Origin of the sequence: Paraburkholderia caledonica (assembly GCF_000383275.1) — a bacterium.
In the GTDB taxonomy this organism is placed as follows: domain Bacteria; phylum Pseudomonadota; class Gammaproteobacteria; order Burkholderiales; family Burkholderiaceae; genus Paraburkholderia; species Paraburkholderia caledonica.
On sequence record NZ_KB911040.1, the window covers coordinates 171,158 to 286,500 of the forward strand.

Annotated in this window: 102 protein-coding genes (2 of these 102 running past the window's edge); 55 read left to right on the forward strand and 47 right to left on the reverse strand. The window is 62.6% G+C overall.

All coding sequences use genetic code 11. The features are described from left to right. From nadC to purN, 6 genes are all read right to left on the reverse strand, one after another. Positions 1–825: the 5' portion of a carboxylating nicotinate-nucleotide diphosphorylase gene (gene nadC, locus H281_RS0120945; protein WP_020069111.1), read on the reverse strand. The gene continues 105 nt to the left of window position 1, outside the view; the window shows 825 of its 930 coding nt (coding positions 1–825); the start codon lies at positions 823–825; its stop codon lies beyond the left edge, outside the window. Continuing rightward, positions 825–1,964: a quinolinate synthase NadA gene (gene nadA / locus H281_RS0120950; RefSeq protein WP_027804812.1), complete on the reverse strand. Its 1,140-nt coding sequence runs from the start codon at positions 1,962–1,964 to the stop codon at positions 825–827. Before nadA ends, nadC begins: the two co-directional genes overlap by 1 nt. Before the next feature lie 127 nt (positions 1,965–2,091). After that, complete coding sequence (locus tag H281_RS0120955) at positions 2,092–3,288, reverse strand: DesA family fatty acid desaturase (protein ID WP_027778980.1); 1,197 nt, start codon at positions 3,286–3,288, stop codon at positions 2,092–2,094. A gap of 202 nt (positions 3,289–3,490) precedes the next feature. Further along, a complete protein-coding gene (locus tag H281_RS0120960; RefSeq protein ID WP_020069114.1) occupies positions 3,491–4,864 on the reverse strand; it encodes a mechanosensitive ion channel family protein in 1,374 nt (457 codons plus the stop codon). A gap of 79 nt (positions 4,865–4,943) precedes the next feature. Continuing rightward, positions 4,944–6,203 (reverse strand): RsmB/NOP family class I SAM-dependent RNA methyltransferase, encoded by a 1,260-nt coding sequence (locus H281_RS0120965; RefSeq protein WP_020069115.1) that lies wholly within the window; start codon positions 6,201–6,203, stop codon positions 4,944–4,946. Then, positions 6,200–6,853: a phosphoribosylglycinamide formyltransferase gene (purN, locus tag H281_RS0120970; protein ID WP_020069116.1), complete on the reverse strand. Its 654-nt coding sequence runs from the start codon at positions 6,851–6,853 to the stop codon at positions 6,200–6,202. The genes H281_RS0120965 and purN overlap by 4 nt, the downstream gene beginning before the upstream one ends. Positions 6,854–6,969: 116 nt before the next feature. Between purN and H281_RS0120975 the strand changes: the two genes are divergently transcribed. The 6 genes from H281_RS0120975 (at position 6,970) to dut (ending at position 14,399) form a co-directional block, all read left to right on the forward strand. Then, positions 6,970–7,965: a bifunctional riboflavin kinase/FAD synthetase gene (locus tag H281_RS0120975; protein ID WP_020069117.1), complete on the forward strand. Its 996-nt coding sequence runs from the start codon at positions 6,970–6,972 to the stop codon at positions 7,963–7,965. A 165-nt stretch (positions 7,966–8,130) separates the two neighbouring features. Then, entirely contained in the window at positions 8,131–10,968 is a 2,838-nt protein-coding gene (gene ileS / locus H281_RS0120980; protein ID WP_020069118.1) for an isoleucine--tRNA ligase, read from the forward strand. Positions 10,969–10,979: 11 nt separating this feature from the next. After that, entirely contained in the window at positions 10,980–11,486 is a 507-nt protein-coding gene (gene lspA, locus H281_RS0120985; protein ID WP_020069119.1) for a signal peptidase II, read from the forward strand. 141 nt (positions 11,487–11,627) lie between these two features. Then, complete coding sequence (coaBC, locus tag H281_RS0120990) at positions 11,628–12,842, forward strand: bifunctional phosphopantothenoylcysteine decarboxylase/phosphopantothenate--cysteine ligase CoaBC (protein ID WP_027804813.1); 1,215 nt, start codon at positions 11,628–11,630, stop codon at positions 12,840–12,842. Between the two features lie 76 nt (positions 12,843–12,918). Further along, a complete protein-coding gene (locus H281_RS0120995; RefSeq protein WP_020069121.1) occupies positions 12,919–13,938 on the forward strand; it encodes an LLM class flavin-dependent oxidoreductase in 1,020 nt (339 codons plus the stop codon). Between the two features lie 14 nt (positions 13,939–13,952). After that, positions 13,953–14,399, forward strand: a complete 447-nt coding sequence (gene dut / locus H281_RS0121000; protein ID WP_020069122.1) for a dUTP diphosphatase — start codon at positions 13,953–13,955, stop codon at positions 14,397–14,399. 75 nt (positions 14,400–14,474) lie between these two features. On the opposite strand, the gene clpA is transcribed toward dut, so the two are convergent. Both clpA and clpS read right to left on the reverse strand, forming a co-directional pair. Beyond that, on the reverse strand, positions 14,475–16,772 hold the full coding sequence (gene clpA / locus H281_RS0121005; protein WP_020069123.1) for an ATP-dependent Clp protease ATP-binding subunit ClpA: 2,298 nt from the start codon (positions 16,770–16,772) through the stop codon (positions 14,475–14,477). Continuing rightward, on the reverse strand, positions 16,769–17,083 hold the full coding sequence (gene clpS / locus H281_RS0121010) for an ATP-dependent Clp protease adapter ClpS (RefSeq protein ID WP_006050100.1): 315 nt from the start codon (positions 17,081–17,083) through the stop codon (positions 16,769–16,771). The genes clpA and clpS overlap by 4 nt, the downstream gene beginning before the upstream one ends. Positions 17,084–17,632: 549 nt before the next feature. Between clpS and H281_RS0121015 the strand changes: the two genes are divergently transcribed. Further along, positions 17,633–17,839: a cold-shock protein gene (locus H281_RS0121015; protein ID WP_007180614.1), complete on the forward strand. Its 207-nt coding sequence runs from the start codon at positions 17,633–17,635 to the stop codon at positions 17,837–17,839. Between the two features lie 295 nt (positions 17,840–18,134). On the opposite strand, the gene icd is transcribed toward H281_RS0121015, so the two are convergent. Continuing rightward, positions 18,135–19,391, reverse strand: a complete 1,257-nt coding sequence (gene icd / locus H281_RS0121020) for an NADP-dependent isocitrate dehydrogenase (RefSeq protein WP_020069124.1) — start codon at positions 19,389–19,391, stop codon at positions 18,135–18,137. A 330-nt stretch (positions 19,392–19,721) separates the two neighbouring features. Between icd and H281_RS0121025 the strand changes: the two genes are divergently transcribed. From H281_RS0121025 to H281_RS0121080, 11 genes are all read left to right on the forward strand, one after another. After that, positions 19,722–20,291 (forward strand): pseudouridine synthase, encoded by a 570-nt coding sequence (locus tag H281_RS0121025; protein WP_027804814.1) that lies wholly within the window; start codon positions 19,722–19,724, stop codon positions 20,289–20,291. A gap of 386 nt (positions 20,292–20,677) precedes the next feature. Then, positions 20,678–20,872, forward strand: coding sequence for a hypothetical protein (locus tag H281_RS0121035; protein WP_011489640.1), 195 nt, complete (start codon positions 20,678–20,680; stop codon positions 20,870–20,872). Positions 20,873–21,016: 144 nt separating this feature from the next. Continuing rightward, on the forward strand, positions 21,017–21,532 hold the full coding sequence (locus H281_RS0121040; protein WP_027804815.1) for a DUF192 domain-containing protein: 516 nt from the start codon (positions 21,017–21,019) through the stop codon (positions 21,530–21,532). A gap of 379 nt (positions 21,533–21,911) precedes the next feature. Beyond that, the gene (gene fusA / locus H281_RS0121045) at positions 21,912–24,017 is read left to right on the forward strand and encodes an elongation factor G (protein ID WP_027804816.1); all 2,106 of its coding nucleotides are present in this window, start codon (positions 21,912–21,914) and stop codon (positions 24,015–24,017) included. Positions 24,018–24,231: 214 nt separating this feature from the next. Beyond that, positions 24,232–24,756, forward strand: coding sequence for a cupin domain-containing protein (locus tag H281_RS0121050; protein WP_020069129.1), 525 nt, complete (start codon positions 24,232–24,234; stop codon positions 24,754–24,756). A gap of 17 nt (positions 24,757–24,773) precedes the next feature. After that, entirely contained in the window at positions 24,774–25,802 is a 1,029-nt protein-coding gene (locus tag H281_RS0121055; protein ID WP_020069130.1) for a HoxN/HupN/NixA family nickel/cobalt transporter, read from the forward strand. A gap of 364 nt (positions 25,803–26,166) precedes the next feature. Further along, the gene (locus H281_RS0121060) at positions 26,167–27,840 is read left to right on the forward strand and encodes an ABC transporter substrate-binding protein (RefSeq protein ID WP_020069131.1); all 1,674 of its coding nucleotides are present in this window, start codon (positions 26,167–26,169) and stop codon (positions 27,838–27,840) included. A gap of 41 nt (positions 27,841–27,881) precedes the next feature. Then, positions 27,882–28,889, forward strand: a complete 1,008-nt coding sequence (locus tag H281_RS0121065; protein ID WP_020069132.1) for an ABC transporter permease — start codon at positions 27,882–27,884, stop codon at positions 28,887–28,889. Beyond that, positions 28,886–29,755, forward strand: coding sequence for an ABC transporter permease (locus tag H281_RS0121070; RefSeq protein ID WP_020069133.1), 870 nt, complete (start codon positions 28,886–28,888; stop codon positions 29,753–29,755). The genes H281_RS0121065 and H281_RS0121070 overlap by 4 nt, the downstream gene beginning before the upstream one ends. Then, positions 29,752–31,986 (forward strand): ABC transporter ATP-binding protein, encoded by a 2,235-nt coding sequence (locus tag H281_RS0121075; RefSeq protein ID WP_020069134.1) that lies wholly within the window; start codon positions 29,752–29,754, stop codon positions 31,984–31,986. The genes H281_RS0121070 and H281_RS0121075 overlap by 4 nt, the downstream gene beginning before the upstream one ends. Positions 31,987–32,232: 246 nt before the next feature. Continuing rightward, the gene (locus H281_RS0121080) at positions 32,233–32,715 is read left to right on the forward strand and encodes a hypothetical protein (RefSeq protein ID WP_020069135.1); all 483 of its coding nucleotides are present in this window, start codon (positions 32,233–32,235) and stop codon (positions 32,713–32,715) included. A gap of 133 nt (positions 32,716–32,848) precedes the next feature. Here H281_RS0121080 and H281_RS0121085 read toward each other — a convergent pair whose 3' ends face one another. Further along, complete coding sequence (locus H281_RS0121085) at positions 32,849–33,694, reverse strand: aldo/keto reductase (protein ID WP_020069136.1); 846 nt, start codon at positions 33,692–33,694, stop codon at positions 32,849–32,851. Between the two features lie 207 nt (positions 33,695–33,901). Between H281_RS0121085 and H281_RS0121090 the strand changes: the two genes are divergently transcribed. Continuing rightward, the gene (locus tag H281_RS0121090; protein WP_020069137.1) at positions 33,902–34,648 is read left to right on the forward strand and encodes a GntR family transcriptional regulator; all 747 of its coding nucleotides are present in this window, start codon (positions 33,902–33,904) and stop codon (positions 34,646–34,648) included. A 42-nt stretch (positions 34,649–34,690) separates the two neighbouring features. Here H281_RS0121090 and H281_RS0121095 read toward each other — a convergent pair whose 3' ends face one another. Beyond that, positions 34,691–36,109, reverse strand: a complete 1,419-nt coding sequence (locus H281_RS0121095) for a CoA transferase (RefSeq protein WP_020069138.1) — start codon at positions 36,107–36,109, stop codon at positions 34,691–34,693. A 128-nt stretch (positions 36,110–36,237) separates the two neighbouring features. Between H281_RS0121095 and H281_RS0121100 the strand changes: the two genes are divergently transcribed. After that, a complete protein-coding gene (locus tag H281_RS0121100; protein WP_020069139.1) occupies positions 36,238–37,467 on the forward strand; it encodes a citrate/2-methylcitrate synthase in 1,230 nt (409 codons plus the stop codon). A gap of 71 nt (positions 37,468–37,538) precedes the next feature. Here H281_RS0121100 and H281_RS0121105 read toward each other — a convergent pair whose 3' ends face one another. Continuing rightward, positions 37,539–37,844, reverse strand: coding sequence for a DUF2917 domain-containing protein (locus H281_RS0121105; RefSeq protein WP_020069140.1), 306 nt, complete (start codon positions 37,842–37,844; stop codon positions 37,539–37,541). Between the two features lie 174 nt (positions 37,845–38,018). Here H281_RS0121105 and H281_RS0121110 point away from each other — a divergent pair, with 174 nt between their 5' ends. The 3 genes from H281_RS0121110 to H281_RS0121125 all read left to right on the forward strand — a co-directional run bounded on the left by H281_RS0121110 (position 38,019) and on the right by H281_RS0121125 (position 42,960). Further along, positions 38,019–39,431, forward strand: coding sequence for an aminotransferase-like domain-containing protein (locus H281_RS0121110; RefSeq protein WP_020069141.1), 1,413 nt, complete (start codon positions 38,019–38,021; stop codon positions 39,429–39,431). A gap of 371 nt (positions 39,432–39,802) precedes the next feature. Further along, positions 39,803–41,188: a multidrug transporter subunit MdtD gene (mdtD, locus tag H281_RS0121115; RefSeq protein WP_033379634.1), complete on the forward strand. Its 1,386-nt coding sequence runs from the start codon at positions 39,803–39,805 to the stop codon at positions 41,186–41,188. 497 nt (positions 41,189–41,685) lie between these two features. Next, positions 41,686–42,960 carry an EAL domain-containing protein gene (locus tag H281_RS0121125; RefSeq protein ID WP_033379648.1) on the forward strand — a complete coding sequence of 425 codons (1,275 nt, stop codon included), beginning with the start codon at positions 41,686–41,688 and terminating at the stop codon, positions 42,958–42,960. Here the strand turns inward: H281_RS0121125 and H281_RS0121130 are convergent. After that, a complete protein-coding gene (locus H281_RS0121130) occupies positions 42,916–44,103 on the reverse strand; it encodes a sigma-70 family RNA polymerase sigma factor (protein WP_020069146.1) in 1,188 nt (395 codons plus the stop codon). The two genes, H281_RS0121125 and H281_RS0121130, sit on opposite strands and share 45 nt — an antisense overlap. Positions 44,104–44,306: 203 nt before the next feature. Here H281_RS0121130 and clpP point away from each other — a divergent pair, with 203 nt between their 5' ends. Together clpP and H281_RS0121140 are read left to right on the forward strand one after the other, a co-directional pair. After that, entirely contained in the window at positions 44,307–44,966 is a 660-nt protein-coding gene (clpP, locus tag H281_RS0121135) for an ATP-dependent Clp endopeptidase proteolytic subunit ClpP (protein WP_020069147.1), read from the forward strand. 108 nt (positions 44,967–45,074) lie between these two features. Further along, positions 45,075–46,568, forward strand: coding sequence for an NYN domain-containing protein (locus tag H281_RS0121140; RefSeq protein WP_027804818.1), 1,494 nt, complete (start codon positions 45,075–45,077; stop codon positions 46,566–46,568). A gap of 67 nt (positions 46,569–46,635) precedes the next feature. On the opposite strand, the gene H281_RS0121145 is transcribed toward H281_RS0121140, so the two are convergent. From H281_RS0121145 to xseA, 3 genes are all read right to left on the reverse strand, one after another. Continuing rightward, on the reverse strand, positions 46,636–47,217 hold the full coding sequence (locus tag H281_RS0121145) for a glycine zipper family protein (RefSeq protein ID WP_020069149.1): 582 nt from the start codon (positions 47,215–47,217) through the stop codon (positions 46,636–46,638). Positions 47,218–47,559: 342 nt separating this feature from the next. After that, positions 47,560–48,138 (reverse strand): superoxide dismutase [Fe], encoded by a 579-nt coding sequence (gene sodB, locus H281_RS0121150; protein ID WP_020069150.1) that lies wholly within the window; start codon positions 48,136–48,138, stop codon positions 47,560–47,562. Between the two features lie 218 nt (positions 48,139–48,356). Next, positions 48,357–49,736: an exodeoxyribonuclease VII large subunit gene (gene xseA / locus H281_RS0121155; RefSeq protein ID WP_020069151.1), complete on the reverse strand. Its 1,380-nt coding sequence runs from the start codon at positions 49,734–49,736 to the stop codon at positions 48,357–48,359. Here xseA and H281_RS36930 point away from each other — a divergent pair. The 6 genes from H281_RS36930 (at position 49,645) to H281_RS0121180 (ending at position 54,380) form a co-directional block, all read left to right on the forward strand. Continuing rightward, the gene (locus tag H281_RS36930; RefSeq protein WP_164701914.1) at positions 49,645–49,917 is read left to right on the forward strand and encodes a hypothetical protein; all 273 of its coding nucleotides are present in this window, start codon (positions 49,645–49,647) and stop codon (positions 49,915–49,917) included. The two genes, xseA and H281_RS36930, sit on opposite strands and share 92 nt — an antisense overlap. Before the next feature lie 393 nt (positions 49,918–50,310). Continuing rightward, positions 50,311–51,327 carry a tetraacyldisaccharide 4'-kinase gene (lpxK, locus tag H281_RS0121160; RefSeq protein ID WP_020069152.1) on the forward strand — a complete coding sequence of 339 codons (1,017 nt, stop codon included), beginning with the start codon at positions 50,311–50,313 and terminating at the stop codon, positions 51,325–51,327. Further along, complete coding sequence (locus tag H281_RS0121165) at positions 51,308–51,511, forward strand: Trm112 family protein (RefSeq protein ID WP_007180583.1); 204 nt, start codon at positions 51,308–51,310, stop codon at positions 51,509–51,511. The genes lpxK and H281_RS0121165 overlap by 20 nt, the downstream gene beginning before the upstream one ends. A gap of 264 nt (positions 51,512–51,775) precedes the next feature. After that, positions 51,776–52,576 carry a 3-deoxy-manno-octulosonate cytidylyltransferase gene (gene kdsB, locus H281_RS0121170; protein WP_020069153.1) on the forward strand — a complete coding sequence of 267 codons (801 nt, stop codon included), beginning with the start codon at positions 51,776–51,778 and terminating at the stop codon, positions 52,574–52,576. Positions 52,577–52,784: 208 nt separating this feature from the next. After that, positions 52,785–53,450: an adenylate kinase gene (gene adk / locus H281_RS0121175; protein WP_020069154.1), complete on the forward strand. Its 666-nt coding sequence runs from the start codon at positions 52,785–52,787 to the stop codon at positions 53,448–53,450. A gap of 171 nt (positions 53,451–53,621) precedes the next feature. Beyond that, positions 53,622–54,380 (forward strand): 3-hydroxyacyl-CoA dehydrogenase, encoded by a 759-nt coding sequence (locus H281_RS0121180; RefSeq protein ID WP_020069155.1) that lies wholly within the window; start codon positions 53,622–53,624, stop codon positions 54,378–54,380. A 114-nt stretch (positions 54,381–54,494) separates the two neighbouring features. Here the strand turns inward: H281_RS0121180 and H281_RS0121185 are convergent, their stop codons facing one another. Both H281_RS0121185 and murJ read right to left on the reverse strand, forming a co-directional pair. Beyond that, positions 54,495–55,337, reverse strand: a complete 843-nt coding sequence (locus tag H281_RS0121185) for a SirB1 family protein (RefSeq protein ID WP_027778942.1) — start codon at positions 55,335–55,337, stop codon at positions 54,495–54,497. 5 nt (positions 55,338–55,342) lie between these two features. Continuing rightward, a complete protein-coding gene (gene murJ / locus H281_RS0121190) occupies positions 55,343–56,893 on the reverse strand; it encodes a murein biosynthesis integral membrane protein MurJ (RefSeq protein ID WP_020069157.1) in 1,551 nt (516 codons plus the stop codon). A gap of 504 nt (positions 56,894–57,397) precedes the next feature. Here murJ and rpsT point away from each other — a divergent pair. Next, positions 57,398–57,676, forward strand: coding sequence for a 30S ribosomal protein S20 (gene rpsT / locus H281_RS0121195; protein WP_020069158.1), 279 nt, complete (start codon positions 57,398–57,400; stop codon positions 57,674–57,676). Between the two features lie 183 nt (positions 57,677–57,859). Here the strand turns inward: rpsT and H281_RS0121200 are convergent, their stop codons facing one another. Beyond that, entirely contained in the window at positions 57,860–58,207 is a 348-nt protein-coding gene (locus H281_RS0121200; RefSeq protein WP_020069159.1) for a DUF3579 domain-containing protein, read from the reverse strand. Between the two features lie 447 nt (positions 58,208–58,654). On the opposite strand from H281_RS0121200, the gene argF reads away from it, so the two are divergent. After that, on the forward strand, positions 58,655–59,584 hold the full coding sequence (gene argF / locus H281_RS0121205) for an ornithine carbamoyltransferase (RefSeq protein ID WP_020069160.1): 930 nt from the start codon (positions 58,655–58,657) through the stop codon (positions 59,582–59,584). 269 nt (positions 59,585–59,853) lie between these two features. Continuing rightward, positions 59,854–61,080, forward strand: a complete 1,227-nt coding sequence (locus H281_RS0121210) for an argininosuccinate synthase (protein ID WP_020069161.1) — start codon at positions 59,854–59,856, stop codon at positions 61,078–61,080. A 273-nt stretch (positions 61,081–61,353) separates the two neighbouring features. Here H281_RS0121210 and murB read toward each other — a convergent pair whose 3' ends face one another. Beyond that, positions 61,354–62,400 carry a UDP-N-acetylmuramate dehydrogenase gene (murB, locus tag H281_RS0121215; protein WP_020069162.1) on the reverse strand — a complete coding sequence of 349 codons (1,047 nt, stop codon included), beginning with the start codon at positions 62,398–62,400 and terminating at the stop codon, positions 61,354–61,356. A gap of 174 nt (positions 62,401–62,574) precedes the next feature. Between murB and H281_RS0121220 the strand changes: the two genes are divergently transcribed. After that, positions 62,575–63,060, forward strand: a complete 486-nt coding sequence (locus tag H281_RS0121220; RefSeq protein ID WP_020069163.1) for a YajQ family cyclic di-GMP-binding protein — start codon at positions 62,575–62,577, stop codon at positions 63,058–63,060. Between the two features lie 135 nt (positions 63,061–63,195). On the opposite strand, the gene plsY is transcribed toward H281_RS0121220, so the two are convergent. After that, entirely contained in the window at positions 63,196–63,840 is a 645-nt protein-coding gene (gene plsY, locus H281_RS0121225) for a glycerol-3-phosphate 1-O-acyltransferase PlsY (RefSeq protein WP_020069164.1), read from the reverse strand. Between the two features lie 161 nt (positions 63,841–64,001). After that, positions 64,002–64,493: a Cys-tRNA(Pro) deacylase gene (gene ybaK, locus H281_RS0121230; protein WP_020069165.1), complete on the reverse strand. Its 492-nt coding sequence runs from the start codon at positions 64,491–64,493 to the stop codon at positions 64,002–64,004. Positions 64,494–64,633: 140 nt separating this feature from the next. Between ybaK and H281_RS0121235 the strand changes: the two genes are divergently transcribed. Further along, a complete protein-coding gene (locus H281_RS0121235) occupies positions 64,634–66,196 on the forward strand; it encodes a class I adenylate-forming enzyme family protein (protein WP_027804819.1) in 1,563 nt (520 codons plus the stop codon). A 50-nt stretch (positions 66,197–66,246) separates the two neighbouring features. On the opposite strand, the gene xerD is transcribed toward H281_RS0121235, so the two are convergent. The 3 genes from xerD to queG form a co-directional block, all read right to left on the reverse strand. Then, a complete protein-coding gene (gene xerD / locus H281_RS0121240) occupies positions 66,247–67,200 on the reverse strand; it encodes a site-specific tyrosine recombinase XerD (RefSeq protein WP_020069167.1) in 954 nt (317 codons plus the stop codon). Continuing rightward, complete coding sequence (locus H281_RS0121245; RefSeq protein WP_020069168.1) at positions 67,197–67,667, reverse strand: methylated-DNA--[protein]-cysteine S-methyltransferase; 471 nt, start codon at positions 67,665–67,667, stop codon at positions 67,197–67,199. The genes xerD and H281_RS0121245 overlap by 4 nt, the downstream gene beginning before the upstream one ends. A gap of 76 nt (positions 67,668–67,743) precedes the next feature. After that, positions 67,744–68,991: a tRNA epoxyqueuosine(34) reductase QueG gene (gene queG, locus H281_RS0121250; protein ID WP_027804820.1), complete on the reverse strand. Its 1,248-nt coding sequence runs from the start codon at positions 68,989–68,991 to the stop codon at positions 67,744–67,746. Positions 68,992–69,008: 17 nt separating this feature from the next. Here queG and tsaE point away from each other — a divergent pair, with 17 nt between their 5' ends. Both tsaE and H281_RS0121260 read left to right on the forward strand, forming a co-directional pair. Next, positions 69,009–69,581: a tRNA (adenosine(37)-N6)-threonylcarbamoyltransferase complex ATPase subunit type 1 TsaE gene (gene tsaE, locus H281_RS0121255; protein ID WP_020069170.1), complete on the forward strand. Its 573-nt coding sequence runs from the start codon at positions 69,009–69,011 to the stop codon at positions 69,579–69,581. Next, positions 69,563–71,176: an N-acetylmuramoyl-L-alanine amidase gene (locus H281_RS0121260; RefSeq protein ID WP_027804821.1), complete on the forward strand. Its 1,614-nt coding sequence runs from the start codon at positions 69,563–69,565 to the stop codon at positions 71,174–71,176. The genes tsaE and H281_RS0121260 overlap by 19 nt, the downstream gene beginning before the upstream one ends. Positions 71,177–71,279: 103 nt before the next feature. Here the strand turns inward: H281_RS0121260 and H281_RS0121265 are convergent, their stop codons facing one another. After that, positions 71,280–72,161 carry an O-acetylserine/cysteine exporter gene (locus tag H281_RS0121265; RefSeq protein WP_020069172.1) on the reverse strand — a complete coding sequence of 294 codons (882 nt, stop codon included), beginning with the start codon at positions 72,159–72,161 and terminating at the stop codon, positions 71,280–71,282. 175 nt (positions 72,162–72,336) lie between these two features. Here H281_RS0121265 and H281_RS0121270 point away from each other — a divergent pair, with 175 nt between their 5' ends. Both H281_RS0121270 and trxA read left to right on the forward strand, forming a co-directional pair. Continuing rightward, the gene (locus tag H281_RS0121270; RefSeq protein WP_020069173.1) at positions 72,337–73,212 is read left to right on the forward strand and encodes a pirin family protein; all 876 of its coding nucleotides are present in this window, start codon (positions 72,337–72,339) and stop codon (positions 73,210–73,212) included. A gap of 97 nt (positions 73,213–73,309) precedes the next feature. After that, positions 73,310–74,158 carry a thioredoxin gene (trxA, locus tag H281_RS0121275; RefSeq protein ID WP_020069174.1) on the forward strand — a complete coding sequence of 283 codons (849 nt, stop codon included), beginning with the start codon at positions 73,310–73,312 and terminating at the stop codon, positions 74,156–74,158. A gap of 80 nt (positions 74,159–74,238) precedes the next feature. Here the strand turns inward: trxA and tcdA are convergent, their stop codons facing one another. Beyond that, positions 74,239–75,090, reverse strand: coding sequence for a tRNA cyclic N6-threonylcarbamoyladenosine(37) synthase TcdA (gene tcdA, locus H281_RS0121280; RefSeq protein WP_020069175.1), 852 nt, complete (start codon positions 75,088–75,090; stop codon positions 74,239–74,241). Between the two features lie 220 nt (positions 75,091–75,310). Here tcdA and pdxH point away from each other — a divergent pair, with 220 nt between their 5' ends. From pdxH to H281_RS0121295, 3 genes are all read left to right on the forward strand, one after another. Then, the gene (pdxH, locus tag H281_RS0121285; protein WP_020069176.1) at positions 75,311–75,952 is read left to right on the forward strand and encodes a pyridoxamine 5'-phosphate oxidase; all 642 of its coding nucleotides are present in this window, start codon (positions 75,311–75,313) and stop codon (positions 75,950–75,952) included. Between the two features lie 143 nt (positions 75,953–76,095). Continuing rightward, positions 76,096–77,310, forward strand: coding sequence for an SAM-dependent methyltransferase (locus H281_RS0121290; RefSeq protein WP_020069177.1), 1,215 nt, complete (start codon positions 76,096–76,098; stop codon positions 77,308–77,310). A 71-nt stretch (positions 77,311–77,381) separates the two neighbouring features. Next, the gene (locus tag H281_RS0121295) at positions 77,382–78,788 is read left to right on the forward strand and encodes a DUF72 domain-containing protein (RefSeq protein WP_020069178.1); all 1,407 of its coding nucleotides are present in this window, start codon (positions 77,382–77,384) and stop codon (positions 78,786–78,788) included. On the opposite strand, the gene msrA is transcribed toward H281_RS0121295, so the two are convergent. Beyond that, positions 78,775–79,323 (reverse strand): peptide-methionine (S)-S-oxide reductase MsrA, encoded by a 549-nt coding sequence (gene msrA / locus H281_RS0121300; RefSeq protein ID WP_020069179.1) that lies wholly within the window; start codon positions 79,321–79,323, stop codon positions 78,775–78,777. The two genes, H281_RS0121295 and msrA, sit on opposite strands and share 14 nt — an antisense overlap. Positions 79,324–79,578: 255 nt before the next feature. Between msrA and H281_RS0121305 the strand changes: the two genes are divergently transcribed. Continuing rightward, entirely contained in the window at positions 79,579–80,088 is a 510-nt protein-coding gene (locus H281_RS0121305) for a flavin reductase family protein (protein WP_027804823.1), read from the forward strand. A 41-nt stretch (positions 80,089–80,129) separates the two neighbouring features. Here the strand turns inward: H281_RS0121305 and H281_RS0121310 are convergent, their stop codons facing one another. Beyond that, positions 80,130–80,645 carry an Lrp/AsnC family transcriptional regulator gene (locus H281_RS0121310; RefSeq protein ID WP_020069181.1) on the reverse strand — a complete coding sequence of 172 codons (516 nt, stop codon included), beginning with the start codon at positions 80,643–80,645 and terminating at the stop codon, positions 80,130–80,132. Positions 80,646–80,774: 129 nt separating this feature from the next. Between H281_RS0121310 and kynB the strand changes: the two genes are divergently transcribed. From kynB to kynA, 3 genes are read left to right on the forward strand one after another with little or no spacing between them, the layout of a single operon-like run. Continuing rightward, positions 80,775–81,413: an arylformamidase gene (gene kynB, locus H281_RS0121315; RefSeq protein ID WP_020069182.1), complete on the forward strand. Its 639-nt coding sequence runs from the start codon at positions 80,775–80,777 to the stop codon at positions 81,411–81,413. Between the two features lie 37 nt (positions 81,414–81,450). Next, positions 81,451–82,701: a kynureninase gene (gene kynU / locus H281_RS0121320; protein ID WP_020069183.1), complete on the forward strand. Its 1,251-nt coding sequence runs from the start codon at positions 81,451–81,453 to the stop codon at positions 82,699–82,701. Positions 82,702–82,711: 10 nt separating this feature from the next. Next, positions 82,712–83,653: a tryptophan 2,3-dioxygenase gene (gene kynA, locus H281_RS0121325; RefSeq protein WP_020069184.1), complete on the forward strand. Its 942-nt coding sequence runs from the start codon at positions 82,712–82,714 to the stop codon at positions 83,651–83,653. A gap of 112 nt (positions 83,654–83,765) precedes the next feature. On the opposite strand, the gene H281_RS0121330 is transcribed toward kynA, so the two are convergent. The 7 genes from H281_RS0121330 to H281_RS0121360 all read right to left on the reverse strand — a co-directional run bounded on the left by H281_RS0121330 (position 83,766) and on the right by H281_RS0121360 (position 91,868). Then, complete coding sequence (locus H281_RS0121330; protein ID WP_020069185.1) at positions 83,766–84,503, reverse strand: SDR family oxidoreductase; 738 nt, start codon at positions 84,501–84,503, stop codon at positions 83,766–83,768. Beyond that, positions 84,500–86,044 (reverse strand): FGGY-family carbohydrate kinase, encoded by a 1,545-nt coding sequence (locus H281_RS0121335; RefSeq protein ID WP_020069186.1) that lies wholly within the window; start codon positions 86,042–86,044, stop codon positions 84,500–84,502. Before H281_RS0121335 ends, H281_RS0121330 begins: the two co-directional genes overlap by 4 nt. Before the next feature lie 46 nt (positions 86,045–86,090). Beyond that, the gene (locus H281_RS0121340; RefSeq protein ID WP_020069187.1) at positions 86,091–87,188 is read right to left on the reverse strand and encodes an erythritol/L-threitol dehydrogenase; all 1,098 of its coding nucleotides are present in this window, start codon (positions 87,186–87,188) and stop codon (positions 86,091–86,093) included. Positions 87,189–87,231: 43 nt separating this feature from the next. After that, a complete protein-coding gene (locus tag H281_RS0121345; RefSeq protein WP_020069188.1) occupies positions 87,232–88,239 on the reverse strand; it encodes an ABC transporter permease in 1,008 nt (335 codons plus the stop codon). Further along, positions 88,226–89,746 (reverse strand): sugar ABC transporter ATP-binding protein, encoded by a 1,521-nt coding sequence (locus tag H281_RS0121350; protein WP_020069189.1) that lies wholly within the window; start codon positions 89,744–89,746, stop codon positions 88,226–88,228. The genes H281_RS0121345 and H281_RS0121350 overlap by 14 nt, the downstream gene beginning before the upstream one ends. A gap of 64 nt (positions 89,747–89,810) precedes the next feature. Beyond that, entirely contained in the window at positions 89,811–90,764 is a 954-nt protein-coding gene (locus H281_RS0121355; protein WP_020069190.1) for an ABC transporter substrate-binding protein, read from the reverse strand. Between the two features lie 123 nt (positions 90,765–90,887). After that, the gene (locus H281_RS0121360) at positions 90,888–91,868 is read right to left on the reverse strand and encodes an AraC family transcriptional regulator (protein WP_020069191.1); all 981 of its coding nucleotides are present in this window, start codon (positions 91,866–91,868) and stop codon (positions 90,888–90,890) included. 371 nt (positions 91,869–92,239) lie between these two features. On the opposite strand from H281_RS0121360, the gene dalD reads away from it, so the two are divergent. The 3 genes from dalD to H281_RS0121375 all read left to right on the forward strand — a co-directional run bounded on the left by dalD (position 92,240) and on the right by H281_RS0121375 (position 96,286). After that, complete coding sequence (gene dalD / locus H281_RS0121365; protein ID WP_020069192.1) at positions 92,240–93,652, forward strand: D-arabinitol 4-dehydrogenase; 1,413 nt, start codon at positions 92,240–92,242, stop codon at positions 93,650–93,652. A 115-nt stretch (positions 93,653–93,767) separates the two neighbouring features. Next, positions 93,768–95,249, forward strand: coding sequence for a xylulokinase (gene xylB / locus H281_RS0121370; protein ID WP_020069193.1), 1,482 nt, complete (start codon positions 93,768–93,770; stop codon positions 95,247–95,249). 89 nt (positions 95,250–95,338) lie between these two features. After that, a complete protein-coding gene (locus H281_RS0121375) occupies positions 95,339–96,286 on the forward strand; it encodes a sugar-binding transcriptional regulator (protein ID WP_020069194.1) in 948 nt (315 codons plus the stop codon). A gap of 115 nt (positions 96,287–96,401) precedes the next feature. Here H281_RS0121375 and H281_RS0121380 read toward each other — a convergent pair whose 3' ends face one another. The 6 genes from H281_RS0121380 to H281_RS0121405 form a co-directional block, all read right to left on the reverse strand. Next, complete coding sequence (locus H281_RS0121380) at positions 96,402–97,511, reverse strand: ABC transporter ATP-binding protein (RefSeq protein WP_020069195.1); 1,110 nt, start codon at positions 97,509–97,511, stop codon at positions 96,402–96,404. A 154-nt stretch (positions 97,512–97,665) separates the two neighbouring features. Further along, entirely contained in the window at positions 97,666–98,367 is a 702-nt protein-coding gene (locus H281_RS0121385; RefSeq protein WP_020069196.1) for an HAD family hydrolase, read from the reverse strand. Continuing rightward, entirely contained in the window at positions 98,364–99,197 is an 834-nt protein-coding gene (locus H281_RS0121390) for a carbohydrate ABC transporter permease (RefSeq protein WP_020069197.1), read from the reverse strand. The genes H281_RS0121385 and H281_RS0121390 overlap by 4 nt, the downstream gene beginning before the upstream one ends. Positions 99,198–99,235: 38 nt before the next feature. Further along, complete coding sequence (locus H281_RS0121395; RefSeq protein ID WP_020069198.1) at positions 99,236–100,171, reverse strand: carbohydrate ABC transporter permease; 936 nt, start codon at positions 100,169–100,171, stop codon at positions 99,236–99,238. Between the two features lie 189 nt (positions 100,172–100,360). Further along, the gene (locus H281_RS0121400; RefSeq protein WP_020069199.1) at positions 100,361–101,683 is read right to left on the reverse strand and encodes an ABC transporter substrate-binding protein; all 1,323 of its coding nucleotides are present in this window, start codon (positions 101,681–101,683) and stop codon (positions 100,361–100,363) included. 80 nt (positions 101,684–101,763) lie between these two features. Further along, the gene (locus tag H281_RS0121405; RefSeq protein ID WP_020069200.1) at positions 101,764–102,546 is read right to left on the reverse strand and encodes an L-iditol 2-dehydrogenase; all 783 of its coding nucleotides are present in this window, start codon (positions 102,544–102,546) and stop codon (positions 101,764–101,766) included. 282 nt (positions 102,547–102,828) lie between these two features. Between H281_RS0121405 and H281_RS0121410 the strand changes: the two genes are divergently transcribed. The 4 genes from H281_RS0121410 to H281_RS0121425 are packed head-to-tail and all read left to right on the forward strand — an operon-like array spanning position 102,829 to position 106,024. Next, positions 102,829–103,305 (forward strand): Fur family transcriptional regulator, encoded by a 477-nt coding sequence (locus H281_RS0121410; protein WP_020069201.1) that lies wholly within the window; start codon positions 102,829–102,831, stop codon positions 103,303–103,305. Positions 103,306–103,357: 52 nt separating this feature from the next. Beyond that, positions 103,358–104,299, forward strand: a complete 942-nt coding sequence (locus H281_RS0121415; RefSeq protein ID WP_020069202.1) for a metal ABC transporter solute-binding protein — start codon at positions 103,358–103,360, stop codon at positions 104,297–104,299. After that, the gene (locus tag H281_RS0121420) at positions 104,296–105,249 is read left to right on the forward strand and encodes an ABC transporter ATP-binding protein (protein WP_020069203.1); all 954 of its coding nucleotides are present in this window, start codon (positions 104,296–104,298) and stop codon (positions 105,247–105,249) included. The genes H281_RS0121415 and H281_RS0121420 overlap by 4 nt, the downstream gene beginning before the upstream one ends. After that, positions 105,242–106,024 (forward strand): metal ABC transporter permease, encoded by a 783-nt coding sequence (locus H281_RS0121425; RefSeq protein WP_020069204.1) that lies wholly within the window; start codon positions 105,242–105,244, stop codon positions 106,022–106,024. Before H281_RS0121420 ends, H281_RS0121425 begins: the two co-directional genes overlap by 8 nt. 59 nt (positions 106,025–106,083) lie before the next feature. Here the strand turns inward: H281_RS0121425 and fghA are convergent, their stop codons facing one another. The 3 genes from fghA to H281_RS0121445 all read right to left on the reverse strand — a co-directional run bounded on the left by fghA (position 106,084) and on the right by H281_RS0121445 (position 109,765). Then, the gene (gene fghA / locus H281_RS0121430; protein ID WP_020069205.1) at positions 106,084–106,935 is read right to left on the reverse strand and encodes an S-formylglutathione hydrolase; all 852 of its coding nucleotides are present in this window, start codon (positions 106,933–106,935) and stop codon (positions 106,084–106,086) included. A 65-nt stretch (positions 106,936–107,000) separates the two neighbouring features. Continuing rightward, the gene (locus H281_RS0121435) at positions 107,001–108,107 is read right to left on the reverse strand and encodes an S-(hydroxymethyl)glutathione dehydrogenase/class III alcohol dehydrogenase (RefSeq protein WP_020069206.1); all 1,107 of its coding nucleotides are present in this window, start codon (positions 108,105–108,107) and stop codon (positions 107,001–107,003) included. A gap of 191 nt (positions 108,108–108,298) precedes the next feature. Further along, positions 108,299–109,765, reverse strand: a complete 1,467-nt coding sequence (locus H281_RS0121445; RefSeq protein ID WP_020069208.1) for a xylulokinase — start codon at positions 109,763–109,765, stop codon at positions 108,299–108,301. A 427-nt stretch (positions 109,766–110,192) separates the two neighbouring features. Between H281_RS0121445 and H281_RS0121450 the strand changes: the two genes are divergently transcribed. Then, positions 110,193–111,602 carry a nucleobase:cation symporter-2 family protein gene (locus H281_RS0121450; RefSeq protein ID WP_020069209.1) on the forward strand — a complete coding sequence of 470 codons (1,410 nt, stop codon included), beginning with the start codon at positions 110,193–110,195 and terminating at the stop codon, positions 111,600–111,602. A gap of 162 nt (positions 111,603–111,764) precedes the next feature. Here H281_RS0121450 and H281_RS0121455 read toward each other — a convergent pair whose 3' ends face one another. Then, positions 111,765–113,294 carry an efflux transporter outer membrane subunit gene (locus H281_RS0121455; protein WP_020069210.1) on the reverse strand — a complete coding sequence of 510 codons (1,530 nt, stop codon included), beginning with the start codon at positions 113,292–113,294 and terminating at the stop codon, positions 111,765–111,767. Between the two features lies 1 nt (position 113,295). After that, positions 113,296–115,343 carry the 3' portion of an efflux RND transporter permease subunit gene (locus H281_RS0121460; protein ID WP_020069211.1) on the reverse strand. 1,174 nt of this gene lie beyond the right edge of the window, so only the last 2,048 of its 3,222 coding nucleotides appear in the window; the start codon falls outside the window, past its right edge; it ends in the stop codon at positions 113,296–113,298.

Below are 115,343 nucleotides of genomic sequence, written 5' to 3' on the forward strand. Positions count from 1 at the left end.
GTTCACTCCGCCCGACACTTCCAGTACGGCGCGCCCCGCGGTGATCCGCACTGCTTCCCGCATCGAATCGAACGAAAAGTTGTCGAGCAGAACAGACTCCGCGCGATGCGCCAATGCCGTTTCCAGCTGCTCGAGCGTCTCGACCTCGATCTGGATAGAGACGCCCGCGTTGAGCGCGAGCGCGGCGTCCATAGCCGCCCCCACTCCGCCGGCAGCGGCAATGTGGTTTTCCTTGATCAGAATGCCGTCATACAACGCGAGCCGTTGATTCGCTCCGCCGCCCACGCGCACCGCGTATTTCTGCGCGAGCCGCAAGCCGGGCAAGGTCTTGCGCGTATCGAGAATGCGGGTACGCGTATGAGCGACCGCATCCACATACCGGCGCGTCGCGCTCGCCACGCCTGATAGAAGTTGAAGGAAGTTAAGCGCGTTGCGCTCGGCAGTAAGCAGCGCACGGACCGGTCCGCGCAGTTCGCACACGGGAGTGTCCGCTGTCATCCGGTCGCCTTCGCGGTAAAGCCACTGCACCTCGATCCGCGAGTCCACTTGCCGCAAGACCGCGTTAAACCACGACACGCCGCACAACACCGCATCCTCACGGACGACGACACGCGCGCGGCGCACGTCATCGGCGGGGACGAGGCGGCCGGTCTGGTCACCCGTGCCGACGTCTTCCGCAAGCGCGTCGGCGACGTTGCGCGCGAGCGCTGCGTCGAACACCGCACCGTATTGCGCATGGATCTCGGCGAAGAGTGGCGACACGGCTTCGGCGTGACTGTATGGCGCCGAACGGGGCACTGCTGAACTCTGCGCTGCCGCGGTCATCAGGCAGCTCCCACGTTCGAATACAACTGCGCGTCGCGCGCCAGGTCGCCGCTCGCTTGCACGCGCTTCTTATGGCGCGCGGCAAAGTCCAACATACGGTCGATCGGCACACGTGCACGCTCGCCAACAGCGCGTTCGACGAAAATCTCGTTATGACCGCGTTCGAGGACGTCGGCGAGATTCGCGAGACCGTTCATAGCCATCCACGGGCAGTGCGCGCAACTCTTGCATGTCGCGCTGTTGCCGGCAGTAGGCGCGGCGATCAGCGTCTTGCCGGGCGCAGCGAGCTGCATCTTATGGAGGATGCCGAGGTCCGTTGCCACGATGAAGTGCGTCGCATCCAACTTCTGCGCGGCATCGATCAACTGAGTGGTGGAGCCGACGACATCCGCCTGCGCCACCACGTTGGCCGGAGACTCCGGATGAACCAGGACTTTCGCGCCCAGATATTCGGCGCGCAGCAAGTCGAGTTCAATGCCCTTGAATTCGTCGTGTACGAGACACGAACCCTGCCACATCAGCATGTCCGCGCCGGTCTTGTTCTGGATGTAACCGCCAAGGTGCCGGTCCGGCGCCCAAATGATCTTTTCGCCGCGCGCGTGAAGGTCGGCCACGATCTCCAGTCCAATCGACGATGTCACCATCCAGTCTGCGCGGGCTTTAACGGCCGCGCTCGTATTCGCATAAACGACCACCGTGCGGTCCGGATGTGCGTCGCAGAAAGCCGAAAATTCATCTACCGGACAGCCGAGGTCCAGCGAACAAGTTGCGTCGAGATCCGGCATCAGAATGCGCTTGTCCGGGCTGAGAATCTTTGCCGTCTCGCCCATGAACCGCACTCCCGCCACCACGAGAGTCTGGGCCTCGTGATCGCGCCCGAAACGGGCCATTTCGAGGGAATCGGCCACGCAGCCGCCGGTTTCGTCGGCCAGCTCCTGCAATTCGGCGTCGACATAGTAGTGGGCGACGAGCACGGCCTTCTCGCGCTTGAGCAATGCGCGAATGCGCTCTTTCAGCGCCACTTTTTCCTGCGCCGACGGCACCTCGGGCACCTTCGCCCACGCCTGCCCGATCCCGCAGGATGTCCCCTGCGCCTGCGGCCGGTCGTATTCCACGGCCCTGATCGCCTGCTGATCCATGATCTCTTCTGCCCTCGCTTTGCCGCCGTGGAATACCCATCGCGTCATGCAAATTCCGCGGCCCAAAAAGCAAAACCCCGCCAACGCGGGGTTTTGTGACGTAACGAAATTTTAATGGATTTCGTGACTAAGCATAACGGCGCAGTCGCATTGCAAACTCCTGCAGCGCCTTGATGCCGCTCGCTTCCGCGCGATGGCACCAGTCCTGCAACTGCACCAGCAACTGATCGCGCGACGCGTTCGAGCGCTCCCACATTGACGCAAGCTCGTTACGCATGTCGATGTAGGTCTTCAACTTCTGGCTGTTCGCGAAGATTTGCGGCAGCAGACGCTTTTGTGGCTCGTCGAGCCCCGCTTCTTCTTTGTGGAACCAGCTGCGCGCCCCGCGCATCACCTGATATTTCTCCCGCGCGCCCACTTCCTTCAAATGCGCGAGTTCCTGACGATACGCACGCTTGAGCGCCTTGCCGTAACGCGCCATCACTTCGTACCGGTTAGCCAGCACGGCCTGCAACGTGTCCTGATCGAGCACCATCTTGCCCGTGGTCAGACGCGGCGTGGGCGCGACCTTCTTCACCTTGGCGAGGCGGAAAGCCGACATGATGCGGATGTACATCCAGCCGATGTCGAATTCGTACCACTTGTTCGACAGCTTCGCCGAGGTGGCGTACGTGTGGTGATTGTTGTGCAGCTCCTCACCGCCGATGATGATGCCCCACGGGAAAATGTTCGTGCTGGCGTCCGACGAGTTGAAGTTGCGATAACCCCAGAAGTGCGCCAGACCGTTCACCACGCCGGCTGCCCAGAAGGGAATCCACACCATTTGCACCGCCCAGATGGTCAGGCCGACCACGCCGAACAGCGCGACGTTCAGCACCATCATCAGGCTGACGCCGAGAATCGGGTACTTCGTGTAGACGTTGCGTTCCATCCAGTCGTTCGGCGTGCCGTGACTGAACTTGCGCATCGTCTCTTCGTTTTTCGCTTCGGTGCGATAGAGTTCCGCGCCTTCGAGCAGCACCTTCCAGATGCCGCGCGTTTGCGGGCTATGCGGATCTTCTTCCGTCTCGCACTTGGCGTGGTGCTTACGGTGGATAGCCGCCCATTGACCGGTCAGCATGCCCGTGGTCATCCACAGCCAGAATCGGAAAAAATGACTGACGACAGGGTGCAACTCTAGCGCGCGGTGCGCCTGGCAGCGATGCAGATAGACCGTCACACCAATGATCGTGACGTGTGTCACGGCGAGCGTGTACAGAACAAGTTGCCACCACGAGAAGCGCATCAGACCGTGGGCAAGGAAATCGAGCAAAGAATTCAACAAGGCAATTTACCTGTGGAACGAGAGACACGAGACACCCGCGAACTGCGCGTGTCAAGAAAGTGAAAGCATACAGCGGGATTGGACGACATTCTACTGGAAGCGTTCCAAGTGTTTGTAACAAATAGGGATTTTTTGTGCAGCATCAACGCAAACACACCCGCAGCAAGCCCTGTTAGACTCATCAGTGCCGTGCGAGTGCCCGCTAAATAGCGTCGCCGGCCTGATTTGCCATCGCATCGGTCACACTTGCCGGTTTGGACAACGCCCCTCCGACATTTGCTACGTCAGTCGCATTCCCGACAATGCGGACTTCGCGTTGCGCGAAAGGAATGGAGATGCCATGTGCGGAAAAAAGCTGCCAGATGTTGCGATTGACCGCCGAGCGGACGGCCGATGTGCCCGTTGCCGCGTCGGCAATCCAGAAGCCTAGCTCCAGGTTGATGCCATCGGCGCCAAAGCCTACGAGATAAGGCGTAGGCGCCGGGTCCGTCAATACGCGGGGCACGCCGTCCGCTGCTTGCGCGAGGAGCGCCATGGCCTGCTCGACATCGGCGGTGTAGGCGATCTGCACGGCCGCCTTCGCATAGCCACGCGTCAGATACGACGACTGGTTCTGCACGACGTCGGTAATCAGTTTTTCGTTGGGAATCAGCGTTTCGATACCGTCAAGGCCGCGCACGACCGTATATCGGGTGCGAATCTGCGTGACCATGCCTTGCAGGCCGCTCACGTTGATCGTGTCGCCGATCCGCAGCGACCGGTCGATCAGGATGATGAAGCCCGACACATAGTTACTGGCGATCTTCTGCAAACCGAACCCCAGCCCCACGCCCAGAGCACCGCCGAATACACCGAGCACGGTGATGTCGATGCCAACCAGCGACAGGCTGATCAGCACCGCCGCCAGCACAAACGCCGCGCGGCCGACACGCGCCACCACGACTTTCAGATTCGCGTCGAGCGTCGCGGCGCGCATCAGACGGTCTTCGAACGCCGAGCCGAGCCACATTGCGACGATCATCGTCACGCAGACCCACAGCAGGCCTGTGACGAGCGAGAGCAGCGTCATGTGCGCGTTGGCGACACGAAAGTGCACGCTCGCCATCCACGCGATCACGTCGTCCTGAATGCCCATCACGGTGAGCGCCATGGCGACCCACACGCCCAGAGAAACGATCTTTTCGACGAGAAAAAGCCATGGGTGCGTCTCCCCGTCATGGCTGAAGACGCGCCGCGCGAAGAAAAACACGATGTAAATCAAGCCGATGCCGAAGAGCGGCACCAACGCGAGATCGAGCAGCGACGTGTGGATGAACCGCCCGGCGATCGCCCGTGCGATCCACACCAGCACTGCGCCGATCAGCGGGAAAAACGCCCGGTTCAGGCTTTCCGCGCCAAAGCGCAGCGTCTGATAGCGGGTTTGACGGCGCAAATCGAGCGCCCGGCGCAACAGGCGGGCGAGCAGCCAGGCGAGTGCGAGCGTGGCAATCAGCACGCCGACTTGCCAAAGCATGACGGGCTGGCCGAAGTCGCGCGCGAGATCGCCGAAGAGATGAGAAAAGATACGGTTTTGCATGATGTCGCCGGAATGACCGGCTCAGGTGCGGCTCGCGGTTCGGACAATCGATCCGCGAGCCGGCTGGCCTATTGCGGGCTCAGCTCTGACGTTCGAGCACGGCGGCGAAAAAGCCGTCGGTCGCGTGGCGGTGCGGCCAGAGCGACAGGTAATCGCCCATTTCGAGATCGATGCGCTGCTCGGCCAGCACCTCGCGCGCGGGGACGAGCGCAAAGTCCGGATGATCTGCGAGGAACTGCTGGACGACCGCTTCGTTTTCCGCTTCAAGGATCGAGCAGGTCGCATACACGAGGCGACCGCCCTTCTTCACCAGACGCGCCGCGCTCGCCAGAATCGACGCCTGCTTGGGCGCGAGTTCGGCGACCGACTCCGGCGACTGGCGCCATTTGAGGTCGGGGTTGCGGCGCAGCGTGCCCAAACCGCTGCAGGGCGCGTCGACCAGCACGCGGTCGATCTTGCCGGCAAGCCGCTTGATCTTGGCGTCGTGTTCACTGTCGATCAGTACCGGATTCACGTTCGACAAACCGCTGCGCGCAAGTCGCGGCTTGAGCTTGGCGAGGCGCCGCTCGGAGATATCGAACGCATAGAGACGCCCGGTGGAGCGCATCGCCGCGCCCAGCGCCAGAGTCTTGCCGCCCGCGCCCGCGCAGAAGTCGACGATCATCTCGCCGCGCTTGGGCGCAACCAGCGAGCACAGCAACTGGCTGCCTTCGTCCTGCACCTCGACCCAACCGTGCTGGAACGCGTCGAGCTTGGTGAGCGGCGGCTTGCCCACTACCCGCACGCCGAACGGCGCGAACGGCGTTGCGCCGGCTTCGATGCCGGCTTTCGAGAGCGCGTTCAGTACGTCGTCGCGGCTCGCCTTGATCGGGTTCGCGCGCAGATCCAACGGCGCCGGGTAGTTCAACGCGGCGGCCAGTTGAGCCAGTTCGGCTGGTTCAAAACGCTTCGCGAGCGCCTGATAGATCCAGTCGGGCAGGTTCAGGCGAATCCGCAGCGGCAAGCTTTCCGGATCGATCATCGCGACGTGTTCGAGCCATTTCGACTCCGAGTCGGACACGAACGGCTTGAGCGCCGTGCGGCCGGCCGTCTGCATCAGCCCGAGCAGGGCCATGCGGCGGGCGGGGCTGCCCGCGCCGCTTTCGGCAAGGTGCGCAAACTCCATCCGGCGACGCAGCACCGCGAAAACCGCCTCGGCAATCACGCCGCGCTCGCCGTGCCCGAGCTTCGGATGCGCACGGAAAAAACGGCTCGTGGTAGCGTCGGCAGGACCGTTCAGTCGAAGGACTTCGGCCAGCAAAGTCTCAGTTTGTCCAATCAGAAAACCATGTAATCTCATGCGCCCTCTCCGGCGGTGTGACCGGCAAAGAGCCATTGCGGCTCCGGCGGCGTAAGCGTGACGCGCAGGCCATCCAGAGCGAGACGCCCTTCGACGAACCAGCGCACCGCGCGTGGATAAATAATGTGTTCGGTTGCAAGCACGCGCTCGGCGAGCGTGGCGGGCGTATCGCCGGCCTCGACGGGCACCGCCGATTGCGCGACGATGGGCCCGTGATCGAGCTGCGAAGTAACGAAATGCACCGACGCGCCGTGCAGGCGCACGCCGGCGTCGAGCGCCTGCTGATGCGTTTTCAGTCCCGGAAAGCTCGGCAGCAGCGACGGGTGCACGTTCAACATGCGCCCCGCATAACGGTCGACGAAACTGTCTGTCAGCACGCGCATAAAGCCTGCGAGCGCTACCAGATCGGGCGAGAAGCGATCGATTTGTTCAGCGAGCGCGGAGTCGAAGCTGTCGCGATCGGGAAACTGGCGGTGATCGACCACCGCCGTGGCAATGCCGTGCGACGCCGCGAACGCAAGGCCCGCGGCATCCGGACGGTTGGCAATCACGGCAGCGACCTGCGCCGGCCAGCCTTCGTCCGAGCAGGCTCGAACGATAGCTTCCATGTTGCTTCCCCGCCCTGAAATCAGGATGACGAGTTTTTTCATGCGTGGATTTTATCATTCGAGGGCACCCAAACCGCGACGCGCCGCCGTCCCATGCGCCGAGCGTTTATAATCATTTGTTTTGCGGCACCTCGCCCGCTCTATCCCGACGCGCTATCGTGAGAGTCTTCCGCGGTCTTCCCAATGCTGAAAGCCGTGCGCCCTGCGCACTGACCATCGGCAACTTCGACGGTGTCCACCGCGGCCATCAGGCTTTGCTCGCGCACGTGCGCGCGGCGGCCGACGCGCGCGGCCTGCCCGTCTGCGTGATGACCTTCGAGCCGCACCCACGCGAGTTCTTCAATCCCGCCGGCGCGCCGCCGCGCATCGCGATGCTGCGCGACAAGCTGGAGGCGCTGCGCACCAACGGCGTGGACCGCGTCGTCGTAGAGCACTTCAATCACACATTCGCGAGCCAGTCGCCCGATGCGTTCGTCGAGCGGATCATCGTCAACGGGCTGCACGCGCGCTGGGTGATGATCGGCGACGACTTCCGCTACGGCACAAAGCGCGCGGGCGACTTCGCTTCGCTGAAAGCCGCGGGCCAGCACTACGGTTTCGAAGTCGAACAAATGGCAACGGTCGCCGATCCGTCCGGCGCGCGTATATCCAGCTCAGGCGTGCGCGCCGCGCTGGTGGCCGGCGATCTCGACGCTGCGCGCGCCGCGCTGGGCCGCGATTATCTGATCAGCGGTCACGTCGTGCACGGCATGAAGCTCGGCCGCGATCTCGGCTTTCCCACACTAAACCTGCCGATCGCGCACAAGCGTCCGGCGCTCGCGGGCATTTTCGTCGTGCGCGTGCATGGCGTGGCGGACGAACCGCTGCCGGGCGTCGCGAGCCTCGGCCTGCGTCCGACCGTCGACGATTCCGGCCGCGTGCTGCTCGAAGTGCATCTGCTCGACTGGCACGGCGACGCATACGGCAAGCTCGTGCGCGTCGAATTCCTGAAGAAGCTGCGCGACGAGGAAAAGTACGTCGACCTCGAAACGCTCACGGCCGCCATTGCGCGCGACGTCGCCAACGCGCGCGCATGGTTCGCGGCCGTCGGCGCCGGTTCGCCGGGCAGCCGTTCCACCGGTTTCGCCACGTCGGCCACCGACCGAATTAGATAGCCGCCGCGGTCCATGCGCGCTGATTGCCGCAAGGACCGCCGCTCTCGCGCTTCGAAAGGCGTCCGTGCATCGCGCGACATGCCTGCCGGGCGTGCCCCACGCTCTCGCGCATCGTGCGCAACCCGCGCCACGCTGCGCTTATAAAGAATTCACCGCGACCACATCATGAGCAACAAGAAAGCCGATTCGAAACCGCCGTCACGTTATCCCGTGAACCTGCTCGACACGCCGTTCCCGATGCGCGGCGATCTGCCCAAGCGCGAGCCGCAATGGGTCAAGGAATGGCAGGAACGCAAGGTCTACGAAAAGATCCGCGCCGCCAGCAAGGGCCGCAAGAAATTCATCCTGCACGACGGCCCTCCGTATGCGAACGGCGACATCCACCTCGGCCACGCGGTAAACAAGATCCTGAAGGACATGATCGTCAAGGCGCGCAACATGGCGGGCTTCGACGCGGTCTACGTGCCGGGCTGGGACTGCCACGGCATGCCGATCGAAATCCAGATCGAAAAGCAGTTCGGCAAGTCGCTGCCCGCCGCCGAAGTGATGCAGAAGGCGCGTGCCTATGCGACCGAGCAGATCGAAAAGCAGAAGGTCGGCTTCCGTCGTCTGGGCGTGCTCGGCGAGTGGGACAACCCGTACAAGACGATGAACTTCGCAAACGAAGCCGGAGAAATCCGCGCACTCGCGAAGATCATGGAGAAGGGCTACGTGTTCCGCGGCCTGAAGCCGGTCAACTGGTGTTTCGACTGCGGCTCGGCGCTCGCTGAAGCAGAAGTCGAGTACAAGGACAAGACCGATCCGACCATCGACGTGCTGTTCAGCTTCGCCGAGCCGGAAAAGACCGCGCAGGCATTCGGTCTCGCCGCGCTGCCGCGCAATGAAGGCGGCATCGTGATCTGGACCACCACACCGTGGACGATCCCCGCCAACCAGGCGCTGAACCTGCATCCGGAAATCGTCTACGCGCTCGTCGACACGCCGCGCGGCCTGCTGATCCTCGCCGAAGAGCGCGTCGAAGCATGTCTGAACGCATACGGCCTGGAAGGCTCGGTCGTCGCGACTACGCCTGGCGCGAAGCTCGTCAATCTGCGCTTCAACCATCCGCTCGCGTCCGCTCATCCCGGCTACAAGCGGACGGCGCCGGTCTACCTGGGCGACTACGTCACGACCGAAACCGGCACCGGCGTCGTGCATTCGTCGCCGGCCTATGGCGTGGAAGACTTCGTGTCCTGCAAGGCACACGGCATGGCCGATTCAGACATCATCAATCCGGTGATGGGCGACGGCCGTTACATTGAATCGCTCGCGCTGTTCGGCGGTCTGTCGATCTGGGCGGCCAATCCGCAGATCGTAGAAGCGCTGCAAGGCGCCGGGTCGCTGTTGCGCACCGAGAAGTACACGCACAGCTACATGCACTGCTGGCGCCACAAGACGCCGATCATCTACCGCGCCACGTCCCAATGGTTCGCAGGCATGGACGTGAAGCCGAACGATACCGACAAGACTCTGCGCGAAACCGCACTCGAAGGCATCGAAAACACGGCGTTTTATCCGTCGTGGGGCAAGCAGCGCCTTTTCAGCATGATCGCGAACCGTCCCGACTGGACACTGTCGCGTCAGCGCCAATGGGGCGTGCCGATGGCCTTCTTCGTGCACAAGGAAACCGGCGAACTGCATCCGCGCACGCTGGAGTTGCTCGAGGAAGTTGCGAAGCGCGTCGAAGAGGCCGGTATCGAAGCCTGGCAAACGCTCGACCCGCGCGAATTGATCGGCGACGACGCCAACATGTACGAAAAGAACCGCGACACGCTCGACGTGTGGTTCGATTCCGGCACCACGCATTGGCACGTGCTGCGCGGCTCGCATAAAGACGAGCTGCAATTCCCGGCCGACCTGTATCTGGAAGGCTCGGACCAGCATCGCGGCTGGTTCCACTCGTCGCTTTTGACCGCGTCGATGCTCGACGGCCGTCCGCCGTACAACGCGCTGCTCACGCACGGCTTCACCGTCGACGGCGAAGGCCGCAAGATGAGCAAGTCGCTCGGCAATGGTATCGATCCGCACGAAGTGGCGAACCGGCTCGGCGCGGAAATCATCCGCTTGTGGATCGCGTCGACCGATTACTCGGGCGAACTCGCCATCTCCGAAGAAATCCTGAAGCGCGTGACCGAAGGCTATCGCCGCATTCGCAACACGCTGCGCTTCCTGCTCGCGAATCTGTCGGACTTCGACTTCGAGAAGAACGCGCGCCCTGTTGGAGACTGGCTCGAGATCGACCGCTACGCGGTGGCGCTGTCGGCGAATCTGCAAAACGACATCCTCTCGCATTACGACAAGTACGAGTTCCACCCGGTCGTCGCCAAGCTGCAAACGTTCTGCTCCGAAGACCTCGGCGGCTTCTACCTGGACGTGCTGAAGGACCGCCTCTACACCACGGCTGCGGATTCCGTCGCGCGCCGCTCGGCTCAGACCGCGCTATATCACATCGCGCAAGGCCTGCTGCGTCTGATGGCGCCGTTCCTGTCGTTCACAGCCGAAGAAGCGTGGAAGGTGTTCCAGCCGAACAGCGAGACCATTTTCACCGAGACGTACCACGCGTTCCCGGCGGTGCCGGACGCCGGCGCGCTGCTCGACAAATGGACTTTGTTGCGCGCTGCGCGCGGCGACGTGACGAAGGCGCTGGAAGAAGCGCGCGTCGCGAACCTGATCGGCTCGTCGCTGCAGGCGGAAGTGGAAATCCGCGCGAGCGGCGCACGTTACGACGCGCTGAAAAGCCTCGGCGACGACCTGAAGTTCGTGCTGATCACGTCGGCTGCGAGCGTCGTCAAGGTCGAAAGCGAAGCGGAAGAAGGCGTCGAAGTGATCACATCGAAATATCTGAAATGCGAGCGCTGCTGGCACTATCGCGCGGACGTGGGCGCGGACGCGGAACACCCCACGCTGTGCGGCCGCTGTGTCAGCAACCTGTTCGGCAACGGTGAAGCGAGGAGCGCGGCATAATGGCGAGAACCATGGCGAAAACCACATCAAAAGCTTCCGCCGGAAACAGTTCGCTGGCGCCCTGGCTGGGCGTTGCGCTGATCGTGATCCTGTTCGATCAGTTGACGAAAATCGCGGTGCAGAAGGTGTTTGCCTATGGCGTCGCGCATGAGGTCACGTCGTTCTTCAACCTGATTCTCGTGTACAACCGCGGCGCCGCATTCAGCTTCCTCGCAATGGCTGGCGGCTGGCAACGCTGGGCATTCACCGCGCTCGGCGTGGTCGCCGCGCTGGTGATCTGCTATCTGCTCAAGCGCCACGGCGGGCAAAAAATGTTTTGCACGGCGCTGGCGTTGATACTCGGCGGCGCGCTCGGCAATGTGATCGACCGGCTCGCGTACGGCCACGTGATTGACTTCCTGGATTTCCACGTGCGCGCGTGGCACTGGCCGGCGTTCAACCTGGCCGACAGCGCGATCACGGTCGGCGCGATTCTGCTCGTAATCGACGAGTTGCGGCGCGTACGCGGCTCGCGTTAAGGTCGGCTCAACAAGGTCGCCTCACCGCGCGAGGCCGTGGTCGGCTTTCGACCGCTCGCCTCGCGCCAGAAGTCCGCTTTGACGGCCGGCAACGGTGCAAGCGCGCCGCGCTCGGCCACCACGCTTTGTCGGAGGCTTTCGTTGGCAACCGCAGAACTCGCAGGGAAACACCTCGTCCTCGGCATGACGGGCGGCATTGCCTGCTACAAGATCGCCGAACTCACGCGCCTGCTGACCAAGGCCGGCGCAACCGTGCAGGTCGTCATGACCGAAGCGGCCACGCAGTTCATCACCCCGGTGACCATGCAGGCGCTGTCGGGCCGGCCCGTCTACACGAGCCAGTGGGACGCGCGTATTGCGAACAACATGGCGCATATCGATCTGTCGCGCGAAGCCGACGCAATTGTGATCGCGCCCGCCTCCACCGACTTCCTCGCCAAACTCGCACACGGCATGGCCGATGACCTGCTCGCTACGCTGTGCGTCGCGCGCGATTGTCCGCTGCTCGTCGTGCCCGCGATGAACCGGCAGATGTGGCAAAACCCGGCCACGCAGCGCAACGTCGCACAGTTGCGCGCGGACGGAATCGAAGTGCTGGGGCCGGACTCCGGTCCTCAGGCTTGCGGCGAAATTGGCGACGGCCGCATGCTCGAAGCCGCGGCAACCTACGAGGCGATCGCGTCGTTCTTCGCGCCGAAAATTCTGTCCGGCCGGCGCGTGTTGCTGACCGCCGGGCCGACGTTCGAACCGCTGGATCCGGTGCGCGGCATTACCAACCGGTCGAGTGGCAAGATGGGATTCGCGCTGGCCCGCGCCGCGCAACAGGCGGGCGCCGACGTGCACCTCGTGGCCGGTCCTGTCGCGCTCGAAACGCCGTGGGGCGTGTTCCGCGAAGACGTTCAAACCGCCCAGCAGATGCACGATGCCGTGATGCGCGCGGTGACAGATGCGGACATTTTCATCGGCGTAGCCGCGGTCGCTGACTGGCGCGTCGATCACCCGAGCGACCACAAGATCAAGAAAAGCGCGGATCGCGCGCTGCCCACTTTTTCGTTCGTCGAAAATCCGGACATTCTGGCCTCGGTCGCGAAGTTGCCGCATCCGCCGTTCACCGTCGGCTTCGCCGCGGAAAGCGGCGATCTCGAAGTGCATGGCGAGGAAAAACGCGTGCGCAAAAACGTGCCGCTTCTGATCGGCAATCTCGGGCCGCTCACATTCGGCATGGACGATAACGAGGTCATCCTGTTCGAAGCAGGCGGCGCAACCAGGCTGCCGCGCGCCGACAAGCAGACGCTCGCGCGCGCGCTGATCGCGGAGATCGCGAAGCGTCTGCCCGACACGAGTTTGATTCGCTGAGCCGGCGGTCCGGCGCCGGCATGCAGTCGCCGCAAGCAACGCGGCGAAGCGAATGACCCATCTGGAGCACACTGACATGACGCTACTTTCCGTGCTCGATCAAACGCCCGTCATTTCAGGGCACTCGGTGGCGGACGCGATTGCCGCCACGGTAGAACTCGCGCAACTCGCTGACGATCTCGGCTACACGCGCTACTGGTGCGCTGAGCATCACGGCTTGCGCGGCGTGTCGAACCCCTGCCCCGAAGTAATGCTTGCGCGCCTTGGCAGCGTCACGCGACGCATCCGGCTGGGCTCCGGCGGCATCATGCTGCCGTACTACAGCCCGTTCAAGGTCGCCGAGCAATTCATGATGCTGGAGGCGCTGTTCCCTAACCGCATCGACCTCGGCGTAGGACGCGCGCCCGGCGGCGACATGCGCACCGCCCAGGCGGTTGCCGCGGGCGACTACAACCGCGGCGAAATCTTCCCGCAACAGGTGGCCGATCTGTTCGGCCTGATGCACGGCGCGCTGCCAGCCGATCACGTCGCGCGAGGCGTACTGCTGCAACCGCAAGTGGCCACGCGTCCGCAGCTGTGGATGCTCGGTTCAAGCGAATTCGGCGGGTTGCTCGCAGCGCAGCTCGGAATCCGCTTCGCGTTTGCGCATTTCATCAACGCCCATTTCGGGCATCAGGTCGCGCATGCGTATCGCGAGCGTTTCAAGCCGAGCGAGGAAACGCAGCAATCGTATCTGGCCGCCGCCGTGTTCGTGATTTGCGCGGACACCGAGCAGGAAGCCGCTGATCTGGCAAAAGCCGTCGACCTGCGTCGCGTGCAAATGGCTTATGGTTTGAACGAACCGATCCCGAATATCGAACAGGGCGTCGCGCAGGAGTATGGCGAGCGCGAAAGACTGGTGATCGACCGTGAGAAGCCACGCAGTATCATCGGCACGCCAGAAGTCGTGACCGAGCGCCTTCATGCATTACAGGAACAGTTCCAGGCCGACGAGCTGATCGTGCTTACCGTCGCAGGCAGCTATCGCGCGCGCTTGCGTTCCTATGAACTCCTGGCCGAAGCGTTCGATCTCGGGCGCCCGGCTTCAACTTCTTAAACCTTCTAACCTGCATGAAACTCGACCTGAAGATTCTCGATGCGCGCATGCGCGACCAGCTTCCTGCCTACGCGACGAGCGGTAGCGCGGGGCTCGACTTGCGCGCGTGCCTCAAAGAGCCGTTGACGCTCAAACCCGGCGAAACCGCACTCGTGCCGACCGGGCTCGCGATACACGTGGGCGACCCTGGCTACGCTGCGTTGATCCTGCCGCGCTCGGGTCTGGGACATAAGCACGGAATCGTGCTCGGCAATCTGGTCGGCCTGATCGATTCCGATTATCAAGGCGAACTGATGATTTCGACATGGAACCGCGGCGAGACCACGTTCGTGCTCAATCCGATGGAGCGTCTCGCGCAACTCGTGATCGTGCCGGTCGTGCAGGCCGAATTCAATATCGTCGATGAGTTCGAGCAAAGCGAGCGCGGCGCAGGCGGCTTCGGCAGCACCGGCAAGCACTGAACTGAACAGCGCAAATGAAAACGGCGTGGACCTTGCGGTCGACGCCGTTTTTTCTGTGGCGAGTACGCTCGACGCTTACTCGACTTCGACCGCTTCCGGGTTCGGATTGCGCGGCGCCGGATGCTCGTCGAAGGTCAACTGGACCTTGTCTTCCGCATCGACGTCGACCGAAACACGGCCGCCGCTCATCAGCTTGCCGAACAGCAGTTCGTCGGCCAGCGCACGACGAATCGTGTCCTGAATCAGACGCTGCATTGGCCGCGCGCCCATCAACGGATCGAAACCGTGCTTCGCGAGGTGCTTGCGCAACGCGTCGGTGAAGAGCGCATCAACCTTCTTCTCGTGCAACTGATCTTCCAGTTGCATCAGGAACTTGTCGACCACGCGCATGATGATTTCTTCATCGAGCGCACGGAAACTGATCGTCGCGTCCAGACGGTTACGGAACTCCGGCGTGAACATGCGCTTGATGTCGACCATTTCGTCGCCGGTTTCCCGACGATTCGTGAAGCCGATCACCGACTTGCCCATTGCCTCGGCGCCCGCATTCGTCGTCATGATGATGATGACGTTACGGAAATCCGCCTTGCGGCCGTTGTTGTCCGTCAGCGTGCCGTGGTCCATGACCTGCAGCAGCACGTTGTAAATGTCCGGATGCGCCTTCTCGATTTCGTCGAGCAGCAGCACGCAGTGCGGCTTCTTGGTGACAGCCTCGGTCAGCAGGCCGCCCTGGTCAAAGCCGACATAGCCCGGAGGCGCACCGATCAAACGGCTGACCGCGTGACGCTCCATGTACTCGGACATGTCAAAGCGGATCAACTCGATACCGAGCGTGAACGCCAACTGCTTGGCCACTTCTGTCTTGCCGACGCCCGTGGGACCGGAGAACAGGAACGCGCCGATCGGCTTATCCAGCTTGCCCAGACCCGCACGCGCCATCTTGATTGCGGCCGACAGCGCGTCGATAGCCGGGTCTTGCCCGAACACCACGCTCTTCAGATCGCGATCCAGCGTTTGCAGCTTGCTCCGATCGTCTTGCGACACGCTTTGCGGCGGGACGCGAGCGATCTTCGAGATGATTTCCTCGATCTCGTTCTTGCCGATCGTCTTCTTCTGCTTCGACTTCGGCAGGATGCGTTGCGCCGCGCCGGCTTCGTCGATCACGTCGATCGCCTTGTCCGGCAAATGACGATCCGTGATGAAGCGTGCCGACAACTCCGCGGCCGCCGACAGCGCGCCCGACGAATACTTCACGCCGTGATGCTCTTCGAAACGCGACTTCAGGCCGCGCAGAATCGCCACCGTCTGTTCGACAGACGGCTCAGTCACGTCGACCTTCTGGAAACGGCGCGACAATGCCGCGTCTTTTTCGAAGATGCCGCGATATTCGGTGAACGTGGTCGCGCCGATGCACTTGAGCGTACCCGACGACAACGCCGGCTTCAGCAGGTTGGACGCATCCAGCGTACCGCCCGACGCGGCGCCAGCGCCGATCAGCGTATGAATTTCGTCGATGAAAAGAATCGCGTGCGGGCGTTCCTTCAATTCCTTCAGGACCGTCTTCAGGCGTTGCTCGAAATCGCCGCGATACTTCGTACCGGCCAGCAGCGCGCCCATGTCGAGCGAATACACCTGAGCGTCGGCCAGAATATCCGGCACTTCGCCACGCGTAATTCGCCACGCCAGACCTTCGGCGATCGCGGTCTTGCCGACCCCCGCCTCGCCGACTAGCAGCGGATTGTTCTTGCGGCGGCGGCACAGCACCTGGACCACGCGCTCGACTTCTGACTCGCGCCCGATCAGCGGATCGATGCGACCGTCTTTCGCCATCTGATTCAGATTCTGCGTGAACTGGGCGAGCGGAGTTTCTTTCTGCGCGGCGGCTTCGTCAGACTCGGCATTCGCGTCGCTCGCTTTCGCGGCGTCGGTGCTGCTCGTCTTGGCGATGCCGTGCGAGATGAAATTGACCACGTCCAGACGTGTCACGCCCTGCTGTTGCAGGTAGTAGACCGCATGCGAGTCCTTCTCGCCGAAGATCGCAACCAGCACGTTCGCGCCGGTCACTTCCTTCTTGCCATTCGAGGTGGACTGAACATGCATGATCGCGCGCTGAATCACACGCTGGAAACCCAGCGTGGGCTGCGTGTCGACGTCGTCCGTGCCGGGCACGGTAGGCGTGTTGTCATGAATGAAGTTGCGCAGGTTCTGGCGCAGATCCTCGATATTGGCCGCGCATGCACGCAACACTTCCGCCGCTGTCGGATTGTCCAACAGTGCCAGCAAAAGATGTTCGACCGTTATGAACTCGTGCCGCGCCTGGCGTGCTTCCATGAACGCCATGTGCAGGCTGACTTCCAGTTCCTGGGCAATCATGCTTCCTCCATCACACACTGCAGCGGATGCCCGGCCTGCCGTGCGTGGGTAACGACTTGCTCGACTTTGGTCGACGCGATGTCCCGCGTATAGACCCCACAAACTCCCCTGCCCTCGCGATGCACCTTCAACATAACCTGTGTTGCGGTTTCACGATCTTTATTGAAATATTCCTGCACGATCATCACGACAAATTCCATTGGCGTGAAGTCGTCATTCAGCAGCACCACCTTGTACATGGATGGCGGCTTGAGCTTTTTCTCCTGCCGCTCCAGTACGGTGCCGTCCTGCTTGTCCGGGATAATCGCCATACACCCATTCTAAACATCTAGGACAGGCCCGCAATCCTGTCAAAACCCGGCCAACCGGCCGGTTCACCCGAACGCCGCCGCCCGGCGGAAACTCACCGCCTGCATGCGCCATTCGACGAGCCGATTGCGGAGCCGGCCCCCTATCCAGATCATGCGTCGCGGCCGTGCTGCGCCGCAGTCGGATCGAGTATCGCACAACCTGCCGGAGCTAGCTGACCGCCACTCGTTCGCCCATCTCGCGGCGAGCGACCCGCAGAACAGCAAGTGAGTCGATTATGCGACTTTTCAAGACGCCCCGCTTGCGCAACCGCACATAACAAAAGCGGGAAAAACCCTGGAAACCGCCTGTTGGCAACGCGTGTAACCCCGTCTCAAAATTTTCTTGACACTCGAATAAAGAGCCTCAACAATCAAGCTGGCACTTTTTTCACTGCGCCAAATTCGAAAAAATGCCGATGGTGAGCTTGTGAGGAGGGAGCGGCTGCATCGCGCGGTCGTCGAGCTTTTCGAGGGCTCGTGGTAGTGACATGAGTTACAGGGGAAGTTGGAATGGCAACTGGTACGGTCAAATGGTTCAATGACGCAAAAGGTTTCGGATTCATCACGCCTGACGAAGGTGGTGAGGATCTGTTTGCACACTTCTCGGCCATCCAGATGAATGGGTTCAAGACCCTCAAGGAAGGCCAAAAAGTGACCTTCGAGGTCGTGCAAGGCCCGAAAGGCAAGCAGGCATCGAACATCCAGGCACCCGCCTGACACCTGTTCGGTACCCGTCCTTTTGAAACCCGGCTTCGCGCCGGGTTTCTTTTTGGGCGACGCTTTCTGCTTAATCCGAAGTCCGTTGCAAATACATCGACGTCCCAAATAACGGGCAGATGATCATTCAGGCTCCCACTGTGCCTCGCCTCGTGTCATCGCGCACTCAGTTTTCAGCCAAGACGCGTCAGTAACGAGATCTCATACCGCCCAACTGGCGTAAAAAAACCCGGCCGCCTCTGAAGCGCAACCGGGTTTCCTCGCGATGCCGGCCAGGCGGCTCGCCACGCGCCGCTTACATGTTTTCGATCATCACCTGGCCGAATCCCGAGCACGAGACCTGCGTCGCGCCTTCCATCAGACGCGCGAAGTCGTAAGTGACCCGCTTTTGCAAAATGGACGTTTCCATCGACTTGATGATCAGGTCCGCCGCTTCCAGCCAGCCCATATGGCGCAGCATCATTTCCGCGGAAAGAATCTCCGAGCCCGGATTCACGTAGTCCTTGCCCGCGTATTTCGGCGCCGTGCCGTGCGTGGCCTCGAACATTGCGACCGAATCCGACATATTCGCGCCCGGCGCGATGCCGATTCCGCCGACCTGCGCGGCCAGCGCGTCCGACACGTAGTCGCCGTTCAGATTGAGCGTCGCGATCACGTCGTATTCGGCGGGGCGCAACAGGATCTGCTGCAGGAACGCGTCGGCGATCACGTCCTTCACGACGATGTCGCCGCCCGTTTTCGGGTTCTTGACCTTCATCCACGGACCGCCGTCGATCAGCTCGGCGTTGAACTCCTTCTGCGCGAGCGCATAGCCGTAGTCACGGAAGGCGCCTTCCGTGTACTTCATGATGTTGCCCTTGTGCACGAGCGTGACCGAGCGGCGATCGTTGTCGATTGCATACTGGATCGCCTTGCGCACCAGACGCTCCGTGCCCTCGCGCGACACCGGCTTGATACCGATTCCCGATGTGTCGGGGAAGCGGATCTTCTTCACGCCCATCTCTTCCTTCAGGAATTTGATGACCTTTTTCGCCTCTTCAGATTCGGCTGGCCATTCGATACCCGCGTAGATGTCTTCCGAGTTCTCGCGGAAGATCACCATGTTGGTTTTCTCCGGCTCGCGCACGGGCGAAGGCACGCCCTTGAAGTACTGAACGGGACGCAAGCACACATACAGGTCGAGTTCCTGACGCAGCGCGACGTTCAGCGAGCGGATGCCGCCGCCGACGGGCGTGGTGAGCGGCCCCTTGATCGACACGACATATTCCTTCAGCACCTGAAGCGTTTCTTCCGGCAGCCACACGTCCGGACCGTAGACCTTGGTCGACTTCTCGCCCGCGTAGATTTCCATCCAGTGGATCTTCTTTTTGCCCGCGTAGGCTTTTTCCACGGCGGCGTCCACGACCTTGATCATGACCGGCGTAATGTCGACACCGGTGCCGTCGCCTTCGATAAACGGAATGATCGGCTGGTCGGACACGTTGAGCGAGAAATCCGCATTGACGGTGATCTTGTCACCACCGGTCGGAACGTTGATGTGCTGATACGGCATGATCGGACTCCAGTGAAGGCTGTGCTGAAAGCTGATGGGAGACTGCGAAAATGGGCGCTCCTCGCTACGCGCAATGCCGGACGCCCGCAAGCGGCCTGGCCGTTATTCTAGCCCACGCGGGCGCTGCACCGAGGCGAGAGCGGCTCGGGGTTTTCCAACATGAAGCGCCCATGACCGCCATGGCCGAACGTCGTGTCTTACATAGGACTCAGCGCTTTCGGACACGCGCTATGCTTTATGATCGCGCCATCGACTACAGGCCCGGGCGTGCTCTGTTTTGCGCATCGGCGCTGCACGCCGCGACGGGCGTCGCACGACTCCATCATTCTTATGCGCCTTCTCGCCCTGAACAAGCCGTTTGGCACGATCTGCCAGTTTTCCGCGCACGAGACGCGCGCTTCGCTGGCCGACTGGGTGAAGGTGCCCGGCGTCTATCCAGCCGGGCGTCTCGACTCGGACAGCGAGGGCCTTCTGCTTCTCACCGACGACGGCGCGCTGCAAGCGCGTATCGCCGAACCGCGTCATAAGCTCGTCAAGCGCTATTGGGCGCAAGTGGAAGGCGCCGTCGATTCCGTCGCGTTGAAAAAGCTCGCGCGCGGCGTCGATCTGGGCGACTACGTGACGCAGCCCTGCCGCGCCGACTATGTCGAACCGCCCGATACGCTTTGGGCCCGCACGCCGCCGATCCGCTATCGCGCCGCGATTCCCACCACGTGGATCGAGTTGTCGATCACCGAGGGCAAGAATCGCCAGGTGCGTCGCATGACGGCCGCGGTCGGCTTTCCGACGCTGCGTCTCGTGCGCGTCGGCATCGGCGCGCTCGATATTTTTTCGCTTGGTCTGCAGCCGGGAGAAAGCCTCGATCTGCCGCTGAAAGCACCTTGGGAAGGCTACGCCTGAATCGCTAAGTCATTGTCTGCGTGAGCAAAACGGCGCGTGAAACTCGCGAGTGAAAAACCGTGAAACACCGGCATTCGCGCGACTCGTCGAAAGCCTGGTTCACCTCAACGTCCCACATCGAAACTTTCCGGAAAATTTACGTCAACCGGTGCGCGAGCTCACGCGTTATTCGACGCAGATGCCGCTCTAAGCCGTCCGGCATTCAGCCTTAAGGGCCTTTGTACAAGCCGCATGTGCGGTCCGTGCGGGCAGTCTGAGCGCTAGGCGGGCGCGTCGAAAATTTGTTCGACGCACCTGTCAACCGAAAGGTGGATGGCACGTTTACCGACATGACTCAAACATAACCGGGTCATTTGGTTAATTAACTAAAGCTGAGGATTTGCAAAATGAACAAACTGATCGCCGCTCTGGTCGCTGGCCTCTTCGCAACGGCAGCATTCGCACAAGCTTCGGCACCGGCAGCAGCTTCGGCAGCTCCGGCAGCTGCTGCTTCGTCGGCTAAGAAGACCACGAAGCACGCTCACAAGAAGTCGCACAAGAAGGCAGCAGCAGCTGCTGCAGCTTCGGGCGCTTCGGAGTAAGTTTGTTGTAAAAACGCAGTCAAGAACTAGCTTCATTGCCGTTCTTACGGCGTTGAAAGGCAGATCACCGCAAGGCGATCTGCCTTTTTGTTTTTGACGCGCTCGCGTAACATTCCCCGGTTAATTTCAGCAAGGAGTCATGCCGTGCGATTTTCCATGCGCTCGTTGGTGGCGCGTTTCGCCGTTGCCGCAATCCTGCCGTTCGCGGCGGTGTCGGCGGTGTCGTTTGCCGCTCTGAATGCGGCCCCCGCTCATGCGCAGCAAATGCCGGCCGGCGCGAAACAGCCTGGCGAATTTCCGCGCGCGAAGCTCACCGCCGGCATGTTCGTGATCGACGCGGCCGTCGCCGCCAACGACGCGGATCGCGAGCAAGGTCTGATGTACCGCACGAACCTGGCGCCGAACGAAGGCATGCTGTTCGTCTTCAACGAGAATGCCGTGCATTGCTTCTGGATGAAGAACACGTTGATCCCGTTGTCGATTGCATTTATCAGGGCCGACGGGACCGTGACCGACATCGACGAAATGCAGGCGGAAACGACCAACAATCACTGCCCGAAGAACAACGGCGTCTACGCGCTCGAGATGAGCAAGGGCTGGTTCACGTCGAAGGGTATCAAGCCCGGAATGAAGATTCAGGGGCTGCCGGCTGCGCAGTAACCAGCGCAACTGTCGCACGAGTTTGCGCGGCAGTTCGCGGGTCGGTCATCGCGCAGTGGTCCGCGGCAAACATCGCCCCGTTTCGCAGCGGCAGCGCGCCTGAAAAGCCAGCCGCTTTCGCCAGATAGACCACCATGAAGCCGTCGCCTTTCCAAGGGCGGCGGCTTTTGTCATTCTTGCCGCGCACTCCCTGTCATTCTTGCATCGCGGCACCGCCGCCCCCCGCCCCCGCCCGGCCAGCCCTCGCCTGGCAAGATTCCTGCAAAAGACGGGCCGACGCGCTATCCTAGTATTCTTAGCAATGCAGCATCCCGCGGTCCGGGCGGCACAGACTGCCGCCCGCCAACCGTTTCAGGCGCGCTATTCCAAGGAGGTTCACGTGCCCCGCAAGACTCCCATCGAGCGCTACCGGAATATCGGCATCAGCGCTCACATCGATGCCGGCAAAACCACCACCACCGAACGCATCCTGTTCTACACCGGCGTGACCCACAAGATCGGTGAGGTTCACGACGGTGCGGCGACGATGGACTGGATGGAACAGGAGCAGGAGCGCGGCATCACGATTACGTCGGCAGCCACCACCGCCTTCTGGAAAGGTATGGCCGGCAACTATCCCGAGCATCGGATCAACATCATCGACACGCCGGGGCACGTCGACTTCACGATTGAAGTCGAGCGCTCCATGCGCGTGCTCGACGGCGCCTGCATGGTCTACGACTCGGTGGGCGGCGTGCAGCCGCAATCTGAAACCGTCTGGCGTCAGGCGAACAAGTACAAGGTGCCGCGCATCGCGTTCGTCAACAAGATGGACCGCGTCGGCGCAGACTTTTTCCGCGTGCAGCGGCAGATCGGCGAGCGGCTGAAGGGCGTCGCGGTGCCGATCCAGATTCCAATCGGCGCGGAAGAACACTTCCAGGGCGTGGTCGATCTCGTCAAGATGAAGGCGATTTTCTGGGACGAAGAAAACCAGGGCATCAAGTTCGAATACCGCGACATTCCGGCGGAGCTCGCTGACACCGCGAAGGAATGGCACGACAAGATGGTCGAGGCCGCCGCCGAGGCGAACGAAGAACTGCTCGATAAATACCTGGGCGGCGAAACGCTGACCGAAGAGGAAATCAAGCACGGCATTCGCGCGCGTTGCATCGCCAACGAGATCGTGCCGATGCTGTGCGGCAGCGCGTTCAAGAACAAGGGCGTGCAGGCAATGCTCGACGCGGTGATCGACTATCTGCCGTCGCCGGTCGACGTGCCCGCGATTACCGGTCACGACGAACACGACAAGGAAATCGAGCGCCACCCGAACGACACCGATCCGTTCTCGGCACTCGCCTTCAAGATCATGACCGACCCGTTCGTCGGCCAGCTGATTTTCTTCCGCGTGTATTCGGGCGTCGTGAATTCGGGCGACACCGTCTACAACGCGATCAAGGAAAAGAAGGAACGTCTCGGCCGCATCCTGCAAATGCACGCGAACGAGCGCAAGGAAATCAAGGAAGTGTACGCGGGCGATATCGCTGCGGCCGTCGGCCTGAAAGAAGCGACTACCGGCGACACGCTGTGCGATCCGAACAACGTGATCATCCTCGAAAAGATGATCTTCCCTGAGCCCGTGATCTCGCAGGCCGTGGAGCCGAAGACCAAGGTCGACCAGGAAAAGATGGGCATCGCGCTCAACCGTCTTGCGCAGGAAGATCCTTCGTTCCGCGTGCAAACGGACGAGGAATCCGGCCAGACGATCATTTCCGGCATGGGCGAGCTGCACCTCGAAATTCTCGTCGATCGTATGAAGCGTGAGTTCGGCGTGGAAGCGACCGTCGGCAAGCCGCAGGTCGCCTACCGCGAAACGGTGCGCAACAAGGTCGAGGACGTCGAGGGCAAGTTCGTCAAGCAATCGGGTGGCCGCGGTCAGTACGGCCACGCGGTGGTGACGCTCGAGCCGGCGCCGCAGGGTAAGGGCTACGAGTTCGTCGACGCGATCAAGGGCGGCGTGATTCCGCGCGAATACATTCCGGCGGTGGACAAGGGCATCCAGGAAACGCTGAAGGCCGGCGTGCTCGCGGGCTATCCGGTGGTCGACGTGAAAGTGACGCTGACATTCGGTTCGTACCACGACGTCGACTCGAACGAAAACGCGTTCCGCATGGCCGGTTCGATGGCGTTCAAGGAAGCAATGCGCAAGGCGAAGCCCGTGCTGCTCGAGCCGATGATGGCCGTCGAGGTGGAAACGCCCGAAGACTTCATGGGCAACGTGATGGGCGATCTGTCCAGCCGCCGCGGCCTCGTGCAAGGCATGGAAGACATTGCGGGCGGCGGCGGCAAGCTGGTGCGCGCCGAAGTGCCGCTCGCGGAAATGTTCGGCTACTCCACGTCGCTGCGCTCGGCCACGCAAGGCCGCGCTACCTACACGATGGAGTTCAAGCACTATGCTGAAACCCCGAGCAACGTCGCCGAAGCCGTGATCAACGCGAAGCACAAGTAGGCGCTTGCGCTAATGAAACAAGCCTGCGTGCCGCAGCATGGCCACTCAGGCTGACCGGCCAAAGCCCGTCCTTCATGGACGGGCTTTTTTTTCGTCCACGAATACGCAGGCGGTCACTCGCCCCACGGACGTTTTTTTAACGTGTAAAAATGCCGAACGGCGCCGCGGCCCTTTCCACGACGAATGTCAAACGCAAGCCACGAGGAGACATGCGATGAGCCAGGATCACGAACATCCGCATTACAACGACGAGCGCGACAAGCAGGAGGCTGCACCCGTCGATTGGCGCGAGCACGGCGTCAAGGTGATTCGGGGCGATCAGCTCGACACCAACACCGCGCAAACGCCAGGCATGAATCGCGCGGCCGCGATCAATGCCGCACGCGTCGGCGCGCAGAAAATCTGGGCCGGCACGGTGACGATCCATCCGAATGCGAAGACCGGCGCTCACCATCACGGCGCGCTCGAAAGCGTGATCTATGTGGTGCGCGGTCAGGCGCGGATGCGTTGGGGTGAGCATCTGGAGTTCACCGCCGAAGCCGGTCCTGGCGACTTCATCTTCGTGCCGCCGTATGTGCCGCATCAGGAAATCAATGCGAGCACCGACGATCCGCTCGAATGCGTGCTCGTGCGCAGCGACAACGAAGCGGTCGTGGTCAATCTGAATATCGACGCAGTAGAACAACCTGAAGCGGTGTATTGGGTCGATCCGATTCACAAACATCCGCACGATCACTAATCACTCTGACGCGACTCATGACGCCGACTGCTTCGCTGCGCCCTCGCCTTCTCATGCTGTACACGGTTCTGATCGCGGCCAATCTGGGCGCATGGGCATGGGCGCTGATTGCGTTTCGCCACTATCCGCTGCTGCTCGGTACGGCGCTGCTGGCGTACGGTTTCGGTCTGCGCCATGCAGTCGACGCCGACCACATCGCCGCTATCGACGCCGTCACGCGCAAACTGATGCAGACCGGCAAGCGGCCGCTCGGCGTGGGCCTGTCGTTCTCGCTCGGACATTCGAGCATCGTGATTCTCGCGACGCTCGGCATCGCGTGGACCGCGCATTCGTTGCACGGCCGCTTCGAGACGTTCAAGGCCGTGGGCGGCACCATCGGCACCCTTGTTTCGGCAACATTCCTGCTCACGCTCGCGGCCGTGAACCTCGTGATTCTGCGCGACGTGTGGCGGCGTTATCGTCATGTCCAACGTGACGGCGAACTGGCTGCTGCTGCGTTGGACACTGACCATGCAGCCGGTCCTGGAGGCCTGTTGTCCCGCGCGTTGCGGCCGCTGTTCCGCCTCGTGACCAAAAGCTGGCATATGTACCCAGTCGGCGTGCTGTTCGGACTGGGCTTCGACACGGCAACCGAGATCGGCTTGCTGGCAATTGCCGCGTCCGAAGCCGGCAAGGGTTTGCCGTTGTATTCGATCCTGGTCTTTCCAGCGCTTTTCACCGCAGGCATGACGCTCGTCGATTCGACGGATAACGTGCTGATGGTCCATGCATACGGCTGGGCCATGGACGACCCCAAACGCAAGCTCTACTACAACGCGAGCATTACCTTCGTGTCGGCGGTCGTCGCGATCGTAATCGGCGGCGTAGAAGCGCTGGGTCTGCTGTCCGACAAGCTCGGTCTGAACGGGGGGATATGGGATGCGGTGACGAACGCCAATGAGCAGTTCGGCGTGCTCGGCTACGGCATCGTCGCGGCGTTCATGGCGTGCTGGATCGGCTCGGTGCTGTTTCATCGCTGGAAGCGCCCAGCCATCGCGGCGCGGTAATTGCGTCCGCATCGACGCGCGCGTGCGCCGCGGCCGGTAAGCTTTCCATAGCTACCGCGCCGGTTCGTCCACTGCAGCGCCGACAGTCGCAGGCGCGCCGCGCGAGAGGCGCCGAACGTGCCACAGCGATGTCGCGCCGACCGTTGTGATGACGACACACACCGGCCCTTTTATTCGCGGATCGCCAACACGACATCGCCGCAAGCGCTCCAATCCGCGAGCAATCGCTTAAACTGAAGCCGCCTAATATCGTCACAAGCATCGCCACAAGCATCGCCGCAATCGTGCCGCCTCGCAGCCTGACTGTCGCGCATCCGGCGCGGCTTCTCAGAACCGGCAACCGAACGGACTGGACATTCCATCGATGAAGACTCCCGCTGACCGATTCCCCGCTCTCGACCTCGCCCGCAGCACCGCCGACGCGTACGGCAATCACGCCATCGACGAATTTCTCGCCGGCCGTATCACTCGTCGCGATCTGCTGCGCTACGCGAGCGTGATCGGCTTGTCGCTCGTTGGCGGCGGCGTGCTGAATCTTCCGGCAGCGCACGCACAAGGTCAGGCAAGCGCGGGCGGTCCGTCGAACCAGACGATTCGGGTCGCGCATCTGACGCCTGCGGGCGCCGTCGACCCATTGACAGTGACCGATGCCGCGAGTCTCGCGTTGCTGAATCAGACCGGCGAATTCCTGATCGACGACGACGGCGAAAAGCTCATGCTGAAGCCGGCCCTCGCGCTGTCCTGGAAGCCGAACGACAAGGGCGACGTGTGGACGTTCAAGCTGCGCGAGAACGTCAAATTCCACGACGGCCAGCCCTTCACGGCGAAAGACGTGGTCGCGACATTCGACCGTCTCGCCGACCCGGCGACCGGCTCGGCGGCACTCTCGGTGTTGAAGGGCGTGTTGTCGAAGGGCGGAGCGAAGGTGGTTGACGATCACACCGTCGCGTTCCACCTGGACGCACCGAACGGCAATTTCCCGTACTACGTTTCCTCGGACAATTACAACGCCGTGATCTTGCCCGCGAACTACGCGGGCGGCTATGAAAAGAGCTTCATCGGCACCGGTCCGTTCAAGTTCGAAAAGTATCAGCCGAAGGTCGGCGCATCGTTCGTGCGCAACCCCGACTACTGGGGCGAGAAAGCGTTACCGCAACGCGTACAGTTCTCCTTCTATGCGGACCAACAAGCGCAACTGCTCGCATTGCAAGGCCATCAGGCCGACGTAATGGGCACCTTCACCGTGCAAGGCGGCGCGGCCATTCTGAACAATCCCGACTACAAGGCAATCGGCGTGAAGTCGAGCGCGCATCGGCAGATTCACATGCGCAACGACAACCCGCTCTTCAAGGACAAGCGCGTGCGTCAGGCGCTTGCGCTATCGATCGATCGCGAGGTGCTGGTGCGCGGCCTCTTCAAGGGCCGCGCGCAACTCGGCAACGACAGTCCCTTTGCGCCGGTGTTTCCGTCGTCCGATGCGGGTGTTGCGCAGCGCAAGATCGACGTAGCGAAAGCGAAGCAACTGCTCGCGCAAGCGGGCGTGCCCAACGGTTTCGACGTGACGCTCACCACTGAAAAGTACATGGAGATTCCCGACCTTGCGGTCGTGGTGCAGAACGCGGCCAAGGCGATCGGCGTGCGCATCAATCTGAAGGTGGAGAGCCAGTCGCTCTATTACGGCGCGGGCACGCCGGGCAAATCCGACTGGCTCGACTCGCCGCTCGGCATCACCGACTACGGTCATCGCGGCGTGCCGAACGTGTTTCTGAATGCGCCGCTCACGAGCAGCGGCACGTGGAATGCCGCGCACTTCAAGAACCCGCAATACGATCAACTGGTCGCGCAATTCGTCGCGGCCATCGACCTCGCATCGCAGAAGAAAATCTCCGGCCAGATCCAGACGCTGCTGCTCGACGAAACGCCGATCATCATCCCGTTCTTCTACGATCAGTTGATCGCGATGCGCAAGGGCGTGAACGGCGTGCGCTTCACCGCGCTCGCGCAGCTCTATTTCGACCGCGCGGTGTTGAGCGCGTAAGCGTCTCGCATCGGCGCGCAATTCTTCGGCAAGCGTTCACGATGTCGACCACAGTGAGTTCTCCCGCCTCGACCCCGAAAGGCAACGCCGGCCGCGTCGTGCGTTTCCTTGCGACGCGCGTGGGGCTGTCGCTGATCACGCTATGGCTGCTGTCCGTGATCGTGTTCGCCGGCGGGCAACTGCTGCCCGGCGATATCGGGCGTGCGGTGCTCGGGCCGCTCGCCGACGCGCGCGCGGTGGCGGCGCTTAATCATCAACTCGGCGCTGACCGTCCGCTGACGACGCAATACGTCGAGTGGATTTCGCATTTCGTGCGAGGCGACATGGGACTTTCGTACGCTTATCGCGAGCCGGTGAGACCGTTTATCGCCGATGCACTTGCGCATTCCGCGAAGCTTGGCCTGCTCGCGTTCATCGTCGTGGTGCCATTGGGCATTGCGGGCGGCGTGTGGTCCGCAATGCACGCAGGACGCTGGCTGGATCGCACGATCAGCATTGCGGGTTTGTCGGCGACCGTCGTGCCGGAATTCGTGTCGTCGATCGTGCTGATTCTCGTGTTTGGCGTGTGGCTGCGCTGGCTGCCTATCGAAGCTGCGTATGCGCCCGACGCCGGTCCGCTCGAACAACTGCGTCATCTGATCCTGCCGGTACTGCCGCTGGTGCTGGTGTTCTTCGGCTATATCGCGCGGATGGCGCGTGCCGGCACCGTTGAAGCGCTCGACGCCGACTACACGCGCACAGCGATCCTCAAGGGCTTGCCGCGTCACACCGTGATCTGGCGGCACGTGTTGCGCAACGCGCTGCTGCCGACCATCACCGTGGCCGCCACTCAACTCGGCTACATGATTGGCGGCCTCGTGGTGGTCGAGACACTGTTCCACTATCAGGGCATCGGCTCGCTGATCTACAACGCCGCGAAGGCGAAGGACTTCCCGATGCTGGAGGCAGGTGTGCTGACCGTCGGCGTAGTCTATACCGTCGCCAATCTCGTTGCGGATGCGTTGCACGTGCTGCTCAATCCGCGCCTGCGCGTGAGGAGCGCCGAATGAGCACCATTGTTCCGCCGGCCGCGCCGCGCGCCGCAAGCGAGCCGCGCTTCGATCAGTTGCGTGTGTTGCTTCGCTCGCCGACGTTCGTGGTGGGCGTGCTCATCGTCGTGTGGTGGATCGTATGCGCGATTGCCGGACAATGGTTCGTGCCTGTCGATCCGTATGCGTCCGACCCGCTCAATTCGCTCATGCCGCCCGACCGTACGCACTGGTTCGGCACTGACCAGTTGGGCCGCGATGTTTTCTCGCGCGTGATCGTCGGTGCGCGCGACATTCTCACGATTGCGCCGCTCGCCACACTGCTCGGCACAGTGGCGGGTACGTCGCTAGGTCTCGTCGTCGGTTACTTCGACGGCTGGGTCGATAACGTCGTGGGCCGCGCGATCGACGCGGTACTCGCGCTGCCGCTCGTGATCGTCGCGCTGCTCGCGCTTGCTGCGGTGGGCGCGTCGAACCTGACCGTGATACTCGTGATCGGCATCACCTTCACGCCGATTACCGCGCGCACCGTGCGCGCCGCCGTGTTCGCCGAGCGGCATCTCGACTACGTCGCCGCCGCGCAACTGCGTGGCGAACGAGCGCCCTACATCATGTTCGCGGAAATTTTGCCGAACGTGCTGCCGCCGATCATCGTCGAGGCGACCGTGCGGCTCGGCTATGCGATCTTCGCCGTGGCCACGCTGTCGTTTCTCGGCTTCGGCATTCAACCGCCGTCAGCCGACTGGGGCCTCGCGCTTTCCGAGTCGTACACGCTGATGGCGGGCGGCGCGTGGTGGACCGTCGTATTCGCGGCGGGCGCGATTGCCACGCTGGTCGTCGGTGTGAATCTCATCGCCGACGGCGTACAAGGCGTGCTCGACCGATGAACGGACCTCCGCCCTCCTCGTTCCCCGCCTTCGACGTGTCGAAGAGCGACCGCACGGATGCGCTGACCGTCGTCGGCTTGACGGTCACATACCGGATGCGCGGACGCGATCGCGAAGTGTTGCAGGACGTATCGTTCCGTGTGCGTCGCGGCGAAGCATACGGGCTCGTCGGCGAATCGGGCTGCGGCAAGTCGACCGTCGCGATGGCGGCGCTGCGCTATCTGCCGCGCAACGGCAAGGTAAAGGCGGGCAAGATCGTCATCGCCGGCGCCGACGTCAACAAGCTCGACGCCGACGCTTTGCGCACGATGCGCGCCAACACCATTTCAATGGTCTATCAGGACCCGGCGCGCGCGCTGAATCCGTCGTTGACCATCGCGCGGCAAGTGTCCGAAGCGTTCGAAGCCGCCGGTGTCGCGCCCGATGAAGCATTGCAACGCTCGCTCGAGATGCTGCAGCGCGTGCGCATTGCATCGCCGGAACGGGTGATGGACAGCTATCCTCATCAATTGTCGGGCGGCATGCAGCAGCGCGTGGTGATCGCGATGGCGCTCGCGTCGAACCCGGCACTGCTGATTCTCGATGAGCCGACCACCGGGCTCGACGCCACCGTCGAAGCGGAAGTGCTCGACCTGGTCGCACAACTGCGCGCGGAACTCGGCACCGCCGTGCTGTTTATCAGTCACAACCTCGCGGTGATCGGGCGAATGTGTGAGCGCGTCGGCGTGCTTTACGCGGGCAAGCTCGTCGAGGAGGGCGCGACGCAAGACGTTTTCACGCGGCCGCGTCATCCGTACACCGTGGGACTGTTGCGCTGTCTGCCCACCGTGGGACGCAGCAAGGATACCGAGCGGCTCGATACCATTGCAGGCGGCCTGCCCTCGCCTGGCTCGGTGACTCAAGGCTGCATCTACGCAGAGCGCTGTCGTCTCGCCGACGACCGGTGCCGCCGCGAAGCGCCGCCGCCGTACCGCGTCAGCGCGGCGCATGGCGATCAGATGTCACGCTGTCATTATCACGAGCGCGCGATCGAGTTGCCGCGTGCGCTCGCGCAAGCATTGCCCGAGCATGACCTTGCGAATGCGGACAAGAACCCGCGAGAACTCGTCTTGCGCGCCGAGAATCTATCGAAGACTTTCCATGTGTCCGGCACAGCGCTGCGCGCCGTCGACAAGGTTTCGCTCGATCTCGCGGCCGGCGAAACGCTGGGTCTCGTCGGCGAATCGGGCAGTGGCAAGACCACGCTCGCGAAACTGATGCTCGGCCTTCTTGCACCGGACGCAGGCAGCGTGCTCGAACTCGACGGCGCGCCGCTCGCCGCGCGCGTCACACGGCGCAACGACGAGCAGGTCAAGTCGCTGCAGATCGTATTCCAGAATCCCGACTCGGCGCTTAACCGCGCGCATTCTGTGAAGCGGCTGATTGGCCGCGCGTTGTCGCGTCTTGCGGCGCTGCGCGGCGCCGCCATCGACGAACGGCTTGCTACGTTGACGGCCGCCGTGCGTTTGCCGGAGCGCTATCTCGGCTCGCGCACGCGCCAGCTTTCCGGCGGACTCAAGCAACGCGTGGCCATTGCGCGCGCGTTCGCCGGCGAGCCGCGCGTGGTGGTGTGCGACGAACCCACTTCCGCGCTCGACGTCTCGGTGCAGGCGGCGATCCTCAATCTGCTTGCCGATTTGCAGCGCGAGCGTGGCGTGAGCTACGTGTTCATCTCGCACGATCTGCACGTCGTACGATATTTGTCCGATCGCATCGCCGTGCTGTATCTCGGCAGACTGCTTGAAATCGGACCGGCCGCGGCGGTATTCGACGGGCCGCAGCATCCTTATACGGAAGCACTGCTGTCTTCCGTGCCGACACTCGACGGCCACGCGAGCGTGGCCCGCGTTCGGCTGTCGGGCGATCTGCCGAGCGCCGCGTCGCCGCCGTCCGGCTGCGTGTTTCACACACGTTGTCCACGCAAGCTCGGCGCGATCTGCGAACAGCAGGACCCGCCGTTCGCCGAGGCGGCCGATGCAGCGTATGTGTCTCAAGCGACCGGCTCAGCACGCGAGGCTACGAGCCGCATCGGCCGCAAGCATCTGATCCGCTGCCACATTCCGGCCGACGAACTGCGTGCACTACAAACCGCATCGCGCGACCAGGCAAACGACCAGGCACGCGGCGAAGCGAGCGACGTTGCCCGCGACAAGCCCGCGAGTCCCGCCAACGGTGCCGGACGCGACTCATAGCGCTACTTCACAATCATCGTTCGCGGCCGTGCTGCTGCCCATTGTCGAAGCTCACGCATGGCGGCTTTCTGCGTTTGCTTCGGAAGTCGCGCACTGCGGCGAATGCGCTAGTGCCACCTCCGCTTTCTCGCCTGCATGCCGGCATGCGCGACAAATGCCACAAGCCGGCGCGGCGCATACGTCCGGAACCAAAGCGCGGCAATTGCCTCATATCAGTTTCTACGTTCGATATGAGGGCACCACAACATGCAACGAAACGTCCCCTGCTCCGCGGCACGCGCGGTCGTCGGCTTCGCAGCGGCCGCTGCTCTGAGCTTCGCCTCGCTCGCCAATGCGCAGACCGGCGCGCAAAGCACGGCACCGACGGCGCAACCGCTGTCGCCCACGATGTCGCAAGCCGCGCCGCCTGTGGACCCCACCTTCTCTGCATACTCGCTTGCGCAAGCCTGCAAGCAGAAGAACGATAACGTCGCACACGGTCAATGCGTCGGCGCGATCCGCGGCATCATCCACGGTTATCAGTACGGTGTGCTGTTCCTCGGTCAGCGCGCGTCCTTGCCGGCCAACGAAACCCAGCGTGTGTCGCTGTGTCTGCGCAATACACCGGTTTCTTCGATCGTCGACGAATTCGTCGCGGACGCGGGCCAGGTCAACGAAGATTCGCTCAAGCACACACCCGCCGAAGTCGCGGTGCTGGGCTCTGTGCACCTGCATCACAATTGCAATTGACGACACTGAGCGGCGTCGCGCACGGCGATTTTCCTGCCGCGGCTTCGTGTGCGTAGTACGCGGCGCGTCAAGAATGCTCTGAACGCCGCCGGGCGCTCACTGCGCCGCGATACCTCTGCGGCGCGCGCCTGGCTCAGAGCATTTCAAGCGGGCGCTTGCCGCGTGGCGGCTTGAAATAGCTGTCGATGGCCGCGAGTTCCTGAGCGTCGAGCCGCAGCTGCAGCGCCCGATGATTGTCGCGCACGTGCTCGACGCGGCCCGTCTTCGGAATGGCGAACACGCCCGGCTGCTGCAGCACCCACGCGAGCGCCACCTGAAACACGGAGACGCCGCGCGCGCTGGCGATGTCGTCGAGCGGCGAGCGTTTCGGCAGACGTGCGTGATCGACGGGACTGTAGGCCATTGCCGGCATATTGCGCTCGGCGAGCCACGGCAACAGATCGAATTCGGGGCCGCGCCGCGCAACGTTGTAGAGAATCTGGTCCGTCGCGCACGCCGTGCCGCCGGGCGTAGCGATGAGTTCTTCCATGTCCTCGGTATCGAAGTTGCTCACGCCCCAGTGGCGGATCTTCCCCGCGTCGCGCAGCGCTTCGAACCCGGCGACCGTTTCTTCGAGCGGGATCGAACCGCGCCAATGCAGCAGGTACAGATCGAGCCGATCCGTCTTCAGACGTTTGAGGCTCTGCTCGCAAGCAGCGATCACGCCGCGCCTGCTTGCGTTATGCGGATAGACCTTGCTGACGAGGAACACCTGATCGCGCAGCCCCGCGAGCGCTTCGCCCAACAACAGTTCGGTTGCGCCGTCGCCGTACATTTCCGCGGTATCAACGAGCGTCATGCCAAGCTCGACGCCCAGGCGGATTGCGGCGATCTCGGCCGCGCGGCGTGCCGGCTGCTCGCCCATTTCCCACGTGCCTTGCCCGAGTTTGGGGATGCGCTCGCCGTCGGGCAGGCTCACGCTTGCGATATCGGTCGTCATGCTGACTCCTGAGGTGACTGAGTGTGGACTGTGGCCGAACGTGTGACCACGCGCCGGCGTCGAACCAACGCACGGCGGTGCTGCGAGAAAGCGTATCGACGAGTTTAGCGGTTGCAGGACCGGCCGACAGGCCATCAGGCAAAAGCCCGCTATAACGTAGCGCGCCGATGTCTTAGAATTGCTCCTCGCCCTTCTAGCGTAAGCCCCATGACCTCTGCCTCGGAAGACCGCTGGCGCGATCTGCGCCCGGACCCGGAAAACGACACACCGCTTTATCTTCAACTTGCCCGCAAGCTTGGCACGGCCATTCACGAGAACCGCTGGAACGCCGGCGAGGCACTGCCGTCGGAGCGCGTGCTTTCGGAGGCGCTCGGCGTCTCGCGAATCACTTCACGTAAGGCTATCGCGCTACTCGTCGAGCAGGGATTGATTCGACGCACGCAAGGCGCCGGCAGTTTCATCACACCACGTTATGAAGATCCGCTGTCGCGTCTGTCGAGCTTCAGCGAAATGTTGCGGCGGCGAGGTTTTACGCCAAGTTCGAAATGGCTGTCGCGTGAAATTCTGCCGGCCAATCGCGAAGAGGTAATCCAACTCGGGCTTTCGCCGGCTGCGGCCGTGACGCGGCTGCGGCGTTTGCGTCTCGCCGACGGCATCGTGATGGCGGTCGAGAATTCCACCTTCCCCGCTGCGGTAATTCCCGATCCGCAGGCGATCGGCGATTCGCTTTACACCTATCTGGAGAATCGCGGACTGACGATCGTCCGCGCACTGCAGCATTTCCGCGCGGTGAATGCGAGCGAGGAGATCGCGCAGCAAATGAGCATCGCGCCAAACGAAGCGCTCCTGCTGATTACGCGCGTCGGATATACGGCCGACCAGCGCGCTATCGAATTGACCGACACCTATTGCCGCAACGACTACTACGATTTCGTCGCGGAACTGCGCAAATAGCCGTGTCTGTCTCGGGCGGGCCTACGCAGCGACGCAGTTCCGTTACAGCCACTTCGCGTCGTGCGCGCCGATGCGCGACGGCGGCAGCCCGAGGAAAGCCGGCGTCTCCTCCAGTTGTTCGGCCGGTTGCACGGCCTGTACGCGACCGAATTCGGAGTCCACTGTGACGAGGCAGTCGCGCACGTCATCGAGCGAAACATCGGGTGCTTGCCACCCGTCGGCGATCTCGCCGAACGATTGCAGCCACTGGCCCGTCTGCGCGAGCGAAACTTTGACGTGCCAGCTTCCGCCTTCGATGGCGCGTCGCGCCAACGCAGCCATGGCACCGAAAGCGGCGAGATAGCCCGTCGCGTGATCGAGCGCCTGACACGGCAGATGTCTCGGCTCGGTCGATCCGGCTGCGGATTGCTCGGTCATCGCGATGCCGCTCGCGGACTGCACGAGACTATCGAAACCGCGTCGCGAGGCCCATGGTCCCTCGTATCCATACGCACACACCGACACATAGACAATGCCGGGCCGCAAGCGCGCCACGTCCTCGGGACCGAATCCGCGCGCGGCCAGCGCTCCAGGCCGATACGCCTGCAGAAAGACGTCGGCGTCGCGCGTCAAACCGCGCAACGTCTCGCGCCCCGCCGCGTCGCGCAGATCGACCACGGCCGAGCGTTTGCCGCGCCCGTTGTCGATCACGAGCGGCGCAATGTTCGGCAGATGCGGCCCGTTGATCATCAGCACCTGAGCGCCATGCTGGGCAAGCGCTCGCCCGGCCACCGGCCCCGCGATGATGCGCGACAGGTCCAGCACCCGCACGCCGGACAGCGGCCGGCTGCCAGTATTGCGCGATGACGGCTCGAACGACGGCGGGGATTTGGGCAATGCCGGCGGCGCATCGCCGATCCGCTCTATTTCGAAGAGCGGCAAACCCGCGATCGCTTTCGCCTGTTCGAGCGCGGCCCATTCGCCGGGCGTGCGGATCAGCGCGGCGCACAGGCCCGCATCGGCGAGAGTCTGATCGAGCGTGGCGCCGTCCCAGCCGCGAATTGCCGCCGCGACTGCGGCACGATCGTTCTGGCAACCGAGCACCTTCAACACGCCGTTCAGATGATGCGCGAAATTCGTATGCAGCTGGATCCAGCGGCCATCTCCCGTCTCGTAGAAACCCGTCACCGGATCGCGCAGCGCAGGCGGCGGCCCGTCGTCGACGCGCAGGTAACGTTCGCTGCGGAACGAAGCCAGCGCGCGCCGCATGTCCACCGTCACTCGCTGGCCGTGCCTCGTGCGCAACCGATGGTACTCAGCCGCCGCCAAACCCACCGCTGCGATGGTCGCGGACGCCAGCGCCCCGACGCGAAATACCGACGGCAAGCCCGGCTCCGAGCCGGTGAAATGTACGGAACGAAGCGCGGCTGGCTCGCAGTTCGCGAGGCTCCAGATGTGGTCGAGCGCGAGTTCGGGCGTCATGTTGTTCACAGTCGAGTAACGGGGATGCGATCGAGTCTAGAATCGCGCCTTGTGTTAATCAATCTTGATTGTGATAATCAACATATATTGATTTCTTTGGTTGAACTCTACTTTTGCCGCGCATTCCTATGCCTTTGCCCGACTCGTTGACCGCCCGCGAAGCCGCCGCCGAACTCGGCATCGGCCTCGCCACGCTATATGCGTATGTGAGCCGGGGCTTGCTGACCTCGTCGCCGGACGCACAAGGCAAGCATCGCCGCTACGACGCGCGCGAGGTGCGGCGGCTCGCGCGGCGCAAGGAAGACGGCAAACGCGCGGGCAAAGTCGCGCAGAAAGTGTTGGACTGGGGCGTGCCGGTGCTCGAATCGTCGATCACGCTGGTCGCACACGGACGCCTGCTGTATCGCGGGCATGATGCGACGGCGCTCGCGCGCACTGAATCGCTGGAAGACGTCGCCGCGTTGTTGTGGGAGTGCAGCGCGGCGCGCATTGCAGATGCGCCGGCCGTGCCGATCGCCGCCGCTCAGTGGGCCACGTGGCTGAAGCTGTGGGGCGACAATACGCCGCTCGATCGCGCGCTTGTTCTGTTGCCTGCGGCGGCGGCGCAAATGCCGCGGGTGTGGGCGCTCGGTCGCGATGCGCAGCTGGACAGCGCCTGCGCCGTGATGCGGCTGCTGGCCGCCGCAATGATCTCGGCGCCGCCGTCGAATGCACCACTGCATCGGCAATTGGCAACGGCTTGGCAGGTGCGCAGCCGTCAGCAAGCGGGGCTGCTGCGCGCGGCGCTTGTCGCGTGCGCGGATCACGAACTGAACGCGTCGACGTTCACGGTCCGCTGCATCACGTCGACGGGCACTCATCTGTTCGGCGCGGTCGCGGGCGGTCTCGCCGCGCTTGCGGGCCCGCGTCACGGCGGAGAAACCGTGCGCATTGCCGCGCTATTGGACGAAGCCTCACGCGCCGCCGATCTCGATCGTTACCTGGCTACCCGTTTGTCGCGTCACGAGCAAGGCACGCAAGGGCCGGTGCTGTCGGGCTTCGGGCATCCGCTTTATCCGGAAGGCGACCCGCGCGCGCGGCTTCTGCTGGACTTGTTGCAAGACTGTGCGCCGGCCCGCTCGCCGCTCCATCAGGTGCTGGCGCTCGCGCGAGTGGTGCGCGATACGACCGGCGCGGAGCCGACCGTCGACTTCGCGCTTGCGGCCATCGAGCGTGTGCTCGGCTTGCCGGCGGGCGCCGCCTTCACACTTTTCGCTGTGGGGCGAGTGGTCGGGTGGATTGCGCACGCAATGGAACAGGCGCGCGACGGCAGCCTGATCCGGCCGCGAGCACGTTATGTTGGCGAGCTCGAGGCTTGAGCGGCGGGAAGCCGCCCCTCGCGCCTGTACTTCTGCCGGCACTTCTGCCGGTATTTCTGCGGTTCCATCTGTCAGGCAGCGCCGAGCCAGCGCGGCAGCCAGTTCGGTGTCGGCGAACCGAGCATCGGCTTGATGGTTCCGCGCTCCGATCCGCTTGCGAGCGCGAAGCGCGCGCCATCACGCCCGGCGCTAATCCATGCCACGGCCCGGCGCGGCAACTCGATCGATTCACCCGTGGCAAGCCAGTAGTCTTCACTGTCGCCTTCGACCGTCAGCCAGATCTCACCCGAGATCACCTTGAAAGTAGACGGGCGCGCAACATGCCAGGCCGCGGCCGGCTCTTCATGTTCCAGTTCGAAAATCCGCACTTCACGCATTGCCGTTCTCCTTCAAAAGGGCTTCTCTGTTGTATCGATTATTGACGTGCGATGATCGAATACCCATGCACAGTTCCGAACACTTTCGTCGGAACTGTGCAGTTGAAAAACCGAACAGTTGGCGCGCGAAAGCCCCGTTGGCCCGCCGCCCAACGCGTTCGCGAAGGAAACCGTATGCGACTCGATATTCAGTTGGACAGAGACAACGGCGTGCCGCTGACCGAGCAGATCGTCGCGGGCGTGACCGCGTGGATCCGCTCGCGCGCCGCGCATCCCGGCTCGAAATTGCCGTCGATCCGCCAGTTCGCAGCCGACTATGGCGTGAGCCGCTTTCCGGTGATCGAGGCTTATGACCGGCTCGTGTCGCTCGGTTACGTCGACTCGCGCCACGGCTCGGGCTTCTACGTGGCCGACCGGCCGCCGGGCGGCTCGCAGTGCGACGGCACGTCGGACCCGCGCCGCGCCGAGGACGAGTCCGACCACCTGCTCCAGCAGTTCAACCATCCCGGCGAAACACTCAAACTTGGCAGCGGCTTCATTCCCGAGCCGTGGCGGGACACCGACAACATCGCCCAGGCGATACGACACGTGTTGCGCACCGATCCCGCGAGCATGGTCGACTACGCAACGCCGCTCGGCAACTTGAGCTTGCGGGAGCACTTGCAGGCACGAATCGCGCAACTGGGTATCCGCGCGGACACTTCGCAGATTCTCATTACGAACGGCGCAAGCCAGGCGTTCGATCTGCTGATGCGCTACATGCTGAAGGCGGGCGACACGATCTTCGTCGAGGATCCCGGCTATTACAACCTGTATGGCCTGCTGAAGCTGCACGGCGTCCGGCTGATCGGCATTCCGCGTACGCGGAGCGGCCCGGACCTCGACGTCATGCAGGCGCAGTTGAAGCGGCATAGGCCGAAGCTATTCTTCATCAACACCGTGTTCCACAATCCGACCGGGACGACCGTTGCCCCGCCGGTGGCGTTCCGTCTGCTGCAACTCGCGCGCGAGCACAACTTCACGATTATCGAAGACGACATTTACGCCGACTTTCAGGCCGACATCACGGACCGCCTCGCGACGCTCGATCAGTTGGAACACGTGATTTATATCGGCGGATTGTCGAAGACGCTGTCGTCGTCGTTGCGCGTCGGCTGTGTCGTGGCGAGCCACGCGATCATCAAGGATCTCGTCGATATCAAGATGCTGACTAGCATCGGTGGGTCGCTCTTTGCAGAGACGGTGACAGCGTCGCTGCTCGAGCGCGGCGCATACCGCAAATATCTCGAGCGACTGCGGCGTCGTATGCGCGATGCGCTGGGCTCGACGATACAAACGCTCGAAGATGCCGGCTGGGAGGTGTTCGAGAAACCGGTCGGAGGCAAATTTCTGTGGGCTCGCGTGCCGCATGTGGACAACGCGGAGCGGCTAGTGGAGTGCGGTGCGCCTTTGGGCGTGACCGTTGCGCCGGGCAGCTATTTCCGGCCGGGGATGGAGCAGAGTCCGTGGATCAGGATTCACGCCGCGTTCGGAAAAGAGCCGAGGGCGCAAGCGTTTTTTCGGGCGGCGGCGGCGTTGCGGGGGTGAGGGGGTTGCGGGGTTGGGGTTGCGGGGTTGGGGTTGCGGGGTTGGGGTTGCGGGGTTGGGGTTGCGGGGTTGGGGTTGTTGGCTTGGGGTTGTTGGCTGAGGTTCGTTGCGCGGCTGGCGTGATTCTGTCGCGTCTGACTCCGCGGCCTCACTGCGTTGCATCTAACCCCGCCGCGCACGTCAGCACGTCACGACCTGTCCTCCGTGCGTGGCTCGGGCCTTGACCTCCCTGCGTCGTCGGCTGCTTTTCCCTAGAATAGCGGGTCCCTGCCGTCCTTGCGCCTAGCCGCTACTTCATGTCCACGCCGCCAACTCCGCCTGCCTCGGCAACCGTCTCAGCCAGCGCCCCTTCCGCCCGCTCACTGACGGTGATGCTGTGGCTCGTCGCGACTGGCTTCTTCATGCAGACGCTCGATTCGACGATCGTCAACACCGCCCTCCCAGCGATGGCAACGAGCCTCGGCGAACTCCCGTTGCGCATGCAGTCGGTCGTCATCGCCTATTCACTGACGATGGCCGTGATGATCCCCGTGTCCGGCTGGCTCGCCGACAAACTCGGTACACGACGCGTGTTCTTCAGCGCGATCCTGGTTTTCGCGGTCGGCTCGTTGCTGTGCGCGAACGCTCATACGCTGAACCAACTGGTGGTGTTCCGCATCGTGCAGGGCGTGGGCGGCGCGATGCTGCTGCCGGTCGGGCGGCTTGCCGTGCTGCGGACGTTTCCGGCCGAGCGCTATTTGCCGGCGCTGTCATTCGTTGCCATCCCCGGACTGATCGGTCCATTGATTGGCCCGACGCTTGGCGGCTGGCTGGTTAAGATCGCATCCTGGCACTGGATCTTTCTGATCAACGTGCCTGTGGGCATCGCCGGATGCATCGCCACATTCATCTTCATGCCGGATAGCCGTAACGAACAGGTCGGCAAGTTCGACGTCAAAGGCTACCTTCTGCTCGTGGCCGGCATGGTGGCAATTTCGTCCGCGCTCGACGGACGCACCGAATTCGGCATTCAACACGCGACCGTGCTCGTGCTGCTGATCCTGAGCCTGGCGTGTTTTGTCGCCTACGGTTTGCACGCGGTGCGTGAGCCATCGCCTATTTTTCCGCTCGATCTGTTCAAGATCCACACTTTCAGCGTCGGACTGCTTGGCAATCTATTCGCGCGGATAGGCAGCGGCGCGATGCCGTATCTGATTCCGTTGCTATTGCAGGTGAGCCTTGGCTATAGCGCTTTTGAAGCCGGCATGATGATGCTGCCCGTCGCGGCTGCGGGCATGGCGTCCAAGCGCCTCGTGACGACGCTGATCGTTAAGTACAGCTATCGCCGCGTATTGATGATCAACACAATTCTTGTCGGCTTGACGATGGCGAGCTTCTCGCTCACCAGCGCGGGCCAGCCGTTATGGTTGAGGCTTGTGCAACTGGCATTGTTCGGCGCAGTCAACTCGATGCAATTCACCGCGATGAACACCTTGACGCTGAAGGATCTCGGAACCGGCGGCGCAAGCAGCGGCAACAGTTTGTTCTCGCTCGTCCAGATGCTGTCGATGAGCCTCGGCGTGACGGTGGCCGGCGCCCTGCTCGCCACGTTCACGGGCCTCTTGCCACGCGTGACAGCCGCTAATTCGCTGCCCGCGTTTCATGCGACGTTCCTGTGCGTCGGCATTATCACCGCGGGTTCGGCGTGGATCTTCGCGCAGTTGTCGCCTGATATCCGGACGCCCGCGAAGAAGACGGACCCTTCTGAGCGCACGTGAGTTTTTTGGGTTGGCTTGCGGGGGCTGGGGGTGGGTTGGGGCGTTCGTCGGGGCGTTGGTTGAGGCGTTGGTTGAGGCGTTGGTTGAGGCGTTGGTTGGGGCGTTCGTCGGGGCGTTGGTTGGGGCGTTCGTCGGGGCGTTGGCTGTCGCTCGGGGGCGATAGTTGATGGCAGTCAGCGACGTTAGCTGTTGGTCGCCGACGGCAGTCCGAGCACCTGACACAACTCCACGCAGAGCGCCTGCCATGCTGTCTCAGCGGCAGCGTGGCTGCTAACGCAGGCTCTGCCGCAGGGCGCTCCCCGCACCAGCAAAGTGCGAACTATCGCGCGAGCGCCCGGGTTGGCGCACAATGTTTCCGATCCCTCGTGGCAATCGCGCGCACACGCAGCATCTCTGCACGCGCATAGATCTTGCTCTTCAATCCTGTAAACTTACGTATCGCGCATGCACACCCACATCGAGCATGCGATCGCGCCGCCCTTCACACGACTGACATGATGAGCATGATCGAACTCGATCCTCCCGGTTTCCAGCCTCCCCGCCCGATGGCCGGCGACGAAGGCTCCCGGCGCACCGTTCTATACGGCGGCTACACCGTCTTCAGCGTGTTCCAGCCGGTTTTCTCGGTATCGCACCGGCGCGCAATCGGTTATCACGCGTCGCTGCGCGCGCACGACGAGCACGCGGTGCAAGTACCCTCGCACGAGGTCTTCACCCAAGCCGCGCGCCGCGGCGACCTGCTGGAGCTGGGTCGGCTGGCCGAATCACTTCACCTTGGCAACTTCAACGCGTTCGACAGTCACGATGAATGGCTCTTCCTAAGCCTTCACCCGGCCGCACTGATGGACACCAGTTATGGCGACGCACTTCTGGCCGGCCTCAAGGCGTTGGGTTTGCCGCCACAACGCGTAGTCCTGGAAGTGTCCGAACAGGCGGGCGGCGAAACAACCCGTTTTGCCGAGATCATCGACGCGCTCCGCAAGTCAGGCTTCCTGATAGCGCTCGATGGCTTTGGCGCCAAGCACTCGAACATTGACCGCGTCTGGAACCTGCGCCCCGACATTGTCACGCTCGATCGCTGCATTCTCGCCCAGGCCAGCGAGCATTCGCACATTGAACGCGTGCTGCCCGGCCTCGTCTCGCTGCTGCATGAGTCCGGCCAACTGGTGCTGATGGGTGGCCTCACTACTGAACGCGATGCGCTGATCGCTCTCGAATGCAACGTCGATTTCGTGCAGGGCGCCTTCTTTGCAGGTCCGAGCGTCGATGCGGTCAAGCCGCAAACCGCTGCAGGTTTGATGGACTCGCTTTCAGCGGCGTTGCGTGAGCGGGTTGCTGCGCGTGAGCGCGCGCAGGCGACGCGCCTCGCGCCGTACGTGACTGCGCTCCAAACGGCAGCCGCCGAGCTTGTGGCTGGGCGGCCTGCTGCCGAGGCGACTGCCCCGCTGCTGAAACTCGGCGAGACAGCACGCTGCTTCATTCTGGACGGCTCAGGACGGCAGATCGGCGACAACGTGCTGCCTCCAGGGCGCGCATCGCAACGCGCCAAACGCTTCCGCCCACTGCTGCATTCGGAGGGAGCAAGCTGGGAGCGGCGGCCGTATTTCATCCAGGCAATGCGTGTGCCGGGTCAGGTGCATCTAACACCTCCCTATCTTTCGATCAACGAAGCGCACTTGTGTGTGACTGCCTCAATCGCCGCGCATACGCCGAAGGGCACACAAGTGCTATGCGTAGACATCAACTGGGAAGTCGCGGCCCATCGCAACTGACTGCGCCGGGTTGCGCGTGATTCGCGCCAGCAACTCAGTGACCGCTGCGCGGCCTAAAACGCGGTTGGCGGCCTGAAGTCGCGACGCGCTCGTTACCGCGTGCAACGAAACGATCTTCTGAGCGCTGTTGGTCGCGTTGCAGACCGGGCCCTGTGCCCGACTGCGCCTTTCGGCGCTTGTGAGGCTGTTGTACGGGTCTTCTGTAGAGACGTCGATCAGCGCGACGACCTCGCCTTCGATAAGGAAAGCGATGGACGGCACTCCGCCCACCGACACCAGTTCGACGTGGCTCGCCTGCCCCGCCAGCGACGTCACCTTCTCAATCCAATCGCCGAATGTGGAGCCGAATGTAGATTCGTGCTCGCAGCCAGGTGCTTGGGCACTCGCCTGTGCCGGTATTCCCGGCGAGTTTGTTACAGCGTCCGCACCCCCACGTGTGACTGAAGGTGCGACCAGAGGTGTAGCCAAAGGTGCAGGCGAACTTGCCACCACATTCAGCGCCCCGAACTCCGGCTCGTCGCTAACGACTACCGGCGTGTCGCTAAACAGGTCGAGGAGGCTCGCCCGGTCTTGCGCCTCCAGCGCGCTGCGCAAACGCTCGACGATCCGCGCGTGCGCCTGCGCGTCGGGCCTTTGCAACGGCGCGCCCGCACGCTGCAAACGAACTCTTGCCCGATGGACAATCTGCCTGCAACTTGCAGGCGTACGCTCCAGGATCTTGCCGATCTCGGCATAGTCACAATCGAACGCTTCGTGTAGCACGAACGCCGCGCGCTCGTCGGGTTTGAGACGCTCAAGCAACAGCATCACGCCATACGACATTTCCGCGGCACGCAAGGCGAGTTCTTCAGCGGATGGTGCGACTTCGTCGAGCCAAGGCTCCGGCAACCAGCCGGTGGCCTGCGATTCCCGCTCGCGCTGCACATTTCGCAGACGGTCGATCGCCGTGCGCGTGGTCAGTGTGGTCAGCCACGCCGCCGGCGTTTGCACTTCACGCGTGTCGGCAAGATGCCACTTCAGCCAGACGTCCTGCACGATGTCTTCTGCCTCCGCGCGACTGCCCAGCATGCGGTACGCCAATGCGATAAGACGGGCGCGCACCGCACCGAAGCTGGATGCCTTGTCGATTTCGTGTTCTGTCATGCGTTGACCTCCAGATCGTGCGTGATGAAAAGCGCGTGCGCTGATATGCAGGATGCTTTGGCTTGCTCACCGCAAAAAGGGCATCCATTGCAGCTTGACGCTTGGGCGATACGTTGCGTGACAGGCGCGCCAAAAAATATTTATGTCACGCCGCCGGCAGCCGGAGCGTCATAGGGACAGCAGCCCACTTCCGCGAGGCAAAAATGCATTCCAATTACGCATCCGTCACAGATCTTGGGCTCGTCCCAACCGTCATAGAGCAGTCCGGTCGCGGTGAGCGCGCCTACGACATCTATTCTCGTTTGTTGCGCGAGCGCATCGTGTTTCTCGTGGGGCCCGTGAACGAGCAGTCGGCCAGTCTTATCGTGGCGCAACTGCTATTTCTCGAATCCGAGAACCCCGACAAGGATATTTCGTTTTACATCAATTCGCCGGGCGGCTCCGTGTACGACGGTCTGGCCATTTACGACACCATGCAGTTCATCAAGCCGGAAGTGTCGACGCTATGCACCGGCTTTGCTGCAAGCATGGGCACGTTCCTGCTGTGCGCTGGCCAACGCGGCAAACGGTACGCATTGCCTAACGCACGCATCATGATCCATCAGCCCTCGGGCGGTAGCCAAGGCACGGCGGCAGATATAGACATTCAGGCTAAGGAAGTGCTCTATCTGCGCGAACGCCTGAACGCGATGATGGCCGAACGGACGGGGCGAAGCATCGAGGAAATCGCGCGTGACACAGACCGCGACAATTTCATGTCAGCCCTCGCGGCAAAATCCTATGGCCTGGTGGACGAGGTATTGGAAACACGGGCGGCACTAAGCCCGTTTCCTGCCGCGCCAGACAAACGTCACGATCTGTAGGTCGGCGCGTTGAACTGCGTTGTTTGGACAAAAGCTGATCAGCTTCGCTGGAATCGCTATCATGGTCGCGATTCGTCGACATCGACGAGCGCTTCAATGGAGATTTACATGGCGTCATCCAATGAAACCGTCAGCATGGCGCTCTTCTGCGACTTCGAAAATGTCGCGCTGGGCGTGCGCGACGCGAAGTACGACAAGTTCGATATCAAGCTGGTGCTCGAACGTCTGCTGCTCAAGGGCAGCATCGTCGTGAAGAAAGCGTATTGCGACTGGGATCGCTATAAGAGTTTCAAAGGCGCAATGCACGAGGCCAACTTCGAATTGATCGAAATTCCGCACGTGCGCCAATCGGGTAAGAACTCCGCGGATATCCGGCTGGTCGTCGACGCGCTCGACCTCTGCTACACCAAATCGCACGTCAATACGTTTGTGATCATCAGCGGCGACTCGGACTTTTCACCGCTTGTGTCGAAACTGCGCGAAAACGCGAAACAGGTGATCGGGGTCGGCGTGCAGCAATCCACGTCAGACCTGCTAATCGCAAACTGCGACGAGTTCTTTTTTTACGACGACCTCGTCCGGGAAAGTCAACGGACGGTTGCGAAGCGGGAGTCGTCGCGACCGCAGAAGGCGGCTCAGCCGACCGGCAAGCCATCGCAGGAAGAAGATAAAAGCCGCAGCAAGGAAGACCTCGAAAAGCGTCGCACTAAAGCCGTCGAGATTGCAGTGCAAACGTTCGACGCGCTCGCTTCCGAGCGCGGCGACAGCGGAAAAATCTGGGCGTCAGTGTTGAAAAACGCCATCAAGCGTCGCAAGCCTGATTTCAACGAGACCTACTATGGCTTTCGCGCGTTCGGCAATCTGCTGGAGGAGGCGCACGCGCGCGGACTGCTGGAATTCGGCCGCGACGAGAAGTCAGGCGCCTATGTGTACCGGAGCACGGTCTCGAACGTGCTCGGAGAAAGTGCGGGCGAGCAGGCGACCGAACATGCGAGCGAACGTGCCGATACCGCGCAGGTGGGTGAACAGCTTGTCGAGCCTCAGGCGGCTGAAACGGTGACAGCCGAGACGGGCGGTAAGCATGATCAGCGTCGTCGGGGCCGTGGCAACCGGAAAGGAGGAGCGAGCCAGCAAGTCATGCGCGAAGCCGCACCGGAAAGCCCATACGAATCCGCCGGAGCCGCTGATCGACAAGACGACTACGGCGCACCCAGTCAAAGCGATCCGGACGCCGACTTGAGGCAGGCACCCGCGCAGGCACATGCGGATTTTTCGTCTGAGTTGCTTCAGGCACCCGCCGCGCAAGCGGGCAACGTCACGACCACTGAAGCTGACGCAGTCGCGAATGCGGAGGCAGAGCAGACAGACGACGCGCAGGCTCAACGTCGTCGGCCGCGCGAGCCGCGCAAACCAGCCGCAAAGAAAGCGAGAAAGACTGCAGCACAAAAATCGGACAGCGCCGCAGAAACTGCGCCGCCAGTTGCGGAAACGTCAGCCGTCGCGGAGGAAACGCCAGCGCCGAAGAAGAGAGCCGCGCGAAAAACGGCGTCGTCACGCAACCGTCGGCCGCGCAAGACGGCGGGGAGCGGCGACGCGGAATAGGTCGCGGCATTCATCCATGTGCGCATGTGCCGGACGCGGCTCATGCGCGCGTGTGCAAGACCTACAGTCAGTAGTACGGATAAGGCGAGTACATGACCGGCGGCGGCCCGTAATAACGCGGCGGCGGAGCGACGTAGACAGGCTGCGGCGCATACACGGGCTGCGGCGCGTAGACCGGCACTTGCGGCTGCGAGATGGTGTTGCCTTTCGACGTCATGCACTGCGCGTAGGCTGCGTCATACCGTGCCTGGAGGCTGTTCGCCGAGTACTGCGCGCCATTTGCGCCGGCGGCACCGCCGATCATCAAACCGCTGCCCGCGCCGATGGCCGCGCCCGCGCCGGGGTTGCCCGCCGCCGCACCCAACAGTGCGCCGACTGCCGCGCCGCCGAACGTGCCGATCGCTGCGCTGTTGACACTGCTCGTGGTCGCGCTCTGCGAGGCGCCGGCTACATCGGACGAATGGAACGCATAGTCACGGCATGTGTAATCGTCTTGCTGGAACTGACTGAGCGGCTCGCCACTACGCGGCAGAGCCACCACCGAGGGACCGCTCGTCGGCACGACGGCGCAACCGCCCAGCAGTGCAAGCGCGAGTGCAACGGCCCCGAGAGGCAGCGCGGCGCGCACCGGTTTTAGACTTGAAATCATGATGGCGCGAGTAACAGGGAATTGGGAGAACACACGTTAGACCAATCGGCGCACGCAATGTTTACCGAACAGTTACCGTATGTTTTGCGCCGACACACAAAGCCGCGCAAGTGGCCCAAGCAGCGCCCCTTTTATACTCGCGCGGTTACGAACGGTGACAAAGTTGCTGTAAGCACGCGAGCCGTATATCTCAGCCTGCGATAAAAACAAAAGCCCTCACACGGAGGGCTTCTATTTCTGCTTACGCTTAAGGCTCAAATCGCAACCAGCTTAGAGCCTGAGCACAACAACGCCGCCGTTCATTAACTAAGTCGCGGGATCGTTGCTACGCTCACTGTCGACTCACGCGAAGTTCTTCGACGCGAATTCCCAGTTGACGATGTTCCAGTAAGCTTCAACGAACTTCGGACGTGCGTTGCGGTAGTCGATGTAGTACGCGTGTTCCCACACGTCGATCGTGATCAGCGCCTTAGCGTCCGTGGTCAGCGGCGTAGCTGCGTTGCTTGTCGACACCAGGTCGAGCGAACCGTCTGCCTTCTTCACGAGCCATGCCCAGCCCGAGCCGAACGTGCCGATAGCGGTCTTCGCGAACTCTTCCTTGAATTTGTCGAACGAACCCCACTTGGCGTTGATCGCGTCGGCCAGCGCGCCGGTCGGAGCGCCCCCACCTTGCGGCGACAGGCTGTTCCAGAAGAACGTGTGATTCCACACTTGAGCCGCGTTATTGAACACGCCGCCCGACGACTTCTTCACGATTTCTTCGAGCGACAGGTTCTCGAACTCCGTGCCCTTGATCAGATTGTTCAGGTTGGTCACATAGGTCTGGTGGTGCTTGCCATAGTGAAACTCGAGCGTCTCTTCCGACATGTGCGGAGCGAGTGCGTTTTTCGAGAACGGCAGCGGCGGGAGCGTATGTTCCATGGTGCTTTCCTTCAGTCTGTATCTGTTGTGGGGAGTCTGCGGATAACGCTTCAGAGCACTCGATTGTAGGCGACTTGGAATAACCCCGCAAACGAACGGACTTTATGTCCGGCATCGGCGAATGGCCTGCAAAACCGCGTAATTACTGCTCGCGTTAGACCCGAATTCGCTGCCAGGCACAGTCAAAAGTACGCACGCGGCAAGGTGTCAGCGCAATGTCAGAAACCGTCCGCAAGACGCGGTTGCACATCGGCGAGCGCGACATCAGCGGTGCCTTCTGCGAGATGCACGGTGAGGCGGCGGCCAGGCTTTAACGACGACGGCGCTCGCACCGCACGACCGGTTTGCGCATCGAGCACCGCGGCATAGCCGCGTTCGAGCGTGCGCTGCGGACTCAGCACTTCGAGCCGTGCGGCCAGTGTCGAGATGCGCGCGACCTGACGCTCATGTTGGCGTAACAGCGCGGCATCGAGCCGCTGCGTGAGATTGTCGAGTTTCGCCTGATGCGCGGCGAGGTCGGGACGCCAGCGCTGCCAACGCATGTGCAGCAACGAAAAACGCGCTCGAGCGTCGCGCACTGGTCGCGCGCCTGCCGACGAAAGCCGGGCGCTCAACTGCTGCAGGTGCATGCGTTGCCGAGCAAGACGCTCGGCTGGCGACACGAGCCGGCGCGCAAGCCAGTCGAGTTGCTGGGCGCGCCGCTCCATCATCCGGCCGAAGCCGCGAGCGAGCGCGGCGTGCCGATGATCGAGGTCGCGCAACAACAGCACGCGTTGGGGGCTGACGAGTTCGGCGGCGCCCGTGGGTGTCGGCGCGCGCATATCGGCGGCGAAATCGGCAATCGTAAAATCGGTCTCGTGACCGACGCCACTGACCACCGGAACCGCGCTTTCTGCAATCGCGCGAGCCAGCACTTCTTCGTTGAAGGCCCACAGATCTTCTATCGATCCGCCGCCACGGCATACGATCAACACGTCCACTTCGCGCCGCGCGCTGGCCGCATCGACCATCGCCGCCAGCTTTGCGCTCGCGCCCACGCCTTGCACCGGCGCCGGATAGACGATCACCGGAATATGCGGCGCGCGACGTAACAGCGTTGTAAGGACATCGCGCAGCGCCGCCGCCTGCAACGAGGTGACAATGCCGATTGCGCGCGGATGCGAAGGCAACGCGCGCTTGCGCTCTGCGGCGAAGAGTCCTTCGGCCTCCAGCTGCGCCTTGAGCCGCAGAAACGCTTCGTAAAGACGCCCCTGCCCGGTCCGCCGCACCGCTTCCACATTGAGCTGCAACTCGCCGCGCGGCTCGTACATCGTGACGAGGGCCCGCACTTCGATACGGTCGCCCTCTTTTGGCATGAACTCCGCGTACTGCGCACGGCCGCGGAACATCACGCAACGCATTTGCGCTTGCGCGTCCTTGATTGAAAAGTACCAGTGACCGCTCGCGGCACGCGTGAAATTCGACACTTCTCCCGCGACCCACACGAGCGGAAACGAGCGTTCGAGCATGGTGCCGATCGCTCGGTTCAAAGCGGAAACTGGAACGACGACTTCGCCGCCGGGCAGCGTCGGCGAATTAAAAGAACTATCGGAATTCATGCAAGGAAACCTGTTGGGACTGGCCGGACAGACGATAGACCGAGCAGCCATCGGCGTCCAGCGGGCCGCGCAAAATGTCAAAAGTGTCCACATGTCGGGACTTACCAGGACGATGCCGCCAAAGAGGCCGCAGCACTACGGAAATCCGAACCATCTCGTTGATTTATATGAATTTTACTGATGGGCAATGAGAATGATTGCCGATGCGAAGCGCTTGCAACGGCCCTCGCGGCCAGATGGCGGGGCAGTTCTCCACAAAGTTATCCACAGGCCGCAAATAACCGGCTAAACGAAATGGGGGCGTAGGATCCAGTGCCCGCGACTTGCGGGCCGGGACGCGTGCGCGCTAGAGTGGCGGGTTGCACAGCACTGCAAACCCGAGCGGCGCTTAGGCGCGGTGTCGACCCGCCTGCGCCCTTTCGCGCTCGACCTGTGCCCAACTCGTGCTCCACACTTCGACCGTCCGGAGAATCGCGTTCATGCCTGTCCCGCGCATTGCCCCTGGCGCCTCCACGCCGCTGCTGCACCTCAACCGACCCGCGAGCGGCGCGCCGCTCGCTCGCCCGCTTTGCCGATGAGCGGAATTTTCGATCGCCTGGAAACGCGAGTTGCCCGCGAGTGGCAACACCGCGGACCGCTCGCATGGTCGCTGACGCCCCTTGCCTGCATGTTCGGCGCAGTTGCCGCGATGCGCCGCGCCGCATTCTCGCTCGGCTGGCTCAAGTCGGTGCGCGTCTGCGTGCCTGTGGTGGTGGTCGGCAACGTGACCGTTGGCGGCACCGGCAAGACGCCGACAGTGATCGCGCTAGTCGAAGCGTTGCGCGGCGTCGGCTTCAATCCTGGTGTCGTGTCGCGCGGTTACGGCACACGCGTGAAGACCCCGACGCCGGTGACGCCTGCATCGGCAGCAAGTGTCGGCGGCGACGAGCCACTGCTGATCTCGCGCCGCACCGGCGCGCCGGTATGGGTGTGCCCGGATCGCGTGGCAGCTGCGCAGGCGCTGTGCGCGGCGCACCGGGACGTCGACGTGATTGTCAGCGACGACGGCCTCCAGCACTACCGGCTCGCACGCGACGCCGAACTGGTCGTATTCGATCACCGGCTCGGCGGCAACGGTTTTCTGCTGCCGGCAGGACCGCTGCGCGAGCCGCTCTCGCGTCGTCGCGACGCCACGCTGATCAACGACCCGTACGCGAAAGCGCTGCCTGCGTGGCCGAACACCTTCTCGCTGCAACTCGCACCGGCCGACGCGTGGCATCTCGAGAATCCCGCGCTGCGCCGTCCGCTCGCGCAGTTCAGCGGCGAGCGGGTGCTGGCCGCCGCGGGCATCGGTGCGCCGGAACGTTTCTTCGCTACGCTGCGCGCCGCGGGCCTTGCGCCTGAAACTCGCGCGCTGCCGGATCACTACGCTTTCGAGCGCAATCCTTTCACCGACGCTGAAGCCGATGCCATCCTGATAACCGAAAAGGATGCGGTAAAATTAGGGTCCTGGCGCGACGCGCGCATCTGGGTCGTTCCCGTTGAAGCCGCGCTCGATCATCGCCTCATTGCATTAGTTGTGGAGAAAGTCCGTGGACGCTCGCCTGCTTGAAATTCTCGTCTGCCCGATCTGCAAGGGCCCGCTCAGCTACGATCGAGCCGCGCAGGAACTGATCTGCAACGCCGACAAGCTCGCGTATCCGATCCGCGACGGCATCCCCGTGATGCTGGTCGACGAGGCGCGTCAAACTGTCGAAGGCACGCCGGTCGACCTGAATCCGGGTTCGGTCGCCTAACGCGGGTCGGGCTAGCGAAGGGCATATCACGCAGACCGCGTTTTCGGTAAATGCAAGGCAGCAGGCAGCGCAAACCGCGCCGTGAGCGCGAATGCACGGCGGGCTGGTTTCTGTGCCCGTTGCATTGTCGATCTGCCACCGGTGATGTCGACTACGCGTTATCGGCCTTGTCTTGGGCTTTATCTCCTTCGCAAGCCGCGTTTGCTGGCTCACTCCCACTGGGTCCCTGCTCCCGTCCTCTCCACCCTTGCGCGCATCTCTCCGATGAATCACACCAACCCCGCCACGCCCCCGTTCATCGCCGTTGTGCCCGCGCGTCTGGCGTCGAGCCGATTACCCAACAAGCCGCTCGCCGATATCGGCGGTAAGCCGATGGTGGTGCGGGTCGCCGAACGCGCACGCGAGTCTGGCGCGCAGCAGGTGTTGATCGCGTCGGACGCGCAGTCGGTGCTCGATGCGGCGAGCGAGCATGGGTTCGACTCCGTGTTGACGCGCGCCGATCATCCGTCGGGGACGGACCGCCTTGCCGAGGTTGCGTCGCAATTCGGCTGGAGCGACGAGACGATCGTCGTCAATGTGCAAGGCGATGAACCGCTGATCGATCCGGCGCTCGTGTGCGGCGTCGCGTCGCACCTCGCGGCAAGAAACGACTGCGCGATCGCTACTGCCGCGCATCCGATCGTCGACGCGGCGGAGATTTTCAATCCAAACGTGGTCAAGGTCGTGCTCGATGCGCGCGGCGTGGCACTGTACTTCTCTCGCGCGCCGATTCCCTGGGCACGCGACGCTTATCAGCCGCACTGGCCCGACGTCGCGTTGATGCCCGTGCCGCCCGCGCCCGCGGTGGTTCATCGGCACATCGGGCTGTATGCGTATCGCGCCAAGTTCCTGCGCACGTATCCCGATCTCGCGATCTCGCCTATCGAACAGGTCGAAGCGCTCGAGCAATTGCGCGCGATGTGGCACGGCGAGCGTATCGCGGTCCTGATCACGCCCGAGGTGCCGCTTCCGGGCGTGGACACGCCCGCGGATCTGGCGCGCGTGCGGGCTTTATTCGGGTCTTGAGCGCAAAAACCCATGGCATAATCGGACGCTTGTGCGCGCCTCCCGTTTTATTCGCGAGAGCCTGGGTTTGCCCGGTCGCGCCGTGTGTGTTTCTTGCAGCGCCGTCTTCGACGTGCAGCGCGGGACCAGACGGTAGCCGACGCGGGTCCCTCGCCCTCGTGGGATGCCTGCAGCGCCCCAAAGAATTCACATAGATCTGGAGATACACATGCGTTTGATCCTTTTGGGTGCGCCCGGCGCGGGTAAAGGCACTCAGGCAAACTTCATCAAGGAAAAATTCGGCATTCCGCAAATTTCCACCGGTGACATGCTGCGCGCGGCCGTCAAAGCTGGCACGCCGCTCGGCCTGGAAGCAAAGCGCTTTATGGACGCAGGTGAACTGGTCACAGACGAACTGATCATCAACCTGGTGAAAGAGCGTCTGCAACAACCGGACTGCGCCAACGGCTATCTGTTCGACGGCTTTCCGCGCACCATTCCGCAAGCTGAGGCGATGAAGCAGGCAGGCGTCGCAATCGACTACGTGCTGGAAATCGACGTGCCGTTCGACGAGATCATCGTACGTATGAGCGGCCGCCGCTCGCACGCGGCGTCGGGCCGCACATATCACGTCAAGTTCAACCCGCCGAAGGTCGAAGGAATCGACGACGTCACCGGCGAGCCGCTGATCCAGCGCGAGGACGACAAGGAAGAAACGGTCAAGAAGCGTCTGCAAGTGTATGAAGCGCAGACCAAGCCGTTGATCGACTATTACAACGGTTGGGCGAAAAACGGCGACGCAAGCACGCCGCTGCGGGCGCCGCAATACCGTCGCATTTCGGGCCTCGGCACCGTCGAGGAAATCCGCGACCGCGTGTTCGACGCGCTGAAGTAATCGGCCCCGTAGCATCCGCTGACAAAGAAAACCCGCCCCTTTCGGCGGGTTTTTTATTGCGTTTCCGCACGGACGTTTTTATTTGATCTCCGCCCATTGCGTTGTGGGATTATCAATAATTGAAAGCCGATCCAATCTGACTTACCTACCATATCGAGCAAAGGAGGAAACATGGAGATTCGCGACAACGTATTCCTGATTACCGGCGGTGCATCGGGTCTCGGGGCCGCCACCGCGCGCCTTCTCGCGGAGAACGGCGGCAAGGTCGTGCTAGCCGACCTCAATCAGGATGCCGGCGAGGCCCTTGCCAAAGAACTCGGCGGCATTTTCGTCAAATGCGACGTGAGCCGCGAAGACGACGCGACGCAAGCAGTTGCCGCTGCAACGAAGCTGGGCATGCTGCGCGGCCTCGTGAATTGCGCGGGCGTTGCGCCCGCCGTCAAAACAGTCGGCAAAGACGGCCCGCATCCGCTCGACTCGTTCACGCGCACGATCTCGATCAACCTGATCGGCACGTTCAACATGATCCGGCTCGCGGCTACGGCCATGTCGAAGAACGAGCCGAACGCGAACGGCGAACGCGGCGTGATCATCAATACGGCCTCGGTCGCCGCATACGACGGTCAGATCGGTCAGGCGGCTTACGCGGCGTCGAAGGGCGGCGTGGTCGGCATGACCCTGCCTATCGCGCGCGACCTGTCGCGCAATGCGATCCGCGTCATGACAATCGCGCCGGGCATCTTCGAAACGCCGATGCTGCTCGGCATGCCGCAAGAGGTGCAGGACGCGCTCGGCGCAATGGTGCCGTTCCCGCCGCGCCTCGGAAAGCCGGCGGAATACGCAATGCTTGCCAAGCAGATTTTCGATAATCCGATGCTCAATGGCGAAGTGATCCGTCTTGACGGCGCCATTCGCATGCAGCCGAAGTAACAACCGCCTGCGCCACGAATTCCGGCGGCGATAACAAAAAACGCCTGCACATGACGCATGTGCAGGCGTTTTATTTTGAAGCGCTCGCGAGCGCCGTTCGCTATTTGCTACCTGCTAGTCGCGATCATTATGCTGCGTGCGCTGACGCAGTTCCTGCAATTGCGACTCGACGACCGTGGCGTCTTCGGCATCCGGGCGCTCGCCCAGATAGCGTTCGAGGTCTTCGAGTGCCGGGCGCAGATAGTCGAGGCGCGCGTACGCGAATCCGCGGTCGCGAATCTCTTCGATACTCTCGGGCAGCAATATAGCGAGGCGCTGCTGGACGGCAAGCAGGCGCTGCCAGCGCTCCGTCTGCAGATACGTGGACTTCAGATTGCGCAACATACGCGCGATGATTTCGCGTCGTGTGGCCGGCTGCAGCAGCATGCGCAGCGCTCTGCTCACCGATTCTCCAGCCGAAGCGACATACGGCTCCAGCATGTCGACCATTTCCGACTCTGACAGCGAATGTCCGCTGGTGGGATCGAGCATCACGTCGCCGTCAGGTGTCGTTACGCGTAGCAGGAAGTGTCCGGGAAACGACACGCCGCGCGCCGGGATGCCAACCTGCTCCGCCATCTCCAGATACAGGACGGCCAGCGAAATCGGAATGCCGCGGCGACGCTTGAGCACAGCGTTCAGGTGGCTGTTGTCCGGGTCGTAATAGTCGTTCAGATTGCTCGCGAATCCGAGCTCGCGGAAGAAAAACCGGTTGAGCACGCCGACCTTTTGACGGATATCGGCGTCCTCCGGCATGCGGCGCTGCAGGCGCACCACGAGTTCGTCGATCTCGGCCAGCGTGCCTTGCAAGTCGAGGTCGGGGTAAGCATCTTGCGCGAGCGAGAGCGCCGCCTCGGTCAGCGGCAAGCTTTCGTCTTCTGCGACGAGCGTGCTGAAATAGTCGAGAACCCGCGTCATCGTAATCACTTCACTCGCCTTTTGAAATACGCGTATTTGAAGCCCATCAGCCAAAGCATACCGAAATATAGCGCGGCGAACAGCACGAGGCAGGCGCCCAGCAGCGCGATACGGTCGATCGGCCGGTCATGCATGCCGATCCAGTCGAAGCTCTGAGCGAGCCAATGCATCAGGCCGGCCAGCACGAGGCACGCACCGAGCAACTGCACAAAAAACTTGAGCCAGCCGCTCGACGGCATATAGATGCCGCGCTTGCGCAACCCGAGAAACAGCAACAGCGCGTTGCCGCAAGCCCCGAGCCCGACACTCAGCGTGAGCCCTGCATGCGAGAAGATCGGCACGAACACATAGTTGCTCAACTGCGTGAGGACCAGCACGCCGATGCCGATTTTCACCGGCGTCTTGATGTCCTGCTTCGCGTAAAAGCCCGGCGCGAGAATCTTGATCAGAATCAGGCCGATCAGGCCAACGCCGTAGGCGGCAAGCGCACGCCCCACCATGACGACCGAGTTGCCGTCGAACTTGCCATAGTGAAACAGCGTGGCCGTCAACGGCTCGGCGAAGAAGAAGAGCGCGACTGCGCTTGGCGCGGCCAGCAGGAACGTGACGCGCAAGCCCCAGTCGAGCAGCGACGAATATTCGTGAGGGTCGGCGTCGACATGCGCCTTCGAGAGACTCGGCAGCAGGATCGTGCCAAGCGCCACCCCGAGCAACGCGGTTGGGAACTCCATCAGCCGGTCGGCGTAGTTGATCCACGAGACGGCGCCCGGCCCGATGCGCGACGCGATGTTCGTGTTGATGATGAGGCTGATCTGCGCGACGGACACGGCGAACATCGCCGGCACCATCTTCGAAAGCACGCGCTTCACGCCGCGATGCGCAAGCGCGCGAACCGGATTGAGGCCGATGCGCGGCACCATGTCGATCTTTTTCAGACCGGGCAACTGCACGAGGAACTGCAACAGACCGCCCACGATCACGGCCCACGCGAGCGCATAGACCGGCGTGTGCATTCGCGGCGCAAAGAACACCGCGGCGACGATGAACGCGACGTTGAGCAAAACCGGCGCGAACGCGGGCAGCGAAAAGTTCTTGTACGTGTTCAGAACGCTCGACGCGAGAGACGTGAGCGAAATGAAGATGATGTACGGGAACATGATGCGGGTCATCGTGACCGCGAGCGCGTAGGCCTGGCCTTCGTGAGCGAGACCCGAGGCAACCACGAATACGACGCCCGACGCGCCCAGGACGCCGATCAGCGACAGCACGGCGAGCGCCCAGGCGAGCACCGTCGAAGTAGCGTCGACGAGCGCCTTGGTGGCGTCGTGCCCCTGCTGATTCTTGAACTCGGCGAGGATCGGCACGAAGGCCTGCGAGAACGCGCCTTCGGCGGAAATGCGGCGCAGCAGATTCGGAATTCGGAAGGCGACGTAGAACGCGTCAGTGTATTGACTGGCGCCGAACGCGCGGGCGATCAGCGTTTCGCGGGCCAGTCCGGTCACGCGCGACAACAGCGTGAAGCCGCTGACCGTCAGCAGGGCTCGGAATAGATTCATGGGGCGCCTATTATAAGGGTGCCGCAGATGCGGACGACGAGCCGGAAGCGATTCGGACCGATTTACCCGGCAGACGTTCGCGGCGCGGCGGCGAATTGCGTCGTTTTTTGTTGCCTCGCCCACGGGCGGTTGCAAATGAACTTGCGTCCGCGGACAGCGTTGGGGCCTCGGGTCACGGAGATCCTGCCGACCAAGGCGCGGCACGCAGGCAGCGCATTCCCGTTGCCACGTCCATGATTTTGTTGCTATAATCGCCGGTTTCGAAGCTCGCTCAGTTCGCGGACGGCTTCCGGATAGGGCTGAGGCTGGCACCAGGTTATCTGCTACCAGTCTGCAATACGCCGGAACATGGCGCCGCAAACATCGGCCCGCCTTCGCGTAGTTCGACCGTTTTTCGACACTTTTGCGCTCTTGGGCAATCGCTTCCAAGAGTTCGGATCTAAAAGCAGCGCCTCACCACTTGAAGGTCAGGTACTGGAAACAGGAACAGGATAAGGAACCGTCATGGCTAACTCCGCACAAGCACGCAAGCGCGCCCGCCAGGCCGCCAAGGCAAACTCGCACAACTCGGCACTGCGCTCGAAGTTCCGCACGGCTATCAAGGCAGTGCGCAAGGCGATCGACGCCGGCGACAAGGCTAAGGCCGCTGAAATCTTCCAGGCATCGTCGAAGACCATCGACATCATCGCCGACAAGAAAATCGTTCACAAAAACAAGGCAGCTCGCCATAAGAGCCGCCTCGCCGCAGCCATCAAGGGTCTGCAGGCGTCCGCAGCACAGTAATTCCGGTCAGCCCGCTTCGGCAGGCTACCTCCTGTTTCCGCTGCGCATGAAAGCCCGCTTTGGCGGGCTTTTTTGTTGGCTGCGCGAGACTAGAGAAGGGCTCGCGGCTCTGCCGCCGCACCGGCACAAAAAAACCCGCGAGCAGCGGGTTTTTTGCATTCTGAAAAGCCAGCGCAGCGCGCCTCAAATGAAGTGTCGTTTGGTTTGCGGCGGCGGAGCATGCTCGAGTTCGAGTTCGCACGCTTCGGTCACCACTAGGTCGTTGTCTTTCGCGAAGTTCATGACGAAGTCGAACGCCATGGGTTCGATGTCCCGCAAGCGCGAATCGAGAATCACGCACTTGAGGTCGCCAATCATGGTTGGCCGGACGTACACCGAGTACTGCATGTAGGCGTGCGGACCTTTCCGCGCGCCCGGCCCGAAAGATGACATCACACCCGCGAGCCGCTCCGACCAGTCGCTCGGCCGGAATTTCTTTCCCGTCGACGTGATGCCCTGAATGAAATATTCGGTTGGAGCTGCTTCGGCCATGTAGGAATACCTGTGTGACTGCCCAGCGGACGACGGCGACAGCAAGCGATAAAACGGATTTTGAAACCCTGAGCCTCGCGTGTGAGCCGCTCCAGAGCGCCGCGCCGGCGGAGACCGTGAGGCGGGCTGAGCCGCTGTGAGCACGTGGAGACGGCGCACCGCGAACTGCCCTTCCGAACCGCGCGAGCCATACGAGCCGTGCCCCCGCCGAAGCGAAGCACCGGCCTGCTGGGCCTTGGAATAACCCGCAGATTATAGCGCAGCAGGCCTTTTTCCGCACTGCACACAAGCTCGTTCACACAGCACACCGAACCTTTCAAAGCGCTTTTCCGGCCTTTTCGCCGACTCGTCAAACGAGGCGAAATCCTTTATGCTGCATTGAGTTACCACATAACGACGGCGGCGCCGTCCGGCAATCCTGCCGGGTGAGACCGCCGTATTTGTTTCATGACCGCCAAGAAAATTCGCCACTATCTGCAGTTCAAGGATTTCTCGCTAGACGACTACGAGTACGTGCTGGAGCGCGCGCGAATTCTGAAGCGCAAGTTCAAGAACTACGAGACTTACCATCCGCTGCACGACCGCACGCTGGCGATGATCTTCGAAAAGAATTCGACTCGCACACGCCTCTCGTTCGAAGCCGGTATTTTCCAGTTGGGCGGCCATGCCGTCTTCATGAGCACGCGCGACACGCAGTTGGGTCGCGGCGAACCGATCGAAGACGCAGCGCAAGTGATCTCGCGCATGGTCGATATCATCATGATCCGCACGTTCGGTCAGGACATTATTCAGCGCTTTGCCGAAAATTCGCGCGTGCCGGTGATCAACGGTCTCACAAACGAATATCACCCGTGCCAGGTGCTGGCCGACATTTTCACGTACTTCGAGCATCGCGGTCCGATTCGCGGCAAAACGGTTGCGTGGGTCGGGGACGCCAATAACATGCTGTACACATGGATTGAAGCTGCGCAGATTCTCGGCTTCAAGCTGCGCCTGTCCACGCCGCCGGGCTACAAGCTCGACCGCGCGTTGGTCGCAGCGGAGAGCGCGCCGTTCTTCCAGGAGTTCGACGATCCGAACGAAGCTTGTGCAGGTGCCGATCTCGTCACCACCGACGTGTGGACCAGCATGGGCTTCGAAGCGGAAAACGAAGCGCGCAAGAAGGCCTTTGCCGACTGGTGCGTCGACGCGGAGATGATGTCGCGCGCCAATGCGGACGCCCTCTTCATGCACTGCCTGCCAGCCCACCGCGGCGAAGAGGTGAGCGCGGAAGTGATCGACGGCCCGCAAAGCGTCGTATGGGACGAGGCCGAAAACCGTCTCCACGTGCAGAAGGCGTTGATGGAATATCTGCTGCTGGGCAAGCTCAATCACTGAGCCGACCGCTTTGCAGCCACTGCGTGAGGCGCGGCCGGGCGTCGACTGAGCGGCAAGGCATCGGCGCCGGGGCCTCGCACAGCACCCAATGCGCCGCTGCACTTCCAGTCGACAATCAGGCCGCAAGTGAGCGCGCAAATGCGCCGCCACTCTGCGCAGAAGCCGCAAAATGCGGCCACGCAGCCGTTTAGTGTCAAAATAGTTGTTTTCCGCGCTCCGGGACCGCCGGTGCGCCTTGTTTTCCCGCTTTTTCCAGCTACGAGTTCACCATGAGCGATATCAAGAAAGTCGTGCTCGCCTATTCGGGCGGCCTCGACACCTCCGTCATCCTGAAGTGGTTGCAGGACAACTACGACGCCGAAGTCGTCACGTTCACGGCCGACATCGGCCAGGGCGAAGAGCTGGAACCGGCGCGCAAGAAGGCACTGCAACTCGGCATCAAGCAGGAAAACATCTTCATTGAAGACCTGCGCGAAGAATTCGTGCGCGACTTCGTGTTCCCGATGTTCCGCGCGAACACGATTTACGAAGGCGAGTATCTGCTGGGCACGTCGATCGCGCGTCCGCTGATTGCCAAGCGTCAGATCGAAATCGCGCGCGCCACCGGCGCGGAGGCGGTATCGCATGGCGCAACCGGAAAGGGCAACGACCAGGTTCGGTTCGAACTCGGCTACTACGCGCTCGAGCCGGGCATCAAGGTGATCGCGCCGTGGCGTGAATGGGATCTGTTGTCACGCGAAAAGCTGCTCGCGTATGCGGAAAAAGCTGGCATTCCGATCGAAATGAAGCACAAGCAAGGCGGCGCGCCGTATTCGATGGACGCGAACCTGTTGCACATCTCGTTCGAAGGCCGTCATCTGGAAGACCCGAAAGCGGAAGCCGAAGCCGACATGTGGCGTTGGACCGTGTCGCCCGAACAGGCGCCGGATCAGGCCGAATACGTCGATATCGAATACGAGCACGGCGACCCGGTCGCGCTGAACGGCAAGCGCCTCTCGGCGGCGGAAATGCTCACCGAGTTGAACCGTCTCGGCGGCAAGCACGGCATCGGCCGTCTCGACCTGGTGGAAAACCGCTATGTCGGCATGAAGTCGCGCGGCTGCTATGAAACGCCGGGCGGCACGATCATGTTGAAGGCGCACCGCGGCATCGAGTCGATTACGCTCGACCGTGAAGTCGCGCACCTGAAAGACGACCTGATGGCCCGCTACGCGTCGCTGATTTATAACGGCTACTGGTGGAGCCCGGAGCGTCGCGCGATTCAGGTGCTGATCGACCACACGCAGGAGAAAGTCAACGGCTGGGTGCGCCTGAAGCTGTACAAGGGCAGCGTGTCGGTGGTCGCTCGCGATTCGAAGGAAACGCTGTTCGACAAGACCATTGCAACGTTCGACGACGACGGCGGCGCCTACAACCAGGCCGACGCCGGCGGCTTCATCAAGCTGAACGCTTTGCGTATGCGCATCGCGGAGAACGCCCGCCGTCAGCGCGGCTAAGCCAGAAGCTTCGGCAAGGGCCACTTCGCGCCGTGTGAAGTTCAGCGCCGAGACATGCACTCGGCGCGGCGCACGGTAGCGGACGGCGACGACCTGAGCCGCGATCGACGCATGATGCGCTGAAAGCGCGGCTGACGCCGCAACGCAGACATACAAAAAGGCGCCGGGGCCAAAAAGCCCCGGCGCCTTTATTTTTTCCTTACCGTCAGACGGTTAGCGGCTTGTCAGTCCGGCTCACGCCGGCCATTAGGCTCGGCGACGCGCCGCCCGCAATCACACGCAAACGGGCTCGGCTTCCAGTTCGACGCCAAATCTCGCCTGCACATCGCGTTGAATTGCTCGTGCAAGCGCCAGCACATCTGCCCCGCTCGCACCACCGCGATTGACCAGCACCAGCGCCTGGCGCTCGTGAACGCCGGCGGCGCCCAGCGCACGGCCCTTCCACCCGCAACGGTCGATCATCCACCCTGCCGCAAGTTTCACGCGCCCGTCGGGCTGCGCGTACGAAATCACGTCCGGCTCGCTGCTTTTCAGCGCTTCGAACTGCGCGGCGTCTATCACCGGATTCTTGAAGAAGCTCCCTGCGTTACCCAGTTCAAGCGGATCCGGCAACTTGGCGCGCCGCACCGCGACGACGGCGTCGAAGATCGCCTTTGCGTCGGGCTGTTCGCCATTGGCGGCATAACCGTTCGCGGCGAGTTCACGCGCCAGGTCTGCATAACCCGCGCGCGGTTGCCACGCCTTCGGCAAGCGGAAAACGACCGACGTGATCACGAAACGATCGCGCCCTTCGCGCTTGAAAAAGCTGTCGCGGTAGCCAAACGCGCAGGCGTGCGCATCGAACTCGACCGTCTTACCCGACGCAAGCTCGACGGCCCGCAGCGACGCGAAGCGCTCGCACATCTCGAGGCCGTACGCGCCGATGTTCTGGATCGGCGCCGCGCCCACCGTCCCGGGAATCAGCGCAAGATTTTCGAGACCGGGTAGCCCTTGAGCGAGAGTCCACGCAACAAAGTCGTGCCACGGTTCGCCGGCCGCCGCTTCGACATACACGGCGTCGGCGTCTTCGCGCACGATCCGGCGCCCGCGCAAGGCCACAAGCAGCACCAGTCCAGCGAAGTCGTCTGTCAGCACGACATTGCTGCCGCCGCCGAGCACGAGACGCGGTAAGCCGGCCGCGCGCGGGTCGCGCACCGCGGCGAGCAATTGCGCTTCGCGCTCGATGCGGCAAGCCCACTGCGAGCGGACATCGAAGCCGAAAGTGTTGTGGGCCTTGAGCGGATAGCCGGCAACGAACTCGGCGGAATCGGTGTGAGACATTGGATGAGAACTATCGGGCGACGAGCCGAAAACGGCTTCGGGCTGCGGCCGCGCGGCGGCCTTAGGCAAATGGGGGCGGCGTCGGTAAAATGACATCGGTCCGTGATTATAGCGAGTGCCGCACGACGAGCCGACCGGCTGCGTCGCGCACCGCCGCACTATTGGGAGAATGCAATGCCATCGTTTGACGTCGTCTGCGAAGCGAACATGATCGAAGTCAAGAACGCGATCGAGCAGTCCAACAAGGAAATCTCAACCCGCTTCGACTTCAAAGGGTCCGACGCGCGCGTCGAACACAAGGAAAACGAAATCACCGCCTATGCGGACGATGACTTCAAGCTCGGCCAGGTGAAAGACGTGCTGCTGTCGAAAATGGCGAAGCGCAACGTGGACGTGCGCTTTCTCGACTACGGCAAGATCGAGAAAATCGGCGGCGACAAGGTCAAGCAGGTCATCAAGATCAAGAAAGGCGTGTCCGGCGATCTGTCGAAGAAAATCGTGCGACTCGTGAAAGACAGCAAGATCAAGGTTCAGGCGAGCATTCAGGGCGACGCGGTTCGCGTCACCGGAACAAAGCGCGACGATTTGCAAAGCGTGATCGCAATGCTGCGCAAGGACGTGACCGACACGCCGCTCGACTTCAACAACTTCCGCGACTGAGCGTTTGTTCAAGAAGCGCCACGGCGCGTAAGCCATGGCGGGCGCTGCAGCGGCGGGCGCATTGCAAACGCAGGCAACAGTTGCAAAGGCATCGCACCCGCAGCACGCAGCCGCGCGCGGCCGCAACCCAGCCGCTCAACGATCCTCGCCTGCCCCCGCGCCGGCAGCCGCAGCCGCCTTTTTCTTGTCGCCGATGCGGCTTTCCTCGCCGCGCATCAGCTTGGCGATGTTGCCGCGATGACGCCACACGAGCAGCGAGCTCATCACGACAATGGCCAGCGCAATGATGTGCGGCCCGAACAGGAAGCCGTCGAAGATCGGCGCGAATACTGCCGCCGCCAAGGCGGCGAGCGACGAATAGCGCGTGAAGAACGCCACGATCAGCCACGTCAGCAGCGTTGCCACGCCGAGGATCGGGTTGATCGCGAGCAGCACACCGGCCGCCGTTGCCACGCCCTTGCCGCCCTTGAAGCGGAAGAACACCGGATACAGGTGGCCCAGGAACACGGCGACGCACGCAATCGCCACTGACGTATCGTCGAGCCCGTAATGGGCGCCGAAATGCACGACGAACCACACCGGCAGCCAGCCTTTGAAGGCGTCGCCGATCAACGTCAGGATCGCGGCCTTCTTGCTGCCGCTGCGCAATACATTCGTCGCACCGGGGTTGCCCGAGCCGTAGGAGCGCGGGTCGTCGAGCCCCATCGCGGCGCTCACGATCACGGCGAACGACACCGAACCGATCAGGTAGGCAACGACAGCAACGATCAGGTTTTGCATCTGTGACTCTTAAAAGGATCGGCGGTCTGCAACTGGATACCTCAACCGCTCGGGGAACGAAAATCGCAACGGAACGTGACGCAATGCAGCGGACCAAAGAGGCGGACCGAGCGGCGCACATTCTACCGAACGCGCGCTCGCTACGAACATTCAAGCAAACGTCAATCGACGCTCGCGCACTGCACCGGCTTCGCTGCCAGCAGGTCGGTGAGCACCTTCGGCTCGATGCTGATGAGAAAGCCGCGCCGGCCACCGTTCAGCCAGATTCTGTCCATCTCGAGAATGCTCGACTCCACGTACACTGGCATCTGCTTGCGCGTGCCGAACGGCGAGGTTCCGCCGATCAGATAGCCGGAATGACGATTCGCCACCTCGGGCTTGCACGGCTCGACGCGCTTCGCGCCAATCTGCCGCGCGAGGTTCTTGGTACTGACAGTACGGTCGCCATGCATGAGGACGATGAGTGGCTTGGCATGCTCGTCTTCCATGACGAGCGTTTTCACCACATGATGTTCGTCCACACCCAGCTGGCGCGCCGATTCACCTGTGCCGCCATGCTCGACATAATCGTATGGATGCTCGCCGAAAACGACGCCGTGACGGCGCAGGAACTGCGTGGCAGGCGTTTCGGATACGTGTCTGGATTTGCTCATCGGCGCATTGTAATGGCGAGTTTGCACAACGGCTATTTGCCGAATGGTCAATTGTGCGGCTCGATGCATTGTGGCACGATCGTTCGAAAATCTTCCGGCGCGATGCACGCCGGGCACGCAATCGCATTCAGGAGACGCCCTTGAGTACCGCTTCGCCTTTACGCTCCAGGATCGACGTTCCCGCTCTGCTGGCCGCCCTGCCCGCGCGCATCTCCGATATTCCCGCGCTGGCGGCCGGGCGCGATCCGCAACACGTCGCGTTGATCGAGGACGGACGCCGTCTCACCAACGCCCAACTGGTTCAGGCCGTCGAAGCCACCGCTGCATTGCTTCGCGATTGGGGCGTGCGTGGCGGCGACCGGGTCATGATCGTGGCGGAAAACAGCATCGCGCAGATCGTGCTGCTCTTCGCGACCGCGCGGCTCGATGCCTGGGCGCTCGTGTCGAATGCGCGCCTGTCGGCGTCCGAACTTGACGCGATTCGCGCGCACGCGCAGCCGCGCGTGACGGCCTACGTGGTGGAAAGCTCAGCCGATGCCGGTCAGCACGCGCAGCGTCATGGAGCAAGCGCAGCGCCAGACGTCGCGCCGGGTATCGGCGCGTGGTCTTTCACGGTGGACACGTTCGCGCAAGCCGAACCGGTGGAAGCCGCGAACGACCGCCAATGCGCGGCGCTCATTTACACGACCGGCACGACCGGCGCGCCAAAGGGCGTGATGCTGTCGCATCGCAATCTGCTGTTCATCGCCGCGGTATCGAGCCGCCTGCGCCAGGTCCGTCCCGACGATGTCGTCTACGCCGTGCTGCCGATCTCGCATGTGTACGGCTTTGCGTCTGTGTGTCTCGGCAGCCTGTACGCTGGCGCGACCTTGCGCCTCGCGCCGCGCTTCGCGCCGGGAGCGGTGCGGCGCGCGCTTGCCGACGAACGCGTGTCGATTTTCCAGGGCGTGCCGGCCATGCATGCGAAATTGATCGAACATTTGCAGACGCACGGGCATGCGTGGCACGCGCCGCATCTGCGCTTCATCTATTCAGGAGGCTCGCCGCTCGACGCCGCGCTGAAAGCGCACGTCGAAAGCGTCTACGGTCTGCCGCTGCATAACGGCTATGGCATGACGGAGAGCAGTCCCACGGTTTCACAGACCATGCTCGACGCGCCGCGCCGCGACTGCTCGGTGGGCGAGGTCATTCCGGGCGTCGAAGTGCGTTTCGTCGGCCTCGACGGCGCCGATGTCGCGGTCGGCGAAACCGGCGAGCTATGGGTGCGCGGCCCCAACGTGATGCTTGGCTACTATCGCAACCCGCAGCAAACGCGCGCCGCCGTGACCCAGGACGGCTGGCTGAAAACCGGCGACCTGGCGCGGCAGGACGCCGACGGCGCGCTGCATATCGTCGGACGCAGCAAGGATTTGATCATTCGCTCCGGCTTCAACGTGTATCCCGCCGAGGTCGAGCACGTGCTCAACGCGCATCCGCAGGTCGTTCAGTCGGCGGTGATCGGACGCCCTGTCGAGGGCAACGAAGAGGTTATCGCGTTCGTCGAACTGGCGGCAAATGCAAGCGTGACGCCGGCTGAACTGACTGCCTGGTGCGTCGAGCGCCTCGCGCCCTACAAGCGGCCCGCCGAAGTGAAGGTGCTTGCCGCGTTACCGGCTGCATCGACGGGGAAGATTCTCAAGCACCGGTTGCGCGAATTCCTCTGAAGCCGCAACGGACGACAGCGACAGCGGCAACGGCCGGCGCATAACCACGTTCATCCACGCGGATGATGCTGCGCATGCAGCGACTTCAGCCGCTCGCGCGCCACGTGGGTATAGATCTGCGTGGTCGAAATGTCGGTGTGCCCAAGCAGCAATTGCACCACGCGCAAGTCGGCGCCGTGATTGAGCAGATGCGTTGCAAACGCATGCCGCAACGTGTGCGGCGACAACGGCGCGTGCACACCGGCCACCGCCGCATGTCGCTTGATGATGTTCCAGAACTGCTGGCGCGTCATGCCCTCGGCACGGCTCGTGACAAACAGCGCGTCTGCCGCGCGCGGGCCGAGCAGCGCCGGTCGTGCGTCGCGCAGGTAGCGCTCGATCCAGCCGTGCGCCTCTTCGCCGAACGGAATCAGCCGCTCTTTCGAGCCCTTACCCATTACGCGAACCACGCCTTCGTTCAGACCGACTTCCACCGTCTTCAGCGTGACGAGTTCGGTAACACGCAAGCCGCTCGCGTACATGAGTTCGAGCATCGTGCGATCGCGCAGACCCAGGGCGGTTTCGATGTCCGGCGCGCCGAGCAACGCCTCGACTTGCGCTTCGCTGAGCGTCGACGGAAAACGCGGCGGTTGTTTCGCCGAACGAATGCGCAACGTCGGATCGACTTTCGCGCGATGCTCGCGCACGGCCCACCCGTAGTAGCGTCGAAACACCGAGAGTCGCCGATTCGCCGACGTCGATTTGTCTTTTTGACGCGCGGCGCTGTACGCGTTCAGATCGGCCTCGCTGGCGGTGTCGAGCGACGCGTTGCGCGTTTGCGCGAGCCATTCGCTAAAGAGACGCAGGTCGCGGCGGTATGCGTCGAGCGTGTTCCGCGACAGACCGTGTTCGAGCCAGAGCGCGTCGCAGAATGCGTCGATCGACGCGGAACTCGTCGCGAACAAAGGCGACGATAGCGGCGAAGGCGGTTGCGCGCTCGCGTCTTCAACCAGGGTATCGCTCATGCGTAGGGAAGGCCTTCATGCGTCAGCAGCCAACGCTTGACGTTGCGAAAGAAACCGTCTTCGGCGTGATGCGCGAATCCGCCGATGCCGCTCGAACTCACCACGCGATGACATGGAATGACAATGGGAAAGTAGTTGGCGCCGCACGCCTGGCCGACCGCGCGCGGCACACTGCCGAGTTGCCGGGCAAGCTGGCCGTAGGTCACCACGGCACCCGGCGGAATCTCGCAAATTGCCTGCCACACGCGTCGCTGGAAAGCGGTGCCGACCGGAGCGAGCGGCAGTTCGAATGTCGCCGACGCCTCGCTGAAATACCGCTCGATCTGCTCGACCACCTGTCGCGCCAACGGCGTGTCAGGCGCGACGTTCTGCATCGACTCGGGCAAATAGACGATCTCGCGCACAGCCTCGCCTTCCAGGCGAATGCCGACCTTGCCGAACGGCGCGTCGATCACTGCGTTGAACATGGCGCCTCCTGACTCGCGCGACGATGATTCGAGACATACAACAGACTCGCGGATTGCCGATACTTTACGCCGCTTTTCATGCCGCTTCGAGCGCCCATTGCACGTGCTCGCGCACCACGTGAGAAGAATCGTCGGCGCGGCGCTCGAGCGCCTCTACGATCGCCTTGCGGGCGTCCGCACTCAAACTCTCGCGCGGCGCACGCAGCGCATTGCCCATGCCCACGGCAAGATTGCGCAGCCAGCTTTCGTAGCCGATACGGCGGATCGCACTGCCCTGCATGCGCGTGTCGAACTCGTCCGCGCTCCAGCTGAACAGTTCCACCAGCGACGCGCGATCGAGCCCGTGCCGCACGTCGAAATCGGCGACCGGCGCAGCCTGCGCGAACTTGTTCCACGGACACACGAGCTGGCAATCGTCGCAGCCATAAACACGATTGCCGATCAGCGGTCGCATGTCGACGGGAATGCTGCCCTTCAGTTCGATGGTCAGATAAGAGATGCACAAGCGGGCATCCACCTTGTAAGGCGCGACGATCGCGCCTGTCGGACACGCGCCGATGCAGCGCGCGCAACTGCCGCAATGCGAGCCCGGCGTTTCAGGCGCGTGCTCGGGCGACGTCTCGGCGTCGGTCGGCAAAGGCACATCGACATAAATTTCGCCAAGGAAGAACAGTGAACCCGCATCGCGTTGCAGCAGCAGCGTATGTTTGCCGCGCCAGCCGATGCCGGCCTTTTGCGCAAGCTCCACTTCGAGCACCGGCGCGGAGTCGGTGAACACGCGATAACCGAACGCGCCGATCTCCGCCTGAATTTTCTCTGACAGATGTTGCAGACGGTTACGCATCACCTTGTGATAGTCGCGGCCGCGCGCATAAATCGACACCACCGCGGCCGACGGATCGGCCAGCCGCGCATGCTCGACAGCCCGCCAGTCCTCGCTGAGCGGCGCTTCCTGCGGTTCGCTTTCGCCCGGCTTTCCGCTCATTGCATGGGCGGGCAAATAGGCGATGCGAGCGGTAATCACACGTAGCGTGCCGGCCACAAGCTCGGCAGGCCGCGCGCGTTTCATACCGTGTTTCGCCATATAATCCATCTCGCCGTGGCACCCCGCTTCCAGCCAGGCTGCAAGCGGCGCTTCGGCAGCGGAGAGATCGGTGTCGCTAATGCCGATCGCCCCGAAACCCAGTTCACGGCCCCACGTCTTGATGTTTCGCGCGAGCGCATGCAGCGCCGCTTCATCGAATTGACGCTCGGCGCGCGCCTCGTCGCAAGACGTCGGCGCATTGGGCGCAGGGGACACGGGAGACTCCGGACTTCGGTTCATCACGCCATTTTACGAGAATGCCTGACCATCCCGATCGCGCGATCGCGCCGCCCGCCGAAGTTCTGCTCGAACGCGCCTTCGCGTTCGCGGACGAAGCCGCCACGCTCGCATTCGGCGAGCGCTTCGCACGGGCCATCGAAAGCGTCGCCGTCGCGGCGCAAGGCCAGGTCAGCGGCCAGGCTGCTCAGGCATTCCACGGTTTACAAGTACAACTGGTCGGCGATCTCGGCGCCGGCAAAACCACACTCGTGCGCGCCACGTTGCGCGGCCTCGGTCACACGGGCCGCGTGCGCAGTCCCACGTACACGCTCGTCGAGCCCTACGTGCTCGAGCGACCCACCGGGGAACTCGCGCTTTATCACTTCGATCTGTACAGATTCACCGATCCGGCCGAATGGGCCGACGCCGGCTTTCGCGAGTATTTCGACAGCGGCGCGGTCTGCCTCGTCGAATGGCCACAACGCGCGGGGCGTCTTCTCGGCATGCCGGATCTCGTCTTCTCGCTCGACCTGGATAGCGAGGGCGACGGCCGCGTACTCGTCGCACGGGCATACAGCGAAACAGGAAAGGCATGTCTCGAAAGATGTTGATCAAACCGTTCCGCTCGATCGAATCAGCGGCCACCGCAACGCATAACTGGCGGCGCCGGCAGATTCTGTGCGCGGGCGCATCCACGCTTGTGCTCGGTCTCGTCGCACCGCGTCTTGCACTCGCCAGCTCGGTGCTCGGCGTGCGCGTATGGCCCGCGCGCGACTACACGCGGGTGACGATCGAATCCGATCAGCCGCTGCAAAACGCGCAGCAGTTGCTTCAGGGTCCGGACCGGCTCGTGGTCGATCTCAGCGGCCTCGATCTCGACCAGGCGCTGAAGGACCTCGTCTCGAAGATCACGCCAAACGATCCGCAGATCCAGTCGGTGCGAGTCGGCCAGTTCCAGCCGCACGTCGTGCGTATGGTGTTCGACCTGAAGGGCTCGGTGAAGCCGCAGGTGTTCGCACTGCCGCCTGTCGGCGCGTACAAGTACCGGCTCGTGTTCGACCTGTATCCCGCCGTCGCGCCCGATCCGCTGATGGAACTGCTCGCGCAGAGCGAGCGCAAGCAGCAAACGCTGAACGAAGAAAACAACGCGCCGCCGGCCACGTTGAGCGGCCCGGGCACGACGCCGCCGGTCGCCGACAATAGCGAAGCGTTCTTCGAGCGTTATGCGCAAAACGGCGGCAGCGGGTCGGCGCCGAGCGTGCCACGTCCACCCGCGCACGGCGCACCCACGCCACTGCCGCCGATCCCGCCGATCATCGCGAAGCCGGCGACACCGGGCGCTCCCGCGTCGCCGCCAAGCGCAATCGCGCGCAACAAAGGCAGCGGTAGTAACGGTAGTAACGGTGGCAACAGCGCTAACAGCCTCGGCAACGACGACGACGCCAGCGACGACACCTACGCGTTCACCACGCCGAAGCCGGGCAAGAGCAACACGGTCCGCCTACTGACTGTCGCGATCGATCCAGGGCATGGCGGCGAAGATCCGGGCGCAATCGGCGGCTCGGGCACTTACGAAAAGCACGTCGCGCTCGACATCGCCAAGAAGCTGCGCGCGAAGATCGACGCGCAGCCGAACATGCGCTCCATGATGACTCGCGACGCCGACTTCTTCGTGCCGCTCAACGTGCGCGTGCAAAAGGCGCGGCGCGTTGGCGCAGACCTGTTCGTGTCGATCCACGCGGACGCGTTCACCACGCCCGAGGCGCGGGGCTCGTCGGTGTTTGCGCTGTCGGAGCACGGCGCGTCGAGTGCAGCCGCGCGCTGGATGGCGAACAAGGAGAACTCATCGGATCAGATTGGCGGCATCAACATCAAGTCCGCCGACGCGACCGTCAACCGCGCACTGTTCGACATGTCCACCACCGCGCAGATCCGCGACTCGATGCGCTACGGCAACTTCGTGCTGAAAGAGATCGGCGGAATCAACAAGCTGCACAAGGGCTCGGTCGAACAGGCGGGATTTGCGGTGCTGAAGGCGCCGGATATTCCGTCGATCCTCGTGGAAACCGCGTTCATCAGCAACCCGGACGAAGAACGCCGCCTGAACGACGACGCGTACCGCGACAAGATGGCGGACGCGATCATGACGGGCATCAAGCGTTACTTTGCGGCGAACCCGCCGCTAGCGAAGAACCGCATGACGTGACGCACGTGTAGCGCGCTGTCATTCGACGACGCATACGACGACGAAAAAAAACGGCCGCAGCAATGCGGCCGTTTTTCCTTTCCTTTTCGTTCAGTAGCGCGATTCAACGCGCCGGCGATAGGCGCTGAGCGACCCATCCGCCGAACACGTTGACCGCGAGACCTGCCATTACCAGTACCGCGCCGGCGATCTGCGCGCCGGAAAGCCGTTCATCGAGAAAGAGCGATGCAGACGCCAGGCCGACGATCGGCACGAGCAGCGAAAACGGCGCGACCTGGCTCGCCGGATAGCGCGACAGCAGACGGCTCCACAAACCGTAGCCGATCAGCGTGGCGATGAACGCGAGATAAACGATCGCGAAGATCGACATGGCGCTGATACCCGACAGCGCCGCAGCGATTCGCTGCGGACCCTCCAATGCATACGACAGCGCCAGGAACGGCAGCGGCGGAATCAGGCTGCCCCACACCACGAGGCCGACCAGATCCACCTTGCCGACTTTCTTCGTGACGATGTTGCCGAGCGCCCACGAACACGCGGCGCACAGCGTGAGAAGGAAACCGGCGAGCGTCATGGCGTGACCGCCTTGCATGCCTATGACGGCGAGCCCGGCAGCTGCGATCAGCAAACCGGCGACGTTCGGCAAGCGGAAGCGTTCGTGCAGGAAAAACGCCGCAAAGATCAGCGTGAAAAATGCCTGCGCCTGCAATACGAGCGACGCGAGCCCCGCAGGCATGCCGACGTACATGGCCGAGAACAGGAAGGCGAACTGCCCCAAGGAGATCGTCACGCCGTATGCCAGCAGCCAGCGCCACGGCAATTGCGGACGCTTGACGAAAAATATCGCCGGAAACGCGGCGAGCATGAAGCGCAGCGCGCCTAGCAGCATGGGCGGCACGCCATGCAAGCCCACCTTGATTACAACGAAATTGACGCCCCACGCGATCACCACGATCAGCGCGAGCAGCAGGTCCCTGGGTGACATCCCAGTCTCCAATTGATTATTGAACCTGCCAGTTTAGCGGAGGGTGGCGGGACACGTGATTGTTCGTGCTACGGATTTTCGGAGCAGGACTGTGCTGCGAAACGTCGTCGTTGCGCCCTCCGCAGTAGAATCGTCCATTGAGAAATTTCTTCCTCCTTATTCAGCCGAGCCCGCCATGTCCTCTTCGATCAAAGCAGTTCTCAAACCGCATCTGCGCGATGTCGGCAGTCTGACTGTGCGGCGCGTGCTGCCTGCAATGGCCGCGCGGCTGATCGGACCGTTCATCTTTTTCGACCACATGGGACCGGCGACGCTGGAACCGGGCGTCGGCCTCGACGTTCGTCCGCATCCGCATATCGGCCTTGCCACGGTGACCTTCCTGTTCGAAGGCGCGATCATGCATCGCGACAGCCTCGGCTCCGAGCAGAAAATCATCCCCGGCGACGTCAACTGGATGACGGCCGGGCGCGGCATCGTCCATTCCGAGCGCACGCCCGCCGAGGACCGCGCGAACGGCCAGACCATCCACGGCATTCAGACGTGGGTCGCGCTGCCGCTCGAAGACGAAGAGGTGGAGCCGTCGTTCGCGCACCACGCCGCCGACACGCTGCCGGTGGTCGAACGCAACGGCGTCACGCTGCGCGTGATCGCCGGCACGGCCTTCGGCGAAACCTCGCCTGTCACGACGTTTTCCGGCACGTTGTATGTCGCCGGCGAGTTCGCGCCGGGCAGCGCCTTCGCGCTGGAACCGGAGCATGAGGAACGCGGCGTGTATCTTGTCGACGGCGATCTGGAAATCGACGGCACGCCGCTCGAAGTTGGCCAGATGGCAGTGCTCGCGCTCGACGAGACTGTCACCCTCGCGAGCACGCACGGTGCGCGCGTGATGGTGCTGGGCGGCGAGAAACTCGACGGTGAACGCTTTATCGAATGGAATTTCGTCGCAAGCTCGCGCGAGAAGATCGAAGCCGCGAAAATGGCATGGACCAATCAGGAGATGGGCAAAGTGCCGGGCGAAACCGAATGGATTCCGCTGCCGCAAAAGAAATGACGGCCAGTCCCGGCGACAGCGCGGCGCGCATTGAACATTGAATCCACGCCGTTCGGCCCCAACTAGCAGACAAACCGTTTTTATCGACGAGGACGCAATGGACACCACTTTGGCCACATTTGAAAAGGACGTCATCACGGCGTCGACACTGGCCCCTGTGCTGGTCGATTTCTGGGCGCCGTGGTGCGGCCCCTGCAAGACGCTTGGCCCGATGCTGGAAAAGCTCGAAGCCGAAGCCGCCGGCAAATGGAAGCTCGTCAAGGTGAACGTAGACGAGAATCAGGAACTCGCCGCGCACTTCCAGGTGCGCAGCATCCCGCACGTCATGGCGTTTGCCGACGGCCAACCGGTGGATCAGTTCATCGGCGTGCTGCCTGAGGGCCAACTGCGCGAATTCATCGAGCGGCTGGTGCCGCAAGGCGCGGATGCCGCGCGTCTCGAGGCGCAGACCGCGCTCGAAGAAGGTCGCCGCGAAGACGCTTACGATGCGCTCGAATCCGCGCTCGCCTACGACCCGGGCTTCGACGAAGCACGCATGGATCGCATCGAGATGCTGCTCGACGACAACCGCATCGACGAGGCGCGCAACGAAGTCGATCTGCTGTCGCCGAAAACCACGCAAGGCATCGACGCACGCTTCAACGCGATCAAGACGCGGCTCGACGCCGTGGATGCCGCCGCCGACCTGCCGCCCACCGACGCACTGGAAGCGCGCGTCGCAAGTCATCCGGACGATCTGGAGGCGCGTTTCGATCTGGCAAGCGCGCTGATCGCACGCCGCAAATACGAGGGCGCGCTGGAACATCTGCTGGGCATCGTGCAGCGCGACCGCACGTTCCGCGACGACATTGGCCGTAAGACCATGCTCTCCGTGTTCGATCTCGCCGCGCATCAGCCGGAACTGGTGTCGCAATGGCGGCGCAAGCTAAGCGCGGCGCTGTACTGAAGCGAGTCTAGGCACCTCGCGTGCGGCGTCGGGCTGAATTCCGGCTCGTCCCGCACGCCGCTTGCCACGCCAGAAACGCGTCACCCCGCCTGTTTCGCCAAAGCACGCAGCACATGCGCGGCGGCGGCGAAACCAAAACTCGCCGTCACGCAAACGCTCGAACCGAAGCCCGCACAGTTCAGGCCGATCGGCCCCGTATGACCGGGCGACGTGGTGACGTGCTCCGCTTCCGCATCGATATCGCAGACCGCCGCCTCCGGGTAGATGAGCGGCTCGTCCGAATACACCGCGCTCACCTTGAATTTCGCTTTCGGCCCGCGCGGAAACCCATGCTGTTTCCGCAACTGCCCACGCACCTTGGAAAGCAACGGGTCCTGAATCGTCAACGCAAGATCGTCGATGCGAATGCGCGTCGGATCCAGCTGGCCGCCCGCGCCGCCAATCGTGATCAACGGCTGCTTGCGCTCGACGCACCACGCGATCAGCGCGGTTTTGGTGCGCACGCTGTCAATCGCGTCGATCACATAGTCGAAGCCGCCGCCTAGCGTCGCCGCGAAATTGTCGGGCTCGACAAAGTCTTCCACGAGGCGCACGTCGCAGAACGGATTGATTGCCGCGATGCGCTCAGCCATCGCTTCGACTTTCGGTTTTCCGTAGTTGCCGTCAAGCGCGTGAATCTGCCGGTTCGTGTTGCTCTCGGCGACATTGTCGAGATCGATCAGCGTCAGTGTGCCGACAGCGCTGCGCGCCAACGCTTCGGCCACCCACGACCCGACTCCGCCAATGCCGATCACCGCGACATGCGCGCTTTCGAAAGCGGCGAGCGCCGGCGCGCCGTACAGACGCGCAATGCCGCCGAAGCGCCGCGCACGGTCGGCGGTTTCACTCCCGTCGAGGCTGGTAGTAAGATCGGATTGCGCGGTGGTCGACATGATAGGACTCGTTGAACAGGCAGGAAACGGACGCGCGTCTAGATCGCGCAGCCGTATTTTGCCTGAACGCCTGCATGAGCATTGCCGCCGCAATCACCCTGTCGCGCTCCGGGGCATTACCCGATCATGCACGCCGGGCCTGCGTCGCGCTTGACCCAGTCGCGCGCAAAAAATTAATGCCTTAGCTATACTGCCCTGACTGTAGCGTTCGCATAACAACATGACCTCACTCGCCGAACTTCGAAAAAACTATTCGCTGGGTTCTCTGGACATCGGCGACGTAGATCGCAACCCGTTCCGGCAATTCGACGTCTGGTTTCAACAGGCTGTCGACGCGAAGCTGCCCGAACCGAATACGATGACGCTCGCCACCGTCGACTCGCGCGGCCGGCCTTCGGCGCGCATCGTGTTGATCAAGGGCGTCGACGAACGGGGCTTCGTGTTCTTCACCAACTACGAAAGCCGCAAAGGCCGCGAGCTAGCCACCAATCCGTACGCGAGCCTGCTGTTCTACTGGATCGAGCTCGAGCGCCAGGTGCGCATCGAGGGGCGCGTCGTCAAAACGAGCGCGGAAGAAAGCGACGCGTATTTCGCGTCGCGTCCGGCCGGTTCGCGAATCGGCGCATGGGCATCGAATCAGAGTCAGGTGATTGAAAGCCGTTCGCAGCTCGAAACGCGCGAACGCGAAATGCGCCTGCAATATGGCGATGAACCTCCCCGTCCGCCGCATTGGGGCGGTTATCGTTTGGTGCCCGAAGCAATCGAATTCTGGCAAGGCCGGCCGTCGCGTCTGCATGACCGCCTGCTTTACACGCGCGTAAGCGAGAACAGCAACTGGCAGATCTCCCGTCTCTCGCCGTGAATCGACACAAACAATGCCGCCAGCGCGCAGCCAACGCAGCAGCGCGCGGCGCACGGATCGCATCTCGCGGCATGGGAGTCGCGCCGCATTGATTTGCGCTCCACACAAGCTTCGCTTTAGTTCAACGGACACGGAGAGATCGCATGTTCTGGGAGAAAAAGCTGGCGCAGTGGGTGGAAGAAGTAAAAACCAAGGCTGACTTACCAGCACGTCTCGTGCTGTGGGACGGCCAGCAACACGACTTCGGGCGGTTCGCCGCGCCTCAGGTCACGTTGCATGTGAAAAGCGCGACGGCGCTGCCTTACCTGCTCGAACCGAGCCTCGACAATCTGGGCGAGGCGTACGTCAAGGGCAAGATCGACATCGAGGGCAAGCTCTCGGACATCATCAACGTGGGCTATCAGCTCGCGCGCAATACCGTCACGAGTGCGAGCAAACTCGCACGCATGCGGCGCTATTTCCAGCATTCGAAAGCGTCGGACCGGAAGGCGATCCAGTATCACTACGACGTCTCGAACGAGTTCTACAAGCTGTGGCTCGACGAGAACATGGTGTACTCGTGCGCGTACTTCGAGAACGGCAACGAAGATCTGGCGACCGCGCAGATCAAGAAAATCGACCACATCCTCACCAAGATCCAGTTGCAGCCGGGGCAGCGCCTGCTCGACATCGGCTGCGGCTGGGGCGCGCTGGTGCTGCGCGCAGCGCAGAAATTCGGCGCGCAATGCGTGGGCGTGACGCTGTCGCAGAACCAGTTCGATCTCGCCACGGCGCGTGTGAAAGCTGCGGGCCTCGAAAATCAGATCGAGATTCGTCTGCAGGATTACCGCGACGTCGAAGGGCAATTCGACCGCATCACGAGTGTGGGCATGTTCGAGCACGTCGGACGCAAAAATCTTCCGGGTTATTTCAGGAAGATGCACGACCTGCTCGCCGACGACGGCGTCGCGATGAACCACGGCATCACGTCGAGCGACTCGGATAGTGGCGAAACCGCGCTTGGCGGCGGCGAGTTCATCGACCGCTATGTGTTTCCCGACGGCGAGTTGCCGCACATCAGCCTCGCGCTCGAATCGATGCAGCGCGGTGGGCTCGAAGCGGTTGACGTCGAAAGCCTGCGCCGTCACTATGCGCACACGCTCGACATCTGGGCGGAGAATTTCGAGGCGCACGCGGAAGAGGCCCGCAAGCTCGTCGACGACGAAAAATTCCGCATCTGGCGCGTCTATCTGGCCGGCTGTGCGTACGCATTCGAAAACGACGACGTCTCCATCTATCAGGTCGTATGCCGGAAGGCCGGCCGCAGTGCGAAAACCCTGCCGTGGTCGCGCCGCTACATGTACGAGAAGCCGCTGTGACGTGAGCGCCGCAGCGTCGTGCACCAGCGTGCCGCCGCGGCGCAAACTACTGAACAGCAGGTCGAATCTCGATGGGCCAGAGCGGGACAAGCGAAGTGCAACAGGCGCCGGGCGGGCCGGAAGCGCCACTCCAGGCGGACGTGCAAAGCGAAGCCGTACAGTTCGATCTGTTCGGAATGCCGGTGGAACCGGCGGTCGCGTCGACGGTTGCATCGGCGGAAACCGAAGCGCGCGCGAAGCCCTCGCGCACTGTATCCGGCGATCCATTGCCGCACGCGCCGGAAGCCGCCTCTCAGTCTCCGGCCGCCAACTCCGCCCCCGTGCCGAAGCCCGCGAGCCGGCGCGGTGCGCGGGAGAAAGCCGCCGCCGCGTCGCCCTGGCAGCAGGACGAGCAGCAGGATCGGCTGCAGGACGAAGCGCCGACATCCGCCGCTGCAAACCCGCCGCCAGCCGATACGCCAAAGAAGCGGCGCACGAAGGAAATCCTCGCCGCCCCGCCCTCACCGGAGGTGCTCGCACTCGCCGCGCAACTGCCGCCGCAAGTGCACCTCGGCACATCGACATGGTCGTTTCCCGGCTGGAACGGCATTGTCTACGGCGATGAGTACAGCAACAGCAAGCTCTCGCGTGACGGCCTCACCGCTTACGGCGCACATCCGCTGCTGAAGACAGTCAGCATCGACCGGTCGTTCTATCAGGCGCTCACGGTCACCGAATATCTGCGCTACGCGCAGCAGGTGCCCGAGCATTTCCGCTTTATCGTGAAAGCGCCGATGACGATCACCGACGCAACCGTGCGCGCCGAACGCGGCGAGCCGGTGTCGCTGAACCCATGCTTTCTCAACGCGCAGATGGCGATCGACGACTTCGTCACGCCGTGTCTGGAAGGTCTCGGCGAAAAGGCCGGGGCGCTGGTGTTCCAGCTGTCGCCGCTGCCCGACCAGATGCTCGCGCAGCCGGCCGCGTTCATAGAACGGCTCGGCGACTTCCTGACGGCATTGCCGAAGCTGCCGCAAGGCACCTGCTATGCAATCGAGATCCGCGACGCCAGTCTGCTCACGCCGCGCTTCATTCGTACGCTCAAAGCGGCGGGCGTGCGCTACTGCGTGGGCATTCATGCGCGGATGCCCGACCCTCTGCGGCAGGCGGCTGCGCTCGCGCTGCTGGACGGCGAACCGGCCGGGCCGCTAATCGTTCGCTGGAGCCTGCATGGCGGCTTCAAGTACGAGCAGGCGAAGGCGAAGTACGAGCCGTTCGACCGGCTCGTCGATCGGGACCCGGCGACGCGCGCGTCGCTCGCCGAACTGGCCGCGCGTTATGCGCTTGCCGGCCAGCCGGTGGTGATCGCGGTCAACAACAAGGCTGAAGGCTCAGCGCCGCTCAGTTGTGTGGAACTGGCGCGCGAGATCGTCGAAGCCTGTGCGCGGCTTGCACACGAGCACGAAGATCTCGGCGCACTCCCCGTCAGCTCGCCTTGATGCGGTGCGCGAACTTCTGACGGAACTTCGCGACCTTCGGCGCGACCACGAACGAGCAGTAGCCCTGATTCGGATGCTGCGCAAAATAGTTCTGATGATAGGCCTCGGCGGGCCAGTAGTTGCCGTCGAGCGGCAGTACCTGCGTGACGATCTGGCCGTCGTAGATGCCCTGCTCGCCGATTTCGCGGATTGCCTGCAAAGCCGTCTCGCGCTGCGCGTCGGAGTGCGTGAAGATCACTGAGCGGTATTGCGTGCCGACGTCGTTACCTTGACGGTTCAACTGCGTCGGATCGTGGATCGCGAAGAAAATATCCAGAATCTCGCGATAGCCGATCTTTGCCGGATCGAAGTCCACCTTGACGACTTCGGCGTGGCCCGTTGCGCCATCGCACACCTGTTCATATGTCGGACGCTGGGTCTCGCCGCCTGCATAGCCCGACTCCACGGAATTCACTCCCTCGACGCCCAGATAGACCGCTTCGAGGCACCAGAAACACCCGCCACCCAAGGTGGCGACTTCGCCTGTCTGACTCATGCTGCTCGCTCCTTCAAGCTCGTGATCGGCCTATGCCGCTTCCGCTTCGCCATAGCGCTTATGACGCCGGCGCAGTGTTCAGCTTAGCGGGTTTTGCGATGCGCCGTTCTGTGTCCGGCCGGTGCATCGCGATTGCAGTTAAAATTGGGGCAAATCGACGATTTTCACTATGACTTTCGAATTATCTGTTTCCCGCTGTGCGGGCAAGCGCTTTAACGCGGCCTCCCGCCCATGTGCATCCACGGCCTGCGCGCAATGAAGCGAGCCAGCCCGCCCAATTTCGACCAGGCCGCCTTCCGGCAGGCGCTCAGCCAGTTTGCTACCGGCGTCACCGTGATCACAACGCGTGCGGCGTCAGGGCAGTTGATCGGCATCACCGCCAGTTCGTTTAATTCGGTTTCGCTCGACCCGCCACTGGTGCTGTGGAGCCTGGCAACGCGCTCGGCGTCCATGCCGGTGTTCCGCACGAACAGCCATTACGTCGTCAATGTGCTGGCCTCGTCGCAACTGGATCTATGCAAGCGCTTTGCCACGGTCAAAGGCGATCGGTTCGAAGGCGTATCGCACGCGGCGGGCGACACGGGCATGCCGGTACTCGACGGCGCGCTAGCCTGGTTCGAGTGCCACAACCGCAGCCGTTACGAAGAAGGCGACCACGTGATTTTCGTCGGCGAGGTGGAGCGTTGCGGCGTGCATGAGAATGCGGCGGAGATCGCGCCGCTCGTGTTTCAGAACGGCCAGTTTCACGGGCTCAAACCGCTGTAACCGTTTTGGCCCCTGCAACGGCGCCAACGCGAGGCAGCGCCTCAACGGTCGTTGTGCGGCGCGCCGTGCCCGCCGGTTTTCGTGACCAGCGACACCGGCACGCCCGAATCTTCCTTCAAAGTCTGCAGCACGATATTCGAGCGAATATCCATCACTCCCGGCGCCTTATAGAGACGCTCCAGGACGAAATCCGAATAGTGCTTGAGGTTGTGCGCAAGAACGCGCAACAGGTAGTGCGTCTCCCCCGTCACGACGAAGGCGCCGACCACTTCGGGCCAATCGCGCAGCGCATCCGCAAAGCGCTCGTGCCAGTTCTGCTGGTCATTGCGCATCGACACCTGCACGAACGCTTCCAGTTCGAATCCCAACACCTCGCGGTTCAGACACGCGCGGTAGTGCTCGATGACACCCTGCTCTTCGAGTAGACGCAAGCGCCGCAGGCATGCCGACGGCGACAGCGAGATGCGCTCCGCGAGATCGAGATTGCTGATTCGTCCTTCTTGCTGGAGCACCGCCAAAATACGGCAATCGGTGGCGTCGAGCGAGATCGCGTTCATATTCGGTCTCCCTTTCCCATTTGTCTCAAATTATGTTCCAAGACACGGCTCGGAAGGTGATTTTTTCGCAATCACATTTCGCGGTCAGACACCTATCATTCCCTATAGACATCAACCGCAGATGGAGACATGCAGACACTCTGGGACATCACCCCCGCCGTCGATACGGCAACGCCGGTCTGGCCTGGCGACACCCCCGTTGGCATCGAGCGCGTCTGGCGAATCGAGGCCGGGTCGCCTGTAAACGTCGCACGCCTGACTCTCTCGCCGCACACCGGCGCCCATACCGACGCCCCCTTGCACTACGACGCAGCAGGCGCCGCGATTGGCCATGTACCGCTCGACATCTACCTCGGACGATGCCGCGTGATTCATTGCATCGGCGCCTCGCCTGTTGTGACGCCACAACACCTGGATGGTTTGCAGGGCGACTTGCCACCGCGAGTCTTACTGCGAACTTACAGAAATGCGCCGACTGCGGCGTGGGACAGCGGCTTCTGCGCCGTCGCGCCTGAGACGATCGACCTGCTGGCGGCGAACGGCGTGAAGCTGATCGGCATCGACACGCCTTCGCTCGATCCACAGGAATCGAAAACGATGGACGCGCATCACCGCGTTCGCGCGCACGGCATGGCCATTCTTGAAGGCATCGTTCTCGACGACGTCGCTCCCGGCGACTACGAGCTGATCGCGCTGCCGCTGAAACTGACCACGCTCGACGCAAGCCCCGTGCGCGCAGTGCTCCGCGCGCTTCCCGACGCGCACTGATTGTTGAATCCGCATCATCCGACTGAACGAGACCACCATGAAACACCGCGAAGAAGCATTGGCGCTCGATAGCGCCGACCCGCTCGCAACATTACGCGACCAGTTCGCGTTGTCGGCGACCACTATTTACCTCGACGGCAATTCGCTGGGTGTGCCGCCCGCCGCAGCGGCGCAACGTGCACAAACCGTGATCGCCGCCGAATGGGGCGAGGGTTTGATCCGCAGCTGGAACGCCGCGGGCTGGTTCGCGTTGCCGCGGCGCCTCGGCAACAAGCTTGCGCCGTTGATCGGCGCGGCTGAAAACGAAGTGGTCGTCACCGATACGATTTCGATCAATCTGTTCAAGCTGCTGTCGGCCGCGCTGCGGCTCGCGAACGCACGCGACCCGAAGCGCCGCGTGATCGTCTCGGAGCGCTCTAACTTTCCGACGGACCTTTACATCGCGCAGGGCTTGATCGAGCAGCTCGACCGCGGCTATGACCTTCGACTCGTCGACGACCCGTCCGAGTTGCCCGAGGCAATCGGCGAAGACACCGCGATCGCGATGATCACGCACGTCAACTACCGCACCGGCTATATGCACGACATGGCCGCGTTGACCAGACTGATCCACGACAAGGGCGCGCTGGCGCTGTGGGATCTCGCACATTCGGCCGGCGCTGTGCCGGTCGATCTGAACGGCGTGGGTGCCGACTACGCGGTGGGTTGCACGTACAAGTATCTGAACGGCGGCCCTGGCTCGCCCGCATTCGTCTGGGTGCCGCAGCGCCATCAGAACGATTTTGCGCAACCGCTCTCCGGCTGGTGGGGGCATCGCGCGCCGTTCAAAATGGACCCCGCGTATCAGCCCGACGACGGCATTGGCCGCTTTCTGTGCGGCACGCAGCCAATGGTCTCGATGGCGCTCGTCGAATGCGGACTCGATGTTTTCCTGCAGACCGACATGCAGGCGATTCGCCGCAAGTCGCTCGCGCTGACCGATCTGTTCATCGAACTGGTCGAGACACGTTGCAGCGAATTTCCGTTGAAGCTCGTCACGCCGCGCGCACACTCACAGCGCGGCTCGCATGCGAGCTTCGAACATCCGCATGGTTACGAGGTTATGCAGGCGTTGATCGCGCGCGGCGTGATCGGCGATTATCGCGAACCGCACGTATTGCGCTTCGGCTTCACGCCGCTGTATACGCGCTTCGTCGATGTATGGGACGCCGTCGAAACGTTGCGCGAGGTGCTCGTGCGCGAGACCTGGCGAGCACCCGAATTCGCCGCGCGCGGCGCGGTGACCTGAGGAGCGCGCGATGAACGATCACATGCAAACGCCGGGCTTGCCCGAAGAAAAACCTGCGCAAGGTTGCCCGTTCGGTCATGGGCGCGCTGCGCCCCCTTCCGCTGAAGCGCCGGCTACAGAAGGTGCTTCAGCCGATGGCTGGCACGACGCACAACTCGACTTCTCCGAGTCGATGAGTTACGGCGATTACCTCTCGCTCGGCACGGTGCTGGATGCGCAACATCCCTTGTCGCCCGATCACAACGAGATGCTGTTCATCATTCAGCATCAGACAAGCGAACTGTGGATGAAGCTCGCGCTCTACGAGTTGCGCGCCGCGCTGGGCGCTGTGCATCGCGACGAATTGCCTCCGGCGTTCAAGATGCTTGCCCGCGTCTCGCGGATCATGGAGCAACTGGTGCAAGCCTGGAGCGTACTTGCAACGATGACGCCTTCCGAATACACGTCGATGCGTCCTTATCTGGGCAGTTCGTCGGGGTTTCAGTCTTACCAGTATCGGCAGATCGAGTTTCTGCTTGGCAACAAGAACGAGCAGATGTTAAAGCCGCATGCGCACCGCGCTGAAGTGCTCGCCGAGGTGAAGGCGTCTCTCGAGTCCCCGTCTTTCTACGATGAAGTCGTGAAGCTGCTGGCGCGTCGCGGCTTTGCGATCTCGCCTTCGCGGCTCACGCGCGACTGGACGCAGCCGACGGTTCATGATGCTTCCGTTGAAGCGGCCTGGCTTGAGGTTTATCGCAATCCTTCGAAGCACTGGGAGTTGTACGAGATGGCCGAAGAACTGGTCGATCTCGAGGATGCTTTCCGGCAGTGGCGGTTCAGGCATGTGACTACGGTCGAGCGGATCATTGGATTCAAGCAGGGCACGGGCGGGACTAGTGGGGCGCCGTATCTGCGGAAAATGCTCGACGTGGTGCTGTTTCCTGAGCTTTGGCATGTCAGGACTATGTTGTAGGTGTGTTGTAGTTGCTGAGCGCTGCCTCGCACGGGGGCAGCGCGCATAAACCACGGTGACGTCAAGGAAGGGCCAAGGGTTGAAGAACAACAATCACCACACGCCAAAAAAATCACCTCGCAGTAAATCCCCCATCGACAGCCAACGAAACCCCACTCACCATAGAAGCCGCATCGCTCAACAAGAACGCCACGACCGAAGCCACTTCAACGGGTTCGGCGAACCGTCCGAGTGGAATAGCCTTGAGAGCAGGCTCGCGCTTCACAGGATCGCTCCAGGCCTGCACGGCCATAGGTGTCAAAGTCACAGTGGGATTAACGCTATTCGCGCGAATTCCGAACGGCCCCAATTCGATGCACAAGGCCCGCGTCACCGCATCCATTGCCGCTTTTGAAGCCGAATAGCTCAGATGATCGTCGAGCGCGACGAGCGCCGCCTGACTCGACACGTTGACGATGCTGCCAGCCCGCTTCGCCTCGATCATTCCTCGCGCCACATGCTTCGCAACTAGCACTGCGCCGCGCGTGTTCACTGCCATCACGCGATCGAAACTCGCGGCCGTGGTATCCACTGCCCGTTCGAGCAACGCGATTCCTGCGCAATTCACGAGACCGTCGAAAGGGCCGAGCGACGCGAACGCATCGTCGATTGCAGCTTCATCGCTTACGTCGAGCATCAACGGCTCGCAGCCGGTCTCTTCAGCGAGGCGCGCAAGCTCGCTGACACTGCGCGCCGCCGCCACGACGTTCGCGCCGCAAGCGCACAACATCTCGACCGTCGCGCGGCCGATTCCGCTCGAAGCGCCCGTCACCAGTATCGAGCGGCCAGAAAAATCGAAAGTAGCATTCATGATGTTTGCAAGCGATGCATGACCGGCTTCAATGCCGGATAGAGATCCGTGTAGATACCGAAGCGCTGTTCATAGAGCGCCATTCGCGCGGCGTCCGGCTGCGCACGCTCGACCAGCGTGACCCATCCTCCCTGCGCCGCTTCCTGCGAAACCAGTCCGACGCCCAGCGCCGCGAGCAATGCGGCGCCCATGGCGGCCTCCACTTCCTGCTCGATGGTGTAGACCGGATAGCCGGTGATGTCGGCGATAATCTGCATCCACAAGTCGGAATGCGCCGCTCCGCCGACCACCACCAGCTTGTCTTCCAGCGACTGCGCGCCTTTGCGGCCTGCCTCTATGTTGTGCTTCAACGCGAACGACACGCCCTCCAGTACCGCGCGATAAAGATGCGCGCGCGTATGGAACAGACTCAAACCGACGAATGCGCCGCTCGCCTTCGCGTCCCAAACCGGACTGCGTTCGCCCATCAGATACGGCAAAAACATCACGCCGTCGGACCCGGCCGGCACCTTCGCGGCGTTGTCTTCTAGCAGCCGATGCGGATCGCCATGAGGCGTCGCGCGCGCGGCTTCGATCTCCGCGTGGCAGAACTGATCGCGATACCAGGTCACGGACGCCCCGGCGGTGATCGCACCGCCGAATACATAAATGTCGCGCTGGCCGTTGAAAACGTGAGGCATGCTGATCAATCCGTGGCGGGCGTCCACCGTCTGATTGATGTATCCCCAGCACATGCTGGTGCCGATCATCGCCACATGCTGCCCCGCGCGGCTCACGCCGGCCGCGAACGTTGCGACGGCTGCGTCCACACCACCCGCGACGATCGCCGTGCCTGCGGCGAGTCCCAACTCTTCGGTCCACTGCGACAGCAGGCTGCCGACGACTTCGGACGATTCAACGAGGCGCTCCGGCATCATCGTTGCGGGAATGCCGAGCATGTCGAGCGCCTCGTCCGACCAGTCGCGCTTCGCGATGTCGTAAATGCCGCCGATATTGCCCGCGGAACTGTGGTCGACGGCAATCTCGCCGGTCAGCATGTAGATCACATACGCATTCGGCGGAAGAAAATAACGTGTTTGCGCCCATACGTCCGGCTCGTGATCGCGCAGCCACAGCATCTTCGTGTAGCCGTAATAGCTGTCCACGCCGTTGCCGGTGATCGTATAGAGGCGATCGAGGTCGACGTTATTGCGCACCCACTCGACCTGATCGGTCGCACGCCGGTCCATCCATATCAGGCAGGGATAGAGTGGACGCATATCGCTATCGACAGGAATGCCCGAGCCGCCATACAGACTGCTCACGCACACGGCCTTGATCGAGTTTGCCGCGACGCCCGCCTCCTTTGCCTTGCGAACGCACGCGGCAATGCATTCCGTGACCGCCTTGAACCACACGGCAGGCCACTGCTCTGCCCATAGCGGCCTGGGCGTATCCGGCTGATAGCTCGACGCATGGTGCGCGACGATGGCGCCATGTTGATCCACGAGCAGCGCCTTCGTGCTCTGCGTGCCGATATCCACGCCGATGACGTAATCCATACAGTCTCCGTTTATATGCCGCTCCAGTTTCCGCCCAGGCGCAGGCTCAGGCGCGCGGCTTCATGAGTACTTTGATCGAATCGAGCGAATTGGCGATCTTGATCGCCTCATCCCATTCTTCCAGCGAAAAGCCGTGCGTGACAATCCCTTTCGACGTAACGAGCCCGCGCGCGAGCAGATCGATCGCAATCGGATAGCAATACGGCCCGAGATGCGCGCCGCGCACGTCGAGTTCCTTGCGATCGCCGATCACCGACCAGTCGAGCGTCGTATCCGCGCCAAACACCGAGAATTCGACAAAGCGTCCGAGCTTGCGGATCAGATCCATGCCCTGATTCACGCCGATCGGCGCACCGGTCGTTTCAATATATACGTCGCAGCCGTAGCCGTCGGTAAGCGAATGGATGATCGCGAGCGCGTCGTCAGTTTTTGGATTGATCGTGACATCCGCGCCGTATTCGCGCGCAAGCGCGAGGCGCTCTTCCACGAGGTCGATCACCACGAGCTTCTTCGGCGTCTTCAGATGCGCGACTTGCGTCATCATCAATCCGAGCGGCCCCGCGCCGGCAATCACGACGACGTCGTCCAGCTGCAACTCGCCGCGATTGACGGTGTGAATCGCGCACGCGAGCGGCTCGATGATCGCAGCGTCTTCAAGTGAGATACCGTCGGGAATCTTGTGGACGATTGCAGTCGGCGGAATACGCATGTACTCGGCCATGCCGCCGTCCGCGACTTCGCGCTGGAACCCGAAGATGTTGTGCACTTCGCACATCCAGTATTGGCCCGACTTGCAATAGCGGCACTTTGCGCACGGCACGATCTGTTCCGCGATCACACGGTCGCCGACCTTGACGCCGAAATGCTCGGCCGCGCCGTCTCCGAGTTCCTGCACGAAGCCGAAGAACTCGTGGCCCGGAATCACCGGCGCCTTGACCCACGGGCTTGGACCGCCCCAGAACATCTTCGCGCCCGAATGGCATTTGCAGTCGCTCGCGCAGATGCCGCACGCGGCGATACGGATCACCAGTTCGTGCGCTCCCGCACGCGGTTTCGCTACCTGTTCCACGCGATAGTCCTTCGGTGCGTGGCAAACAATCGCGGTCATGTTCTGCTGGTCGGATGAAGTAGATTGATTCGTCATTGCAAATCCTGCCTGAAGTGGAGATCAGATGGAAATTCGAGCCTTACTTTCTACGGTCACGGCTGATGTAAATCGCGAGCAGAATGATTCCGCCCTTGATCACGTTCTGCACATACGGATTCACGCCGACCATGTTCAGCCCGTTGTTCAACACGCCGAGCAGCAGCGCGCCGATCAACGTGCCGATGATCGAGCCGCGTCCGCCGGAAATCGAAGTACCGCCCATTACCACGGCGGCAATGGCGTCGAGTTCGAAGCCCACGCCCGCATTCGGCTGGCCGCTCATCAAACGTGCGGTCAATACGATGGCGGCGAACGAGGACGTCAAACCTGCGATCGTGTAGACGATCAGCTTCACGCGCGCCACGCGCACGCCGGATAGACGCGTCGCCTGTTCATTGCCGCCGATCGCATACACGTACCGGCCAAACGGCATGCGTTCCAGCAACACCCACGCAATGACATAGATCACCGCCATGATCACGACCGGCGCCTGAATGCCGAGAATCTTGCCGCTGCCGAAAAAGCTGACCCAGTCGGGCAAACCGTCGATCGGATAGCCGCCTGTGTAGATCAGCGCCAGACCGCGCGCAATGCCCATGGTCGCGAGCGTCACGATGATCGGCGGCATGCCGGCGAACGCGACGAAGAAACCGTTGGCCGCGCCGAAGCCGAGGCCGACCGCAACGCCCACCGCCAACGCAGCGAGCGCATTCATGCCGGCCACCATCAAACCGGCGGCGAGCGTGCCGGCCAGCGCCATCACGGAGCCCACCGACAGATCGATGCCGCCGGTCAGAATCACGCACGTCATGCCGACCGCAATGATTGCGTTGATCGACACCTGGCGCAGCACGTTCTCGATGTTCGCGCCCGAGAGGAAGCTGTCGCTCGCGAACACCATGACGATGCAGACAACGAGCAAGCCGATGAACGGATAGAACAGCGTGGAGCGCTTCAACGCGGCCCATGTAAAGCGCACCGGCGCGCCGGGCGTGTCACTACTGACAGTCGATGTTTTCGGCGAAGAAGAAGGATTAGGCGTGTTCATGCTGGGCTCCACGAGTGCCGGCGGTTGCATAGGTCATCACGGCGTTAGAGTCGATCTGGTCGCCTTCGAGCAGCGCTTCGATGCGACCCTGGCGGAACACTGCGACGCGGTCGCACATGCCGACGATCTCCGGTAGTTCGGACGAAATCATGATGATCGAATAGCCTCGCGCAGTGAGTTCGCGCATCAGCAAATAGATCTCCGCCTTCGCGCCGACGTCGATGCCGCGCGTCGGTTCGTCGAAGATCAGGATGTTGGTGTGATGGTTTAGCCAACGCGCAATCACCACTTTCTGCTGGTTGCCACCCGAGAGCGTCGCGACTTCGGTGTGCATGGTCGGCGCTTTCACACCCACGCGCTTCATGATGTCTGCGGTGGCGCGCGCTTCGCTGCGCTGATCGATGAAGAACCGCAGCGAGCGATACTTGCCGAGGTTGTTGATAGAGATGTTCTGCTTGATCGAGAAGTCCGTAATCAGCCCTTCCGTTTTGCGGCTTTCAGGAAGAATCCCCACGCCCGCGCGCAGCGCGTCGGCCGGATCGGACAGATTCGCAGCCTCGCCGTTGATGCGAATCTCCTTCACGTGGGCCGGATCTGCGCCGATCACGGCGAGCGCGGTTTCGGTGCGGCCCGAACCGACCAGTCCGGCGAAGCCGAGAATCTCGCCTTCGCGCAGCGTGAATTGCAGCATCGGGCTGTCTTTCAGCAGCTGCAGCTTCTGCACGTCCAGCACGACTTTCGCGTCGGGCCGCAACGGCGGCTTCGGCGGAAAGCTGCTTTCAATACGGCGCCCCACCATCATCTCGACGAGGCGGCCCACGTCGGACTGCGCAACTTCGGTCATGCCGACATACTGGCCGTCGCGCAACACCGTGATGCGGTCGCATACTTCGAAAATTTCTTCGAGGTGGTGAGAGATGAAAATCATCGCGACGCCCTGCTTTTTCAGGTCGCGCATGATTGCAAAGAGATGCTCCGCTTCGGCAGGCGTGAGCGTCGCAGTCGGTTCATCGAGAATAAGGATGCGCGCTTCGAGCGACAACGCCTTGCCGATTTCGACGAATTGCTGCTGCGCGACCGAGAGCTCGCGAATAGGCACCGACAGGTCGATCGAAACGCCAAGCCGCCCGAAAATTTCCGCAGCCACGCGCCGCATCCCGCCTCGATTGAGCAGGCCCAGGCCATTCTTCATTTCGCGGCCCAAGAACATGTTCTCCACGGCGTTCAAATACGGAATCAGACTGAATTCCTGAAATACGATGCCGACGCCCGCAGCTACCGCATCGTGATAGTTCGCGAAGTGGCGCGGCTCGCCTTCGATCGTGATCGTGCCTTCGTCCGGCTGATAAATGCCGCACAAGATTTTCATCAACGTCGATTTGCCCGCGCCGTTCTCGCCGAGCAGCGCATGAATCTCGCCGCGTGCGATCTCGAGGTGAATGCCTTGCAACGCCTTCACGCCGGGAAAGCTCTTAGTGATGTTGTCGAGCTTGAGTATCGTGTCCATCGGGTGCTCCATCACTGCCCGCCGCCGCGCATCAGTAATCGAAGCGCGGCAGCGGGCATTCGGCTTACCAGCTAAAACCCTTGGCATTGCTCTTGTCGATCATCTTCACGTCGACGGGAATCGCTTTCGGTACATTGGCGCCCCACTTCTTCGCGTACGCAATGCCCAGTGCGATACGCACCTGGTCAGCAGGAAATTGCGCAGACGTCTCGACGAATTTCGAATTCGGCTTCTGAATCGCGGCAATCGCTTCGGGCGCACCGTCGACGCTCGTCAGCTTGATGTCTTTGCCCGACGACTCGATCGCCGATAACGCGCCCATCGATCCGCCGTCGTTCACGCTGAACACGCCCTTCAGATTCGGATGCGCCTGGATCATGTTTTCGGTCACCGAGAGCGCCGTCGCGCGTTCCTGCTTGCCGTTCTGCGTGTCCACGAGCTTTACGCCGGGCGACTTCGCAAGCGCGGCCTTGCAGCCGCGCACGCGCTCGAGAATCGGCACGACCGGAATGCCGTCGAGAATCGCCACTTCGCCGCTGCCGCCGATCGACTTCGATAGATACTCGCAGGCCATCTGTCCAGCGTCGAAGTTCTTGGAGCCGACGAACGAGTCGACCGGACCATTCGCGTTCGCGTCCACCGCGACGACCACGACGCCCGCTTTCTTCGCCGACGTCACCGCCGATTGAATGCCGGTCGAATCGGTCGGATTCACGAGCAGAATGTCGATCTTCTTCTGCAGCATGTCTTCGACGTCGCTCACCTGTTTGCTCACGTCGTGATGCGCGTCGGTCACGATCACCGTCGCGCCGGTCGACGCGGCCGCGTCGTTGAGCGCCTTCTGCATCGTCACGAAGTACGGGTTATTCAGTTCCTGAAACGTCATGCCGATCTTGAGCGGCGCTGCCTGCGCGGCAGGCACCGCGATCATGGACAGGCTGAATGCGAGGCTCGCGAACAACGCGCCGCGCCGCGCGAAAGTATTCAACGATGCGTGTTTGAAGGTGGTTTGCGTCATGGTTGTCTCCGTTCTTGAAGTGAGCACGTCCGTCACGCTGCCGTCGGGCAGCGCGATACGTGTTGAAACACAGGTGAAGCAGAACGCCTTGCTGGCAAGCGAGGCGTATGAACAACGTAGGCGTTACGTTGGCGGATACGCAGAGGCGGCAGGACGCGGCAGACCCGGCGCGAGCACGATGGCGGGCGCATCGTCGATGCCCGCGCCACGCGCGGCGGCTTCTTCCGATGCATCGCGGCTCGCGTCGTTCAGTTGCTGATAGCGGCGGAACCTGGAAGGCGCCATGCCTTTCACCGCGAGAAACTGCCGGTTGAAATTCGACAGGTTGTTAAAGCCCGCTTTGAAGCAGATGTCGGTGACGCTCAGTTCGCTATCGGTGAGCAACTGGCATGCGAGATTGATGCGCATGCGGTTCACGTACTGCACGAACGGCAAGCCCGTATGCCGGCGGAAATAACGCGAAAAGGCGCTCACGCTCTGACCGGCCAGTTGTGCGAGATCCGATTCCCGCAACTCGTTCGCGAGGTTCTTGCCGATATAGGAGAGCACATGATTGATGCGCGTCGATGCAAAGCCCGTTGAGTCGGCCTGATACGCAGGACTCGCAAGCGTCTCGCGATCTTCTGCGCCCATCAGGATTTCGAGCATCGACATGAACAGCACGAGACGGCGCAGTCCGCGCGCCGCCAGCAATTCGAGGAAGAGCGGCTGGATCGCGGCGCTCGTGCGGGCGCCGAACGACACGCCGCGGCGCGAGTCGGCGAGCAGCGCCTCGACCTGACGCCACTCGGGGAAACTTTCGAGGCAGCTCGACACGAACTCCTGGCCGAACTGCACGACGAGATTGCGCTGCGCGATGCTCTCGCCTTCGGGCACGTCGCTCACCCAGTTGTGCGGCAGGTTCGGGCCCATCAACACGAGGTTGCCGGGCGCGAAGCTGCTGATGTGATCGCCGACGAACATCTTTCCCGTGGTCGCTACGATCAGATGAATCTCGTACTCCGGGTGAAAGTGCCAGCGTACCGTGCGATACGGATAGCCGTGCGACCACACTTTGAACGACTCGTCGCGGCGTACGGCCACGATCTCCAGATCGGGTTGCACTGTCTGCCTCCATGATGCGGCTCACAAGGATGCCGCTCGTCTTCTTCGTGTACAGCGAAAAGTAGCCTCCAAACGCGTAAGCCACCACTAAAAATGAGACTGCGGACCGATACTTTTTTGCATTCGGGTAAGTCCTGGCGGGCTCGACGTCAAGAATGATGCAATGCAAAAACGAGCGACGAAGCGTGTCTCCCGGTCATTCAACGTGTCAGGCGACCACGCGCCGCCGCGCTGCGCCACGAAAACCCTGTGCAGCCGCCTTGACTTTCATTTCGCCGGGTACGATCATTCGCTCACATACAGAGCAAATGCTCTAACTGAAGAAAAGACGCGCGCGACAAGCCGCGCGAGCCAGATACATGGAGACGCACATGAGCAGCGGGCAAGATAGCGGCGCGGCCGCACACGTAATCCTGCATATCGGCGCGGGATCGTTTCATCGCGCGCATCAGGCGTGGTATCTCCACAGGTTGAACGAAGCGAATCTGCCGGGCGAACCGCACTGGTCGCTCACCGTGGGCAATATCCGCAGCGACATGAACGCGGTGCTCGAAGCGCTTGCAGCACAAGATGGCGTCTATACGCTCGAAACCGTCACGCCTCAGGGCGAACGCGCGTACGAGACGATCCGCTCGATCGAGCGCGTCGTGCCGTGGACCGAAAGCCTCGACGCGCTGATCGAAGCCGGTGCCGACCCGGCCTGCAAGATCATCTCGTTCACGGTGACCGAAGGCGGCTACTACCTCGACGAACATGACCAGCTCGACACGGCCAACCCCGATCTCTCGACCGACCTGAAAGGCGGACATACCACCATCTACGGCGCGCTCGCGGCGATTCTCGAAGCGCGCATGAAAAACGGCGCGGGTCCGGTCACGCTGCAAACCTGCGACAACCTGCGGCGCAACGGCGAGCGTTTTCATGCGGGCATGAGCGCGTTTCTCGAACTACGCGGCGCGGGCGAACTGGCGCAATGGTTCGACGACAATACCGCGTGTCCAAGCTCGATGGTCGACCGCATCACGCCGCGCCCGACACCTGACGTGAGAGAACGTGTGAAGGCCGCGACGGGCGTGGACGACGCGTGCCCGGTAATGGGCGAAGCGTTCATTCAATGGGTGATCGAAGAGCGCTTCATAGCGGGCCGCCCGGCATGGGAGAAAGTCGGTGCGGAACTGGTCGATTCGGTACTGCCGTACGAAGAAGCGAAGATCCGCATACTCAACGCGACGCATAGCTGCATCGCGTGGGCCGGGACGCTGGTCGGCCTGAACTACATCCACGAAGGCACGCAAGACGCAGACATTCGCAAGTTCGCGTTCGACTACGTGACCGAAGACGTGATTCCCTGCCTCTCACCGAGTCCGCTCGACCTGGAGCGTTATCGCGATGTCGTGCTCGAACGCTTCGGCAATCCTTATATCCAGGACACCAACCAGCGCGTCGCCGCCGACGGCTTTTCCAAACTGCCTGGCTTCATCGCGCCGACGCTCGCCGAATGTTTCGAGCGCGGCGTAACGCCCGCAGCCACCGCGATGCTGCCGGCACTCTTCTTCCGCTTCCTGGAGCGCTGGCAGGCGGGCACGCTGCCTTACACGTATCAGGACGGTGTGATGGACGAGCGCGTCGCGCGCCGCTTCTTCGCCGCGCCCGATCCTTTGCAGGCATTCGCGGCAGATCGCCTGCTGTGGGGCAGCATGGCGCAAACGCCGGAGCTGGAATCTGCTTTGGCCGGTGCATTGGCGCGTGTCGACGTCTGGCTCGCCAAACGCGCGCACGCGTAATAAACACCGTACATCCACGTTCGAATTCACGCGCGGTGCCAGGCTTAATGCGCATGGCACCGCGCGCCGTGTGCGGCTAAAGTAGCGCATCTCTAACGACGAAGGTTTTCCGCCCATGTATCTCGGCATCGACCTCGGCACGTCCGAAGTGAAAGTCCTGCTGCTCGCCTCCAACGGACGCGTGATCGGCACCGCAGGCTCTCCGTTCACGGTTTCGCGTCCGCATCAACGCTGGGCGGAGCAGAATCCCGAAGACTGGTGGGCCGGCACGCAGAGTGCGCTCGCCGCATTGCGCGCGAAACATCCGGACGAGTTCGCCCAGATTCGCGGCATTGGCCTTTCCGGGCAGATGCACGGCGCCGTGCTGCTGGATGCCGAAGACCGCGTGCTGCGGCCCGCGATTCTCTGGAACGACATGCGCAGCGACAAGGAGTGCGCCGAACTCACGGAACGCGCGCCCGACCTGCATAGCGTCGCAGGCAATCTCGCCATGCCGGGTTTCACCGCGCCGAAACTGTTGTGGGTCGCGCGTCACGAACCCGACATCTTTGCACGCACTGCCTGTGTGCTTCTGCCGAAAGACTACCTGCGTCTGCAGCTGACAGGCGGCAAGGTCTCCGACCCGTCGGATGCAGCCGGCACGCTGTGGCTCGACGTCGCAAAACGCGACTGGTCCGATTCGCTGCTTGCGGCCTGCAACATGACGCGTGCGCAGATGCCGAGCCTCGCCGAAGGCAGTGCGCCGTCCGGCACGTTGTTGCCGGAACTCGCGCGCGAATACGGTCTGGCCGACGGCGTGATCGTCGCGGCGGGCGGCGGCGACAACGCAACCAGCGCAATCGGCATCGGCGCGACGCAGCCGGGTGACGGCTTCGTGTCGCTCGGCACGTCCGGCGTATTGTGCGTGGTCGGCGACAGCTTCCGGCCGAATCCTGCTTCCGCTGTGCACGCGTTCTGCCACGCGATTCCAGACCGCTGGCATCAGATGAGCGTGGTCTTGTCGGCGGCAAGCTGTTTGCGTTGGGTGTGCAAGCTCACCTCGACCGACGAACCCACGCTGCTCGCTGAAATAGAAGCACTGCCCGCAGAAGCGCTCACCACCGCACCGCTTTTCTTGCCGTACCTGTCCGGCGAGCGCACGCCGCACAACGACCCGTATGCGCAAGGCGTGTTCTTCGGCATGAACCACGCAACGGATCGTGCGCTGCTCGGCTACGCGGTGCTCGAAGGCGTGACACTCGCACTCACCGACGGTCTCGACGCGTTACGCGCAGCCGGCACCGAAGCAAAGGCGCTGTCGCTGCTCGGCGGCGGCGCACGCAGCGACTACTGGGCACAGTTGCTTGCCGACGCGCTCGACACCGCCACGCGCAAGCATGGCGGCGGCGAGACGGGTGCGGCGCTCGGCGCGGCGCGTCTCGGCTGGCTCGCGGCGGGCGGCGATCCGGCGACCGTGCTCAGCAAACCGCCGATCGAAAAGGAGTTCACACCGAACCCGCGCCGCCACGCTGAATTGCGGACGCGACTCGACGCATATCGTGCGCTGTACCGTCATGTGCGGCCGCTATTCGACCCCGCGCGCGAGCGGCTCGCCTGAACGCATAGCAACAGCGCAAACCGCAACCGGCGGCGCCTGAAGGCGAGCGCCGGCTGCCACTATCGGCGCCCTTCAAGCGAATCGTCACCGTGCCCAAGTCCACAGAAAAACTAGATCTTGCTACTCGAGCCGCGTGGCTCTACTACGTCGCGGGCAATACCCAGAACGAGATCGCCGAGAAGCTGCAGGTGTCGCGCCCGGTCGCGCAACGGCTCGTCGCGTTCGCGGTGGAAAAAAATCTGATCCGCGTACGTGTCGATCACCAGTTGGCGGATTGTTTGTCGCTCGCCGATCAGCTGTCGAAACGCTACGGTCTCGCCATGTGCGAGGTGGTGCCGATCGACAGCGACACGCCCGATGAAGTCGATCGCAAACTCGCGGTCGCGGGCGCGCAGGTCATGGAACGTTACCTCGCCGAAGAAAAGCCGATGGTGGTTGCGGTGAGCAGCGGCCGGACACTCAAAGCCGCGGTCGATCAGATCGCGCAGCTAGACCGTCCGCAGCATCGGCTGGTGTCGATGGTCGGGGCCATCGCTCAGGACGGCTCCTCGAACCGCTATGACGTCGCGCTGCACATTTCGGAGAAGACCGGAGGCAAGCATTTTCTGCTGCCCGCGCCGTTGATTGCCGATACCGAGGCCGAACGCGCGCAGTGGTGCAATCACCGGCTCTATCGGATCGTAGAATCGCTATCGGCGCAAGCGGACGTCGCGTTCGTCGGCATCGGCAATATTGGGCCGAAATGCCCGCTGCACGAGGACGGCTTCATTACGTCGGCGGAAGTGAAGGAACTGATGCAGAACGGCGCGGTGGCCGAAATGCTCGGACTGCCGATCGACGCGGCCGGTGCCCGCGTCGAATCGCCGACCGGCCGGCGCGTGACCAGCATTGAAATCGATTCGCCGCCGCTACGACCGACCATTGGTTTCGCGGGCGGCAAGCGCAAGCGTGAAGCACTGATCGCAGTGCTCAAGGGCGGCTGGCTGTCGGGGCTCGTTACCGACGAACTGTGCGCGCGGGCGGCTCTCGAAGCTTAAAAGAGCGCCCGGCGTATTTGAGCGGGGCGTTCGCTTGAGCGCGGCCCCACACACGCAGGCCACTGCGTCGTTGAAACAAACAGCAGGAAGGCCGCACTCGCGCCTTCCCGCCACGTCAAGCCGCCAATACTTCGACGATCTTGCGCTGGAACGCCTTGCCTTCGCTATCGAACAGATGGCAATGCTCGGGCGTCGCGCCGAGCTTTTGCGTCTCGCCCTTCGCATGACGTTCAAGCGGCGGAATGCGTGCAATCAGACCGTCCGGCGCGACGCTCGACTCCGCGTACAGATACGCTGCGTCGCCGAGCGATTCGACGGCCATCGTGCGAGCCGATACACCGTCGTCCGTCATACCGACATGCAAGTGCTCGGGGCGGATGCCCACGGTCACTTTGTCGCCCTGCTTGACCGCGCCAGGCTCCACCGCGACGCGTTGCGTCTCGCCGGTTTCATAGCGCACCGTCACGCCGTCGTGCGTGACCGATTGCACGACGCCTTCCATGAAATTCATTTTTGGCGAGCCGATGAAACCCGCGACGAAACGATTGGCCGGCGCGTGATACAACATGGTCGGACTGCCGACCTGTTCGAGATTGCCCGCAGACAGCACGACGATCTTGTCGGCGAGCGTCATCGCTTCGACCTGATCGTGCGTCACGTAGATCATCGTGGTCTTCAGTTCGTCATGCAGGCGCGCAAATTCCAGTCGCATTTTCACGCGCAACGCGGCGTCGAGATTCGACAGCGGTTCGTCGAACAGAAACACTTTCGGCTTGCGGGTGATCGCGCGGCCGATTGCGACGCGCTGGCGCTGACCGCCCGATAGCTGCTTGGGCTTACGGTCCAGTAGATGATCGATATGCAGAATCTTCGCGGCGTTGCGCACGGCCGCGTCGATCTCCGGCTTCTTCGTGCCGGCGAGCTTCAGGCCGAACGCCATGTTGTCGTACAGCGTCATGTGCGGATACAGCGCGTACGACTGGAACACCATTGCAATGCCGCGCTTCGCGGGCGGCACGTCGTTCATGCGCGTGCCGTTGATGGTGAGGTCGCCGCCGCTGATATCTTCGAGGCCGGCGATCATCCGCATCAGCGTCGATTTACCGCAACCGCTCGGACCTACGAACACGACGAATTCGCCGTCCGCGATGTCGAGGTTGATGTCGCGCATCACTTCGGTGTCGTCGTAGGCCTTCCGGATATTGCGCAGAGTTACGCTTGCCATGATGTGTCTCCGTGTAATGCTGTGTGTTGCTTGTGTGTTGCCACGTTACGTTTGCGTTTTCGTTTGCGTTTGCGTTGCGTTTGCGTTGCGTTTGCGCGTTGCCAGCTTTGCTGGTCGCACGTTCGTCGTGCATCGTGCGCCGAGCCGCCCGCGCTTACGGCGCCGCGGCCGTCGCGCTCAACGTCCACTGCGCGACCAGTTCCGGCAATTGATGCATGTCGTCGAATACATGCCGGGCACCGGCCGCGTGCAGTTTGTCGATCTGCGCGTCGCTCGCATGACCGCCGCCGATGAATCCCAGCACCGTCATTCCCGCCGCGCTCGCCGCCGTGACACCGGTCACGCTGTCTTCGACCACGAGGCATGCAGACGGCGCGAGCCGCAAACCTTCCGCCGCGGCCAGATAGACGTCGGGTGCGGGCTTCGGATTGGGCACGCTGTCGGCGCAAAACAGACGATCGCCGAAAAACCTCACGAGTCCCGTACGCGCAAGAACAGTCTGCACATAAGGCCGAAAACTATTGCTCGCGCAGCCTTTGATGAGCGGGACCTGCGCCAGCGCCTGCTCGATGCCCTGCACTGCCGGCGCCTGCATCGCCGCCGCTTCCACGGACCGGCGAATCGCATCGATGTCGTCCAGACCGAGGCTTTTGCCGAGTTGCATCGCCGTGCCTTCCAGCACTTTTTCGATGCGCAACCCAAGTAACGGCAGCACGACCGGTTCGATATCCGCGCCCGGCCAGCGCGCTTCGAGCTCATGCACGAGCATGCGCGCAGCCACCGCCTCGCTGTCGATCAATACACCGTCGCAATCGCAGATCAGCGCGAAATTTCCTGCACTGGTGCCTGCCGTCATTTGACCGCCCCGAACGTGAGGCCGCGCACGAGTTGCTTCTGCGAGAGCCAGCCGACGATCAGGATCGGCGCCACCGCAAGCAACGAAGCCGCGGACAGCTTGGCCCAGAACAAGCCTTCAGGACTGGAGTACGACGCGATGAAAACCGTAAGCGGCGCTGCGTTGGAACTCGACAGGTTGATGCTCCAGAATGCTTCGTTCCACGAAAGGATCACGAGCAGTAGCGCGGTGGAAGCGAGCCCCGGCAGCGCCATCGGCATCAGCAGATAGACGATTTCCTGCCAGGTCGCCGCGCCGTCGATACGGCCCGCTTCCAGAATGTCGCGTGGAATTTCGGCGAAGTACGTGAAAGACATCCACACCGCAATCGGCAGATTGATCAGCGTATAGACGATCACGAGACCGGAAACCGTATCGAGCAAGCCGCTGTTTTTCCACAGCAGATAGATCGGCACGAGAACACCGACCGACGGCATCATCTTGGTCGAGAGCATCCACAGCAGCACTTTTTGCGTGCGACGCGTCGGGAAAAACGCCATTGCGTATGCGGCCGGTACCGCGAGAATCAGGCACAGCACCGTCACGCCGACCGAGATCAGGATCGAATTCCACGCGAACGAAAAGTAATTGCTGCGCGCGAATACCTCGCGAAAACTGTCGAACGTCGGCGTAAAAAATAGCGACGACGAGTACGCCTGCTGTTCCGTCTTGAATGCGGTGATCGTCATCCAGAAGATCGGGAAGAACAACAGCAGCGCGACAAACCAGGCGAGCACGCCGGGAATGCCGCGACGGATCGCGGCGAACGGCGACTTCGCCGGCACAGTCATGGGCGCCGTGGTAGACGCCGGAGTAGAGGCAACCTGGCTCATTTTTCGTACTCCCCTTTGAGGTTCTTCGCGAGCATCCGCACGAGGAAGAACGACACGATATTGGCCAGCACGACAGCGAGAATGCCGCCCGCCGAGGCGAGACCGACGTCGAACTGTTGCAGGCCGAGCGAATAGATCAGGTACGACAGGTTGGTGGTCGCAGTGCCGGGACCGCCGCCGGTCGTCGTATAGATTTCAGCGAAGATGGACAGCAGGAAAATCGTCTCCATCATCACCACCACGGCAATCGCACGTTTCAGGTGTGGCAGCGTGATGTAGAAGAACATGGAGAATGGACCCGCTCCGTCGATGCGCGCCGCTTCCTTCTGCTCCTGATCGAGCGACTGGATCGCCGTGAAGAGAATCAGAAACGCGAACGGCAACCATTGCCACGCGACGATCATGATGACCGCAGTCAACGGATACTCGGCGAACCAGTCGATCGGCTGCAGGCCGATCGCGCGCATGCCGCTCGCGACGAGGCCGTAGACCGGATGCAGGATCATGTTCTTCCAGATCAGCGCGCTGACCGTAGGCATTACGAAGAACGGCGCGATGGCCAGCAGCCGCGCGACGCCCTGTCCGTAGAACTTGCGGTCGAACAGGATCGCCATCAGCACGCCGCCAACCACCGTGATCACGAGCACCGACACGATCAGTTGCAACGTATGGCCGATCGACGGGCCGAACGACGGATCGCTGGCCAGAAACTGATAGTTGTCGAAACCGGCGAACCCCTTCAGGTCGGGATTCAGCAGGTTGTAGCGCGAGAACGAGAACCAGATCGTCATCGCGAGCGGAATCGTCATCCACAGCAACAGCACCGCGACCGACGGCGACACGAGCCAGCGCGCGGAATTGGCTTTGCGGACTTCGCGTTCTTTTTCTGTCTGGGGATGGGCATGCATGAGAGGCAGGCGCAGAGGACGCATGATTGACCACCTGTTCGGTAATGCGCGGGCGGCACGGACCGCATGAATCGCCATTTCGCTATGAAGACGAGGCGGCGTTGCGGCGTATGCGCGGCCGTGACGGCCCGCTGTGCTGCGTGAGCCGGCTGACGGGCGTCAACCGGCACGCGCCACGTAACTCCAGTGGCGAGCTTTCCGATCTACTCTTCGTTACTTCTGATACCCGGCCTGCTTCACCGCGCGATCCGCGGTGGCCTGGCCTGCCGCCAGCGCCTGGTCGACCGTCATCTGACCGGCAATTGCGCCGGAGATGCTTTGACCGACCACGGTGCCGAACGACTGGAATTCAGGTATCCCAACGAATTGCACACCGGTGTACGGCACGGGCTTCGCCGTCGGATGCTCCGGATCGGCCGTTTCGATCGCCTTGAGCACGAAGTCGCCGAACGGCGCGGCCTGCTTGTACTCGGGGCGTGCGTACGTCGATTGGCGCGTTCCGGGCGGCACTGACGCCCAGCCTTCATCTTTCGCGACGAGCTCGATGTACTGCTTCGACGTGGCCCACGTGATGAACTTCTTCGCTGCGTCAGCCTGCTTGGATGACTTCGGAATCGCCAACGCCCACGCCCACAGCCAGTGCGAACCCTTCGGCGTGACCGCGATTGGCGCCGCGGCAAAACCGACCTTGTCCGCGATCTGCGACTGCTGTTTGTTGTACAGCATGCCCGCGGCCACCGTCGCGTCGATCCACATTGCGCACTTGCCCGAGGACATCAGCGTCAGGTTTTCGTTGAAGCCGTTCGAGCTCGCTCCCGGCGGGCCGTTCTTCTTCAACAGATCGACATAGAACGTGATCGCCTTCTTCCATTCCGGCGACGTGAGTTGCGCATGCCACTTTTCGTCGAACCAGCGGCCGCCGAACGTGTTCACCACGGTCGTGCCATACGCCATGTTTTCGCCCCAGCCCGCCTTGCCGCGCAAGCAGATGCCGTACATGCCGTTGGCCTTGTCGGTGAGCTTGTCGGCGAACTGCGCGATCTGGTCGTAGGTCGGCTGATCAGGCATTTTCAGGCCCTTCGCCGCAAACAGGTCCTTGCGGTAATACGTCATCGAGCTTTCGACGTAAAACGGCAGCGCATACAACTGGCCGCCGGCAGAGAGGCCGTCGCGGGCCGTCTTCACGACGTCGTTCAGATCGTAATCAGCGGGCAGGTTCGTGAGCGGCGTGAGCCAGCCGCGCTTGCCCCACTGCGGCGTTTCGTACGCGCCGATCGTCATCACGTCGAACTGGCCGCTGCCGGTGGTGATGTCCGTCGTGGCGCGCTGACGCAGCACGTTTTCTTCGAGAATCACCCAGTTCAGCTTGATGTCCGGATTCGCCTTTTCGAATTCGGGCGACAGCTTCTTCAGCTCGATCATGTCCGGATTGTTCAGCGTCGCGATCGTCACCGTGGCCGCCGACGCACTCAGCGCGAAGCATGCAGCGGCGCCTGCGCTAACCGCCTTGAGCGCGGATTTGAGGGCTGGTTTCATGTGTTGTCTCCTTTCTCGTGCGTTATGTGATGCTGCGTTTGTTCTACGAAAATGACGCTGGATAACGCGGCTTCAGCCGCTCAACTCATCCAGTTGCCGCCGTCGACGTTCAGGGTTTGCGCAGTGATGTAGTCTGCATCCGCGGATGCGAGGAATAGTGCCGCTCCGGTCAGATCGTCGGGAACGCCCATGCGCCCAAGCGGCACCGCTTCGCCGACGAGGCGCTTCTTCTCGCCGAGCGGCCGGTTCTCATAGCGGGCGAAAAGCGCGTCCACTTCTTTCCACATCGGCGTATCGACGACACCCGGCGCGATGCCGTTCACGTTGATCTTGTGCGGCGCGAGCGCCAATGCAGCAGATTGCGTGTAGCTGAGGACGGCCGCCTTGGTCGCGCAGTAATGCGACACGAGTGCTTCTCCGCGCCGCCCCGCTTGCGACGACATATTGATGATCTTGCCGCCGCGGCCTTGCTCGACCATCTGCCGTGCAACGGCTTGCATGAGGAAGAACATGCCCTTCACGTTGACCGCGAAGAGACGGTCGAACACGTCCCACGATTCGTCGAGGATCGGGCGCATATCGAACAGCGCCGCATTGTTGAACAGGATATCCACGTGGCCGAAGCGCTCCAGCGTGCTCGCCACGATGCGCTCGATGTCCTCGCGGCGAGTGACATCTGCGCTGACCGTGAGCACGCGCTCGCCGTATGCGGCGCGCAGCGTGTCGCCGAAACTGTCAGCCGGCTTCACGTCTACCAGCACGCATTGCGCGCCTTCGTCCAGATAACGTCGCGCCACGGCTTCGCCGATGCCGCTTGCTGCGCCTGTCAGGATGGCCACCTTGTCTTGCAATCGTGCCGACACGCTTTGTCTCCGATTCGTTTCGCTTTTTGGAGGCGCGGTGAGCGAACGCTCATTGCGCGATCAATTGCTCTGTTTGTGATCGAATGATCGGATACGCACCGGGTCATGTCAAGGCGCTCTCTCAGATTTCGATGGTGCAGCGCGGAACGAGCGCGCCCGACGGTTGCAGCGCTCCTGCGTCCGACCGGTGACAAAAAAACGAGATACGTTATATCATTGCGACCTCGCGGTACGAGCCGCCCCTGCATCCGCCTGACGTCACCGATAAGGAGATTCGTGCTGATGGCTACATCGACTGCAGAACATCATGCTGTGCGGCTTGCGCATGCCGAAGCGCATGCCGCATTGCATGGCTTGGCCCTGACGCCGCTGCGGCGTCAAGTGTATGCGGCGATTGTCGCGAGCGAACGGCCTGTCGGCGCCTACGAGTTGCTTGCCGCGCTCGAACCGCAACGCGGCCGCGTGCCGCCCACCACGGTCTATCGCGCGCTCGATTTTCTGCTCGCGCATGGCTTCGTGCATCGCATCGAGTCGAAGAATGCGTTTGTCGCCTGCTGCGAGGTCGGCGTGCCGCACTGCAGCCAGTTTCTAATGTGCGACCGCTGCGGCGCGACCGTCGAGATTCCGGGCGACGTCCTCGCCGAGCAGCTGTCGCATAGCGCCCCGGCACACGGCTTCGAGGTACACCGAGCGGTCGTCGAATTGAGCGGTCTTTGCGCACGGTGCGCACGCGCGTCGCGCGCCACTGCGTCCACATGAGCCATCGCTTCACGCTTGCAATTCATTCAACCCTCACGCAGCAGGACACATAATGAAGAAGACCGGCACGAGGTTGTTCTCGAAGTATGTCGCGGCGGTTACAGCCGCCTTCGCGTTAAGCCAGGCAGCATTTGCCGCGGATGCGAAAATCCCGGTGGTCGCCGCAGAAAATTTTTATGGCGACGTGGTGCAGCAACTCGGCGGCGAGCGCGTCGACGTGACCAGCATTCTCAGCAATCCGGACCAGGACCCGCATCTGTTCGAAGCCAGCCCGAAGACGGCTCGCGCGTTGCAACACGCGAGCATCGTGGTCTACAACGGTGCCGACTACGATCCGTGGATGGTGAAACTGCTGGCGGCTTCGAAAGGCACGAAGCGCTCGACGATCGTTGCGGCCGACCTTACCGGCAAGAAGAGCGGCGACAATCCGCATCTCTGGTACGACCCGTCGACCATGCCCAAGGTGGCGCGCGCGGTGAACGAGGCGCTCGTCGCGGCTGACCCGGCGCACAAGTCGGCGTACGATGCGAATCTCGCGAAGTTTCTGGATTCGCTAAAGCCGGTGGAGGCGAAGGTTGCCGAGTTGCATGCGCGTTACACGGGCACGCCGGTCACGGCAACGGAGCCGGTGTTTGGCTATATGTCGGACGCAATCGGGCTGAGCATGCGCAACATGCGCTTTCAGCTGGCGGCCATGAACGAAACCGAAGCGAGCGCGTCCGACATCGCCGCGTTCGAACGCGATCTGCGTGAAAAGCGCGTGCGCGTGCTGATCTATAACAGCCAGGCAACCGAGGCTCTGACCAAACGCATGTTGAAGCTCGCGCAGCAATCGAAGGTGCCGACCATGAGCGTCACCGAGACCGAGCCCGCGGGTAAGACCTATCAGACGTGGATGCTTTCGCAGCTCGACGCGCTCGGCGCAGCGCTCGCCCAAGGCGACGCGGCCGGCGCGAATGCGGCGGCGGCCAGCGTCAAAGGAAAAACGCAATGAATGTCACTGGCCGCAGCACGCCAGCCAATCTGTCAGCAAGCGCAGCGAGCCGCGCGCCCGTGCTCGAAGTGGATCACGTCACGCTCGAACTCGGCGACCGCACGATCTTGCGCGATGCCGGCTTCGTCGTGAATCAGGGCGAATTCATCGGCGTACTCGGGCCGAACGGCGCCGGCAAGACCACGCTGATGCGCGCGGTGCTCGGCCTCGTACCTGCGGCAAGCGGCTCGATCCGCGTGCTGGGGCAGCCGGTGGAACGCGGCAACGCGTCGATCGGTTATATGCCGCAAACGCGCAGCGCACTCGCCGGACGGCGCGTGCGTGGCCGCGATTTCGTGGCAATGGCGGCCGACGGCCACCGTTGGGGACTACCGCACGCAGACGCCAGGACGCGCGCGGACGTCGAGCGCGTGCTCGAACTGGTCGACGGCCGAAAGCTTGCTGAGCGCCCGTTGTCCGAACTCTCGGGCGGAGAGCGGCAGCGCCTGCTGCTCGCGCAATGTCTGCTCGGCGCGCCGAAACTGCTGCTGCTCGACGAACCGCTCATCAGCCTCGACCCGCATCATCAGAAGAGCGTCGTCGAACTCGTGCGGCGCGTGCAGCAGGAACTCGGCATTGCCGTGCTGTTCTCGGCGCACGAACTGAATCCGCTGCTCAACTCGCTCGATCGCGTGCTGTATCTCGGCAGCGGCGTGGCCGCGCTCGGCACCGTCGACGAGGTCATCACCCGGCCCGTGCTGTCGCGCCTCTACGGTTCGCCCATCGACGTGATGCGCGTGAACGGCCGCATTTTCGTGATGTCGGGCGGCGTCGAAGTAGAAAAGCACGATCACGAACATGAACACGACGGGAACGGCGGCCACTCGCATTCCCATGGTCATTCGCACGGACCCGCGCACGGCCACTCACACCAGCACGACTCACGCGACGGACATAAGCACGATGTTTGAATACGACTTCATGGTGAACGCGTTCGCCGCGTCGGGAATCGTCGCGGTGCTCGCGGGCGTGGTCGGCTATTTTCTCGTGATGCGCGGACAGACCTTCGCCGGCCACGCGCTTTCCCACGTCGGCTTCACTGGCGCGACCGGCGCCGTGCTGATCGGCATTTCGCCGATCTGGGGCATGGTCGGCTTCACGCTCGCGGCCGGCGTCGGCATGGGCGCGCTAGGCGAACGCCTTGCCGGACGCGATGTGGCAATCGGCGTGATCCTGTCGCTGTCGCTCGGCTTCGGCCTGCTGTTTCTGCACTTTTTCACCGCCTACGCGACGCAGGTCACAGCGCTACTGTTCGGCAACGTACTCGGCGTAAACGAGTCGACGCTCGCCGTGCTGGCGGCCTTGGGCGTAGTCAGCCTGCTCGCGCTCGCGGCGATCATGCGCCCGTTGCTGTTTGCTTCGCTGCAGCCTGAACTGGCCGAAGCCAAAGGCGTGTCGTTGCGTCTCGTGTCGGTGCTGTTTCTCGCGATTGCCGCGCTCGCAGTGGCCGCGTGCACGCAGATCGTCGGCGTGCTGCTGGTCTTCACGCTGATGGTCGGCCCGGCCGCCGCCGCGCAAAACATGACGACGCGGCTTTCCGCCGGCCTCGTGCTCGCCGCCGCGTTCGCGTTGCTGCAGGCGTGGCTCGGCGTGACGCTCGCGTTTTATACCGATTGGCCGACCAGCTTCTGGATCACTGCGCTGTCGGCGGTGGTGTATGGCGGAAGTCTGCTGAAGCGCCGCTAAACGCAAGGGCGCTAGATGGGATGGCGGCCCGCAACGGCGCCGCCATCGGTACAAAAGATTCAGCCGACCAGGACCTTCGCGTGATGCGCGATGTGATCCTGAATGAAGGTCGAGATGAAGTAATAGCCGTGGTCGTAGCCCGCATGGCGGCGCAACGTCAGCGGTTGGCCCGCCTCACGGCATGCGGCTTCGAACACGTCCGGGTACAGCTGCTCGGCGAGAAACTGGTCGGCGAGTCCCTGATCGACCAGAATCCCCTCCGCGAACTGGCGCGATGCGCGCCGCACGAGTTCGCTTGCGTCGTATTCCTTCCACGTCTCGCGGTTCTCGCCCAGATAGCCGCTGAACGCTTTCTCGCCCCAAGGGGCACGCGTAGGCGCCGCGATTGGCGCGAAGGCCGACACCGAGCGATAGATGTCCGGATTGCGCAGCGCCATCATTAACGCGCCGTGGCCGCCCATTGAATGCCCGAAGATGCCGAGCCGCGAACCGTCGACGGGCAGTTCCTTCAACACCGTTTCGCGCAGCTCGTCGCGCACGTACGAGTACATCCGGTAGTGCCGCGCCCACGGATCCTGCGTTGCATCGACGTAAAAGCCCGCGCCCACGCCGAAGTCCCACGCGGCGCTCTCGTTCGGCACACCCGCGCCGCGCGGGCTCGTATCCGGCGCGACGAGCGCAACGCCATGTTGCGCGGCGAAGCGCTGCGCGCCGGCCTTGATCGGGAACGTCTCTTCGGTACAGGTGAGCCCCGCGAGATAAAACAGCGCGGGCACCTTCGCATCTGGCTGCAGGGCCTGCGGCGGCAGATACACCGAGAAGCGCATGGGCAGGCCGACGGTCTGCGACTCGTGCCGGTAAAAGCGCTGCTCGCCGCCATGACAGGCGTGCGACGACAGTAGCTCAAGCATCGTCTTGCTCCTTGTAGGTCGCTTTCATTGAGTCGCTTTCATTGAGCCGCTTTGATTGCGCCGAGTTAATACAGCACGACCGAGCGGATCGACTCGCCTTTCTTCATCAGATCGAAGCCCTCGTTGATGCGCTCGAGCGGCAGACGGTGCGTGATGAGGTCGTCGATATTGATCTTGCCTTCCATGTACCAGTCGACGATTTTCGGCACGTCGGTGCGGCCACGCGCGCCACCGAATGCGGAGCCCTTCCACTCACGGCCCGTGACGAGCTGGAATGGACGCGTGCTGATCTCCTCGCCCGCCGCCGCCACGCCGATAATGAACGACTGGCCCCAACCCTTATGCGTGCATTCGAGCGCCTGGCGCATCACCTTCGTATTGCCGATGCATTCGAACGAATAGTCGGCGCCGCCGTCGGTAAGCTGCACGATGTGATCGACCACATTCTCGACTTCGTTCGGGTTGATGAAGTGCGTCATGCCGAATTTTTTCGCGAGTTCCACGCGACCCGGATTGATGTCCACACCAATGATCTTGTCCGCGCCCACCATCTTCGCGCCTTGAATCACATTCAGACCGATGCCGCCGAGCCCGAATACGACCACATTCGCGCCCGCTTCCACCTTCGCCGAATACACGACCGCGCCGACGCCCGTCGTCACGCCGCAGCCGATATAGCAGATCTTGTCGAACGGCGCGTCTTCACGCACCTTGGCAACCGCGATCTCCGGCACGACGATGTAGTTCGAAAAGGTGGACGTGCCCATGTAGTGGAACAAAGGCTTGCCGTCCAGCGAGAAACGCGACGTGGCGTCGGGCATCAGGCCCTTGCCTTGCGTCGAGCGGATCGCCTGACACAGGTTGGTCTTGCGCGACAGACAGAATTTGCACTGACGGCATTCCGGCGTGTAAAGAGGAATGACGTGATCGCCCTTCTTAAGCGTGCCGACGCCCGGCCCCGTATCGACGATCACGCCCGCGCCTTCGTGGCCCAGAATCGCCGGGAAAATGCCTTCGGGATCGGCGCCCGAGAGCGTGTAGTAGTCGGTGTGGCAGATGCCCGTCGCTTTCACTTCGATCAGGACTTCGCCTGCGCGCGGTCCTTCGAGATCGACTTCTTCGATCGTCAACGGTGCGCCGGCTTTCCATGCGATTGCTGCTTTGGTCTTCATCGTGAATGCTCCTGTGAGTCTGTGAATGCGACGCGCGTCGCCGCCTGCAACATGGCGATGCGCGAATATACGGGGATCATGCTGCGGCCGATGCCTGCGCCGCGCGAGCTACAGGCTAACGCATGAAAAGCGTCATGGTATTGCAAAGTGCGCCGCGGCATTGTCAGCAGGTGACATTACCGCTCTGCTCGTCAGGCGCCGGGGGGTGCGTCGAACCATGTTTCGACGCGACCATATAGATCGAGAAAACGTGCATAGCGTTCAGCGAGCGCGCGATCGCCTCGCGGGCTCGCCACGTGTGTCGCACCGGGCGCGAGCGCAGCGATATCGTGCACATGCCAGTGACCGCTTGCAATGCCACCGAGAATAGCCGCGCCGCGCGGGGCGGCATTCGGACAATCGACCGCGTGCAGTTCCGCATCCAGCGCATCGGCGAGCAACTGGCGCCAGCGGGCATCGACGGAACCGCCTCCTGCAAGCTTCAATGACGTCACTGTCGCGCCGCTCGCGCGGATCGCATCGAGCCCGGCGCGCAGCGAAAAAGCGACGCCTTCGAACGCGGCGCGCATCATCGCGCCGCGCGTGTGATCGAGAGCAAGGCCGAGCCAGCCGCCGCGCGCCGCAGGATTGAGCCACGGTGTGCGCTCGCCTGTGAGGTACGGGAGGAAGGTCAGCGGCGCTGCCGCTGCGGCGGCGTTGGCGTTGATCTCCGAGCCGTGGTTCGCGTGCTCGCCAAAGGCTTCGGCATAGGCGTCACTCCATTCGTAGCATAGCCATCCGCGCGCGCGCTCGAGTGCAATGCCTACGTTCTGCATGGCCGCCATCCGATACCAGTGATCGCTCGCCGCGCGATAACGATGCAAGCCTTTAACCGCCTGCGGCTCATGTTCGGCGAGTACGACGATCTGGCCACCGGTGCCGGTCGTCAGAAGCGCGTCGCCGTCGCGTGCAATGCCGCTGCCGAGCGCAGCGCATGGGGTGTCGGCGGCACCCGTAGCAAGCACGATCCCCGGGCGCAAACCCAAGGCCTGCGCCGCGTTCTGCGACAACACGCCGGCGGCTGCATATGACGGCCCCAACGGCGGGAACCACTCGTGCGGAATGCCGAGCCGTTCGGTCAGCGCCGCGTCCCACGTGCCATCCGGATCGGCGAGCGCAGTCGCGCAGGCGTCCGACGGATCGGTTGCGACCGCCCCGCCCAGCGCGACGCGCAGCCAGTCTTTTGGTTGAAGTGCCCAGCGGGTGCGGCGCGCGGACTCCGGTTCATGCGACACGATCCAGCGCAGCAACGGACCGGCCATACCTGGCGCCACCGGATTAGGCTGCGGCTCGGGCCACGCGTCGAGCAAAGTCCGCGCGCGCGTGTCAGGCCACAGCATGGCAGGCCGCACTGCATTGCCGGTTTCGTCGATCAACACGACGCCGTGCATTTGCCCCGACAAGCCGATCGCCTTGACCTCGCGACGCAAGCCGTCGGGCAAGCGGGCAGCCGCTTCGCACAGCGCGCGCCACCACGTCTGCACCGACGTCTCCGCCCAGCCGGCGTGCGGCGTCTCAAGACCATAAGCGACGCTCGCGGCGGCCCGTTCATGGCCGTCTTCATCGACGATTGCAACTTTGAGGGAGCCGGTGCCGAGGTCGATGCCGAGAAAGCTCATGAGTGATGGAGCGTCGTCAGTTAGGGTGTGATTGAGAGCACGCAGACCGTGCCGTGAGCGCCGACTTTTGCCAGTCGCGCGATGTGTGCAAACCAAGGGCTGCCGCATGCGCAATGCGGCCAGATCGCGGGTTAACCCCGGTCGGCGACGAGTTTCGTGAAAACACGACTATGTGCCAGCCCGGATACACCTGATCGATTCTCACATATATCGCGGCGGCTCGGGCATGCGCACGACCGCGCGCGCATCGCCGCTACAAGGGGCTGACCGCCGGTGAACCCGCCGCTCGCGTCGATTCCGGCTTTCAAAACGGGCTGGCGCATATCGTCACCGGGAATGCCGGAATAGGCCCCAGCGGTCTTGTTGCGCTTTTTCGTCCCCGATACCTTGGAGTCCATCCCAAAACTAGATTGTGGAGAGAGACGTTATGCAATCGAACACGGTTCACCCGTGCGACGAGCGGCTGCCCGCGGGCCAGTTGCTCACCCTCGGCATCCAGCACGTTTTGGTGATGTACGCGGGCGCTGTCGCCGTCCCGCTGATCGTCGGCGCCGCGCTGAAACTGCCGAAAGACCAGATCGCGTTTCTGATCAGCGCCGACCTGTTCTCGTGCGGCATCGCCACGTTGATCCAGACGCTCGGGTTGTGGATTTTCGGCATCCGCCTGCCGGTCATCATGGGCTGCACGTTCGCCGCAGTCGGTCCGATGGTCGCGATCGGCACGAATCCGTCGCTCGGCATTCTCGACATCTTCGGCTCGACGATTGCCGCCGGCGTGATCGGCATCCTGCTTGCGCCGGCCGTCGGCAAGCTGCTGCGCTTCTTTCCACCAGTGGTGATCGGCGTGGTGATCTCGGTGATCGGTTTGTCGCTGATGGGCGTCGGCATTAACTGGGCGGCCGGCGGCGTGGGCAATCCCGACTACGGCAACCCGGTCTACCTCGGGCTGTCGCTGCTCGTGCTGATGCTGATCCTGCTCATCAACAAGTTCGCCAAGGGATTCATCGCGAATATTTCCGTATTGCTCGGCATTGTCGCGGGCTTCGTGATCGCGCTGGCGCTCGGCCGGGTCAACATGGAAGGCGTCACGCACGCACCGTGGGTCGGCTTCGTGATGCCGTTCCACTTTGGCCTACCGCACTTCGATCCGTTGTCGATCGCGACCATGGTCACTGTGATGTTCGTTACCTTCATCGAATCGACGGGCATGTTCCTCGCGGTCGGCGACATGGTCGATCGTCCCGTCGATCAGAAAGCGCTCGTGCGCGGCCTGCGTGTGGACGGACTCGGCACGCTGATCGGCGGCATCTTCAACTCGTTTCCGCATACGTCGTTCTCGCAGAACGTCGGCCTGATCGGCGTCACGGGCGTGAAGAGCCGCTTTGTCTGCGCGATGGGCGGCGTGATCCTCGTGTTGCTCGGCCTGTTTCCGAAGATGGCGCAAGTGGTCGCGTCGGTGCCGGCATTCGTACTCGGCGGTGCAGGCATCGTGATGTTCGGCATGGTCGCGGCCAATGGCATCAAGGTGCTGTCGAAGGTCGACTTCGTACGGAATCACCACAACCTGTTCATCGTCGCGGTGAGTATCGGGCTGGGACTCGTACCGGTCGTGTCGCCACACTTCTTCTCCAGACTGCCGCCCGCGTTGTCACCGCTGCTGCATAGTGGAATCTTGCTGGCTTCGGTATCCGCGGTCGTGCTGAATCTGATTTTCAACGGCGTCAAAAGCGAGAAGAAGGCGCAGTGCGAAATCCGCAAGGCCGGCCACGATTTCGATGGACGCGGCGGCAACGATCAGCCTCGCGACGAAATGCTGCGCGCGGCGGACCTGCATTGAAAGTGAGGGCTCCGACGTTGAATCGGTGAAGCTTGGGGTTTTATTGCAATGCCTCGCCAAGAGGCGCGTCTGCGCAATTGGCGCACCGCTGTAAAAGAAAACGCCACGGCATGCCGTGGCGTTTTTTTCTTCGGTGGCTTAACCGCCGAACTGCTGTAACGGTCAGCCGGCGGTCGCAGCCGAAGCCGCTGCCGGCGCACTTGCTGCACCGTAGTCCACGGGTGCGTCGGCCGGACGCGGCTGATCGCCGCTATGCTCGATCCAGCCGCCGCCGAGCGCCTGGTACAACGTCACCAGGTTCTGCAGACGCTCCATGCGCGCAGTAATCAACGACTGCTGCGCCGAATACAAAGCGGTCTGCGCGGTCAGCACCGCCAGGTAACTGTCGACCCCGTTCGTATAGCGCAGATCCGACAGATCCAGCCGGCGCTGTTCCGCAAACGCGTTGCGCTCGAGCGACTGGATCTGCTGATCGTACGTGCCGCGCGCGGCGAGCGCGTCTGCTACCTCGCGGAAGGCCGTCTGGATGGCCTTTTCGTACGTAGCGATCTGGACGTTCTTCTGGATATTCGCGAGATCGAGGTTGGCCATGTTCTGACCGCCCTCGAAAATCGGCAGCGTGATCGACGGCGCGAAACTCCACGCTGCCGAACCCGGCTTGAACAGGCCGCCGAGCGTCGGGCTGAGCGTGCCAAAGCTGCCCGTGAGCGAAACCTTCGGGAAGAAGGCCGCGCGCGCGGCGCCGATATTCGCGTTGGCCGCAAGCAGATTCTCTTCGGCCTCCATGATATCGGGACGACGCGTCAGCAGATCGGACGGCAGACCCGCCGGAATATCCGTGAGCAGATTCTGGTCGTTCAAAGTGAGGCCCGGCGCGAGGCCGGCGGGCAACGGCTCGCCGACCAGCAGCACCAGCGCGTTTTCCGCCTGTGCCCGCAGACGCGCCTGCGCTTGCAGGTTCGCCTCGGCCTGCTCGACCACGGTCTGCGCCTGGCGAACATCGAGTTCGGAGCCGGTACCGTTGTCGAACTGCAGCTTCGTGATGCGAAACGACTCTTGCGCGGTCTTCAGCGTACCTTGCGTGACCTTCAGCAGATCGTCGAGTTCGAGCACCGTCAGGTACTGATTCGCCACCTGCGAGACCAACGCGATTTCAGCCGCCTTGCGCGCTTGAGCCGTGGCCAGGTACTGAGCCAACGCCTGGTCCTTCAGGCTTTGAATCCGCCCGAAGAAGTCGATTTCCCACGATGCGTTCAGGCCGACCGAATACGAGTTCGAAATCGTATTGCCGAACACCGACAGATCTTTCGGCGTCCGCTGTTTGCTTTGCGATGCCGCGGCGTCGAGCGTCGGGAACAGCCCCGCGCGAACGATACGGAACTGCGCCTGCGACGCCTGCATGTTCAGCACCGACACGCGCAGATCGCGGTTGTTCTTCAACGCGATGTCGATCAACTGCTGCATGCGCGGATCGATGAAGAAATCGCGCCAGCCGATGTCGGCCGCCGCCAGGCCGTTTGCGCTGCGCGCACCGGCCCCGCCAGGCTGCGTCGTGCCCGGCTGCGTGTCGTACACGCCGCCGGTCGGGAACGTGCTCGTCACCGGCGCGGCGGGGCGTTCGTACTTCGGCGCCATCGTGCAACCGGCGGCGAGGAACGCGACCGCCACTGCAATCAAAGAGTGTTTTTGCATCTCAATGTCCGTCCTTGCCCGAGCCATTGGTGTCGGAACCGCCAGCCGCCCCGCCACCTTGCGGATCATGCGGATGGTGCTCGTTGTAGTGTGCGAGCGCCGCGTCCGGATCTTCCTTGTCGCCGCCGAACTTCGCGCGGATCACGACGAAGAACATCGGGATCATGAAAATCGCGAGGAAGGTCGCCGTCAACATACCGCCGATCACGCCCGTACCGATTGCGTGCTGGCTCGCCGAACCCGCGCCGTTACTGATCGCGAGCGGCATCACGCCGAGAATGAACGCGAGCGACGTCATCAGAATCGGACGCAGTCGCAGACGTGCCGCTTCCAACGCGGCCTCGACCGGACCCATGCCCTCGCTCAGCTGCAATTCGCGTGCGAATTCGACGATCAGGATCGCGTTTTTCGCCGAGAGCCCCACGGTTGTCAGAAGACCAACCTGGAAGAACACGTCGTTCTCGAGCCCACGCAGCGTAGCGGCCAGCAATGCGCCGATCACGCCGAGCGGCACCACCATGATCACGGAGAACGGAATGGACCAGCTCTCATACAACGCCGCGAGACACAGGAACACGACGAGGATCGAGATGCCGTACAGGATCGGCGCCTGAGAACCGGACTGGCGTTCCTGCAACGAGAGGCCCGTCCATTCGTAGCCGACACCCGCGGGCAGCTTCGCCACGAGCGCTTCCATCGCCGTCATCGCCTGACCCGTCGACTTGCCCGGTGCCGCCGCGCCCTGGATTTCCACCGCGGAAATACCGTTGTAACGCTCGAGCTTCGGCGAACCATAGGTCCACTGGCCGCTTGCGAACGACGAGAACGGCACCATGCCGCCTGCCGTGTTGCGCACGTACCAGGTGTTCAGGTCTTCCGGCGTCATACGGAACGGTGCATCGCCCTGCAGGTACACCTTCTTGATACGGCCGTCGGTATCGAGGAAGTTGTTCACGTATTGCGACGCCCACGCGATCGAGAACGTCTGGTCGATTGCGGACAGCGATACGCCGAGTGCCGAGGCCTTTTCGTGGTCGATGTTCACCTTGAACTGCGGCGTATCGTTCAGGCCGTTCGGGCGCACCTGAGCCAGCGTCGGATCCTGCGCGGCCATGCCGAGCAGCATGTTGCGCGCTTGCATCAGCTTTTCGTGGCCGACACCCGCGCGGTCCTGCAGCTCGAAGTCGAAGCCGGCAGCCGTGCCGAGTTCCGGAATGGACGGCGGATTCACCGGATACACGAGCGCACCCTTGTAGCTGCCGAAGTGCATGAAGAGGCGGCCCACCAGCGCCTGTACCTTTTCATCCGCATGCTGACGCTGCGCGTAGTCCTTCATCCGCACGAACACGAGACCGGCGTTCTGACCGCGGCCCGCGAAGCTGAAGCCGTTCACCGTGAAGGTGGATTCGACAATCGCCTTCTCGCCGTTGAGCAGATAGTCCGATACGTCTTTCAGCGCGCGCGCTGTGGTTTCCTGCGTGGAACCCGAAGGCGTCTGCACCAGCACGAACATCGTGCCCTGGTCTTCGTCCGGCAGGAACGACTTCGGCAGTTTCACGAACAGCAAACCAACCGCGAAGATCACCACCATGTAGATGATGAGCCAGCGGCCTGAGCGCTTGATCACGTGGTGCACGCCCGAGTGATACTTGTCGCGGCTCTTGTTGAAGTTCCGGTTGAACCAGCCGAAGAAACCCTTCTTCTCTTCGTGATGACCTTGCGGAATCGGCTTGAGAATCGTCGCGCACAAAGCCGGCGTCAGAATCAACGCGACCAGCACCGACAGCACCATGGCCGCCACGATGGTCAGCGAGAATTGCCGGTAAATAGCACCGACCGAGCCGCCCGAGAACGCCACCGGCACGAACACCGCCGACAGCACGAGCGCCACGCCGACGAGCGCGCCGGTAATCTGGTCCATCGCCTTGCGGGTGGCTTCACGAGGCGATAAGCCCTCTTCCGCCATCACCCGCTCGACGTTTTCCACCACCACGATCGCGTCGTCCACCAGGAGGCCGATTGCCAGCACGAGCCCGAACATGGACAACG

Coding starts and splice junctions, on each gene's coding strand:
- nadA (WP_027804812.1), bottom strand. CDS start 1,964: ATGGATCAGCAGGCGATCAGGGCCGTGGAATACGACCGGCCGCAGGCG.
- H281_RS0120960 (WP_020069114.1), bottom strand. CDS start 4,864: ATGCAAAACCGTATCTTTTCTCATCTCTTCGGCGATCTCGCGCGCGAC.
- H281_RS0120965 (WP_020069115.1), bottom strand. CDS start 6,203: ATGAGATTACATGGTTTTCTGATTGGACAAACTGAGACTTTGCTGGCC.
- purN (WP_020069116.1), bottom strand. CDS start 6,853: ATGAAAAAACTCGTCATCCTGATTTCAGGGCGGGGAAGCAACATGGAA.
- ileS (WP_020069118.1), top strand. CDS start 8,131: ATGAGCAACAAGAAAGCCGATTCGAAACCGCCGTCACGTTATCCCGTG.
- lspA (WP_020069119.1), top strand. CDS start 10,980: ATGGCGAAAACCACATCAAAAGCTTCCGCCGGAAACAGTTCGCTGGCG.
- H281_RS0120995 (WP_020069121.1), top strand. CDS start 12,919: ATGACGCTACTTTCCGTGCTCGATCAAACGCCCGTCATTTCAGGGCAC.
- dut (WP_020069122.1), top strand. CDS start 13,953: ATGAAACTCGACCTGAAGATTCTCGATGCGCGCATGCGCGACCAGCTT.
- clpA (WP_020069123.1), bottom strand. CDS start 16,772: ATGATTGCCCAGGAACTGGAAGTCAGCCTGCACATGGCGTTCATGGAA.
- clpS (WP_006050100.1), bottom strand. CDS start 17,083: ATGGCGATTATCCCGGACAAGCAGGACGGCACCGTACTGGAGCGGCAG.
- H281_RS0121015 (WP_007180614.1), top strand. CDS start 17,633: ATGGCAACTGGTACGGTCAAATGGTTCAATGACGCAAAAGGTTTCGGA.
- icd (WP_020069124.1), bottom strand. CDS start 19,391: ATGCCGTATCAGCACATCAACGTTCCGACCGGTGGTGACAAGATCACC.
- H281_RS0121025 (WP_027804814.1), top strand. CDS start 19,722: ATGCGCCTTCTCGCCCTGAACAAGCCGTTTGGCACGATCTGCCAGTTT.
- H281_RS0121035 (WP_011489640.1), top strand. CDS start 20,678: ATGAACAAACTGATCGCCGCTCTGGTCGCTGGCCTCTTCGCAACGGCA.
- H281_RS0121050 (WP_020069129.1), top strand. CDS start 24,232: ATGAGCCAGGATCACGAACATCCGCATTACAACGACGAGCGCGACAAG.
- H281_RS0121055 (WP_020069130.1), top strand. CDS start 24,774: ATGACGCCGACTGCTTCGCTGCGCCCTCGCCTTCTCATGCTGTACACG.
- H281_RS0121060 (WP_020069131.1), top strand. CDS start 26,167: ATGAAGACTCCCGCTGACCGATTCCCCGCTCTCGACCTCGCCCGCAGC.
- H281_RS0121065 (WP_020069132.1), top strand. CDS start 27,882: ATGTCGACCACAGTGAGTTCTCCCGCCTCGACCCCGAAAGGCAACGCC.
- H281_RS0121070 (WP_020069133.1), top strand. CDS start 28,886: ATGAGCACCATTGTTCCGCCGGCCGCGCCGCGCGCCGCAAGCGAGCCG.
- H281_RS0121075 (WP_020069134.1), top strand. CDS start 29,752: ATGAACGGACCTCCGCCCTCCTCGTTCCCCGCCTTCGACGTGTCGAAG.
- H281_RS0121080 (WP_020069135.1), top strand. CDS start 32,233: ATGCAACGAAACGTCCCCTGCTCCGCGGCACGCGCGGTCGTCGGCTTC.
- H281_RS0121085 (WP_020069136.1), bottom strand. CDS start 33,694: ATGACGACCGATATCGCAAGCGTGAGCCTGCCCGACGGCGAGCGCATC.
- H281_RS0121090 (WP_020069137.1), top strand. CDS start 33,902: ATGACCTCTGCCTCGGAAGACCGCTGGCGCGATCTGCGCCCGGACCCG.
- H281_RS0121095 (WP_020069138.1), bottom strand. CDS start 36,109: ATGACGCCCGAACTCGCGCTCGACCACATCTGGAGCCTCGCGAACTGC.
- H281_RS0121100 (WP_020069139.1), top strand. CDS start 36,238: ATGCCTTTGCCCGACTCGTTGACCGCCCGCGAAGCCGCCGCCGAACTC.
- H281_RS0121105 (WP_020069140.1), bottom strand. CDS start 37,844: ATGCGTGAAGTGCGGATTTTCGAACTGGAACATGAAGAGCCGGCCGCG.
- H281_RS0121110 (WP_020069141.1), top strand. CDS start 38,019: ATGCGACTCGATATTCAGTTGGACAGAGACAACGGCGTGCCGCTGACC.
- mdtD (WP_033379634.1), top strand. CDS start 39,803: ATGCTGTGGCTCGTCGCGACTGGCTTCTTCATGCAGACGCTCGATTCG.
- H281_RS0121125 (WP_033379648.1), top strand. CDS start 41,686: ATGAGCATGATCGAACTCGATCCTCCCGGTTTCCAGCCTCCCCGCCCG.
- H281_RS0121130 (WP_020069146.1), bottom strand. CDS start 44,103: ATGACAGAACACGAAATCGACAAGGCATCCAGCTTCGGTGCGGTGCGC.
- clpP (WP_020069147.1), top strand. CDS start 44,307: ATGCATTCCAATTACGCATCCGTCACAGATCTTGGGCTCGTCCCAACC.
- H281_RS0121140 (WP_027804818.1), top strand. CDS start 45,075: ATGGCGTCATCCAATGAAACCGTCAGCATGGCGCTCTTCTGCGACTTC.
- H281_RS0121145 (WP_020069149.1), bottom strand. CDS start 47,217: ATGATTTCAAGTCTAAAACCGGTGCGCGCCGCGCTGCCTCTCGGGGCC.
- sodB (WP_020069150.1), bottom strand. CDS start 48,138: ATGGAACATACGCTCCCGCCGCTGCCGTTCTCGAAAAACGCACTCGCT.
- H281_RS36930 (WP_164701914.1), top strand. CDS start 49,645: ATGGTGCCGATCGCTCGGTTCAAAGCGGAAACTGGAACGACGACTTCG.
- xseA (WP_020069151.1), bottom strand. CDS start 49,736: ATGAATTCCGATAGTTCTTTTAATTCGCCGACGCTGCCCGGCGGCGAA.
- lpxK (WP_020069152.1), top strand. CDS start 50,311: ATGAGCGGAATTTTCGATCGCCTGGAAACGCGAGTTGCCCGCGAGTGG.
- kdsB (WP_020069153.1), top strand. CDS start 51,776: ATGAATCACACCAACCCCGCCACGCCCCCGTTCATCGCCGTTGTGCCC.
- adk (WP_020069154.1), top strand. CDS start 52,785: ATGCGTTTGATCCTTTTGGGTGCGCCCGGCGCGGGTAAAGGCACTCAG.
- H281_RS0121180 (WP_020069155.1), top strand. CDS start 53,622: ATGGAGATTCGCGACAACGTATTCCTGATTACCGGCGGTGCATCGGGT.
- H281_RS0121185 (WP_027778942.1), bottom strand. CDS start 55,337: ATGACGCGGGTTCTCGACTATTTCAGCACGCTCGTCGCAGAAGACGAA.
- murJ (WP_020069157.1), bottom strand. CDS start 56,893: ATGAATCTATTCCGAGCCCTGCTGACGGTCAGCGGCTTCACGCTGTTG.
- rpsT (WP_020069158.1), top strand. CDS start 57,398: ATGGCTAACTCCGCACAAGCACGCAAGCGCGCCCGCCAGGCCGCCAAG.
- H281_RS0121200 (WP_020069159.1), bottom strand. CDS start 58,207: ATGGCCGAAGCAGCTCCAACCGAATATTTCATTCAGGGCATCACGTCG.
- argF (WP_020069160.1), top strand. CDS start 58,655: ATGACCGCCAAGAAAATTCGCCACTATCTGCAGTTCAAGGATTTCTCG.
- H281_RS0121210 (WP_020069161.1), top strand. CDS start 59,854: ATGAGCGATATCAAGAAAGTCGTGCTCGCCTATTCGGGCGGCCTCGAC.
- murB (WP_020069162.1), bottom strand. CDS start 62,400: ATGTCTCACACCGATTCCGCCGAGTTCGTTGCCGGCTATCCGCTCAAG.
- H281_RS0121220 (WP_020069163.1), top strand. CDS start 62,575: ATGCCATCGTTTGACGTCGTCTGCGAAGCGAACATGATCGAAGTCAAG.
- plsY (WP_020069164.1), bottom strand. CDS start 63,840: ATGCAAAACCTGATCGTTGCTGTCGTTGCCTACCTGATCGGTTCGGTG.
- ybaK (WP_020069165.1), bottom strand. CDS start 64,493: ATGAGCAAATCCAGACACGTATCCGAAACGCCTGCCACGCAGTTCCTG.
- xerD (WP_020069167.1), bottom strand. CDS start 67,200: ATGAGCGATACCCTGGTTGAAGACGCGAGCGCGCAACCGCCTTCGCCG.
- H281_RS0121245 (WP_020069168.1), bottom strand. CDS start 67,667: ATGTTCAACGCAGTGATCGACGCGCCGTTCGGCAAGGTCGGCATTCGC.
- queG (WP_027804820.1), bottom strand. CDS start 68,991: ATGAACCGAAGTCCGGAGTCTCCCGTGTCCCCTGCGCCCAATGCGCCG.
- tsaE (WP_020069170.1), top strand. CDS start 69,009: ATGCCTGACCATCCCGATCGCGCGATCGCGCCGCCCGCCGAAGTTCTG.
- H281_RS0121260 (WP_027804821.1), top strand. CDS start 69,563: ATGTCTCGAAAGATGTTGATCAAACCGTTCCGCTCGATCGAATCAGCG.
- H281_RS0121265 (WP_020069172.1), bottom strand. CDS start 72,161: ATGTCACCCAGGGACCTGCTGCTCGCGCTGATCGTGGTGATCGCGTGG.
- H281_RS0121270 (WP_020069173.1), top strand. CDS start 72,337: ATGTCCTCTTCGATCAAAGCAGTTCTCAAACCGCATCTGCGCGATGTC.
- trxA (WP_020069174.1), top strand. CDS start 73,310: ATGGACACCACTTTGGCCACATTTGAAAAGGACGTCATCACGGCGTCG.
- tcdA (WP_020069175.1), bottom strand. CDS start 75,090: ATGTCGACCACCGCGCAATCCGATCTTACTACCAGCCTCGACGGGAGT.
- pdxH (WP_020069176.1), top strand. CDS start 75,311: ATGACCTCACTCGCCGAACTTCGAAAAAACTATTCGCTGGGTTCTCTG.
- H281_RS0121290 (WP_020069177.1), top strand. CDS start 76,096: ATGTTCTGGGAGAAAAAGCTGGCGCAGTGGGTGGAAGAAGTAAAAACC.
- H281_RS0121295 (WP_020069178.1), top strand. CDS start 77,382: ATGGGCCAGAGCGGGACAAGCGAAGTGCAACAGGCGCCGGGCGGGCCG.
- msrA (WP_020069179.1), bottom strand. CDS start 79,323: ATGAGTCAGACAGGCGAAGTCGCCACCTTGGGTGGCGGGTGTTTCTGG.
- H281_RS0121305 (WP_027804823.1), top strand. CDS start 79,579: ATGAAGCGAGCCAGCCCGCCCAATTTCGACCAGGCCGCCTTCCGGCAG.
- H281_RS0121310 (WP_020069181.1), bottom strand. CDS start 80,645: ATGAACGCGATCTCGCTCGACGCCACCGATTGCCGTATTTTGGCGGTG.
- kynB (WP_020069182.1), top strand. CDS start 80,775: ATGCAGACACTCTGGGACATCACCCCCGCCGTCGATACGGCAACGCCG.
- kynU (WP_020069183.1), top strand. CDS start 81,451: ATGAAACACCGCGAAGAAGCATTGGCGCTCGATAGCGCCGACCCGCTC.
- kynA (WP_020069184.1), top strand. CDS start 82,712: ATGAACGATCACATGCAAACGCCGGGCTTGCCCGAAGAAAAACCTGCG.
- H281_RS0121330 (WP_020069185.1), bottom strand. CDS start 84,503: ATGAATGCTACTTTCGATTTTTCTGGCCGCTCGATACTGGTGACGGGC.
- H281_RS0121335 (WP_020069186.1), bottom strand. CDS start 86,044: ATGGATTACGTCATCGGCGTGGATATCGGCACGCAGAGCACGAAGGCG.
- H281_RS0121340 (WP_020069187.1), bottom strand. CDS start 87,188: ATGACGAATCAATCTACTTCATCCGACCAGCAGAACATGACCGCGATT.
- H281_RS0121345 (WP_020069188.1), bottom strand. CDS start 88,239: ATGAACACGCCTAATCCTTCTTCTTCGCCGAAAACATCGACTGTCAGT.
- H281_RS0121350 (WP_020069189.1), bottom strand. CDS start 89,746: ATGGACACGATACTCAAGCTCGACAACATCACTAAGAGCTTTCCCGGC.
- H281_RS0121355 (WP_020069190.1), bottom strand. CDS start 90,764: ATGACGCAAACCACCTTCAAACACGCATCGTTGAATACTTTCGCGCGG.
- dalD (WP_020069192.1), top strand. CDS start 92,240: ATGAGCAGCGGGCAAGATAGCGGCGCGGCCGCACACGTAATCCTGCAT.
- xylB (WP_020069193.1), top strand. CDS start 93,768: ATGTATCTCGGCATCGACCTCGGCACGTCCGAAGTGAAAGTCCTGCTG.
- H281_RS0121380 (WP_020069195.1), bottom strand. CDS start 97,511: ATGGCAAGCGTAACTCTGCGCAATATCCGGAAGGCCTACGACGACACC.
- H281_RS0121385 (WP_020069196.1), bottom strand. CDS start 98,367: ATGACGGCAGGCACCAGTGCAGGAAATTTCGCGCTGATCTGCGATTGC.
- H281_RS0121390 (WP_020069197.1), bottom strand. CDS start 99,197: ATGACTGTGCCGGCGAAGTCGCCGTTCGCCGCGATCCGTCGCGGCATT.
- H281_RS0121395 (WP_020069198.1), bottom strand. CDS start 100,171: ATGCGTCCTCTGCGCCTGCCTCTCATGCATGCCCATCCCCAGACAGAA.
- H281_RS0121400 (WP_020069199.1), bottom strand. CDS start 101,683: ATGAAACCAGCCCTCAAATCCGCGCTCAAGGCGGTTAGCGCAGGCGCC.
- H281_RS0121410 (WP_020069201.1), top strand. CDS start 102,829: ATGGCTACATCGACTGCAGAACATCATGCTGTGCGGCTTGCGCATGCC.
- H281_RS0121415 (WP_020069202.1), top strand. CDS start 103,358: ATGAAGAAGACCGGCACGAGGTTGTTCTCGAAGTATGTCGCGGCGGTT.
- H281_RS0121420 (WP_020069203.1), top strand. CDS start 104,296: ATGAATGTCACTGGCCGCAGCACGCCAGCCAATCTGTCAGCAAGCGCA.
- H281_RS0121425 (WP_020069204.1), top strand. CDS start 105,242: ATGTTTGAATACGACTTCATGGTGAACGCGTTCGCCGCGTCGGGAATC.
- fghA (WP_020069205.1), bottom strand. CDS start 106,935: ATGCTTGAGCTACTGTCGTCGCACGCCTGTCATGGCGGCGAGCAGCGC.
- H281_RS0121435 (WP_020069206.1), bottom strand. CDS start 108,107: ATGAAGACCAAAGCAGCAATCGCATGGAAAGCCGGCGCACCGTTGACG.
- H281_RS0121445 (WP_020069208.1), bottom strand. CDS start 109,765: ATGAGCTTTCTCGGCATCGACCTCGGCACCGGCTCCCTCAAAGTTGCA.
- H281_RS0121450 (WP_020069209.1), top strand. CDS start 110,193: ATGCAATCGAACACGGTTCACCCGTGCGACGAGCGGCTGCCCGCGGGC.
- H281_RS0121455 (WP_020069210.1), bottom strand. CDS start 113,294: ATGCAAAAACACTCTTTGATTGCAGTGGCGGTCGCGTTCCTCGCCGCC.